The organism is Sulfitobacter sp. W074 (assembly GCF_025142275.1).
GTDB classification, from domain to species: Bacteria; Pseudomonadota; Alphaproteobacteria; order Rhodobacterales; family Rhodobacteraceae; genus Sulfitobacter; species Sulfitobacter profundi.
Genome location: NZ_CP081130.1, coordinates 1512964 through 1626275, shown reverse-complemented (window position 1 = coordinate 1626275; position 113312 = coordinate 1512964). Strand labels below are relative to the sequence as shown.

Here is a 113312-nt window from a genome sequence, read left to right as displayed (position 1 = left end):
TACACGCTGGCGGCATTTGTGATCTCTGGCATGTATGCCGGGCTGGCCGGTGGCCTGCTGGCCGCGATGGACCCGCTTGCCGGGGCTGAGCGGATGCAGTGGACGGCCTCAGGCGAAGTGGTGCTGATGACCATCCTTGGCGGCGCGGGCACCTTGATCGGGCCGGTGCTGGGCGCAGGGTTCATCAAGTACTTTGAAAACATCTTTGCCAAGATCAACGACAACGTGCTGCACGGCTGGTTTGCCTTCATGCCCGACGGGATCGAAGACGCGATGGTTGCGATCATCCACCCCTTCGTCGGCAAGGGCTGGCACCTCACGCTGGGCTTGCTGTTCATGCTGGTCGTGATCTTCCTGCCCGGTGGGCTGGTCGAAGGTGGCCAACGTCTGGGCCGTGTCTTCCGCCGCCGGGACAAGAATGCAGGCTCGGTCGAGGCCGACGCCGCCCAACGCCGCAGCGAAGCCGCAGAATAGGAGAGACATCATGTCCATTCTCGAAGTCAAAAATGTCGGCAAACGCTTTGGCGGTCTGCAGGCGCTGAGCGATGTGAACCTGAGCGTGGCAGAGAACTCTGTCCATGCGATCATCGGCCCCAACGGGGCAGGCAAATCCACCCTGCTGAACTGTCTGGTGGGCAAGCTTATCCCCGATACCGGCTCGGTCATGTTCGACGGCCAGTCGGTGCTGGGGCGCAAACCCTATGAGATCAACCAGATGGGCATCAGCCGCGTATTCCAAACGCCTGAAATTTTTGGCGATCTCACGGTGATGGAGAACATGCTGATCCCCTGCCTTGCCAAACGCGACGGGGCATTCCAACTCAACGGTTGGTCGCGCGTCGTGGGCCAGCAAGATGTGATCGACAAGGCCGAGGAAATGCTGCGCGACATGAACATGATCGACAAGCGGCATATGCATGCGGCGTCCCTCTCGCGGGGGGACAAACGGCGGCTGGAGATCGCGATGTGCCTTGCCCAAGATCCGCGCCTGCTGCTGCTGGACGAACCTACCGCGGGGATGGCGCGGGCCGATACCAACAATACGATCGACCTGCTGAAACAGATCAAGGACGAACGCGACATTACCATCGCAATCATTGAACACGACATGCATGTGGTCTTTTCGCTGGCCGAGCGGATCACCGTGCTGGCCCAAGGCACGCCGCTGGTCGAAGACACCCCCGACCGGATCAAGGGCCACCCCAAGGTCCGCGAAGCCTATCTGGGCGAGAGCCAAGACGCCGCCTGATCTATCCTGTTGCCGAACCCCAAGGACACCCCGATGAGCACCGACACGCTAGACAAAAACGCCAACCACGCCCAAACCGCCCCGGCCTTCCTCTCGGTCTGGGACATTCACGCCTATTACGGCGAGAGCTATATCGTGCAGGGGGTGAGCTTTAACGTCCACGAAGGCGAAATTCTCGCGCTGCTGGGCCGCAACGGCGCGGGCAAGACCTCAACCCTGCGGGCCATCTCAAGGGTCAGCGACCCGGAACTCAAGCGCGGCGAGATTTGGCTTGATCATCAACCGCTGCACAATATGGCCAGCCACCAAGCCTCGGCTGCGGGGCTGGCGCTGGTGCCCGAAGATCGGCGCATCATTTCTGGCCTCACGGTCGAAGAGAACCTCAAGCTGGCCCAGATCGCCCCGCCCATCGGCTGGTCACTCGACCGGCTCTATGACCTCTTCCCGCGCCTGCGCGAACGGCGGAACCAAGAGGGGGTGACCCTTTCGGGCGGGGAGCAACAGATGCTCGCCATCGCCCGCGCCTTGGCCCGCGACATTAAGGTGCTGCTGCTGGATGAACCCTACGAAGGTCTTGCCCCGGTGATCGTAGATGAGATCGAAAAGACGCTGGGGCTGATCAAGGCGCAGGGCATCACCACCATTCTGGTTGAGCAGAACGCCGTGCGCGCCCTGAAACTGGCCGACCGTGCGGTGATCCTTGATACCGGCGGCGTGGTCTTTGACGGCACCGCGGCAGAGGTGTTGGACAACGCGGAACTGCGGGCGGAATACCTCGCGATCTGACCCTAGGTGACCTTGACCCGGTGCGCGAAGATGTGGCGCGGCCTCATTCTTGCGCCCCGGGGGCCATTGCGCGGCAAAAAACCGATCCTACCCCCTAGACAACAGTTGGCTTTTCATGGCTTTGCCCATGCCCTATAAGCGAGCCAATCAATCGCGCAGCGACGGGCTGCCGGCCTGTCGAAATCTTCGAGGATCCAATGACAAAAAACACCCATGACAGTGACGTGGCCTTCATCAAGGCCCTCGCCGAGCTGCTGAATGAAAACGACCTGACAGAGCTTCAGGTGAAACGCGACTATGCCGAGGACGACAGCCTGAACGTGCGCGTCAGCCGCAAGCCGCCGCAGCAGGTCATGGCCGCACCCCAGCAGCAATACCAAGCCGCCCCGGCGCTTGCCGCCGCACCGGCCCCCGCAGCTGCCGCTCCCGCCGCCCCTGCCGCCGACGCCGATCCGGCCGATCACCCCGGTGCGGTCACATCGCCCATGGTCGGCACCGTCTACCTGCAGGGTGAGCCGGGCGCGCCTGCGTTCATCTCCGTTGGCGCTTCGGTTTCCGAAGGCGACACGCTGCTCATCGTCGAGGCGATGAAAACCATGAACCACATCCCCGCGCCCCGCGCCGGCACCGTCAAGCGCATCCTCGTCGGCGACGGCGATGCCGTTGAATTTGGTGCCCCGCTGGTGATCCTGGAATAAGGGCCGGACATGTTCAGCAAAATCCTAGTCGCCAACCGGGGAGAGATCGCGCTGCGCGTCATCCGCGCGGCCCGCGAGATGGGCATCCAGACAGTCGCGGTGCATTCCACCGCCGACAGCGACGCGATGCATGTGCGCATGGCCGACGAATCCGTCTGCATCGGCCCGCCCTCCTCCACCCAATCCTACCTCTCGATCCCCGCGATCATCGCGGCCTGTGAAATCACCGGGGCCGAAGCGATTCACCCCGGGTATGGTTTCCTGTCGGAAAACGCAGGCTTTGTGCAGGTGATCGAAGACCACGGTCTGACCTTTATCGGCCCCACCGCCGAACACATCCGCGTCATGGGTGACAAGATCACCGCCAAGGACACGATGAAAAAGCTCGGCGTGCCTTGCGTGCCCGGCTCGGATGGTGGCGTCGCATCGCTCGAAGACGCCAAGCGCTTGGGCGAAGAAATCGGCTATCCGGTCATTATCAAGGCCACGGCAGGCGGCGGCGGCAAGGGCATGAAAGTCGCCCAAACCGCCAAAGACATGGAAAAAGCCTTCCAGACTGCGCGGGCCGAGGGGAAATCGAACTTCGGCAATGACGAAGTCTATATTGAAAAATACCTCACCACCCCCCGCCACATCGAGATTCAGGTCTTTGGGGATGGCAAGGGCAACGCGGTCCATCTGGGCGAGCGCGACTGCTCGCTTCAGCGCCGCCACCAGAAGGTTTTCGAAGAGGCCCCCGGCCCCTCGATCACCGAAGAGGAACGCGCGCGGATCGGTAAGGTCTGCGCCGACGCCGTGGCCAATATCAACTACATCGGCGCGGGCACGATCGAATTCCTCTATGAGAATGGCGAGTTCTATTTCATCGAAATGAACACCCGTCTTCAGGTGGAACATCCCGTGACCGAGGCGATCTTTGGTGTCGATCTGGTGCGCGAACAGATTCGCGTGGCCGAAGGGCTGCCGATGTCCTTTACCCAAGACGATCTGACCATCAATGGCCATGCCATCGAAGTCCGCATCAACGCCGAGAAACTGCCAAATTTCGCGCCCTGTCCGGGCAAGATTACGCAGTATCACGCCCCCGGCGGGCTTGGCGTGCGGATGGATTCGGCGCTTTATGACGGCTATTCGATCCCGCCCTATTACGACAGTCTCATCGGTAAGCTGATCGTGCATGGCCGCGACCGTCCCGAAGCGCTGGCGCGTCTTGGTCGGGCCTTGGGTGAGCTGATCGTGGATGGTGTCGATACCACCGTTCCGCTGTTCCACGCGCTGCTGGCCGAAGAAGACATCCAGTCGGGTGGCTACAACATCCACTGGCTTGAGCATTGGCTGGAAACCAACCTCGGCAACGGCTGACACCGATGTCGGATCTGACACCAGAGATCCTGCTCCACGGCTATTCCATCGGGATATTCCCCATGGCCGAACACCGCGACGACCCAGAGATTTTCTGGGTCGATCCGCGGCGTCGGGGGGTGATGCCGCTCAATGGCTTCCACATCTCGCGTTCGCTCACCCGCGCCATGCGACGCAGCACTTTTCACCACACGATCAACCGCGATTTCGATGGGGTCGTCGCCGGCTGCGCAGACCGCGAAGACACATGGATCAACGCCGAGATCACCGCCCTCTACACCGCACTGCACCACGCAGGCCACGCCCATTCGCTTGAGGTTTGGGAGGGCACAGCACTGGTGGGCGGGGTCTATGGCGTAACGCTGGGCCGCGCGTTTTTCGGCGAAAGCATGTTCTCCCGCCGGACCAACGCCTCAAAAATGGCGCTGGCGGCGCTGGTGGATCGGCTTCGCCATGCGAGTTTTACCCTCTTTGACACGCAGTTTCTGACCGATCACCTTGCCTCTCTCGGGGCGCAAGAGATCAGCCGCGCGGAATATCACGCGCAGCTCGATGTGGCCAAACGCGGCACTGCACGGTTCGACGCGGGGGGTTTGGTCAGTTTTCAGGACGTGCTGCAGCGCATGACCCAGATGTCATAGCGAAAATGCTCCAGCGCGTGCAGCGCCGGGGCCGAAGCGATCATCCAGCCAGAAAAAAGCGCGCCGCTGCTGCCCTCTTCGGTGATCTCAAGCGCGGCATAGGCATTGGCCGCCGGATCGCCCGCCGGATAGCGGCAATCGACCATGGAGATCTGCAAATTGCCCAAAGAAAGGCTGTCGCCCTTGGCAATCTCCAGATCGATCGTATCGCCGGAAATCTTGTCCAAAGCGCGCAAAACGCCACCCGTGGCACTGGCGATCTGTGCGCCCTCTTGGGCATGCAGCGGCGCGGCCAGCAAAAGCGCGGCCAAGAGAAGCTTTTTCATTCATCCACCCGGATTGCGTGAAACTTGGGGCCGCACCTCAGGCGCGGCCAACCGATCATTCAGGCTGCCAGGCCTCATAGTCCTTACGCTCGACAGGTTCGGCGCGGCGCAGCGACCCGGCGGGCGCATAGGCCATGGCGGTGCCGGTGCGATTCTCGACATGCGCCTTTTCCCACGGCTTGTGGATCAGCGGCTTGTCGGTTGGCGGCTCGTCCCATGTGCGGTGCAGCCAGCCATGCCAATCGGGGCTCACGCGGCTGGCCTCGGCCTCACCGTTGAAGATGACCCAGCGTTTGCTGTCATCGGCGTTGCGGTAATAGATATTGCCCTGCGCGTCTTCGCCCACCTTGCTGCCCTTGCGCCAAGTGAAAAGCTGGGTGTTCAGCGTCTGGCCGTTCCACCAAGTGACGCCGCGCAGAAGTGAATTGAGAATGCCCATCGAGGTCTCCGTTCCTGTTGTCCGTTATATGCACCATGGAGGCTTTGGCGTCCAGCCTCGCCGCAAAGGAGCTTGGCGCGCGGGCGACCTCTGGCTAGGGTTAGAAAAACTAAAGAGGGCAGCGATGACTGAGGCAAGAGGGGCCGCACCGGCAGCGGCGGAATGTCATGGCATCAATGTGCCCCAGTCGCCCTTTCTGAACGAGACGCGCATCCAGCGGATCAATGCAGGCCGCTACGAGCGCCAAGAGATCGAAGGCGCGCTGGCGGTCGTCCGCCCCGGTGACCGGGTGCTTGAGATGGGCGCGGGCCTGGGACTGGTGGGTGCGATCGTCGCCAAAAAGGCCGCGCCCGAAGCGGTGCTCTCGTTCGAAGCAAACCCAAACTTGATCCCCCACATCCGCGCGCTCTATGCGCTCAACGGACTTCAAGAAAAAATCACTCTTCGCAATCAGGTGGTGATCTCTGCCCCCGACCGGCCAGAAACCCTGCCGTTTCACCTGCGCAACTCTTTCCTCGGCTCCTCTCTCATCGATAGCGACATGCGTGAGACGACGGAGGTTCAGGTGCCCACCGCAAGCTTTGATGACATCCGCCGCAGCTTTAAACCCGACGTGCTGTTGATGGATATCGAAGGCGGCGAGTTAAAGTTTCTGCGCCATGCCGCGCTCGACGGGCTGCGCGCCGTGGTGATGGAATTCCACCCCGAGGCCTATGGCCGCGAGGGGATGCGCGAATGCAAACGCATCCTTGAGCGCGCCGGATTTCGCAAATCACCCGGGCATTGCACCCGGCAGGTTTGGGCCTGTACTTTTGATCCCGCCGAGCACCCGCCCGTCCCAGAGGGGGGCTGGTCGACCGAGATCACGGCCTTGGATAATGCGCTGGTCATCCTGCCTGAGGACAGCGGGTTGGTGCAGCCCGCCGGGGTGTTGCACAGCGATGGCCGCCCCTGCCCTCAAGCCGCACTTTGGCGCAACGGTCGCGCGCTGACCACGCCGCCAGAAGCACCGCAGGGCAAGGTGGCTGAGCGCAGGGGCACATGGCTTTGGGGTGGTGTCCTCTGGCTGCATTTCGGGCATTTCTTGGTTGAAAGCACCGCGCGTCTTTGGGCGCTGGATCACCTTGAAGAAGAGATCGACGGCATTCTCTTTATCCCCAAACGCCCCCGCAACGGCGGAGAGGTGGCAGGGTATCAGCGTGATTTCCTTGCCCTTCTGGGCTGCGATAAGCCGCTGGTGAGTTTAGACGCACCGACACGGGTCGAGCGGTTGATCGTTCCGGGGCAAGGCTTTGGACTGGGAAGTTTGATCACCGGCACAGAACCCTACCGCAACACCATCGCCAATCGGTTCGCGCAAGAGATCGCGCCCGAGGGGCCAGAGAAGCTCTATATCAGCCGCAGTAAATTGCCCGCAGGGCGCGGCAATCTGATCGGTGAAGAGGCGCTGGAAACCTATCTGGCGGCGCAGGGCTACACCGTCTTTCATCCCGAAAAGCACGGGCTGCGCGAACAGATCGCGGTCTATAAGGCGGCAAAGCAGATCATCGCCGCCGAAGGGTCGGCCTTGCATCTCTTGGGAATGGTCGCCCGGCCCATGCAGCAAGTGGCCATCGTTGTGCGCCGCCCGTCCTCTGCCACGCGCGGGTTGGAACAGCACCTGCAGAGTTTTGCGGGGATCGCCACCGCCACGCTCTGCCATCTTACCCGCTCGTGGAAACCGCTCGGAAAGGCCAAGGCGCGGCTTTGGATGGGGGAGCTTGATATGCCCGCGTTGCAGGATAGCCTACGTGAGGCGGGTTTTATCGACGACAGCGGGCCGCTTTGGGCAAACCTTGATCCCGCAGAGGTGCGCGCCCGGCTGGGGGATGACTTTGAACTGGTGCCCGAGAAAGACTAGCCTTCTACCCCCGTGCGCAGCATCGCGGTGACTTCGATCTCAATGCGGTATTTGGGGTCAATCAGCCCGCATTCGATCATCGTCGCCGCAGGCGGGGTCGCGCCAAATGCCGCGCGCAAAAGCGGCCAGCAAGGTTCAAACTCCGTAGCGTCGGGCAGCATGTAGGTGACGCGGACCACATGGGCGAAATCACTGCCCGCCTCTGCCAGTGCCCGCTCAATCGCCGCCAATGCGGCTGCGCATTGCGCTTTGACATCAGCCCCTTCACCGACGCAGCCCGAAACATAGACCATGCCGCCCGCCATCACGGCGCGGCTGTAGCCGATCTTTTCCTCATAGGCGCCGCCCGATGAAATCCGCTTCATGATCATCCCTTTCATACAAAAGGGCGGACCCTTTGGCCCGCCCTCTATCTTTCTGCCTAGCGTCGCGTCTTAGCCCGCGCTGGCTGGTTCTTTGCTTTCGCTGTCGGCGTGGATCATCAGCGGTTTGGCCTCGGATGTGACGGCCTCTTCGTTGACGACCACCTCGGTCACCGTCTCCAACCCCGGCAGTTCGAACATCGTGTCGAGCAGGATGTCTTCGAGGATGGAGCGCAGGCCCCGCGCGCCAGTTTTCCGTTCAATCGCGCGTTTGGCAATCGCCTGCAGCGCGTCATCGGTGAAGGTCAGCTGCGTGTCTTCCAGTTCGAACAGACGCTGGTATTGCTTGACCAAAGCGTTCTTCGGCTCGGTCAGAATGGTGACCAGCGCGTCTTCGTCCAGATCTTCGAGGGTCGCCAGAACCGGCAGACGACCGACGAATTCCGGGATCAGACCGAACTTCAACAGGTCTTCCGGCTCAAGATCGGTGAAAATCTCACCGATGCCGCGCGCGTCATTGTCACGCACGTCAGCGCCAAAGCCCATGGCTGAACCCTTGCCCCGCGCCGCGATGATTTTGTCGAGGCCCGCAAAGGCACCACCGCAGATAAAGAGGATGTTGGTCGTGTCCACCTGCAGGAATTCCTGCTGTGGATGCTTGCGCCCGCCTTGCGGGGGCACAGAGGCCACGGTGCCTTCCATCAGTTTCAGCAGCGCCTGCTGCACGCCCTCGCCCGAGACATCACGGGTGATGCTGGGGTTTTCGGACTTCCGCGTGATCTTGTCGACCTCGTCGATATAGACGATGCCGCGCTGCGCACGTTCCACGTTGTATTCAGACGATTGCAGCAGCTTGAGGATGATGTTCTCCACATCCTCGCCCACATAACCGGCTTCGGTCAGCGTGGTCGCATCGGCCATGGTGAAAGGCACATCCAGAATGCGCGCCAGCGTTTGGGCCAGCAACGTCTTGCCGCAGCCGGTGGGGCCGATCAGCAGGATGTTGGATTTCGCCAATTCGATATCGCCGCCCTTCTGGGCGTGGTTCAACCGTTTGTAGTGGTTGTGGACCGCCACCGAGAGCACGCGTTTGGCCATCGCCTGACCGATCACGTAATCATCCAGCACGCCGCAGATGTCGCGGGGTGTCGGCACGCCGTCGGTCGCCTTGAGGCCCGAGGCTTTGGTCTCTTCTCGGATGATGTCCATGCACAGCTCGACGCATTCGTCACAGATGAACACGGTCGGCCCCGCAATCAGCTTGCGCACCTCGTGCTGGCTCTTGCCGCAGAAGCTACAGTAGAGCGTATTTTTGCTGTCGTTGCCGGAATTATTCGCCATCTCAAACCTTTCAGGTCTGTCGTGTATGTTCGCCCCGATCTTGGGGCTGCGAGATTTGGCCTCAAGCTTAGGCCAGTGACCCCGGCGCTACAATCGCAAAATATGCAGCGCCGGGCCCCTCTATTACTTGTCTTTCTTGTCTTTGCCGCTGGCGGCGGCATCATCGGCCTTGCCACGGCTTTCGACGATCTCATCCAAGTGGCCCCATTCTTTGGCTTCTTCGGGGGTCATCCACAGGTCACGGTCGAGCGCTTTTTGAACGGTTTCCAGCGGCTGGCCGGAATGTTTGACGTAAAGCTGGTACATCCGCTCGCGGGTCCGCTCGATATGGCGGGCCGAGATCAGGATGTCTTCGGCCATGCCCTGCGAGCCGCCCGACGGCTGGTGGATCATCACTTCGGCATTGGGCAGCGCGAAACGCATGCCTTTTTCGCCGCCAATCGCGATGACCGACCCCATGGAGGCCGCCATGCCGCAGATCAAGGTCGATACCTTGGGCTTGATGTATTGCATCGTGTCATAGATCGACAGACCCGCCGTCACCTCGCCACCGGGCGAGTTGATGTACATGCTGATTTCCTTGGTCGGGTTCTCCGCCTCAAGGTGCAGAAGCTGGGCGACGACCAGATGGCTCATCCCGCTGTGGATCGGGCCGTTGACGAAAATGATCCGCTCTTTCAGCAAACGCGAGAAGATGTCGTAGGACCGCTCGCCCCGGCTGGTCTGCTCAACCACCATCGGGACAAGCGTATTCATATAGGTGTTGATCGGATCGTTCATGCGTGCCTGCCTCAGTTCCTGTTCGCGGGACCATACCCGCAAAACTGTTACCCAGAGATTAGTCCCCCCGGTATGGGGGTTCAAGGGGGGCAGGCACGTCAGTTTTCTCTAATCGCCGCAATCACTCCGACGCATCACGCAGGTAGGCGATCAGCGCGTCGATGTCTTCTTCTTCTTTGCGCACACCGGGGAAAGACATTTTCGTGCCTTTCATATAGCCTTTGGGGCTGGCCAAAAACGCGCTCAGCTCACTTTCGGTCCAGACCAGCCCGGCCTCGGCGGCGGCGGCCATCGGCTTGGAATACCGGAACCCATCGACCGCGCCCGCCGGGCCATCCACGATGCCGTTCAGCACCGGGCCGACCCGGTTTTTGGCCTTGGCGCCGATCTGGTGGCAGGATTTGCATTTGCGGAACACCTTTTCGCCGGCTTTGATAAGCGCCGGGTCGGCGGCAGGAGCCTCGGCGACCTCAACCGCCGGTGCCTCGGCGGGCGGCGCTTCGGGGGTGGGTTCGGCGGCTTGTGCCTCTTCGGCCTTGGCGGCGGCTTTGGCGGCGGTTTCTTCGGGCGTCACATCCAACACGGCGGCGCGCATGGTGATTTCGACCGATGGTTTGCAGTCGCTCATGCAGGGCTCTTCTTTAAAGGCCGCAAACTCCACCTCTGCCCGGTCATCGGGTTTGAAGGCCTCCTCATTCGGCAGACGCGCTTCGGCAAAGTTGTCCGAAGAAAGCACGAAATCCTCGTCCACCTCATCGTTGAGATAGAGCAGATAGGCCGTGATGGCATAGACCTCATCATCGGTCAGCGACTGCGCGTTGCCAAAGGGCATCGCCCGATTCACATAGTCGTAAACCGTTGAGAGATATGGCCAATAGCTGCCGATCGTCTTGACGGGACGTGCATCGGACAGGCTGCCCTGCCCGCCCGCCAGCACCGGCCAGCGGCCTGTGCCTTCCCCAAAGACCCCGTGACAGGCCGAGCATTTCTCGGTGTAGATTTTATCTCCGGTCAGCACATCGCCGCTGCCCGCAGGCAGGCCCAGACCGTCGGGGCGCACGTCGATGTCCCAAAGGGCGATTTCCTCGGGCGTGGCGGCGCGACCTAGGCCCAGAGGCTCGGCGGCAATGGGGCTGGCCATGGCGCTGGCCAGCAGCGCAAGTTTAAGAAATCTCGACATTTTCGGCCTTTCCGTCAGCGTCAACAGCCCAAGTTTGGATGCCATTGTTGTGGTAGATCGAATTCTCACCCCGGATCTCGCGCAGGGCATTTTTGGTGGGCTGGACATAACCGGTGCTGTCATGCGCACGGCTTTGCAAAAGCAGCGGTTTTCCGTCCCATTCGAAATCATAGTAGAAACGGTGCAGCGCCTTGGGCGTGCTTGGCCCGTCCATCCGCGCCTGATGCCATGTAATACCGCCATCAAGGGTCACATCAACGCGCGGAATGGTGCCGCGACCCGACCACGCCAGACCGGTGAGCACGGTCGGCCCCGGTCCGTGGGTGATCGGCGCCTGTGGGCTGGGACTGGTGACGACGGATTTCGCATCCATCTCCCAAGTGAAGCGCCGCGCCACGCCATCGGCCATGAGGTCGGTGTATTTGCTGGTTTCTTCACGGTGGTGCCAAGGTTGATCGCCCACTTCGAGGCGGCGCAGCCATTTGACCCACATGTTGCCTTCCCAGCCGGGCACAACCAGCCGCACCGGGTAGCCCTGTTCGGGGCGCAGCGCCTCGCCGTTCATCTTGAAGGCGACAAGGCAATCGTCGAGCGCCTTCTCCATCGGGATCGAGCGGGTCATGGCGGCGGCATCGGCCCCTTCGGCAAGCAGCCACTTGCCCTCGGGCTTGATTCCCGCCTCTTCCAGCACCAGCCGCAGCGGCACGCCGGTGTACATGACGTTATGGATCATGCCGTGGGTAAACTGGCAGCCATTAAGCTGTGAGCCGCGCCACTCCATCCCGGAATTCGCCGCGCATTCAAGGAAGTAGACGTGGTTCTGCCGGGGAAAACGTTTGAGGTCTTCCATGGTCAGCACCAAGGGCTTGTCGACCAACCCGTGGATCATCAACCGATGCTGGGCCGGATCAACGCGGGCAACGCCCGAGTGGTGACGTTCAAAACACAGACCATTGGGGGTGATCGTCCCGTCGAGGTCATGCAGCGGCGTGAAATTGATCGAGCTTACCGGATCGGCAGTAAGCCACTCCACTGTGCGGCGTTTCACATCCGCCTCATGCGGTGATGGCATCCCGTAAGGCGCGGCATCAACGCCGTCGCCCAATTCCTGCATCCACGGATGAATGGCAATTGCCGGGTCCGTCTGGGCGCTGGCGCGGCCCGCCAGCGTCCCTGCGGCCACCGCCCCTGCCCCTGTCAGAAAGGCACGGCGCGATGGCCCAGTTTGGTTTTCGTCGGTCATGTCGTGGCCCTCACATATTCAAATTCATTTTATTGAATTTGTTGGTGCGTGAGAACCCCTATTCTGCTTTTTCTCAGTCTGGCAGAACGATTTCCACTGGCGTGCGTGCGCCATCGGAAACCGTTCCCAATTTAGCGATATGGCTTTCGACCACATCCCAAATCGGCGGCCCTTCGGTGCCCTCGTTGACAGAGGCCCATCCGGCGACGACATAGTTCCGCTGCGGGTCAATCGGCTCACCGGAACTGAGCAAGGTCATGTCGCTGATCCGCTCACCCTGCGGCTTGGCGATGTCCATCTTAAAGCCCATGCCGCCGACGCGCACCATGTCGCCGCCCTGCTGGTAATAGGGGTCGGGGTTGAACAGGTTATCGCCCACGTCTTCCAGTACGACCTTCAGAAACTCCCCTGTCATTTCCGTGCGATAGGCATTGGGATAGGTCATCGAGGTAACGTTAAAGATATCTTCGCGCGTGATGTCTTGGCCCGGCATGATCGACGGCCCCCACCGCACACCGGGGCTCAGCGCGATCTCGGCATCGCGTTCGCTCAGCAGGGCGTCGCAGATGAGGTCATCCCACGTGCCGTTGAAGTTACCCCGGCGGTAGAGCAGCGCGTCGCTTTGCCCCACCACATGGGTCAACTCATCCAGATAAGGCGCGCGCTGCGCGTCGATCAGTTTGGCCACCTCTTGATCGGGGGTGATGAGGTCCGAGAAAATTGGGATCAGCTTGTGCCGGATGCCCATCATTTTGCCATCGCGCACGTCCAGATCCACGCGGGAAACGAATTTCCCGTTCGAGCCAGAGGCGATGATATGCGTCTGCCCCACCAACACCGGTTCGGGCAGCGCGTCATGGGTGTGACCCGACAGGATCACGTCGATCCCCTTGACGATCCCGGCCATCTTCTTGTCGACATCAAAGCCATTGTGGCTGAGGCAGACGACCAGTTCGGCGCCTTGCGCGCGGACCTCGTCGACCATCTCCTGCATATGCTCATCGCGGATGCCAAAGGAATATTCGGGGAACATCCAGCCAGGGTTGGCGATGGGCATGTAGGGGAAAGCCTGCCCGATCACGGCGATCTTCACGCCGCCGCGCTCGAAAAACTCGTAGGGTTTGAACAGTTCCGCAGGCTCGTCCCATTCGCGGTCAAAGATGTTCTGGCCAAGGGCGGCAAAGGGCAGCCCCTCGACAATCTCCTGCACCCGTTCGGAGCCCAACGTAAACTCCCAATGGAAGGTCATCGCGTCGGGCTTCAGCGCGTTCATCACGTTGACCATGTCCTGCCCTTGGGTCTTAAGACAGGTCATCGAGCCGTGCCACGTATCCCCGCCGTCCAAAAGCAGCGCATCAGGCCGGTCGGCGCGGATCGCGTTGAGCACGGTCGCCACGCGGTCAAGCCCGCCCACCTTGCCGTAGGCCTGCGCCTGGGCGACGAAATCATCATAGGTCAGCGCGTAATCCAGCGGCGTGCCGCCGCCGATGCCATAGCGAATGCGGAAATCCTCGCCGGTGATATGGGGCACCTTGCCGCGGTTATCGCCGACGCCGATGTTGACCGAGGGCTCGCGGAAATAGATCGGCTTCAGCTGCGCGTGGATGTCGGTCACATGCATCAGGGTGACATTGCCGAACTTCTCGAATTCCAGAAGCGCGTCCTGATCGAAACGGTCCTGCGCCGCCAGCCGCGCCCAGTTGCCGAAGCCCGAGCCGCCGTAGATGGAGGCCGCAGCCATAGACATTTGCAGAAAATCACGGCGAGACAGCATGTTACGCTCCATCACTTGAAAACAGGGAAAAGTCCCGCCCCCTCGTGAGGGGCGGGATCAGGCCAGGCAAAACGCCCGAATATGATATCAGTTACGCACCGAAGGCGCTTCGACCGACAGGCCGTTGCCGCGGCTGGCGACGTAAAGCTCAAGCGCCACGAACTCGGGGCTGCCGGGGCTAAAAGTCTCGGCTCGGGTGTCACGCACGCAACCCTTGAAACGCGCGTGGCTGCTGTTGAGCTTGGTGTTTTTCAGGCGGTACACCGGAAAGCCGTTGATCTGACCTTGGCTCAGGTGGTCGGCGCGGATCATGTTGCCGTAGTTGTCTTCGTGACAATTGGCGCAGCTCAGCTCAAGTTGACCGTAGCGGGTGTAGTACATCTCTTTGCCCTGTTCCCAAGTGCTTTGGGCCGGGCCGTCGATCGCCACATTGACCGGCATGCCGCGTGACTGGACCGAGATCAGCGCCTCCATCGCGGTCATGTCGTTGCCAGTGTATTTATAAGGCTCTGCGCCCATCTGGTTCTCGCGGCAGTCGTTGATCTGCATCGCAAGCGTGCGTACTTCGCCCGCCTCTTCGTTCCATTTTGGATAGACCGCGCGGACGCCTTCCATCGATTCCACGTCATTGTGACACGACGCGCAGGACTTGCCCTCGCTGCCCTCTGCCGTGTCCCAAGCCGCTTGGGCTTGGTCGACAAAGATCATGCCGGGGTTGTCGAAGTCGTCCATCTGCGTTTGCTGGGTCTCTGCCGAACGAAAGCGCCAGCCAGACATGATTTCCGGCAAAACCCCCTCAAGATGTGCGGGCGCATCGGTCTTGGTCACCATCTCGATCTCGCCGTTGACGACAAGCTCGGCCTCCTCATCGGCCATCCCCAGCATGGGGGCGGCCACCAAAAGCGCCGCGACAGCGGTCATTGCCTTGAATTTCATGTCTTTCCTCCCTGTTCCACGCATGGTGCTGGCTGATGCGGGATCAGCCGACCGTGATGGATTTGACTTCTTCGTAGACAGAACCGTCGTCATCGTACCACGTGAATTTGAAGTCGCCGGCCTCTGGCACGGTGGCGTCAAATTCGAAATAGGGGTTGGTCGACATCGCCGGTTCCATCTTCACGTCGATCACGCTCTCGCCGTTGAACTCGGCGGTGAAGCGGTTGATGATCGAACGCGGGATGACGTTGCCGTCGCCGTCTTTGCGCTGGCCCGATTCCATCGGGTGGCTGATCAGGGTCTTGATCGTGATGACCTCACCTGTCTCGGCTTTTTTCGGCACTTTGACGCGAGGGGTTACACCTTCTGCCATTTTGAAAACTCCTGAAAATAGGGGCGCGCGGGCTTAGCCGCCGCAGCCGCCGATTGTGACTTTGATCTCTGCGCTGGTGCGGGCGAATGTGCCGTCTTCCAGCTTGGCGATGGCAACAACGTCTTGGGTCGTGGCCAAACGAATGCGGGTGGAGGCGCTGCGGCTCCCTGCCAAGGGGCCGAAGTTGAAGGTGCCGACGGGCGGGGTCGGGTTGCCAGTGGCCAGCACCATGATCGCGGAAGCACCCGGCGCTTCGACCGAGATTGGCACGGTGTTGCCGTTCTCAGCGATTTCGGGCGCAGTCAGGGTCACGCCGGTGTCGGCCATATCGGCCCCGCCTGTGAATTCCGCGATCAGCTCGTCGACCGTGGCGGCAGAGGCCCCCACGGGCAGCATGGTCAGCGCCACGGCACCAAGGCCGAGGCCGAAAGTTTCACGTCTTGAGAAGTTCATCTCTCATCTCCTTATGCGTCAGCGGCGCTCTGCGCCGTTATTCCATTGCCGCGGTGCGCTGACCGCGATGATCTGTCGAGCCTTCCGCCGCCCCTTGGCTGCGACGGGCCCCGCGTTACTCTTTCAATGTGACCAAGAACGCCACGATATCTTCGATCTGCTGGGCGTCCAACAGAGGTGGCAGCGGCTCAGACCCGGCCTTGCCGGTGAAACCGTCGCCGGGGCGGATGTACCCGCTCGTCTTGTAGTAAGACGGCATCATCGAGCCCTCAAAGGTCATCTTGCTGTTGGCGACGATGCCGCGCAGCTCTGCCTCGGTCCAGCGGTCGCCCGCCCCGTCAAGCATCGGGCCGATCTCACCTTGGAAAGGCACATCGCTGAGCGCGCCGATCTGATGGCAGGCCACGCAGTTGCCCGCCTTTTTGTTGCCGACGATGGCGGCACCGCTGGCGGCGTCTCCGGCCGTGCCGGTCAAGGATTGTTCAACCGAACCATAGTCATCATAGGTCACGTCGGCAGGTGCCACGGTTTCAGCGGCGGCCAGAACGGGCGCGCCCGACACAATTGCGGCGGCGATCCATCTCATCATCGAAAACTTCCTCCCAGTGCCGATCACGGTGATGTGTGATCCGGTTTACCTGACCCTAAGACAGGGATGCGGCGCGGCGCAACAACAAATTCAAACTTTTGAATAGCTTTACCCGCGCAGCGCCGCTTTTCATCGGTCAATCCGTGCTGCCATTGTTGCGCTCTTGGATCATCCGCGCATGATAGCGTTGGAAATCCTCTGCCCCCTCAAGGGCGTAGCGTTCTTCATTGACCCAAGTCAGCATATCCAGAGTCGTGCCCTTGCCAAATGCGCCCGGCATCACTGCCACCGCGGCTTGCGGCGCTGTCGCGCCTTCGGCCACCTCAGGCGGGAGGAACATCATCGTCGGGGTAAAGAGAATCCCCCATTTCCGCGCCATCTGCTTTTCCGAGAGGGTCTCGCCATCGAAATCGGTCACTTCGATATCGCCATGCAAGTTTAGCTGCACAACGAAGTAGTTTTCTTCGATGTAATCGGCGATCTCAGCGGCGGGAAAGACTTCCTCATGCATTATTGTGCAGTAGATGCAGCCGCGCTGCTCGAACATCAGCATCAAGCGCTTGTCCTCGGCCCCGGCCTCCTCCAGATCCTCGCGAAGGTCTTTGAAGGTGTCACGCATCCATGCCGTCTTGTGCAGCCCGTCGTCGCCCAGTTCCGCCGCGGCCAATGGCCAAGCCAGCACCGCTGCCGCCACTGCGGCCCCTATCCTTGAGATAATCATCTTGGCGTCCTCCTCCTTGTTGCGGTTACCCTAACGTCGTGAAGCTGGGGAACCAACGGATCATCGCATCCGCGATCAATTGCACCCCGCCCGTCACGATCAGCACGGCAAAGAGGATCAGCATGACCCCCATCGCCTTTTCGACCTTTTGCACCAGCGCCATATGCCGCGCGGCCCAGTTGAGGAACGGCTTGGCAAAGAGGGCCGCCACCACGAAGGGCGCGGTCATCCCGACGCCATAGGCGAACAACAACAGCCCCCCATGCGTGATGTCCCCCATGCCCGACGCTATCATCAAGATCGCCGCCAGCGCCGGGCCCACGCAAGGCGTCCAGCCAAAGCCAAAGGCCAGCCCCATCACATAGGCGCCCCAGATCGACGTGGGCTTGCCGCCCCCCTCCAACCGCGCTTCGCGGTAGAGCAGTGGCACTTTGATGACGCCCAGAAAATGCAGGCCAAAGACCAACAAGATCGCCGCCGCCACCCAGCTCAGCGGCTCAAGGTATTGCGTAAACACCTGCCCCAAGGCTGTGGCCCCCATGCCCAAGAGCACAAAGATCGTCGAGACCCCAAGCGCAAAGAGCACCGAAGACAGCACCAACCGCCGCTGCGCCCCCGGCGCAATCGCGCCATCGCCACGCAATTCGGTCACGCTGAGCCCCGCCATATAGCTGAGGTAGAACGGCACCATAGGCAGAATGCAGGGCGTAAAGAAGCTGAGCAGCCCCGCCAGCAGCGCGCCTGCATAGGTGATGTCGAACATGTTACCCCCTGCCTGCGCCGACACATGTCGCCGCGCTTGAACAATTCACATATTCAAATTACGTTGAGTGTTGTCCAAACGTCAATCAGGCAAGCCAATGATCCGCACAGTGACCGCCCTGAGCCTCGCGGCCTTTACCGCCCTGCCCGTTTGGGCGGTGGAACTGGTCATGGTCGAACAGCCCGGCTGCATCTATTGCGAACGCTGGGACAAAGAGATCGCCCCCGCCTATCCCAAAACCGCCGAAGGGGAGTTTGCTCCGCTGCGCCGCGTTGATATTTCTGTCGTCGAAGACAGCGTCACCCCCCAGCGCGCGGTGGTCTTTACGCCGACCTTCCTGCTGGTTGAAGATGACACCGAACTGGGCCGGCTCGAAGGCTACCCCGGCGCGGAATTTTTCTGGCCCATGCTGAACATGCTATTGCGCGACAAGACCGATTTCGAGGAACCAACCGAATGACAGCCCTGCCCGTGATGACACCCGACATGTCTGAAGAAGACATGGACCGGATGCTGACCAATGCCGTGACCGCATCGAATTTCCTCAAAGCGATTAGCCATGAGGGGCGCTTGATGATCCTGTGTCACCTTGTTTCGGGTGAGAAATCGGTGAGCGAGTTGGAAGCCCTGCTCTCGACCCGGCAGGCGGCGGTATCGCAGCAACTCTCGCGGCTCAGGCTCGAAGGTTTGGTGACACCGCGGCGCGACGGTAAAACGATTTACTACCGTCTGGCCGATGATCGGCCCCGCAAAATGCTGGAACTGGTCTACGAATTATTCTGCAAGGATGATTGAACTTCTGGGCCAGCCGCTGACCGCCGCCGTCTTGGGTGGATTGGGCGGCGTATTGCTGGGCCTTGCCGCACGTTTGGGGCGGTTCTGTACAATGGGCGCCATCGAAGACCTGCTCTATGGTGGCTCCAGCCACCGGATGCGCATGTGGGGCTTGGCGATCGGTGTGGCGATGCTGGGCAGTTTCACCCTCGGCGGGCTTGGGCTGATCAACATCGACCGCGCCTTTCACCTGACCATCGCTTTCTCTTGGGCGCCCGCGATCTTTGGCGGGCTGATCTTCGGCTACGGCATGGCACTGGCGGGCACCTGCGGCTTTGGCGCATTGGCGCGGCTTGGTGGCGGTGATCTGCGCGCCTTCGTCATTGTCGTGGTCATGGGGCTGGCAGCCTTTGCTGTGCTTTCCGGCCCCCTCGCCCCGGCGCGTGTGTTTCTCTTCCCCCGCCAGTTGAGCGTGGGCCCGCCCGATGGCATTGCCCATACGCTTTCTGCGCTCACGGGCGGGTCGGTGCCAATGATCGGTGTGGCTCTGGGCCTCGTGATCTGCGCCCTCATGCTGAGCGCCCGCAGCTTTCGCAGTGATTTCCGTATGGTCTTTTGGGGCATAATCGCCGGTCTCGCCATCGTCTCAGGCTGGGCGGGCACGGCGTGGCTGGCGCAAACCGGCTTTGGCGCACAGACGCTCATGTCTCACAGCTATGCCGCCCCCGTGGGAGAGACACTGCTCTACGCCATGCAAGGCTCTGTCCGCCCTCTGAGCTTTGGCATTGGCTCTGTCTCGGGCGTCTGGGTCGGCGCTTTCCTCGGCTCTCTCTGGCAAGGGCATTTCCGTTGGGAGGCCTGCGAAGACCCGCGCGAGCTGCGCCGCCAGATATTCGGCGCGGGGCTTATGGGCGCTGGCGCAGTGATCGCCATGGGCTGCACCATCGGGCAAGGCATCTCGGCCATATCGGTCTTGGCCTTCAGCGGACCTGTTACCTTGGCGTCGATCTTTGCCGGGGCTGCGATTGGTCTGCGTCAACTCATCGTCGGATTTCGCAACAACCCGATCTAGCGCGTCATAAAACCGTGACAGTCATCGTGCAGATGGGGGCCAGCCAAGTCACCAGAGGAAGCATGATGACCCGCCGCGAAATTCTCAACGACCCCGCCATCGGCAACAAGGCCGAAGCCTTTGAGGCCTTTGACGACATCCCCACGAACGCGAACCTTTCGCGCACCATCGGTGATGTGATCAACGCCCGCTATGGCCGCCGCGACATCCTGCGCGGCATGCTTGGGGTTTCCGCCACCACAGCACTTTTCGGCACCGCTGCCGCCATCGCCCCGTCCAAGGCCAATGCCGCCACCAGCCGCTATGTCTTTGATGAACTGGCATGGGGCAATGATGAGACCCACCATGTCGCCCCCGGCTATGACGCGCAGATCCTGCTGCGGTGGGGCGATCCGATCACCGCCAACGCGCCCGAGTTCGACGTGATGAACCAGACCGCCGCCGCGCAGCTACAACAATTCGGCTACAACAACGACTACGTGGGCTTTGTGCCCCTAAACGAAGACGGCAGCCGTGGCCTCCTGTGCGTGAACCATGAATACACCAACGAAGAGGTCATGTTCCCCGGCCTTGGCCGTCAGGACAAAGTCGACTTCAAAGGCATGACGCCTGAGTTGATCGACATTGAGATGGCCGCCCACGGCGGCTCGGTCGTCGAGATCGCCCGCGATGAGGTAGGCAAGTGGCAGGTGGTGCGTGATGGCAAGATGAACCGTCGTATCACCCCGCTCGACACCGCGATGACGCTGAGCGGCCCTGCCGCCGGTCACACGCGGCTGAAAACCAACGACGACCCCAGCGGCACCCAGGTCATCGGCACACTCAATAACTGCGCGGGCGGGCTGACCCCTTGGGGCACATGGCTGATGGCCGAAGAGAACTTCCACGGCTATTTCTGGACCGACAAGCTAGACGCCGAAGGCAAGCCCGACATCACCGGTGCTGTGGAAGAGAAATCTTGGGACCGCTACGGCGTGCCGGGCATGTGGTACGCTTGGGGCCAAAAGCACGACCGCTTCAACGTGGATGCCGAACCCAACATGCCCAACAAATTCGGCTGGGTTGTCGAGGTCGACCCAATGGACCCGACCTCAACCCCCGTCAAACGCACCGCTCTGGGCCGTTTTCGCCACGAGGGGGCCGAGACCACGGTCAGCAAAGATGGCAAGCTGGTGGTCTATATGGGCGACGACAACCGCTTTGACTACCAGTACAAATACGTCTCCGAAGGCACCGTTTCCGATGATCCGGCGGCCAATGGCAACCTACTGGACGATGGCACCCTCTATGTCGCGCGCTTCGAAGAGGACGGCACGATCAACTGGCTGGCGCTGGTGCATGGCTCAGGCCCGCTGACCGCCGAAAACGGCTTCAACGACCAAGGCGACGTGATGATCGACACCCGTCTGGCCGCTGACCTGCTGGGTGCCACCCCCATGGACCGCCCCGAAGATGCGCAGCCGCGCGGCGATGGCACGGCCTATATCCTGCTGACCAACAACACCAAGCGCAAGGAAGGCGACACCAACGCCGCAAACCCGCGCCCCGAGAGCAGCTTTGGCCATATCATCGAGATCAAGGAAGAAAACGCCGACCACGCCGCCACCAGCGGCACTTGGTCGATCCTCGTGCAATGCGGTGACCCAAAGGTTGCCGAGGTCGGCGCGCAGTGGAACCCTGAGACGTCCGAAAACGGCTGGTTCGGCAGCCCCGACAACGCCGCGATGGACGCCGACGGGCGGCTCTGGATCAGCACCGATCAGGGCAGCAGCTGGGGCAAGACAGGCAAATCCGACGGGCTTTACGCGCTAGAGACCGAAGGCGAGGCGCGCGGCACCTCAAAGCTCTTCTTCCGTTGCCCCGTGGGCGGTGAGATGTGCGGCCCCTACTTTACGGAGGATGGCGAGACGCTTTTCGTCGCGGTGCAACACCCCGGTACGGACGGGACCAAGGACATCCCCGGTTTCGAGCGGGAAAGCACCTTTGAAGACCCAGCCACCCGGTGGCCCGACTTCGACCCCAAGATGCCTCCGCGCCCGGCGGTGGTTGTCATCACCAAAGAAGGCGGCGGTAAAATCGCCGTCTGATCAGAATTCTATAAAAGTTATTTTAGCATGTAAGATGTGGTGCAGCTTCCCCGGCTGCACCACTTTTTCGTTTCGGCGCCAAGATCAATCCGACAGGCAAGCGGCCATGTTCTCTGCCATGCCGCGCAGCAGATCGACATAGAGCGCAGCGCCCGGTTCCAAATCAGCCCCCAGCGGGTCGAGCGTGCCGGTCCCGGTGCCCTGCCCTTCGGTCACGGCGGCGATCAGGCCGGGGTTGAACTGCGGCTCGGCAAAGACGCATTTCGCGCCGCTTTCGGCCACCAAGTCGCGCAATTCAGAAACCCGCGCCGCGCCGGGCGCGCGGGCGTCATTCTCGCTGATGGCGCCGCGTGCTTCGATGTCAAAACGCGCTTCGAAATAGTGGTAGGCATCATGGAAAACGATGAAGGGGCGGTTTTTAACCGGCGCGAGGGTCTCGGCGATGTCCTCTTCCAAGGCGGCAAGCTCGGCCTGCGCCGCGGCGGCGTTCTCACGGTACTGGGCGGCGTTGTCGGGGTCTAGCTCGGCCAACGCCTCGGCGATCTGGCCCAGCCAAAGCTGACCGTTCTGCGGATCAAGCCAGACATGCGGGTCGACGCCGCTATGCGCATGAGCCTCATCATGCCCGTGATCGTCATGTCCTTCGTCAGGCGCTGGCGCGTCATGTTCTGCGTCGTCATGTCCTGCGTGACCGTGCGCGTCGTGGTCATGCTGCTCATGGTCATGCCCTTCGTGATCATGCTCCTCATGCGCCTCGTCACCATGCGCGTCGTGACCATGCGCTTCGTGATCATCCCCCTTTTCGGCATGCTCCTCCGCCCCGTGGTCTTCATCTCCCTCATCGCCGTGATCATGGGCTTCGAATGTCGCCCCCTCACGGAACGCCAAGACGCGGGTGCCCGGCTGCTCCAGCAAGGCCAGATGGCTCGCGCTGCCGGCCAGAGATTCCAGCGGATCGGCCAGCCAAGGGGTCAGCAACGGGCCGACCCAGACGACCAAGTCCGCCCCGCTCAGCGCCCGCGCCTCGGAAGGGCGCATCGCATAGCCATGTGGCGAACTGCGCGGCGGCACGATGAGGTCGGGCGTGCCAACCCCTTCCATCACCTGAGACACCAGCGCGTGAACCGGGGCGATATCCGTGGCGACTGCGGGCACATCCGCCCAAAGCGGCGATGCGGCAGAGGCAAGAATGGCAGCGGGGAGCGTGAAACGATACATGGCAGACCTTCAAAATGTTATAGTATCACCTTGCTAACACCGCTGTTATAACATATCAATACCCAAACGAATTGAGGTCCCCCATGAGCGCCATCGAATTCCGCGATCACGATCATGCCGCCTGTATGCGCAGCACCATGCAGGCCGCCGAAGCACAATGCGCCGCGCGCGGGCTGCGGCTGACGCCGGTGCGCCGCCGCGCGCTTGAAATTTTGCTGTCAGAGCACCGCGCTTTGGGCGCCTATGACCTCTTGGCCCATCTCTCGGCCGAAGGCTTGGGCGCGCAGCCCCCTGTGGCCTATCGCGCGCTGGATTTTCTTGTCAAAGCCGGGCTCGCCCATAAGATCGAAGCGCTCAACGCCTATGTGGGCTGCGTACATCCGGGCGAAGACCACGCGCCCGCCTTTCTGATCTGCCGCGGTTGCCGGTCGGTGGCAGAGGCCGAAACCTCACCCACCAAAAGCCGCCTTGGCGATGCCGCCCGGGCCGCAGGCTTCCGCATCGAGCGCAGCGTGGTCGAGGCCGAGGGTCTTTGCCCCGCCTGTCAGGAGACCGGCGCATGAGCCTGATTGAGACCCGTGGCCTTACCCTGCGCCACGACAGACAAGTCGCCCTGCGCGATGTGAACTTCAACATCGAACCGGGGGAGATTGTCACCATCGTCGGCCCCAACGGGTCGGGCAAATCCAGCCTGCTTCGGGCGCTGATCGGGGCGCTGAAACCGGCGGCGGGCAAGGTGTCCCGCAAACCGGGGCTGCGCATCGGCTATGTGCCGCAGAAGTTGCAGATCGACGCGACCCTGCCGCTGACCGTGCGCCGTTTCGTCAACCTGCCGCGCCGCCAAACGCCCGAAGCGATCCGCGATGCCCTTGCCACCGCCGGTGTGCCGGAATTGGCCGAGCGGCAGATGGTCGACCTCTCTGGCGGGCAGTTCCAGCGCGTGCTTCTGGCCCGCGCCCTGCTGGAGAAGCCCGACCTGTTGATCCTTGACGAGGCGACCCAAGGGCTCGACCAACCCGGTTCTGCTGCGTTTTACCGCCAGATTGAGGCCGTACGCCAAGATTTGGGCTGCGCCGTGCTGATGGTCAGCCATGATCTGCATGTGGTCATGGCGGCGAGCGACCGGGTGCTTTGCCTCAACGGTCATGTCTGCTGCGAAGGCACACCCGAGACCGTGGCCGATGCGCCGGAATACCGCGCATTGTTCGGCAGTGGCACCCAAGGAGCTCTGGCCCTTTACCGCCATGACCATGATCACCACCACCACCATCACGGCGACGCCTGTGAAGGCCACCACCAAGAGACTGAGAATGCTTGACGATTTTATTCTGCGCGCAGCGCTTGCCGGGCTTGGCGTGGCACTGGCCGCCGCGCCGTTGGGCTGTTTCGTAATCTGGCGGCGCATGGCTTATTTCGGCGATGCCACGAGCCACGCGGCCTTGCTGGGCGTGGCCTTGGCGCTGGCGACCGATTTGCCGATCACCGCGGGCGTGCTTTTGGTGGCGCTGGTCATGGCGCTGGTGATCAGCACGCTTTCGGGCCGCAATGTCAGCGCCGATGCGCTTTTGGGCGTTATGGCCCATTCCGCGCTGGCGCTTGGGTTGGTGGCCGTGTCCCTGCTGCCGGGGCAGCGGGTTGATCTGTCGTCCTACCTTTTTGGGGAAATCCTCGCCGTCACCCGATTTGACCTTGCCGTCATTTGGGGCGGTGCGCTGGCCGTGGCGCTGCTGTTGGCGTGGCGCTGGTCGGCGCTGCTGGCCGCCACGCTGAACCCCGATCTTGCCCAAGCCTCTGGCGGGAACCCGAAACGCGAGCAATTGATCCTGACATTGGCACTGGCGATCATGGTCGCCGTGGCCATCAAGGTCGTAGGCGCCCTGCTCATCGCCGCCATGCTGATCATCCCCGCCGCCACCGCCCGCCCCTTTGCCCGCACGCCTGAGACTATGGCGATTTGGGCGATGGGACTGGGCGCTCTGGCGGCGTTGGGCGGGCTGATGGCATCACTGGAATTCGACACGCCGACGGGGCCCAGCATCGTCAGCATCGCGGCAGGTCTCTTTGCGCTGTCCTCGGCCTTTTCGGCGGCGCTTCCGGCGCTGCGCCGCCGGGGCTGACCCCGGCGGCGGGATCGCTTAGCGGTTGATCACCGCATCGGCTTCGATCTCAAGCTTGGCGGCATCCTCGACCAATCCGGCGACGACCACCATCGCCATGGCCGGGAAATGCTTGCCCATGACCTCACGATAGGCACGGCCCACGTCCTTTTGCGCGGCAAGATATTCTTTCTTATCCGTCACATACCACGTCAGACGGGTGATGTCTTCGGGCGTGCCGCCAGCGGCTTCGACCACCTCGCGGATGTTTTGCAACGCCTGTTTCATCTGGCCGATAAAGTCATGGCAATCGAACTTCTGCTCGGCGGTCCAGCCGATCTGACCGCCGACGAACAGGTGACCATCCGCGCTCAGCACGCCGTTTGCATAGCCCTTCGCGGGGGCCCAGCCCTTGGGCTGAATGATTTGATGCGACATGTCGTGTTCCTTTTTGTTAACAGTCACACGCCGAGAAATTGATCGGCGATTTGGGAATCGAGCGCGGGCATCGGGCCAGACCAGACCGAGCGGCCACGTTCGAGAATGACGGCGTGATCGGCCACGCGGCGCAGCTCGGCGAGGGATTTGTCCACCACCAAAAGCGCCAGCCCGCTGTCGCGTTTAAGCTGCGCCACAGCGGCCCAGATTTCTTGGCGCACCACGGGGGCCAAGCCCTCGGTCGCTTCATCCAGCAGCAGCAATTTCGGGTTGGTCATCAACGCACGGCCAATCGCCAGCATCTGCTGCTCCCCGCCCGAAAGCGAGCCGGCCGCCTGATCGCGCCGCTCCCCCAGCCGTGGGAAAAGCGCCGTGACCCGCGCCTCGTCCCATGCACCGGGGCGAGCGGCGGCGATGAGGTTTTCGTGCACCGTCAGCGGCGCGAAACAGCGCCGACCCTCGGGCACCAGACCCACCCCGGCCTGCGCGGCCCGGAAACTGGGCAGGCCCGCGATGTCGCGCCCGTCAAAGCGCAGCCCACCGCCATCGTGTTTCAGCATCCGGCAGATCACCTTGATGGTCGAGGATTTGCCCATCCCGTTGCGCCCCATCAGCGCGCAGACCTCGCCCGCCTCCAGCGACAGATCGACGCCAAAAAGCGCCTGCGTCGGCCCGTAGGAGGCGGTGATGTCGTTCAACTCCAGCAAGCTCATGCTGCGTCCTCCTCGCCCAGATAGGCCACCCGGACCTGCGGATCGGCCTTGATCTCGGCCGCCGTGCCGCTGGCGATGATCTGGCCATAGACCAGCACCGAAATGCGGTCCGCCAGTGCGAAAACCGCGTCCATGTCATGTTCCACCAGCAGGATTGGCGCCTCGCGGCGCAGCCCGTCGAGAAAGCCTGTCATCTCCTTAGAGCCGCTGGCCCCGAGCCCCGCCATCGGTTCATCCATCAGAAACACCTTGGGCCGTAGGGTCAGCGCCACGGCGACCTCAAGCTGGCGACGTTGCCCATGCGACAGGTCCGCGGTGCGCTTGGCCGCGTGATCCGCGAGCCCTACCAACTCCAAGGCGCGCATCGCCTCTTCCCGCAACTTCTGCTGCCGCATCACTGGCGCGAAAAAGCGCATCACCCGGCCCGATTGGCCAAGCGCGCCCAGCACCGCGTTTTGCAGCACCGTGTATTCCATCGCCAGCGACGAAATCTGGAACGTTCGCCCCAGCCCCGCCCGCGCCCGCTGCACGGTGGTCATCGGTGTCACGTCCTGCCCGGCAAAATGGACCGACCCGCTGTCCGAGCGCAGCCCGCCCGCAATCTGCTTGATCAGCGTCGACTTGCCCGCCCCGTTGGGGCCGATAAGCGCGTGGATTTCGCCCGTCCGCAGGGTGAGGGAGACATCATCAGTCGCCTTCAACGCGCCAAAGCTTTTGTGCAGGTTGCGCACGTCCAACAGCACATCTGTCATCCCTTCAGTCATGGGCCACCTCCCGTCCGGCAACGAGGCCGATCATGCCGCCGCGCGCAAAGAGCACCACCAGCAACAGCAACAGCCCCAGATAGATGTGCCAGAACTCCGATAGCCCGCCCAAGACATGCTCAAGCAAGATGAATAGCGCCGCCCCGGCCACCGGGCCAAAGAGCCGCCCAACCCCGCCAAGGATCACGAAGATCATGATCTCACCAGAGGTCTGCCACGAGAACATCGTCGGGCTGACGAAACGGTTGAGATCGGCAAAAAGCGCGCCCGCCAGCCCCGTCACCGCTCCCGAGATGACAAAGGCCACCAGCCGCAGCCGGAAGGGCGCGAGGCCCACGGCTTCGACCCGCTCGGCGTTCTGCCGCGCCGCCGACAGCCCAAGGCCGAAAGGAGCCCGCGCCAGACGCCCTGCAAACAGCAGCACCAGCGCCAGCACCGCAAAGGTGATGGCAAAGAAAGTCAGCGGATCAAGCGTGTTGAGCCCCGGAAAGCCGTTGCGCACATAGATCGACAGCCCGTCCTCGCCGCCATATGCGGGCCATGAGATCGAGAAGTAGAACAGCATCTGCCCGAAGGCGAGCGTGACCATGATGAAATAGACGCCCGAGGTGCGCAAAGACAGCGCCCCGATCAGCAGCGCAGCAAGGCCAGAGACCACAATCGCCACCAGCCAGATCACCGGCATCGACTTGGTGCCTTCGATCAGAAATGGGCTCTCCATGATCGGTGTGTAGCTCTGCGCATGGGCGGCGAGAATGCCCATGGCATAGCCGCCGATCCCAAAGAATGCTGCATGACCAAAGCTCACCAGCCCGCCGAGGCCGAGCGCGATGTTCAGCCCCACGCCCGCAAGGGCGAGGATCGCCGCCTTGGTGGCCAGCGTGATGATGAATGGCTCGTCCAACGCGAAAGCCGCCAACGCCGTCACCGGCAGCAGCAGGAAGAGAAAGAGGTTTACGAGTTTTTCGCGCATCATGGCTCAGGCCTCCCCAAAGAGGCCGGTGGGTTTGAACAGCAAGACCCCCGCCATCAGAATGTAAATCGACATGGAGGCGAGCGAGGAGCCGACGGACGTGGCCGCCGAGGCCTCCATGAAATTCGCAAAAAAGAGCGGCAGCAGGACCGATCCCAGCGTGTCCGTCAGCCCCACCAGTAGCGCCCCGATCAGCGCGCCCTTGATTGAGCCGATGCCGCCGATAACGATCACCACAAAGGCAAGGATCAGCACCGGCTCCCCCATGCCCACCTGCACCGACTGGATCGCGCCCACCAGCGCACCGGCGAGACCCGCAAGGGCGGCCCCAAGGGCGAAGATCAGCGTGTAGAGTTTGGCGATATCGACGCCAAGCGCCCCGATCATTTCGCGGTCAGCCTCACCTGCGCGGATCTGGATGCCGATGCGCGTGCGGGCGATCAGCAGGAACAGACCTGCAGCAATTACCAGACCGACGCCGATGATCACGAGCCGGTAGAGCGGATACTGGATGCCCCCCGGCAGGGTCACCGGGCCGGACAGGGCCGCCGGAATGTCGAGAAACAGCGGGAAGGAGCCAAAGAGAAACCGTGTGCCTTCTGAGAAAATCAGGATCAGCGCAAAGGTCGCCAGCACTTGGTCGAGGTGGTCGCGGTCATAGAGCCTGCGGATCACCGTCATCTCGATCAAGCAGCCCGCCAGCGCCGCCGCGGCCAAGGCCGCCACCAGCGCCAAGAGAAACGACCCCGTCGCCGCCGCAACCGCCGCGGCGGCAAAGGCACCGACCATGTAGAGCGAACCATGGGCGAGGTTAATGAGCCCCATGACCCCGAAGATCAGCGTGAGCCCCGCGGCCATCAAAAACAGCATGACCCCGGATTGGACTCCGTTCAGCACCTGTTCAATCAGCAGGATGAGTGACATTTGGCAAAGCCTCCCGGCGCGCCGGTCGCGAGGACCGGCGTGAAAGCGTTGATACGTCGGCCCCGGCGCGCCAAATCGGCGCCCGGGGCCGCGCGGGATTACATTTTGCAGTCAGCCGCGTAGGCATCAGCGTGATCGGTCAACGAGGGGCCGATCAGCTTGTTGGTATAGACATCACCCTCTTTGACCACTTCGCGCACGTAGTAGTCTTGGATCGGGTGGTTGTTGTTACCAAACGAGAATTTGCCCCGCACGCTGTCGAAATCAGCCTCTTTCAGCGCCGCGCCAAAGGCTTCGGCATCCGACACATCCGCCTTCTCCATCGCGCTTAGCAGCAGGTTCGCGGTGTCATAGCCCTGGCTGGCGTAGAGCGACGGCAGACGGTCGTACTCTTCTTGAAAGGCTTCGACGAAGGTCTTGTTGGCTTCGTTATCGAGATCTTTGTTCCATTGGCTGGTGTTCTTGATCCCAAGAGCGGCCTCACCCACGGCCTGCAAGATGCCTTGGTCAAAGCTGAAGGCCGGGCCGACAACAGGCAGGTCCACGCCCGAGTTGGCATATTGCTTGAGGAAGGAAATCCCCATCCCGCCGGGCAAGAAGAAGAACACGCTGTCAGCGCCCGAGGCACGGATCTGCGCGATCTCGGCGGCATAGTCGGTTTGACCCAGATCAGTATAGACCTCGCCCGCCGCTGCGCCATCATAGGTCCGTTTGTAGCCCGTCAGCGCGTCCTTGCCCGCCGGGTAGTTCGGCGCCAGCATGAAGGTGTTTTCATAGCCCGTGTCATTGGCATAAGCGCCCGCCGCTTCGTGCAGGTTGTCGTTCTGCCATGCCACGTTGAAGTAAAGCGGGTTGCAACCCTTGCCCGCCAGCGCCGAAGGGCCCGCGTTGGGTGAGAGGTAGAATTTGCCCTGCGCGGTCGCCGCGGGCACCACGGCCATGGCGAGGTTGGACCAGATGATGCCGGTCATCACGTCGACTTTCTCGGACTGGATCATCTTGTCGGCCAGTTGCACTGCAATCTCGGGCTTGCGCTGGTCGTCTTCGACCACGACCTCAAGGTTCTCGTTCCCGGCCATCTTTGTGGCCAGCATAAAGCCATCGCGCACGTCGATGCCAAGGCCCGCGCCGCCGCCCGAGAGGGTGGTGATCATGCCGACCTTCACCTTTCCCTCTTCGGCCCATGCGCCGCCTGCCGCCAGTGCCGCGACCGAGGCCGCCATCACAAATGTCTTCATCTTCATTTCAGTCTCCCTTGGTTGGTTTGGGCCTCTTTACCGGGCCCGTTCTATTGGGTCGTATCGCCAGCTTAGCGAGTGCGCCTGACGCTGTCAGGTCACCCTCGCGCGGGCCTTGTATTTTTCGTTATCCCAGAGACGGTTCTCCATCACATCGCGGATAATCGCGACCGCTTTGGAGACATCTTCGGCGTCGATATAAAGCGGCGTGAAGCCAAAACGCATGATGTCAGGCGCGCGGAAATCGCCGATCACGCCGCGGTCGATCACGGCCTGCATCGCGGCATAGCCTTCGTCAAAGCGGAACGACACCTGACTGCCCCGCTCGGCGCTGTTGCGCGGGCTGGCCAGCGTCAGCTGCGGCACGTCGCGCTCGATCTCTTTGATAAACTGCTCTTGCAGCGCGATAGAGGCCGCGCGCAGTTCTTGCATGTCCACATCCGCCCAAAGCTCCATCGCCACTTCAAGCGCGGTCAACTGGATCACCGGCGGGGTGCCGACGCGCATCCGCTCGATCCCCTGTCCGGGCTGGTAGCTCTGCTCAAAAGCGAATGGCTGGCGGTGCCCCAGCCAACCGGCCAGCGCAGGTTGCACGTGGTCGGCCAGATCGGGGCGGACGTAGATGAAGCCCGGCGCACCCGGCCCGCCGTTGAGATACTTGTAGGTACAGCCCACCGCGAACTCGCAGTTGCTGCCCGCAAGGTCCACCGGCAGCGCGCCCGCTGAATGGGCCAGATCCCAGATCATCACCGCGCCATTGGCATGGGCCAATTCGGTGATCGCCTTCATGTCGTGCTTGCGGCCAGTGCGGTAGTCGACCTCTGTCAGCATCACCGCGGCGATGTCCTCGCCGATGGCCCCCGTCACCTCTTCTGGCGCCACGGTGCGCAGCTCATAGCCCTGCTCCAAAAGCCCCACCAGTCCCTCGGCCATGTAGAGGTCCGACGGGAAGTTGCCGCTGTCCGACAGGATCACCTTGCGGTTCGGGCGCAGCTTCAGCGCCGAGGCCAGCGCCTGAAAAACCTTGATCGACAGGGTGTCGCCCATCACGACCGAGCCTTCTGGCGCACCAACGATCCCGGCAACCATATTGCCAACGCGGGCGGGCTGTTCCATCCAACCGGCTTGGTTCCAGCCTCGGATCAACATCTCACCCCATTCCGCAGTGATCATCTCCTGCACCCGCGCGGCGGCGGCCTTGGGCAATGGCCCCAGCGAATTGCCGTCGAGGTAGATGACGCCCTCCGGTAGGATGAACTGATCTTTTTTCAAAACAGACACTTACAGTGCTCCTCTCACATGCCAAAGCTCAGGGAAAAGCTCCACCTCAAGCATTTTGCGCAGATAGGTCACCCCAGCGGTGCCCCCGGTGCCGCGCTTGAAACCAATGATACGTTCCACGGTGGTCACGTGGTTGAACCGCCAACGCCGGAAGTAGTCTTCGAGATCGACCAGTTTTTCCGCCAATTCGTAGAGTTCCCAATGAGTTGTCGGGTCTTCATAAACCTGTTTCCACAGGGCTTGAACCTCGGCCTTCGGCTGCCAAGCTTGCGGCTCGGGGCTGCCGGCAAGCGACGGCTCCCCCAGCCGCGTGCAAAGCAGATCAATCGCCACCTGATAGAGGCTCGGCTGCTGCATCTCCGCCACCAGCGCCGCATGGGGTTCGGGCGTATGTTCATGCAGTTTGGTCAGCGCCGCGATCCGGTTGCCCAGCAGGTATTCGATCAGACGGTACTGGTAGGACTGAAACCCAGAAGAGGCACCAAGGTGCGGACGGAACTGGGTATATTCGCTCGGCGTCATAGTCCGTAACACATCCCAAGCCGAATTAAGCTGCTCGAAAATCCGTGCCACACGGGTCAACATCTTGAAACTCTGGCGCAATTCCCCTGCCTGAAGCGCCTTTCGGCAGGCGGTCAACTCATGGATCGCCAGTTTCATCCATAGCTCCGAGGTCTGGTGCTGGATGATAAAAAGCAGCCCATCATGCGCCATGTCGAGCGGGTTCTCGGTGGTCAGGATTTGGTCCAGCCCAAGGTAATCGCCATAGGACTTGTCCTTGGCGAAATTCATCTTGGCGCCTTTGGAGGCTTCGTCGAAACTGCTCATGTATCCTCTCTCAGCGCGAAACGCTGGATCTTGCCGGTCGCGGTTTTGGGCAGTTCTTTGATGAAACGAATGTCGCGCGGGTATTTATAGGGTGCGATGGTCGCTTTAACATGATCCTGCAATAGCTTGATAGTATTGGCGTCTTCGGGCGTTCCGTCAACCAGAACCACATGCGCCTGCACGATAGAGCCGCGCGCGTCATCCGCGGCGGCCACCACCCCACATTCGCTGACACAAGGATGGCTCAACAGCGCCGCCTCGACCTCCGGCCCGGCGATATTGTAGCCAGAACTGATGATCATATCGTCGTTGCGGGCGGCGAAATGCAGATAGCCATCCTCGTCCATGGTGAAACTGTCGCCGGTGATGTTCCACCCGTCCTTGACATAATCCGCCTGCCGCTTGTCGCCCAAATAGCGGCAGCCGATTGGACCCCGCACGGCCAGACGGCCTACCTCGCCGCGCGGCACCTCGTTTCCGTCGGCGTCAATCACCCGCGCCTCATAGCCCGTGACGGGCTTGCCGGTGCAAGCGGCGCGGTGGTCGTCGAAGCGGTTCGAGATGAAGATATGGAGCATTTCCGTCGCGCCGATGCCGTCAAGCATGGGTTTACCGGTCTTTTCCTGCCACTCGTGATAAACCGGTGCAGGCAGCGTCTCTCCGGCGGAAACGGCGGCACGCAGGCTGCTGAGGTCCGCACCTTCATCCATCGCCTGCAACATCGCGCGATAGGCGGTCGGCGCGGTGAAACAGACGGTGGCTTTGTACTTCTCGATGATCTCGATCATGTTGGGCGGGCTGGCGGTCTCCAAAAGCGTCGCGGCGGCCCCGAAGCGCAGCGGGAAAACCGCGAGGCCACCAAGGCCAAAGGTAAAGGCCAGGGGCGGCGAGCCGACGAAAACATCCCTTGGCGTGACGTTCAGCACTTCGCGCGCATAGCCATCTGCGATGATCAGAAGATCGCGATGAAAATGCATTGTTGCCTTAGGGTTACCGGTGGTTCCTGAGGTAAAACCCAAGAGCGCCACATCGTCCTGCGCGGTGTCCACCGGCTCGAACTGCACCGGTTTTTCCAGCGCGAGACGGTCCAACTCGGCGTCGTGGTTGCTGGTGCCGTCAAAACCCGCGACCGTTTTGAGGAATTTGGAGGTTTTGGCGCAGGCCGTCATCTCATCCATTAACCGCGTGTCGCAGAGCGCGTGGGTGATCTCGGCCTTGTCGACGATGGCCGCAAGCTCGCCCGCGCGCAGCATCGGCATGGTGTTGACCACAACCGCCCCCGCCTTGGTCGCCGCCAACCAGCAGGCCACCATCGCGGGATTGTTGGCCGAGCGGATCAACACCCGGTTGCCGGGTTTCACCCCCAAATCCTCGACCAGCGCGGAAGCCAGACGGTTGGTCCAGTCAGCCAGTTCCTTATAGGTTCGACGCCGCCCGTTGCCGATCAGTGCGGTGTGGTCGCCAAACCCTTTTTCCACCATCTTGTCAGTGAGTTCGACGCCGACGTTCAGGCGATCGGGATAGTCGAAGCGGTCCAACAGCAAGTCCGGCCACTGGTCGAAGGGCGGCAGGTTTTCACGGGCGAAGGTGTCTTCATGTCCGGTCGGGTGCAGCTTCATGACATGGCTCCCAAAGTCTGGCGGGCGATGACAATACGTTGCACGTCCGACGCGCCCTCGTAAATGCGCAAGGCCCTGATTTCGCGGTAAAGTCGCTCCACTGCCTCGCCATTGCGCACGCCGTCGCCACCGTGCAATTGAACGGCCTTATCGATCACCTTTTGCGCCTGATCCGTGGCGAAAAGCTTGGCCATCGCCGCCTCGCGGGTGACGCGCGGCGCGCCGCTGTCTTTGGTCCAAGCGGCGCGGTAAACCAGCAAAGCGGCGGCATCGACGTCAAGCGCCATGTCCGCGATATGGCCCTGCACCAGTTGCAATTCGCTCAGCGGCGCGCCCTGCACCTGACGGCTGGTGACGCGCAAAAGCGCCTCGTCCAGCGCACGGCGGGCAAAGCCGAGGGCGGCGGCGGCGACGGTGGAGCGGAAGACATCCAGCACCGACATGGCAATGGCAAAGCCGCGCCCCGCCTCACCCAGAAGCGCCGAGCCGGGTAGTTTCACGCCATCGAAATGCAAGGTGGCCAGTGGATGCGGCGCCATAACCTCTAGCCGTTCCTCGACCCTAAGCCCCGGTGTGTCGGCGGGCACGATGAAGGCCGACAACCCCTTGGCGCCCGGTGCCTCTCCGGTGCGGGCGAAGACGGTGTAGACATCCGCGATGCCGCCGTTGGAAATCCACGTCTTGCGCCCGTCGAGCACATAGCCGTTGCCGTCTGACGTGGCTGTCATGGTGGAGTTTGCCACGTCTGAGCCGGACTGCGGCTCGGTTAGGGCAAAGGCCGAAATCGCCTGTCCCGAACGGGTCTTGGGGAGCCATTCGGCCTTTTGCTCATCACTCCCGAAAAGTGAGATCGCGCCGGTGCCAAGCCCTTGCATAGCAAAGGCAAAATCCGCCAACCCGTCATGGCGCGCCAGCGTTTCGCGGATCAGGCAAAGGCTGCGCACATCAAGCACCTCGTCCCCCTCCGCGCCGCTGTGGCGCAGCCAGCCGTCTTGGCCCATCATCGTCACCAGATCGCGGCAGGCCCCATCGGTGTCGCCGTGATCCACGTTCTTCAACTCGCGTGCCGCCCACTCGTCCAGAGCCAGCGCCAACTCCTTGTGGCGCGGCTCAAAAAAGGGCCAGTCGAGAAAACTTTTGTCAGCCATGGTTTACGCCTCCCCGCGTGTTTATCTTTTGGCTATTCGTATCTCAGTCCCCTTCGAAGACCGGGCGTTCCTTGGCGACGAAAGCGTTGTAGGCGCGTTCAAAATCGCCCGTTTGCATGCAGATCGCCTGTGCTTGCGCCTCGGCTTCGATCGCTTGTTCGATGGACATCGCCCATTCTTGGGCCAGCATCGTCTTGGTCATCATATGCGCGAAATTCGGGCCGGCTTGGATTTTCTGCGCCAGTTTAAGCGCCTCATCTTCCAGCGTCTCACCTGTCACCAGCCGGTTGTAGAAACCCCAGCGTTCCCCTTCTTCGGCAGACATGGCGCGCCCGGTGTAGAGCAGTTCGGCCGCCCGTGTCTGGCCGATGATGCGCGGCAGGATCGCGCAGGCGCCCATGTCGCAGCCCGCAAGGCCTACGCGGGTGAACAAAAAGGCGGTCTTGGCCTCTGCCGTTGCCAGCCGCAGGTCCGAGGCCATGGCGATGATCGCGCCCGCGCCCACGCAGACACCATCGACGGCGGCAATGACCGGCTTGCCACAGTTCACGATGGCCTTGACCAAATCGCCGGTCATACGGGTGAAACGCAGCAGTTCCTTCATGTTCATGCGGGTCAACGGACCAATGATATCATGCACATCTCCGCCAGAGCTAAAGTTACCGCCATTGGAGCCGAAGATCACCACATCGACATCATCGGCATAGACCAGATCGCGGAACCAGTCGCGCAGCTCGGCGTAGCTGTCGAAGGTCAGCGGGTTCTTGCGGTCAGGCCGGTCAAGCCGCACGGTGGCGATCCGGTCTTTGATTTCACATTGGAAATGCGTCACATCACTGCGCATTGGCTTTTTCCTTTTCTTCCGTTTGGGCGGCGAAAGCCTGCAGGCGGGCCGCCATGGCGCGGGCTTCCTCGGAGGAGATTCCGCGCAGTTTTTCGTTGATCCAGTCTTCATGCGCCTGCGCTTGGCGGGCGAATTGCGCCGTGCCCGCGGGGGTCAAGCGCAGCATCATCGCGCGGCGGTCGCCGGGGACCGGGATGCGTTCGACCAGCCCCTCCTCGCTCAGACGATCGGCGATGCCGGTGACATTGCCGTTGGACACGCGCAGCACGCCCGAAAGCTGGCTCATCTTCAGCCCTTCGGGATGGCGCGAGAGGGCCGACATCACGTCGAACCGCGGCAGCGTCGTGTTATGCTCACGCCGCAGCGTATCGCGCAATTCCTGCTCCAACCCGCGCACGACTTTCAGCAGCCGCAGCCAGAGGCGCACGCGATCCTTGGCCACGTCGCTCATACTTCGCCCCCCGATAGCGCCAGCGCGTGGCCGTTGACCGAAGCCGCGGCGTCCGACAGCAGGTAGAGCACGGCACCGGCGACCTCGGAGGTTTCGACAAAGCGGTTCCGCGGGCTGGCGCGTTTCAGCAAGGCGCGGGCCTCCTCGGCGCTTTTGCCGGTGGTGGCGGTAATATTCTCGACCGAGCGTTCCAAGAGCGGCGTGTCGATGAAGCCCGGGCAAATCGCGTTCACGGTGATGCCCGTGCGCGCCAGTTCCAACGCCAGCGCGCGGGTCAGACCGACGACCCCATGTTTCGCCGCGACATAGCCCGCAACGTAAGGATAGCCCTTGAGCCCCGCGGTGGAGGCCACGGCGATCAAACGCCCCTGCCCGGCGTCTTTCATCTCCGACAGCGCGGCCTGCCAGACGTTAAAGACGCCGGTAACGTTCACCGCCATCATATCACTCATGTCCTGCGCTGTGATCTTGTGGAAAGGCGCGGAATGCGCCGCCCCCGCATTGGCGATGACGCCGGTGATCGGGCCATTCTCGGCGCGGGCGGCGGCGAAGGCCGCTTGTACGGCATCCGCATCGGTCACGTCGCAGGTCTGAAACGGCAGGCCCTGCTCGCGCAGGGGTGCTTCGCGGCGGCCCATGATCGTGACCTTGGCGCCGGTCCCGGCCACCGTATGGGCGATCTCGGCCCCTACGCCGGTGCCGCCGCCGGTGATGACGATATGGCTCATACTTTCTCCATCTCCGCCGCGCGGTCTGCCAGACGCCATGCCTGATCGCGGCCCGGGCCGTAAGGCAGCGGCCAAGCGGCGTGGCGGTCGCCGATGGCGGCGGCGGCGTGCAAGGTCCAATAGGGATCGGCCAGATGTGGCCGGGCAAGGCAGACCAGATCGGCACGCCCCGCCATCAGGATCGAGTTGACGTGGTCGGCCTCATAGATGTTGCCCACGGCCATGGTCTTGATGCCGCCATCGTTGCGGATGCGGTCGCTGAACGGGGTCTGGAACATGCGGCCATAGACGGGCTTGGCCTGTTTCGAGGTCTGGCCTGCCGAGACGTCGATGATATCGGCCCCCGCGTCGCTGAACATACGGGCGATTTCAACGGCTTCGTCGGGGGTCACGCCGTCTTCTTCGACCCAATCGTTGGCCGAGATGCGCACCGCCATCGGCTTGCCCCCGGGCCAAGCGTCGCGCATCGCTTTGAAGACCTCAAGCGGGTAGCGCATGCGGTTTTCAAGACTGCCGCCATAGGCATCCTCGCGCTGGTTCGACAGCGGCGAGATGAAGGACGAGATCAAGTAGCCGTGCGCGGCATGCAGTTCGACCATGTCGAAGTTGGCCCGCTCGGCCATGCGGGTGGCTGCGACGAATTCGTCGCGGATCGCGTCCATGTCTGCGCGTGTCGCCGCTTTGGGCAGGGCATTGTTTTCCGACCACGGGATCGCGGAAGCCGAGATGATGTCCCAGTTGCCCGCCTTGAGCGGCGCGTCCATCTCTTCCCAACCCAGTTGGGTGGAGCCCTTGCGGCCCGAGTGGCCAATCTGGCAGCAAATCTTCGCCTCGGTTTCGGCATGAACGAAATCGGTCAGGCGCATCCACGCGGCCTCGTGCTCGGGTGCATAAAGGCCCGGACAGCCCGGCGTGATGCGGCCCTCGGGCGAGACGCAGGTCATCTCGGTATAGACCAGCCCCGCGCCGCCCTTGGCGCGTTCGGCGTAATGCACGAAATGCCAGTCGGTCGGGCAGCCATCGACGGCCTTGTACTGCGCCATCGGCGAGACGACGATGCGGTTTTCAAGCTTCATGTCACGCAGTTGAAACGGCGCGAACATCGGCGCGCGGACGGGGCCATTGCTGTCGGCACCCGCTTGGTCGAGGAACCATTTCTCGGCTCCTTCCAGCCACTTGGGGTCACGCTCGCGCAGGTTTTCGTGGCTGATCCGCTGGCTGCGGGTCAGCATGGAATAGTTCAACTGCACCGGGTCCAGATCGAGGTAACGCTCAACATCCTCAAACCATTCGACCGAGTTGCGCGCCGCCGATTGCAGACGCAGCACTTCAAGGTGGCGGGCTTCTTCGTATTTCTCGAACGCCGTGGTCAGGTCTTTGTCGTCGCTGACATGTTTCGCCAGCGAGATCGCAGATTCCAGCGCCAGTTTCGTCCCCGACCCGATCGAGAAATGCGCCGTGGCCGAGGCATCGCCCAGAAGCACGACATTCTCGTGGCTCCACTTTTCGCAAAGCACGCGGGGGAACTTGATCCAAGCCGAGCCGCGGATGTGGCTGGCGTTGGTCATCAGTTTGTGGCCGTCGAGGTGGTCCTTGAAGATCTCTTCGCAGATCGCGATGGTCTCTTCTTGGGTCTTTTCACCAAATCCATAGGCGTCAAAGGTGTCTTGGCTACATTCGACGATGAAAGTCGCCGTGTCTTTGTCGAACTGATAGGCGTGGACCCAGATCCAGCCTTTGTCTGTCTTTTCAAAGATGAAGGTAAAAGCGTTGTCGAATTTCTGATGCGTGCCGAGCCAGACGAAGGGGCAGCGGCGCACGTCGATGTCTGGTTTAAAGGTTTCTTCGAATTCCATCCGGGTTCTGGAGTTCAGACCGTCGGAGGCGACCACCAGATCGTAGTCATCCATGTATTCGGAGGCATCCTTGACCTCGGTCTCGAACTGCAGGTTCACGCCCAACGCGCGCGCCCGCTCTTGCAAGATCAGCAGCAGCCGCTTGCGCCCAATACCGCAGAAACCATGGCCGGTGCTGTGGATCACGTTGCCCTTGTGGTGCAGGGCGATATCGTCCCAATAGGCGAAATGGCTGCGGATTTCGCGTGCCGAGACGGGGTCGTTAACCTCAAGATTATCCAGCGTTTCATCCGACAGCACAACGCCCCAGCCGAAGGTATCATCGGCGCGGTTGCGTTCCAGCACCGTCACATCGGCCTCGGGCTGGCGCAGTTTCAGCGAAATCGCGAAGTACAGCCCCGCAGGACCGCCGCCAAGACAGATTGCACGCATCGAAATTCCCCTCTGGTTCGCTTTGGAACGGAGCCTAGGCTGAGTCGCTTTTTCATTCAAGGATAAATATTTTATGCTTGAAGTAATCGGGCAGTCGCACGGCTGACAGGGCATCGGACGCATTGAACCCGCAGCCCACAGGGCCTATGCCAGACGGAAATTCACGACGAGAGGCGGTGCGATGACCGATGTAAGCAAAGCAGACTGGCTGGCGGTTGAGGTCCAAGACGCGCGGTTGCAGGTCTGGGCGATGCAGGGCGGATCGGCGCTAGAGACCGCCACGGCGGAGTGCGACCCGGCGGGCCTGACCAGCGCCTCGGCCTTTGACGCCGCGCTCAAGACACTCACCGCGCCGTGGCAATTGCCGCGTTTGCCGGTCTTCGTGGCGGGCCTGCCCGTAGGCTGGACCGACGCCGCGCCCCGCATGGTGCCCTGCACCGCCACTGCCGAAGGTGCGACGCCTCTCCCCACGGATAACTTCGACCTTCAGGTCATCCCCGCCCTGCGGCAGCAAAGCCCCAGCGGGCTGCTACGAGGGGCCGAGACACAGATCGCGGGCTTTCTGAGCCTCAACAAAGACTGGGACGGGGTGATCTGCTTGCCAGGCGCGACTTCGGTCTGGGCGCAGATCAGCGCGGGCGAAGTGGTGAGCTTTCAGACTTTCCTGACCGGGGAATTGCTGGACCTTTTGGGCGACGGCACCCCAGCCGAGGGCACGGCGCTGGACGACACGGCCTTTGACGATGCGCTCAGCGATGGGCTGTCGCGGCCCGAGCGGCTGGCGGGGCGTTTGGCCTCCATCCGGGCTGATCTGGCTTTGAACGATATCCCGCCGCCCACGGCAGAGGCGCGGTTGGCTGGCACGCTGATCGGCGCGGAACTTGCGGCGGCACGGGCCTATTGGCTGGGGCAAACGCTGGCGGTGATCGGCACGGGCGGCGCGGCGCAGCTTTACCTGCGGGCCCTGACCCAGCAGGGCGCCCCGGCGACAGAGTCCGAGGGCAGCCGCATGGCGCTGGCCGGAATTTGCGCGGTGCGGCGGGCAGCAAAGGGGGGCTAACCCCCCTACGCGTCAGTCTTTCTTTGGCCCGTCGGTCTTTTTCTGCATGTCCAGATTGACGAGGTCTTCGAGCATATCCAGCAGGTCTTCCATCCGCTGCTTGCCGAAACGGGCCTCGAAATCGGAAAACAGCGCCGCGGCATCGCCCGCGTGGTCTTGTAAAATCTGTTGGCCCTGATCGGTGATCGTGACGATGGACTTGCGCCCGTCGTCCGGATCGCTGGCACGGCTCAGCAGCCCCTCTTCCTCCATCGCGCGCAACATGCGTGTCAAGCTCGGCAGCAGCAGACAGGCTTGCTGCGCCAGTGCTGTCTGCTCCATCGGGCCAGATTCCTCGACGACGCGCAACACGCGAAACTTCTGTTCCGAGATGCCGCTTTCGTTCAGGATTTCCCGGATCGGCCCCATCACCCTTTCCCGCGCGCGCAAAAGCGCAATCGGAAGGGAGCGGGCAGTGCGGCGCAGGGGGGGCATTGTGGCCATTCTTGACGGTTTCCTGATCGCTACTTACCAAGTCAAAGAGCGCCCAAAAGGGCGTGACGATCACCATAACCGCTGCGGCATCATTCTTGAAGAGGCCAAGCCGCGCGGAACAACAGTGAGACAATACAACAACATGGGGCACAGATCACGTATGACAACCAAGATTATAGGCCAAAGGAGCCGCGGATGAACTGGGAGGATTTCCGCCAGTGGGGCCGCCGTGCGGCCGATTGGGCCGCAGACTACCACGCGGGCCTGCGCAATGAACCCGTCCGCGCACAGGTCGCCCCCGGTGCCGTGCTCTCTGCCCTGCCCGACGCCCCGCCCGAAGGGGCCGAGGCGATGCAGGCGATTTTCGACGATTTTGAGCAGACCATCATGCCCGGCATGACCCATTGGCAGCACCCCCGGTTCTTTGCGTATTTCCCGGCCAATGCCGCGCCTGTCTCGGTGCTGGCGGAATATTTCGTCTCTGCCATCGCGGCGCAGTGCATGCTGTGGCAAACCTCTCCGGCGGCGACAGAGCTGGAAACCCGCGTCTGCGATTGGATGCGCCAAGCGATCGGTCTGCCCGATGGGTTCACCGGCGTGATCCAAGACAGCGCCAGTTCCGCCACGCTTTGCGCCGTGCTGACGATGCGTGAGCGGGCATTGGATTGGCAGGGCAACAAGGCAGGTCTGTCGGGCCAGCCGCGCCTGCGGGTCTATTGCTCGGCAGAGGTGCACACCTCGGTCGACCGCGCCATTTGGATTGCGGGGCTGGGCGAAGAGAACCTTGTGCGTATCCCTACCCACGGCCCAACCCGCGCGATGGATGCCGATGCCTTGCGCGCCGCCATCGCTGCCGACCGCGCGGCGGGGCATCTGCCGGCGGGGATCATCGCCTGCACCGGCGGCACCAGCGCGGGTGCCAGCGATGACATCGCCGCCGTGATGGATGTGGCCGAGGCCGAAGGGCTCTACACCCATGTCGATGCCGCATGGGCCGGATCAGCGATGATCTGTCCAGAGTTCCGCGCCCTTTGGGCCGGGGTCGAACGCGCCGATTCCGTGGTAATGAACCCGCATAAATGGCTGGGCGCGCAGTTTGATTGCACCACGCATTTTCTGCGCAATCCTGACGATCTGGTCCGCACGCTGGCGATCCAGCCGGAGTATCTGAAGACCCACGGCGCGGATGGGATTGTGAACTATTCCGAATGGTCGGTGCCTTTGGGCCGCCGCTTCCGGGCACTGAAACTATGGTTCCTGATCCGTGCCCATGGGCTGGAAGGGCTGCGCGAGATGATCCGCAACCATGTGACATGGGCGCAGGACTTGGCCGCACGGCTGGAGGCGACGGAAGGGTTCGAGATCGTGACCCCGCCAATGCTCTCCCTCTTCACCTTCCGCCATTTGGCGACCGCAGACCTTGAGGCGCATAACCAAAAGTTGCTCAATCGGATCAACGACGATGGGCGGATCTACCTGACCCAGACCCGCATCGACGGGGCTTTGGTGATCCGCTTTCAGGCAGGCGCCTTCACCGCCACAGCCGAGGATGTGGCCATGGCCTATGACGTGATCACCAAACTGGCTGAAGCCAATGTTTAAGGCGCGATCAGGCTGACGCACGGCATGGCGCGGATGACTTCGACATTCGCGTCATAAAGCGCCGTCATCCGCTCGACCAATTCCTCGGTCCAGCCGGGCATGTCGAGTTCTTCCTCGATCTCTTCTTCCAGCGCGTATTTGTCGAGAAACGCTGTGATTACCCTCCGTTTCTGCGCCTCGGACATCTCTGGATGGGTGTCGAGATAGCTGCGGAACCGCCGCATCCCCTCTTCGGACATGATGGCGTGCAGCAGATCAAAGCCGCCTTTGATCTTGGTCTCCGGCTCCAATCCGGCCATCTCGCGGATGATCTGCGCCCAGATCAGCGGCGTGTCTTCGTTGCACCAGACCGTGATCGGAATGCCCGGCGCCGCTTCGCGCAATTGGGCAATCGTCTCAGACCAGCGCAGGTCTTCCGGCCCCCGCTCCCCCCAGAAGGCCGCCGAAGTCTTGTCGGCCGCTTTGTCATAGAGCACCGGCACCAGCGACGCGGGGTTTCGGATCGCCATAAAGATGCGAATCTCGTCCTCGGGGAACAGCTGCGCCATGCGCAACATCCGAACGGCGGCGGCGGGATAGAGCACCCCCTCTTGCAACGCCGTGGCGGGCGAGCGAAAGAAATTCGCATCCGACAGGATCACCCGGCTGGCTGTGCCCTCATCAAGAATCGCATCAAGCAGAACATCCCGCGCCACCTCAGAAGGCTCTGCCTTGTGCATCGCGTTGAGCGTATCGCGAAACAGATTGCGATAGGTGCTGGGCCCGGGCACTTTGACGCCGGTTTTGGCAAAATCATCCTGATTGCGCAGCAGGCATTTCAGCAGCCGCTCGTCTTCCGTGAAATGAACACCTGTGTGCAAAACGAGTTGCATGATACTCCGCTCAACCTTGAAAATCTTGGCGATGAATAGCCCGTCCCGCGCCGCGTGTAAAATCCGAAAGAAACTCTCATTTCCCCTCTTGCACCCCCCGCGCCATTTCTCTAAATGAGCCCTCAGTGCCCCTATAGCTCAGCTGGTAGAGCAACTGATTTGTAATCAGTAGGTCCGCGGTTCGAGTCCGTGTGGGGGCACCACTTTTCCCGCCAGATGAAACACTTATCCTCACGCTGATCCGATACCTGCCGCCCGCGGTTTACGGATGCCTGTGCGCATTGCTCGCCCCCAAGGCCCCGCGATCACACCAGTTTCGGCGAACGCGGGGCCGTGGCGCTTACCCCATCAGCTTGGAACTGTAGCTGCCCGGCGATGCCGGAAAGACCACGGTTTTATTCCCATTCAGAAAGACCCGTTGATGGGCATGGGCGTGGATCGCCCGCGCCAGGACGCTGGCCTCAACGTCACGGCCCAGCGACACATAGTCAGAGGCGCTTTGCGCATGGGTGACCCGTACGGTGTCCTGTTCGATAATCGGTCCTTCGTCCAAATCGGCGGTGACGTAATGCGACGTGGCACCGATCAATTTCACGCCCCGCTCATAGGCCTGTTTATAGGGGTTCGCCCCCTTGAAAGACGGCAGGAAAGAGTGGTGGATGTTGATGATCCGGCCCGACATTTTCTGACACATTGCATCCGACAGGATCTGCATGTAGCGCGCCAGCACGACCAGTTCCGCGCCGGTATCCTCTACCACCTCCATGATCCGCGCCTCTGCCTGCGGCTTGTTGTTCTTGGTTACCTTGATGCAATGAAACGGAATGTCATGGTTCGCCACCACCTTTTGATAGTCCATGTGGTTCGAAATCACGGCGACGATCTCAATCGGGAGGGCTCCGATCCGCACCCGGTAGAGCAGATCGTTCAGACAATGGCCAAAGCGAGAGACCATGACCACGACCTTCATCGTGGTGTCTTGGTCATGGAAATCATAGGTCATGCCAAAGGGTTCTGCGACCGCATCAAACCCGTCGCGCAGGTTCTCAAGCGTGGCCCCGGTTTCCGCCTCTGCGCTGATGCGCATGAAAAACTGGCCGTTCTCCGTGTCGTCGAACTGCGCGCTGTCGGTGATATTGCACCCGGTTTCGGCGATGTAATTGGCGATGGCGGCGACGATCCCCCGTTTCGAGGGGCAAGTCACGGTCAGGCAGAACTGGGTCATGGGGTGGTCCTTTGGGCAGTTGTACGTGGCGGCAGGGGGCCTGTTTTGCTTACGCAACGGATTGCAGGCTCCACGCGGAAAGGCAAGCGATAGCGGGCTCACGGCGCCGCCAAAGCGGCCCATACCAAATGGTGAGCATCTGTTATCGCTTGAAATCTACGCGGCGGCCTTAAATTTGCCCATAGTGGACCCTGTCTGCGGACCATCAAAGGAGCGCCCGAAATGAACGCCAAACCCCAGCCGATGTCCCCTGATGAGGCCTTGAGCCTTTTCGCCACCACCCGCAGCCGGACGCAGGCTTTGGCAGCGCCGCTTTGTCCCGAAGACATGATGCTGCAAAGCATGGAGGATGCCTCTCCGGTGAAATGGCATCTGGCCCATACGACGTGGTTCTTTGAGGAGTTCATCATCAAACCCCGGGTCGCTGACTATCGCTCGCCCGATGACCGTTTCGCGGTGCTGTTCAACTCCTACTATGTGCAGGCTGGACCGCGTCATGCGCGTGACAAACGCGGATTGGTCTCGCGCCCCGATGGCGCCGCGGTGGGGGCCTATCGCGATCATGTGGAGAACAGCCTGAACGATCTGATGAACGCCAGCCGCGACGATGCCGATGAGATCGCTCAACTGGTTGAACTGGGCTGCCACCATGAGATGCAGCATCAGGAGCTGTTGATCACCGACCTGCTTCACGGGCTGAGTTTTAACCCTTTGCTGCCCACCTACAAAGACCCCGAGCCGCTGGCGGTCACCGACGAAATGCCACTCAATTTCAGCCGCTACAGGGGCGGTCTTGTTGAGATTGGCCATGAGGGGGGCGGCTTTGCCTATGATTGCGAAGGGCCGCGCCACAGGGTCTGGCTCGACCCCTTTGAGATTTCCGACCGTCCGGTGACCAACCGCGAATGGATCGCTTTCATGGAGGACGGCGGGTACAGCGACGCGCGGCTATGGCTGATGGAAGGCCATGCCGTAGCGCAGCGCGAAGCATGGGCGCATCCGCTCTACTGGTGGCAGCAGGATGGCGCATGGTGGACCTTTACCCTGCGCGGACCACAGCCCGTAGCGCTCGATGCGCCGGTGGTCCACGTCAGCTATTATGAGGCCGAAGCCTTTGCCCGTTGGGCCGGGGGCCGTTTGCCCACCGAAGCCGAGCATGAAGTTGCCTTTCGCGATTTGCCGATCAACGGCAATCTGATGGGCGATGCCGATGCCATCGGCGCCCTACGCCCCCTGCCCGGCAATGGCATTTGGGGCGATGTCTGGGAGTGGACCGCCTCTGACTTTGCCCCCTACCCCGGTTTCCGCCCGCCTGAGGGTGCTTTGGGCGAATACAATGGCAAGTTCATGGTCAACCAGCGCGTTTTGCGCGGCGGATCGTGCGCCACGCCAAAGCAACAGTTGCGCCCGAGCTACCGGACGTTTTTCTATCCGCATCAACGCTGGCAGATGATGGGTCTGCGGTTGGCGCGCGACGCGGATTAAGGCCTGAGCGGAGTAAGGCCCCGGCGGGAAAAGCCCCGGCGGGAAAGACCGGGCGGAAAAGGCCGAGCGGAAAAGGCCGAAACGCCGGAGCATCGCGGCGCCCCGGCATGAGCCTTGCCGCTGGGCCCGCGGCCTATTGAATGCCAACCCTGAACTGCACTGCCCCGGTCTCACCCGGCAACATCTGCCCGGTGCAGTTCCACTCGATCGCCCCGGCATAGCCTGCCAGGTTGCTTGCTGGCCGCACCAAATCACAACTGAGGTTGGGTGACACCTGTTGCGGATCGACGATGGATTCCGACAGCTCCGTATAGGGTGGGGTCATGTCGTAAATCTTGACGTTTGATGCCTGGGTGGTCGCATTGTTGCGCAGGTATATTCGGTAAAGCAGGATATCATTCACACCGCCAAGGTTGATGGTCCCTTCACCGGTGCCTTGGGTCTCATTCTCCACCGTTTTGCGCAGCTCGATCTGGGTCGATTGCCCCCCGACCGAGACTTCGTCGGTGTTGCTGGCCGAACTGGTCACCGTGGTGCGCGCAAAGGCCGTGGCCGCCAGCACCTGATAGACATAGGTACTGCCCTGCCCAGCGCCAGACCCGGCAGAAACCCGCGAGACGATACAGACGGTTTGCCCCGTCGTGACCGCGATGGGACCGGTGATCGGCCCATCGACACTGTCGTCACAGCCGATGTCTTGGAAAAGTGCCGCGCTGAACGCGCCGGTTGGGGTCGAGGTGGCACCGGCGTAGGAGAAGGTCACCTGCCCTTCGGAGGTTGCGGTATAGATATGCGGCAGGGTCGCGACCTGCCCCTGAGCGACCGTCGTGGTTTGGTCGTTGGTCAGGCTGGGCAGTTGCAACAGGCCGATATCCAGTCCCATGCGATTGCCGAAAGCCTCAGGGGTGAAGGTAAATTCACCGTCATGGGGGTTGGCGTTCACCAGGTCGGGCAGACCTGCCGCGGCTTCGGAAATCGCGCGGTAGTTATTGGCCGGGATCGCACGGATCGTGATCGGACCGCTATAGGCGCCGGAGAGCCCATAGCTCCACGTGCCATCCGTCGCCAGCCCGGGGGTGGCCAGCACCGCGCCGCCACTGTCGAGGATCTCCAACACCGCCGAAGACGCCCCTTCTTCGCTGCCATTGCGCAGCGCGTCATGCGCGGTGCCGCCGCCCGCCCCATTGTCGATGAAGACACGGCCCGTCAGGATCCGCTCACCTGTCACAAGGTTCACGGAATAGGACGCTTCGTCGTCATCGGGCAGCTGGTCGAACAGGTCATCGGTCAACGGCCCCGTATTGGGATCGCTGTCGGGATCGGGCAGCGAGCTATAGATGATCTCGGCCTGGTTGGTGAAATCACCGCTGCCAAGCACCGTGGTGGTGATGGTCAGGGTCTCGCTCGCCCCGCTGAGCAGTTCATCCACGAACCACAACCCGGTATCGGGGTCATAGGTATCCCCGGTCGCGGGCGCATCGTCCGAGACATAGGCAAAGCCGCTTGGTATTTGGTCAATCACCTTGACGCCCGAGGGCGAGCCGCCGCTGACATTGGTGATCGTAATGATCCAATCAATCGTGTCCCCTTCCGAGACATTTGTGATCGGCGTCGTCGTCCCGGTCGCGGCGGCGATTTTGCTGAGTTCAAGATCACTGCCCGCCGGATCGAACCCGAAGTCTTGGTCACTGGTCACGCTATTGCCGGAAACCGGGACGCCAATCAGCGGGTTAGAGGTGCCGATGGTCAGCCCCGAGGGCAGATCAGGGTCCGCCTCATCCAGCGCGACGCGGTAGGTCGTGTTCACCATCAGGTCACCCACCGCATAGGTGCCATCGGCCAAAGTATCCGTTGTGACAAGAAAGATATCATCGGCGGTATTGGCCGGGGTGCCATTGTCGGCAAAGACCGAGATGCCCACGCCCGCCCCGAAATTGGTCTCCCCATTGTCCTTCACGTCCGATGCATCCGCGTCCTCATAGATGTTGCCCGAAATGCCCCCCAGCGGGATCGGTGCTGGCCCCCGACAGGAGACGCCATCGCTGCGCCCGCCTTCGTCAAAGGGAATGCCGGAAACCAGTTGCGGCACACCCGTCGCCGTCGAAATCACGAAAAGATTGTTGGTGGTGTTGGAATAGCCATAGAGCCTGCCATCACGGTCAAACCACAGCGCATCGAACTCGCCCGCATAGACGGCAGGGCCAATCGCCTGCGGTGTCACGCTCCCCGGTGTGCCGTTGTTGACCGCCGCGCGGAACAAAAAGCCCGAGTTCCTGTCGATCCCATACATGATGCCGTCGACGGGATTAAAGGCGAGGTCTTCCGCATTGACTCCGATGGTGAGTGCGATGTCACCCAATACAATCGGTGCGGCAGGGTTGGTCAGATCAACGATCTGCCATGTGTTTGGATCAACTTCGTAGATCAGTCGCCCATTGGGTAGAATATCCCCGGCGTTCAGCGCATCGTCCGCGCCGGGGATGTTGCCGAAATCCGTGATGTCGCCAGCCCCATCAATCCGGTAGAGCCTGCGGGTGTTCTGCTCCACGCCATAGATATAGCCATCCAGCGCGTTGTAGCCCCAAGCGCCATCGCGGTTCTGCCCGGTGCTGCCAGAAGCCTCAACCGTCGTGGCGTAGCTGCCGCCGCTATCGCGGAAGGTCATACGCACCAGTGTAGAAGGTCTGTCGACGATGGCATAGAGCGAGGCATCGCAGACCAGCGGTGGCGGATCGCTGGAGATGGTCAGCGTGTAGTCTTCCACCTCCCCTTCGAAAGCAGTGGCAAGGCCGGTGCTGTCCGTCGACCAGCGAAAACGGGCGTAGGTGGGCAATGTGGTCGCCCCTGCGGGCACCGCCACCTCGAAAAGGATTGTCCCATTGGTCAGACCATCCTTATCCAGCAGACCGCCGTCTTGCAGGTTCAGCGCGACCTGCTCTCCGGCTTGGTTAAAGGTGCCGTCGCCATCAAAATCGATGAAGGCTTGAAGATAAGAAGACCCCGGCGCTCCGGCCAGATCGCTGACCGCCACTGTGATCTCGGCCAACCCGCCGCGATAGAACTGTGGCAAGGTCACCCCGTCTTCGTCATCCGACCCATCGGTATCGTCGCCCGTGGCCCCGATGGAGTTCTGCGCCAAAAGATCGATATCGGGCGCTGTGCTGCCCAGATAGACCTCCGACGCGCCGGGGCCTTCGATGATATGCTGCGGATCGCCATAGCTGGCAGGGGCATCGCCGCGGTCGGCGTCGGGCGGTGTTCTGATGGTAATGCCATAGTCTTCGACTTCCCCATCGGGGGCGGGGGTGATCGCGTCCAGCCCAGGCGTTGAGGACCAGCGCAGTCGGACGAAAGTCGGGGTCAGCACCGCCGTGACCGGCACGCTGACGGGGAATGAAATTTCACCATTCACCAGCCCATCGAGATCCTGCGCCCCGCCGTCTTGGATATCGGTCGCGACCTGATCGCCAAGAAAGAGGCCATCGCCGCCGAAATCGACAAAGGCCTGCAAATATCCGGTGCCGGGCGTGGGCTCGTTCACCACCACGGTTACGGTGCGGGTCAGATCGCCGTAGAGCTGGGGAAAGCTCTCTTCGTCCTCGTCATCCTTGCCGTCGAGGTCATCGCCCGTGCCATCGACGGAATGCTGTGCCGACCCGTCGCCATCACCGTTGAGCGCGCCGATCCAGTATTGCGCGGTATCCGCGTGCTGCGGATCGCCATAGGTGACCGGCGCATCGCCCCGGTCGGGGCCGGAGCCTGCGTAGATCGTCGTGGGGTCATCGCGCCCCTCGCCTGGCCCGTTGGACGCGACACCATCCCCGTCGCCGGGATTTTCGGAATCCGACAGGTCCGAGACAACCGTCCCGCCCGGCGTCTCGGCAGTGACCTCCGCTTGGTTGCTGATCGTGGTGTCCAAATCTTCGGGCACCAATGTGTAGGTCGCCGTATAGACGGCCTTTTCGCCAACCAAAAGCGTGCCTTCGGGCGACAGCGATGTCGCGGCCTGAAAGGTGATCACGGGCGGCACGCCTTTGCCGCTGAACTGCGTTTCGGCAAGCTGCACATTGGTCAGATCGACATTGCCAAAGTTCTCAGCGGTAAAGACATAGGCGATCGTCTCTCCCGGGTCGGCATAGCCGTTCAGGTTGGCATCGACCAATTGCGCAAGTTTCAGCAGACCGACAGAGCCCACATCGATCGAGACCTGCGCCGGGGCCGAATAGGCCCGCGGCTCATTGGGCAGGATGATGGGCGATTGATAGCGGTAGCCGATCGGCGTCGGCGCGGCAAAAAAGGCCACGAAGGGGGTAAAGGTCAACTCTCCGGTCAGATCATCATAGCTCCACGTGCCCTCTCCCAAGACATCGAAACCCACCCGATGGCCTTCGGAATCGGTCACGATATTCTGCGCCCCGGCGGGCGGGATCAGATCGATGGCCTGTTTGGAATATTCGCTGGGCTGCCCGGAATTATTGGCGGGCGCATTGTTATTTTCGGTCGCGACGCTGTCATTGAACAGGATGTTCACCACCACAGGCTCGCTCAGCACCTGCTCTTTCACGTCGTCCTGAAGAACCGGTGCTTTGAAGTCACCACATTTCAGGTCATAGGTCTGCGCTTCGTCATAGGTTGGATTAGCAAGCCGGACGAGGAAGCCGTTGTTGGCGGTCCGGCCAAAGCGAAAGGTCGAGGTCTGCGGGTAGAAGATTTCCAAACCCGATACCGGCTGGTTGCTATAATTGCGATCCCCAGCGAGATAGAACACCTCTGTCCCGAGGTTCGCGTCCGGCCCTTCGATATAGCCGCGATAGGTGGTCGCACTGCGGTCAATCCGAACATATTCGACCGTCCCGTCGCAAATATTTACATAGACCTGCTCATTCAGCGGCCCATCAATGTCATTGATCTGAAAAAAGACATCCGCCACCACCGGCACGCCGCCCGTGTTGGTCGAGATGTTATGGGTGCCTGCCTCATAGATGAAGAAATCCATGAAATGAGGGTCTTGTCCGGTCGAGGTGATCTGGATCTGTCCATTGCCAGTGGCGAAAACATGATCCCGACCCGTAAAGATCATCTCACCAACAATATCGACCGTCACCCCGCCAACCGTGCCCGCGTTGCGCCACAAGGCCCGCTCACCAATGCCCGCCCCGACCACAGTGGGGGCGGCGACAGGATTTAGAATCAACTGCTGGGCCACGGCGACCTTGGTCAGCAAGGCGAACGGAAGCAGGGAAAAGAGCGCCTTCGAGATCACCCGCAGCCCTGTCTCCCGCCCGCCCCAAGCGGTGAGAGAGCGCAAACCCTGCGCCACGAACAAGCCGAGAAAATGAAAATAAAAATGCATATCTTTGCTCACAATCTTTTAAAGCAGCCTAGCAATGAACCTTTAAAACAGCTTAGCGACGAAGCGGGTTGGGAGGACTTACGCAGAAAGGTATTAAGATATGCTTCCGGTCAGACAGGTGGCAGATGACTAGGCGCCGATACTACCTTCGCATATACCGCTACGCCTTTGCCGCTCCCCAAAACGGCCCCAGCCCCTGCCCCGCTTCGGCCTGCTGTTAACCGTGATTCGCCTCCCCCTCGGCCCCTTGCTCATTTTTTCAAAATCCCCCCTTGACCCTCCAGCGACTGGAAGCCCCATATTCGGCAAATGACGGATAGAGGACGTGAAATGGGCAAAGCAGATACACTCACTTTTGGCGTGCAAAACATGAGTTGCGCGTCTTGTGTCGGACGTGTGGAGAAAGCGCTGAACGCGCTGGATGGGCTGCACGAGGCACGGGTGAACCTAGCGGCAGAGAATGTGCGGGTGACGACAGAACCGGGTTTTGACGCGGCAAAGATAGATGCGGCTCTGGCGCAGGCGGGCTACCCCCCGCGCAAGACCACCCACCGCCTGCGGCTATCTAACATGAGCTGCGCCTCATGCGTGGGCCGTGTGGAACGGGCGCTTTTGGCGGTGCCTGGTGTGATCTCGGCCTCGGTGAACCTTGCCAGCGAAGAGGCGCAAGTCGAGACCTTGGAGGATGCCGATTTGTTGCCCGCCCTGCGTGAAGCGGCGGCGCAGGCGGGTTATCCCGCGAGCATCGACGCGCCGGACGCCGGCAGCCCCGACGCGGCCGCGCGCAAAGCAGCGGAGGCCAACCATCTCAAACGAATGACTCTCTTGGCGGCTGCGCTCACCCTGCCGGTCTTCGTGCTGGAGATGGGCGGCCATCTGATCCCCGCATTTCACTCCTGGATCGCCGCAAACATCGGAATGGAAACAAGCTGGTTCATCCAATTCATCCTCACCACCCTCGTGCTGGCGTGGCCGGGGCGGCATTTCTATAGCAATGGCCTGCGCGCTCTGGCGAAAGGCGCGCCGGATATGAACTCTCTCGTGGCGCTTGGATCGGGGGCGGCATGGCTCTTTTCGGTCACCGCGCTCTTTGCGCCGGGGGCCCTGCCCGAGGGCAGCCGCGTGGTCTATTTCGAAGCAGCCGCCGTGATCGTGACGCTGATCTTGCTGGGCCGCTACCTTGAGGCCCGCGCCAAGGGGCAAACCGGGGCCGCGATTACCAAGCTTATGGGCCTGCGCGCCAGCAGCGCAAGGGTCGAGCGGGATGGCACAGTCGTTGAGTTGCCGTTGGACAAGATCGTCGCGGGCGATATCATCTACCTCCGCCCGGGCGAGAAGATCGCCACCGATGGCGTCGTCGTCGACGGGCAATCCTATGTCGACGAAAGCATGATCACCGGCGAGCCTGTGCCGGTGGAAAAAGCCAAGGGGACAGAGGTTGTCGGCGGCACGGTCAACGGCACCGGCAGCCTGACCTACCGCGCCACCAAAGTGGGCGGTGACACTGTATTGGCGCAGATCATCCGCATGGTCGAAGAGGCCCAAGGCGCAAAGCTGCCCATTCAGGACTTGGTCAACCGCATCACCCTGTGGTTCGTCCCGGTGGTGATCGCCGTGGCGCTGGTGACCTTTGGGGTCTGGCTCGCCTTCGGCCCATCGCTTAGCCACGCTTTGGTGGCGGCGGTAGCGGTACTGATCATCGCCTGCCCCTGCGCCATGGGTCTGGCCACGCCGACCTCAATCATGGTCGGCACCGGGCGCGCGGCGCAACTGGGCGTCCTGTTCCGGCAAGGCGATGCCTTGCAAAGCCTGCAAAGCGTCAAGACTGTCGCTTTGGACAAGACCGGCACGCTGACCAAGGGCACGCCCGAACTGACCGATCTGGTGATGATGAACGACCTGCCCGAGGCTGAGTTACTGCCCCTGATCGGCGCGGTCGAGGCGCGCTCGGAACATCCCATCGCCCAAGCCATCCTGCGGCGTGCAGAAGCTGCGGGCCCAGTACCGAGCGAGGTCAGCGATTTCCAATCCCACACTGGTTTTGGCGTCAGCGCGACCGTCATGGGCCGCCGGGTCACATTGGGTGCGGACCGCCTTATGACCCGCGACGGGATCGATCTGGGCGACACCGGGCGGATCGCGGCGGAATTGGCAAAGGCCGGGAAAACCCCGCTCTACGCCGCGCTAGACGGTCAGCTGGCGGCGGTGATCGCCGTGGCCGACCCGATCAAACCCGGCACGCCGGAAGCCATCGCGCGGCTGCATGACCTCAATCTCAACGTGGCGATGATCACTGGCGACAACCGGGTCACGGCAGACGCCATCGCGGCGCAACTGGGCATCGATTGGGTCATCGCCGAAGTGCTGCCAGACGGCAAAGTGGCCGCCATCGACAAGCTCAGAGAGGGCGACAACCGCATCGCTTTCGTGGGCGACGGCATCAATGACGCCCCCGCCCTCGCCCAGGCCGATGTCGGGCTCGCCATCGGCACCGGCACCGATGTGGCGATCGAAGCCGCAGATGTGGTGCTGATGTCCGGGGACCTGCGCGGCGTGGTCAATGCCATCGACGTGAGCCAGCGCAGCATGGCGAATATCCGACAGAACCTCTTTTGGGCCTTTGGCTACAACGTGCTGCTGATCCCGGTCGCCGCGGGTGCATTCTATCCGCTGACCGGCTGGCTTCTGTCGCCCGCTCTGGCCGCCGGAGCGATGGCCCTGTCGAGCGTTTTTGTCCTCAGCAATGCCCTGCGCCTGCGCTGGATTGCCGCCCCCTTGGCAGAAAACGCAACCCCCTCACACGGCCCCCGGGCCACCGCCCCCGTGGCCGCAGAATAGGAGCGCACCATGAACATCGGAGAAGTCTCACAACATACGGGCCTGCCGCCGAAAACCATCCGCTATTACGAAGATATCGGATTGGTCAAACCGCTGCGGGATGCCAACGGCTACCGCGCCTTTCGCGAAAGCGAGATGCACAAGCTGGCCTTTTTGGGCCGCGCCAGAACCTTGGGTTTCAGCATCGAGGATTGCCGCAACCTGCTGGCCCTCTGGGAGGACAAAAACCGCGCCAGTGCCGACGTGCGCGCCATCGCCAAAGAGCATCTGGCGCAGATCGAGGCCAAGATCAGCGGCCTGCAAGAAATGCGCGACACGCTGAGCACGCTGGTCCGCGACTGCGCCGGGGATGATCGACCCGACTGTCCGATCCTAAAGACCTTGGGCACCGCAGCGGCCACATAACCACCGCTTTCAATAGCAAAAGGCGCCGCCCAGCCAAGCCGGGCGGCGCCTTTTGCGTTTTGTCAGATCCCGGCCTAGGCCTTGAGCCGGTCCACGATGCTATGCGCCGTGACCGTCCCGATCTGCGTGCCTTCTTCCATCACCGCAATCGCCGCATCCGCCCCGCGCAGCCGCTCCATCAACGCACGCACCGGGGTCTCTGCCGTGGTTTCGCCCTGCGTCGGAGCGCCGTCAATCACGCCCATCACGTCGCGCGCGGTCAGAACCTCCAGCGGGTTCATATTGGCCACAAACTCCGCCACATAGTCCGAGGCGGGGTTCGAGAAGATTTCACGCGGCGTGCCGATCTGCACAATCCGCCCGCCTTCCATGATGGCGATGCGCCCGCCCAGCTTGAAGGCTTCGTCAAGGTCGTGGCTCACGAAGATGATCGTGCGGTTCAATTCGCGCTGCAGGTCCAGCAGTTCGTCCTGCAGCCGCGTGCGTATCAGCGGGTCGAGCGCCGAGAATGGCTCATCCATCAGCAAAATCGGCGCTTCGGTGGCAAAGGCGCGGGCAAGCCCCACACGCTGCTGCATCCCGCCCGAAAGCTCGCCCACCTTGCGGTCGGCCCAATCGCTGAGGCTCACCAGTTTCAACTGCCGCTCGGCCCGTTCCAGCCGCTCGGCCTTGGGGACATTCGACAGTTCCAACCCAAGCGCCACATTGTCGCGCACCGTGCGCCATGGCAGTAGGCCGAACTGCTGAAACACCATCGACACGCATTCACGGCGCACGCGGCGCAGCTCTGCGGCATTGCTAGCGTGGATGTCACAAGACCAGTTTTCGTCATGCACATGCACCGTGCCGCGCACCATCGGGTTAAGCCCATTCACCGCGCGCAAAAGCGTCGATTTGCCCGAGCCCGAAAGACCCATCAGCACAAGGATCTCGCCATTCTCGACGGTGAGTGAGCAATCATGCACGCCCAGCACCTGCCCGGTCGCCGCTTTAATCTCGGCACGGCTTTGGCCTTCGTCCATCAGCGGCAAAGCCTTTTCAGGCTTGTCGCCAAAGACGATGGATACATTGTCGAATTCTACTGCTTTATTCATTTCCGTCCCACCCGCAGGATACGGTCAAGCATGATCGCCACGACGACGATCACCAACCCGGATTCAAATCCCAAGCCTGTGTTCACTTGGTTCAAGGCACGCACCACAGGCACGCCCAACCCATCTGCCCCGACAAGTGCGGCGATCACCACCATCGACAGCGACAGCATGATGGTCTGGTTCAGACCCGTCATGATCTGCGGCAGCGCATAGGGCAGTTCGATCTTCCACAGGGTCTGGCGCGGCTTGGCACCAAACGCCTGCGCGGCCTCAAGCAGCGCCTTGGGCGTCGAAGAGATGCCCAATTGCGTCAGCCGGATCGGCGCGGGCAGAACAAAGATCACCGTGGCGATCAGGCCCGGCACCATGCCGATACCGAAAAAGACAATTGCGGGGATCAGATAGACGAAGGTCGGCAGCGTCTGCATCAGGTCCAAAACCGGGGCCACCCAAGCATACAGCCGGGGCCGATGCGCCACGGCGATGCCAATCGGCACGCCCACACCCATACAGACCACACAGGCCGAGAGCACCAGCGTCAGGCTCTCCATCGTCTCTTCCCAGTAGTCTTGGTTGAGGATGAAAAGGAAACCAAGCACCACAAAGGCCACGGTTTTCCAGTTCCGCTGGATGCCCCAAGTGATCGCTGCGAAGACGGCGATGAGGATCAGCGGGTGCGGGGTTTGCAGCACCCAGAGGATCGCGTCGATCAGCCGTTCCATCAGGTCCGACAACCCGTCAAAGAACCACGCTCCGTTCGTTTGCAACCAATCCAGCGCGTCTTCGGCCACATCGGCCACGGGAATCTTGTTTTCTGTCAGCCAGTCCATGTCAGTCCTTCAGGATTGGAGAATTGCGCATGAGAATGACCCGCCCCATCGCTTTGGGGCGGGTCTTTTCCATCATATCGCGATGATCACTTCAGCGAAGCGACAGCTTCCATCGCGTCGCCACCATCGACGGTGGTCACACCGTCCAGCCAAGTGCTGAGCACGTCGGAGTTCGCTTTGATCCAAGCGGCGGCTGCCTCTTCCGGCTTTTCGCCGTCATCAAGGATCGCGCCCATGATCTCATTCTCCATTTCAAGCGTGAACTCGAGGTTGTTTAGGAATTTACCAAGGTTCGGGCATTCCTCAACAAAACCGGCGCGGGTGTTGGTATAGACCGTCGCACCGCCCAGATCGGGGCCGAAGTAGTCATCGCCGCCTTCCAGATAGGTCAGATCGAAGTTGGCGTTCATCGGGTGCGGCTCCCAACCAAGAAAGACAACGGGCTCTTCTTTGCGGGTGGCGCGCTGGACTTGGGCCAGCATCCCCTGCTCGGAGGATTCAACGACCTCGAACTCGCCCAGTTCAAATGCATTCTCGTCGATCATCGACTGGATCAGACGGTTGCCGTCATTGCCGGGCTCAATGCCATAGATTTCACCTTCCAGCGCATCCGCGTTGGCGGCGATGTCGGCGAAGGTCTTGATGCCCATGTCGGCGGCGGCTTTGTTCACAGCCAGCGTGTATTTCGCGCCTTCAAGGTTGGCGCGCACGGTGTCGACGCTGCCTTCTTCGCGGTACTTCGCGATGTCGCCTTCCATGGTGGGCATCCAGTTGCCCAGAAACACGTCGATGTCGCCCGACGCCATGGAGGTGTAGGTCACCGGCACGGCGAGGATCTTGGTCTCGGTATCATAGCCAAGCGCGTCCAGCACAACAGAGGCGGCGGCGGTTGTCGCTGTGATATCGGTCCAACCCACGTCGGAGAAGGTGACTTCGTTGCATTCAGCAGCAGCCAGCGAGGTCGCGGCGACCGTCGCCAGAGCGGATGTCATAAGCAGTTTTTTCATTGGTGTTCTCCCCAGAGAAGTTTTTATTGACTGATGCGCCAATCAAAAGCCATCGGCCGCGATATTGCAACCGGATTAATTTTGCCAACTTACTGGAGGGCAAAAAGCAATACTACTTGTTTCAAAACTCACTCCCGCGCGGCCTGTTTCGGGCGCAGAACCGGGGTGACATTTTGGTCAGCACCCGGCTCGGGTTCGGCGTCAATCTTCGGGGTCTCTTCGGCGGGGGCGGCGGGCGTCTGAGCAGGCGCAGCCACGGGCGTGGCGGGCGTTGACGGGGGCGCTTCGAGGGTGTCGGCCCTTCGCGTTTCCTCAACGGTTTCAGGGGCTTCTCCCTGCCCCTCTGCCGCTTTCATCCCAAATGCCGCACGGATCGCGGCTTGGGTTCCCTCGCCGTAAAGCCCGTCAATCGCGCCGTCGTAAAATCCGAAATCCGAAAGTTTGCGTTGCAGGGCTTTGCGGGTCTCGCTGTTGAAAAGTTTGGGCTCATCCTGCATCAGCCCCAGGAGCGTGCCGTCCCCCGCCCGCAGCGCGCGATAGAGATAGAGCGCCGCATCCGCGGCCCCGCGACCGGGCACTTTGCCATCGTCGATCATCGCGGCAAAGTTGAACATCGCCGCCGGGTGTCGCCTATCGGCTGCGCGGCGGAAATAGTCCAGCGCCAGATCGGAATCGGTTTCCTGCCCCAATTCGCCCTGCAGATGGATGAACCCCAGATCGTTCAGCGCGCCGGCATGGCCCCGCTCGGCGGCGTCGCGATAAAGGGCCATGGCGCGGGCCTCATCCTGACCGACGCCGCGCCCTTCTTCGTAGAGTTGTGCAAGCTGATACCGCGCCTCGGCAGAGCCGGTCTCTACCGCCCGCATCAGTTGGGCCACAGCGGTTTCCGGGTCATAGCGCGGATCGTCAGGGTCGCTTTGCAGCGCGGCGAGACCAAGTTGGGATCGGGTGTCCCCTTGCCGCGCCAATTCGGCCAAGCGCTGGCTTTGCGCGGGGTCCAAATCCCCCCATGTCTGCGGGGCCGCATCCGCACTGTCCGTCTCTGCGATGAAAGCTGGCGTCGGGGTCAGCCGCCCAAAGCGCCGGGCGGAGAGGCTGCCGCCGCTACGGCTGCGCAGCGTGGCGCGAAATTCGTCCAGCATGGCGCCGACTTCGACATCCGGCTCGGTCAAAACCTCGGCCAATGTGGCCGCGAAAAGGCCCGCGTTTTCACCGCCCATGTCACAGGCGCCCACCTCACCGGAGGTGACGACCAGCGTGCCAAGGCGCGGCTCGGGCGGCGGCAGCGGGGCGGTCGACTGGCGCGGGGCGGCATGGCAGTTATCAAGCAAAACAAGCCGTATCTGTCGCGCCTTGCCCGCCGCACGCAGCAGCGCGGGCAGCGCCACCCCCTGTTGCCGCAGCGACGAGGCCGGGGCCAAGGGCGCATCGACCGGGATCAGATAGCTCTGCCCGCCCGAGGCGACGCGGCGACCCGCGTAGTAGATCAAGGCAATATCCGACGTTTCGGCCTGAAAGGCAAAATCAGAGAGTTCCCGTTTGAACGTGGCGCTATCCGTGTCGATCAGCGTGGTAACATCGAACCCCTGCCCCTCTAACGTTTGGGTCAGCAGCGCGGCATCGGCGCGCGGCCCGTCAAGCGGGGCGGCATCCTCATAGGCAGAGATGCCAATCACCATCGCCACACGGTCTTGGGCCGCTGCAGCGAAGGGCAGAAACAACATCAAGAGGATCGCGGTCAAACGCATATGGCGGGCTCCTTTCGGTCAGCTTCGGTTGGGCGGCGCCGCCCATTAACCTATGCTGGCAGGAAAAGGTTTCCACCATCGTAACAGTTTGAAATGAATCCGACCCTTGCTGCCGTGGTTTAGGCGTTGGGCGAAGTCTCTTCGATCTCGCGGTCTTCTTCCGGCACATTGAGCGTGGCCCACGTATCGCCATCCGGCAGTTCCGGCGGATGCGGCAAGCAATCGCGCCGGTGGATATTCGCCTTGGCCATGAAATTTGCCGAAACCGGAGCCGTGACAAAGATGAAGGCCATGATCAGCAGTTCATGCAGCGACCCCGTACCAGACAGAAACGAACTCACCATGGCCGCCAACAGATAGGCCCCGATCCCCAGCGTCGCGGCCTTGGTCGGCGCATGCAGGCGGGTCATCGGGTCGTTCAGCTTGAGCAAGCCAATCCCGGCGACAAGCACGAAGAAACTGCCGATCACCAGCAGCACGATGATAAAATAGGTGGCGATGATGTCGGGGCTCATTCGATGATATCTCCGCGCAAGACGAACCGGGCATAGGCCACGGTTGAGACGAAACCCAGCATGGCGATGATCAGCGCCGCCTCGAAATAGATCTGCGTGCCTTGCAGGATGCCCAAAAGCACGATGATGCCGATGGCATTGATGAACATCGTGTCCAGCGCCAGAATGCGGTCCCCGGTGCCGGGGCCGATCCACAGCCGGATCATCGCCATGAACTGCGCGATGGCGACCAAGGTCAGGGCACCATAAAGCGCAAGGGTCAAAAGGTCGGTCGCTTGGGTCATACGAAAATCTCCTTCAAGCGGCGTTCGTAGCGGTCTTTGATCTCATCGCGCACGGCGTCGGGGTCAGTGGCGTCCAGCGCGTGTACCAGCAGGTAGCGCCCGTTGTCCGACAGATCCGCCGAAACGGTGCCGGGGGTCAGGGTGATGGTGCCCGCAAGGATCGTGATCGCTTCGGGTTCTTTCAGGTCCAGCGGCACGACAACCCAGGCGGGCGACATGCTGGCGTTGGATTTGGTCAGGATGATCCACGCCACTTGGATATTGGCGATGATGATATCCCACAGGACCAAGATCACATAGGCGATCATGCGCAGCGGGCGAATGCCTTGGGGCCGGTCGGTCCACCACCGCGCGGTCAGCACCGGGATCACGATCCCGAGGATCAGACCAAAGACAAGCATGCCTGCGCTGAACTTGTTTTGCAGCAGAATCCACACAACGGTGAGCAACAGGGTCAGAAACGGGTGCGGCAAGAGCCAACGGATCGGTCGCATCATATCAATGGGCCTCCTCTTTGCCGTCCGACAGCTTGCCGGGGGTCTCCAGCACGGTGCTCAGGTAACGCTCTGGCCCGAACAATTGGTTCGAGATCGCCGTGGCATATTGTGTGGCGGGGCCGGCCAGCAGCGTATGCGCAACCAAAAGGGCCAGCAGGCCACCCACGGCCACATAGCTCAGTGCCGATGGTGCCTCGGCTGGGGTGGCCCCGTCTGGTGGCGCGACACTGCGCGACTTCCAAAAAACCATGCTGCCCGCGCGGCCAAAGCCCACGAGGCTCAAAAGGCTCGCGCCCAAGATCACGGCCCAGATCCAGACCCAATAATCATTCTCGGCAGCGGCATCCATGATCAGCAATTTGCCCAGAAAGCCCGAAAGCGGCGGCACGCCGACCATGGCGATGGCCGCGACAAAGAACAGGGCCGAAGTCAGCTTGGCCCCCGCCACCTGCGGCTGCGCCGTCAGATCAAGGTTATCGCGCCCCGCCCGCGCCAGATCGGCAATCAGGAACAGCGCGCCCGCCGCCAGTGTCGAATGCACGATATAGTAAAGTGCCGCCGCGATCCCCTCGGGGGTAAACAGCGCAATCGAGATCATCACCATCCCCATCGACCCGATCACCGAAAAGGCCACCATACGGTCCAACTGCTTTGCCGCCAGCACGCCGATCATGCCAAGCGCCAGCGACAGCAGCGCGGCAGGCAGCAGCCATGTGGTGTGCAGGTCCGCCGTGGCGGCAAGGTCTGGCGGGAAGATCAGCGTATAGACGCGGATGATCGCATAGGCGCCGACTTTGGTCATGATGGCGAAGAGCGCCGCCACCGGGCCGGGCGCTTCGGCATAGCTCGAAGGCAGCCAGAAGTGCAGCGGCACCACGGCCGCTTTGACCGCGAAGACCATCAAGAGCAGCACCGCTGCGATGCGGATACCCACGGTCGCGCCTGCATCAATCAAGGCCACCCGCTGTGCCAGATCGGCCATGTTGAGCGTCCCCGTCTCGGCATAGATAGCCCCAAGCGCAAAGAGAAACAGCGTCGAGCCCAAGAGGTTATAGAGCACATATTGCACCCCGGCCCGCAACCGCGGCGTGCCGCCGGCGTGGATCATCAACCCGTAGGAAGCGATCAGCAGCACTTCGAAAAAGACGAAGAGGTTGAAAAGGTCGCCCGTCAGGAAAGCGCCCATGATGCCCATCAACTGGAACTGGAACAGCGCGTGAAAATGCCGCCCGCGTTCGTCCCATTTCGAGCCGATGACATAGAGCAGCACGAAGAGCGCCAGCACCGCCGTCAACGTCACCATCAGCGTCGACAGACGGTCGCCCACCAACACGATGCCAAAGGGTGCTGCCCAATCGCTGAGACGGTAGAGCATGACATCGCCGCTCGACGCCTCAAGCGACAGGCCAAGGCCCACGGCGACCAGCGCCAGCGCCCCGAACAGCGACAGCACCCGCTGGATGGTGATGTGATAGCGTGCGGCCAGAATGATGAAGGGCGCAATAAATGCGGGCAGCACGATGGGCAGGATCAGCCAATGGGTCATGTGCGGTCCTCCGCCTTGGTATCAGTCAGCGGGTCGTCGACATGGTCGTCATTGTTGCCCAGATAGGCTCCGAGGGCGATCATCACCACCACGGCGGTCATGCCGAATGAAATCACGATGGCGGTCAGCACCAGCGCTTGCGGCAGCGGATCGGTATAGCGCGCGGCGTCCGTCAGGATCGGCGGCGCGCCCACGGTCAAACGGCCCGAGGCAAAGAGAAAGACGTTCACCGCATAGGTCAGCAGCGATGTGCCCATGATGACGGGAAAGCTCCGCAAGCGCAGCACAAGATAGAGGCCAGAGGCCGTCAGAATGCCGATGGCGGATGCGACGAGAAGTTCCATGTTTATGCCTCCGCCTTGGTGGTGTCTTCGCGCGATGGGTCGATGTCCATCGGATGGTCGGCCTCAGGCACATGCGCCCGGCGGGCCAGCCGCGAGAAGCTTTCCAGCGACAGCATCACCGCCCCGACAACGGCAAGGAACACGCCAAGGTCAAAGAGCGCGGCAGTGGCCAGTTCGAACTTGTCGAAAGGCGGGATGCGCACATAGGTGAAATCCGAAGTCAGGAAAGGTTTGGCAAAGAGCCACGACCCGATCCCCGTCAGCCCCGCGATCAAGACGCCGGTGCCGATGATCCCGTGATAGGGATAGCGCAGCCGCGCCGAAGCCCAAGCAAAGCCGCTTGCCATATATTGCATCACCACCGCGATCGACACGATCAGCCCGGCGATGAAACCGCCGCCCGGCTCGTTATGGCCACGCAGGAAGATGTAGAAACCCACCATCAGCACCACTGGCATGATAACGCGGGTCATGACCACCATCATCATCGGGTGCCGGTCCCCTGCCCGCGGCTGGTCTGGCTTGCGGTTCAGCAAACGCGCCCGAACGGGGCCCGACAGCAGCGTTTCGGTCAGCGCATAGATCAGCAGCGCGGCGATGCCCAGAACGATGATCTCACCATAGGTGTCAAAGCCCCGGAAATCGACAAGGATCACGTTCACCACATTGGTGCCGCCGCCGCCCTTGTAGGAGTTGGCAAGGTGGAATTCGGAAATGCTTGGTGCGACGGTGTCACGCAGCAGGTAGTGATAAGACAGCGCCATGGTCGCCGCCCCCGCCGCGAGGGAGACCACAACGTCGCGCGTCCGACGCAGCACGCTGCTTTCAATCGGTGTGCGGTTGGGCAGGAAGTTCAGCGCCAAGAGCAACAAGATGATCGTGACCACCTCGACCGTCAGCTGGGTCATCGCCAAGTCGGGCGCGCTGAAGAAGACAAAACCAGCCGAGACGATCAGCCCCACGATGCCGATCAAGATCAGCGACAACAGGCGGTTGCGGTGCAAGAACACCAAGCCGCAGGCCGCCGCCACCAGCATCAGCCAGCCCGCGATCTGAACCGCATTGGTCGGCTGCAACTCGCGGGTCGCCGCCCCCACAGTGCCGGTGGCCCAAGCGAAATAGCCCACCACAACCACGGTCACCGCCATGATCGCGGCATAGCGCGAGAACGCCCCGTCGTGCAGACGCAGCGAAATCGCCTGCGACAGGCCGACAAAGGCCGCGATGACGCGGTCAAAGATCGACTTGGCCTCGGGCCGGGGCGTGGCATCCCAAACACGCAGAAGCGGGGTGAAAAGCGCCAGCAGGATCAGGCCACCAACAACCGCGATGATCGACATATACAACGCCGGACCCAGCCCGTGCCAGATTTTGAAATGCGCCGAAGGCATCTCGGCCGCGCCGCCGAGGACGGAGGCGGTCACCAGCTTCACGAAAGGCTCGGCGAGGAAAGGCGCAAGGCCGATCACCACCACGGGGATGATCAAGAGCGCAGGCGGCAGCCACAGGCCGGGCTTAGGGTCATGCGGATGGTCGGGATAGTCGTCACGCTCTTTGCCAAGGAAGGTATGGCCGATCAGCCGGAAGCTATAGGCCGCCGAGAAGAGCGCGCCAAAGGTCGCAAGCCCCGGCACCAGCCAAGGCATGTCAAAGAGCGTCGTGTGCAGGGTCTCTTCCAGCATCATCTCTTTCGACAGGAAGCCGTTGAGCAGCGGGATCCCCGCCATCGACAGCGCCGCCAGCGTGGCAATGACAAAAGTCACCGGCATCAGATGCCGCAGCCCGCCCAAACGGCGGATGTCACGGGTATGCACCGCGTGATCCACGATCCCCGCCGACATAAAGAGCGCGGCCTTAAAGGTCGCGTGGTTCAAGATGTGAAACACCGCCGCCATCGCGCCAAAGGCCGTGCCGGTGCCCAAAAGCATGGTGATCAGACCAAGGTGGCTGACGGTCGAAAAGGCCAGCAGCGCCTTTAGGTCATGTTTAAACAGCGCAATCACCGCGCCCAGCACCATGGTGATCAGACCCGCCGTGGTGACGATGACGAACCATTCCGGCGTGCCAGACAGCACCGGCCACATCCGCGCCATCAGGAAAATCCCCGCCTTCACCATCGTGGCGGAGTGCAGATAGGCCGAGACCGGCGTTGGTGCTGCCATGGCGTGGGGCAGCCAGAAGTGGAACGGGAACTGCGCCGATTTGGTGAAACAGCCCAAGAGGATCAGGATCAGCGCGGGCAGATAGAGCGGCGAGGCTTGGATCATCTCGCGGTTGTCGAGGATCACGCTCAGGTCATAGCTGCCGACGATTTGACCCAGCAGCAACATGCCACCGATCATCGCAAGGCCGCCCATGCCGGTCACGGTCAGCGCCATTCGCGCACCTTGGCGGCCTTCGGGCAGGTGTTTCCAATAGCCGATCAGCAGGAAGGACGACAGCGAGGTTAGCTCCCAGAAGATCAGCAAGATCAACACGTTATCGCTCAGAACGATACCGACCATCGCGCCTTGGAACAGCAGCAGATAGGTGAAAAACTCACCCATATGATCGTCGCGTGACAGGTAAGACCGCGCATAGGCGATGATCAACAGACCGATGCCAAGGATCAGACAGGCAAAGAAAAAGCCGAGGCTGTCGAGCATCAAGGTCAGGTTCAGGCCAAGCTGCGGAATCCAATCAACCCGCGCGGTGACCAATTCGCCCGCCAGCACGGCAGGCAGATGCGTTAGCAACCCCACCAGCGCCACGAGGGTCACCATAAAGGTCACCCCGGCGCAGGCTTGACGCCCTGCGGAATTCATCAGTCCGGGTAACAATGCGCCCAAGAAGGGCAAGGCAACGATAAGGAAGAGGGACACGCGAACTCCTGATCTGGCGGACTGAAAGGTCACCACGTTCTGTAGAAATTTTCCCGGCACCTCAAGCGAAACCGGGCATTAAACGCCAGATTGTCGCAGGTTACACCGCAGTCCTGCCCCGTGGGATGGCGATACCGCCGCCCCTATGCCCGCTAGAATGGCCCTCGGGCGCCCCTACCCCGGTTGAAACAAGTCCCGGTAGGTGTCGCGCAGCACGTTCTTTTGCACCTTGCCCATCGTGTTGCGCGGCAATTCCGGCAGGACGATCAGCTTGGCGGGTCGTTTGAACTTGGCCAGCGATCCGGCCACATCCCCGGCGATCTGCGCAAGATCCAGCTTCGCGCCCCGGCGCGCCACCAACACCGCCACCACGCTTTCCCCGAAATCGGGATGCGGCACGCCGAACACCGCGCTTTCCAGCACGCCCGGTTGGTCGTCGAGCAGCAGTTCGACCTCCTTAGGGTAGATATTATAGCCGCCCGAGATGATCAGGTCTTTGTCGCGGCCCACGATGGTCACATAGCCATCCGCATCGCGCCGCCCCAGATCGCCGGTGATGAAAAAGCCATCTTCGCGCAGTTCGGCGGCGGTTTTCTCGGGCATCTGCCAATAGCCCTTGAAGACATTCGGGCCACGTACTTCGATGCTGCCTATCTCTCCGTCCGGCAGGGTCGCGCCGGTTTCGGGGTCGGTGATTTTCAACTCCACATCCGGCAGCGGCAGGCCCACGGTGCCCGCACGGCGCTCGCCCTCATAGGGGTTGGAGGTGTTCATATTGGTCTCGGTCATGCCGTAACGCTCAAGGATACGGTGGCCGGTGCGTTCTTCAAAATCGACATGAGTTTCGGCCAAAAGCGGAGCCGACCCCGAGATGAACAGCCGCATGTTCGCTGTCGTCTCACGGGTGAAAATCGCGTCGTCCAAAAGCCGGGTGTAGAAGGTCGGTACGCCCATCATCGCGGTGGCGTGGGGCATCCGATCGATCAACCGGTCGATGTCGAGCTTGGGCATAAAGATCATCGCGCCCCCCGCCACCAGCGTCACATTGGTCGCCACGAACAGCCCGTGCGTGTGAAAGATCGGCAGCGCATGCAGCAGCACGTCCGCGTTGGTGAAACGCCACAGATCGGCCAGCGTCTGCGCGTTCGACAAAAGGTTCGCCTGCGTCAGCATTGCCCCCTTCGAGCGCCCCGTGGTGCCCGAGGTATAGAGGAAGGCCGCAAGGTCATCCGCCGCCCGCGCGACGGTTTCGAACTTGTCGGAAGCCGAGGTGGCGCGATCCGCAAAGCTGCCATCGTTCTCCGTACCAAGCGTCTCAAGCTGGCACCCTGTATCCCTAGCCAGCGGTGCCATTTCATCGCGGCGCGCGGGCTGGCAGACAAAGGCCGCGGCCCCGCTGTCGGTCACGAAATAGCGCACCTCATCCGCGGTATAGGCGGTATTGAGCGGCAAAAAGATCACCCCCGTCTGCACGCAGGCGGCATAGAGCGCCAGCGCATCGGCGGATTTGTCGATCTGTACCGCCAGCCGGTCGCCGGGCTTCACCCCCAACTCGGTCAGCACATGGGCAAAACGGGCGGCCCGGCCCAGAAAACCCGCATGGGTCAGCGTCACCCCGCCTTCGAGATGAAGAAAGGCCGTCGTTTTGCCAGCGTGACGGCCAAACAGAGTGTCATAAAGGGGGTTTGCCATCACGGTGCTCCTCGCGTGTTGTTCTTGGGAAAGCCGACTGCCTCCTTGCGGGATTACAACCGCATTACGCGGGGTAATGCAAGCCGACCAAAGCCCGCGCGGGGCAGCGAGGGCGGCAAATGTCGAATTAAGGCAATAGCTTGCGGGGCGGCGCTGTGGCGCGCCGCCCCAAGGTTCAGCGGCCCATCAAACTGGGCAACCAAGTGCCAATACCCGGCAGCCAGACGATCAGGGCCAGAACGAAAAGCTTGATCAGCAAGAACGGCATCACCGAGGCATAGATCTGCGGCATGCGAATCTCAGGCGGGGCGACCCCGCGCATAACAAACAGCAGCAGACCGAAGGGCGGCGTCAGCAGGCCGATCTCCATCGTCAGCAAGTATACCACGCCGAGGGTCAGCTCGTTGATCTCCATCGCATCCGCCAAGGGCACGAAGACCGGCACGGTGACCATCAGCATCGACACCTGATCGATGAAACACCCCAGAAAGAGCAGGATCGCGATCATCCCCAGAAGCACCATCAGCGGCGTCGGATCGACCGCGTTGATCGCGTTGATCAGCCCATTGGTGGCCCCCGAAAAAGACAGCACCTGCGCAAATGTCTGACTGGCCGCGATGATGAACAGGATCATCACCGACAGCTTCAGCGTCTCCATCAGCGCGCGGCCCATCTTCTCCCAACTCAGGGCGCGATAGGCGGCCCCGATGATTACGGCGGTGATGCTGCCAAGGGCGGCGCTTTCCGTAGGCGTGGCAATGCCCGCGAGCAGCGAGCCGATCACCACCGCGAAAAGCACCGACAGCGGCAGCACATAGATCACGAAAGGCGTCCAACGTTCGCGCAGCGGCATTTCTTCGTAGACATCGGGCGGCGCGACTTTCGGGTCGAGAAGGCTCCGCCCCACCACATAGGCCACGAACAGGACCGCCAGCAGCAGCGCGGGCAGCACCCCCGCAATCAGCAGCCCGGCGATGGAAATCCCCGCGAGCGAGCCGACCAGAACCGCCAGCGCCGAAGGCGGGATCAGCATGGCAATCGCGCCGGACGCCATGATCGGCCCCATCGCCATCGACGGGTGATAGCCGCGTTTCAGCATCCCCGGCAGCAGCGTGCCGCCCAGCATCGCGGTATTGGCGATGGTCGAGCCGGAAAGGGCTGCAAAAATCGTGCCGCCAAAAATCGTGACGACCGACATGCGGCCCGGGATGCGCGTCACCACCCGTTCAATCGCGTCAATGGCGCGGTGCGCGACCCCGGTTTGAAACAGGATCTCTCCCATCAGGATAAACAGCGGTATCGGTGCGAGTTGGAAATTCGCCACCGATTGCGCCGAATTGCGCGCCAGTTGCAAGATGCCGCGCTCTCCGCCCAATACGAAGTAGGCGCCTACGGTGGTCACGGCGATGAAAGCAAATGCGACCGGCAAGCCGATCAGCAGCAAAACCGCCAATCCGCCCAGCATCAAGGTCAGTGTCAGGCCCCAATCCATGTCAAAGACCACTCAAGCTACGCTCGGCCGTTTCCGGATAGAGCAGACGGCGAATAAAGATGATCGTGCAAAGCGCCAGCGATAGCGGCACAAAGGCCAGCATCCACCACTCCGGGATCACAAAAGACGTGCGGATCATCGACCCGCGTGCGGCAGAGGCCAGCACCGCTTGCAACCCGTACCAGCCCAGCACCCCTGCCGTCACCGCGCCAATGGCGCTGGTCAGGCGGGTCAAAGCATAGGCAGTGCGTTGCGACAGGTTGCTGGTGATCAGATCAACCTTCACATGCCCGCCAATCGACAGCACCCAAGGCGCGCCAAGGAAGGTGGCGATCATCAGCGCATATTGGATCGCATCCAGTGCCCCATAGACCACCGGCAGCCCCAGATTGCGCAGCACCACGTTGATCGCGATAAACACCGCGATCACCCCGAGGATACCGGCCGAGAAAACGGCCAGCCCCCGGAGTGTCCGGTCAAACAATGTTGAGATCATGGGGCGATCACTTGGTCATGCAGGCGCGCATCTGCTGCGCAAGATCGGCATCGACCTCTTCGACCGCCGCCCAACCGGCATCGCGCGCGGCATTGGTCCACGCTTCGGCATCGGCCTCGCTGAAGGTGATCGTCTCGATCCCCGCATCCGCCTGTGCGGCGTATTCCGTCGCGTTGCGGTCGGCATTGTCGTTGTTAAGCTCTTCCATCCAAGCCGCGCCCTCTTCGAGTTTGGCGCGTTGTTCGTCGGTCAGGCCATTCCACGTGTCGAGGTTCACCAGCAGGTTCACGTCGACGTTGTAAAAGCTCGGATCGACCCGGTATTTGGTCTGCTCGTCCCAACCGAGATCCAGCACCCCTTGGCTCGGCCAGCCGTAACCGTCGATCGCGCCGCGCTCCAGCGCGCTATAGACTTCGCCCGGCGCGGTGCGCACCAGATTGGCGCCCAGTTGCGTGAACATCGCCTGATAAACCGGTGTGGTGCGGATGGTCAGACCGCTCAGGTCCGGCCCCTCGACCGGTTTGGTCAGATAGAGGTGATAGCCGATCCCGTCGCCGCCGTGGCCGAGGTATTTGACGTTCATCTGCTCTTGGTGGATGCGGTCGACCAGTTCATAGCAGCCATTCTCGCGCTGTTCTTGAATGGTGTTTTCCGCCAGATGCAGCGCGTCGCCCGTGGGCAGCAGGTTGGGGTAATAGGCCGTGGTGTTGTTGGCGATATCGACAACGCCAGATTGCACCGCATTGCCCAATTCAAAGGGCGGCACGGCTTCCGGCCCGCCGACCATATTGATCTGCACGACCCCCTTGCCGTTCTCGTTGATCCATTCGACAAAGGATTCAAACTCGCGGCTAAAGGCGGTGCCAAGGGTAAAGGCCGACACGGCGCGCAGCGTCACTTCGTCGGCGCTGGCGGTGCTGGTGGTGGCAAGGGTGCTGACGGCAAAGAGCGCCGCGCTGAGCGTGGTTGTTGTTTTCATGATCGTCTCCCAGTTGTGATCAAAAGCCCGCGATCTTTGCCCCGGTGCTCTCGCATGCATATGCATAATATGTATCTGCATGTAATTCGTAGCGACAAGAATTCGCCACGTCAATTTAAACTCTCACCCCCTGCCCGCGCCATCGCACAGGCGGTGCCCTGCGCAGATTGTCGCGGCATTAAGATAGTTTAATGACACCCCCGCCATGAGAACATATATAGAACGCATGACAAAACAGACACTCGATCAAAAACTGGCGATTCTCAGCGACGCGGCGAAATACGACGCCTCCTGCGCCTCCTCCGGCTCGACCAAACGCGACTCGCGCGATGGTAAGGGGCTGGGCTCAAACGAAGGCAGCGGTATCTGCCACGCATACGCCCCCGACGGGCGGTGCATCAGCCTGCTCAAGATCCTGATGACGAATTTCTGCATCTACGATTGCAGCTATTGCATCAACCGCGTGTCCTCGAACGTCGACCGGGCGCGGTTCAGCGTGGATGAGGTGGTTAAGCTCACCATCGAGTTCTACCGCCGCAACTATATCGAAGGGTTGTTTTTGTCCTCGGGCGTGATCCGCTCCCCCGATGCGACGATGTCGGACATGGTGCAGATCGCCCGCAAACTGCGGCACGAAGAGAACTTTCGCGGCTATATCCACCTCAAGACGATCCCCGATGCCTCCCCTGAGTTGATCGAGGAAGCGGGCCGTCTGGCGGATCGTCTGTCGATCAATGTCGAACTGCCCACCGACACCGCGGTGCAGCAATATGCGCCGGAGAAAAAGCCCGAGCAGATCCGCCGCGCCATGGCCAATGTGCGGATGGTCAAGGACGCCAGCAAAGAGAAATCCTTCTCCGGCAAGCGCCCGCCGCGTTTTGCGCCCGCCGGTCAATCCACCCAGATGATCATCGGCGCGGATGGGTCGAACGACGCCACGGTGCTGGGGCAATCGACGCGGCTTTACTCCAGCTACAAGCTGAAGCGCGTTTACTATTCCGCCTTCTCGCCAATCCCCGACAGTTCCGCCAAGCTGCCGCTGATCCGCCCGCCCCTGCAACGCGAGCATCGGCTTTATCAGGCCGACTGGCTGCTGCGCTTCTATGATTTCCAGTTGGACGAGATCACCTCCGTCACCCGCGACGGCAATCTCGATCTGGAGGTCGACCCCAAGCTCGCTTGGGCGCTGGTGCACCGCGAACATTTTCCCCTCGATGTGAACCGCGCCAGCCGCGAGATGCTGCTGCGGGTGCCGGGGTTTGGCGTGAAAACGGTGACCCGCATCCTCGCCGCCCGACGCCATCGGTCCCTGCGCTACGAAGACCTGACCCGCATGGGCGCCTCGATGAAAAAGGCCCGCGCCTTTGTAACGGCAGGCGGCTGGTCGCCCGGTGGGCTGACCGACAGCGCCGACCTGCGCGCACGTTTCGCGCCGCCGCCCGAACAGTTGACCCTGTTCTGATGCACCGCGTCTCCCTGCCCCCGATCGGCGCTGCGAAAGCATGGCGCGAGGCGGCACGCGGCTTTCTCGCGGCCGGTGTCTCGCCCGAGCAAATCCTCTGGGGCGACCATGCTGCCGCGCCCGATCTGTTCGGCGGTGAGACTGTGTCGCCAAAAGGCGGACAGGTCTCGGTCCCGCGCAGTTTTGTCTCCATGGCCGAAACCGCCGTCTGGCACAGCGACCCCGAACGCTTCGCGCGGCTCTATGCCTTTCTTTGGCGCGTGAAAGACGCGCCGCATTTGATGTCGGACCGGGGCGATGCCGACCTCGCCGTGCTGCGCGGGATGGAGAAGAACGTGCGCCGTTGCCAGCACAAGATGAAGGCCTTCGTCCGCTTCCGCGAGATCGGCGCGCCCGATGCCCCGCGCCGCAGTTTCGCCGCCTGGTTCGAGCCGACGCATCACACGGTGGAGCCCACGGCGGATTTCTTCGTGCGGCGATTTTCCGACATGGACTGGCGCATCCTGACGCCCGATGTCTCGGCCATTTTCGAGAACGGCAAACTCACGTTCCAAGAAGGGCACGAAAAACCCGACCTGCCCGAAGACGCGGGCGAGCAGCTTTGGATCACCTATTTCCAGAACATCTTTAACCCCGCCCGCCTGATGGTGAAGGCGATGCAATCCGAGATGCCCAAGAAATACTGGAAGAACATGCCCGAGGCCGCCTTCATCCCCCAGATGATCGCCGAGGCCCCCGCCCGCGCCCGCGCCATGGCCGAGGCAGCACCAACCCTGCCGCCGGTGCGCATGGACCGCGTGCAGGCGCAGCTTTCGGCCTTCTCATCCGCTTGGGACGGCCCGATGGAGGACCTGCCCACCGCGATCCGCGCCTGCACCCGCTGCCCGCTGCATTGCCACGCCACCCAAGCCGTGCCGGGCGAAGGGCCAAACCGCGCCGATCTGATGGTGGTCGGTGAACAACCCGGCGATCAGGAGGATCTCGCGGGCCGTCCTTTTGTCGGGCCGGCGGGACAGATGTTCGACCGCGTGGCGGCAGAGGCCGGGCTCGACCGCGAGGCGGCTTTCGTCACCAATGCCGTCAAACACTTCAAGTTCACCGCCCGCGGCAAACGCCGCATTCACCAGCGCCCCGAGACGCCCGAGATCGACCAGTGCCGCTGGTGGATGAACGCCGAGGTGGCGCAGGTGCAGCCCAAGCTGATCCTCGCCATGGGCGCCACAGCGGCGCAAAGCCTGACGGGCAAGGGCACGGGCATCCTGAAACGCCGTGGCACGATCGAGACGGGGCCAGAAGGCATCCCGGTGCTGATCACCCTGCACCCGTCCTATCTGCTGCGCGTGCCGGATCCGGCGCTGCGCGAAGAGGCCACGGCGCAGTTCCGCTCCGATCTGGCGATGGCGGCACGGATGATGGCAGAGGCGGCTTAATCCTCGGGCTCGATGACCTGGAGCGTGCCGTCCGGCAAGGGGCGTTGCAGGCTGGGCAGCTCGGCCGTTTCAACCGTAAGCCAGCGCTGCACGTCGTCGGGGTTGGTCAGGATCACCGGCATCGCCTTGGGGTGCACGGCCCCGACCTCGGCATTGGCTTCGGTGGTCAGAAAGCCATAGAGGGTATCAGTGGTCTCGCCGTCCTTCAGTTTGCGCACGCTCGTCCATTCGGTCCAGACGCCCGCAAAAAAGGCCAGCGGACGGTCCTCGCCAAGCGCGAACCAGACCGGGCGCGAGCGCTCTCCGGGGCGGTTCAGCGGTTCGGAAAAGGCGGTGAAGGGCACCACGCAGCGATGCTCGGCCCCCAGCCAGCGCCGCCAATGCGGCGAGGCGATGTTGCGGATGTTGGTCACGCCGCGGTCGGTCTTCTTGCCTTTGAGCGCGAAGGCCGGAGAGGGCATCCCCCACCGCATCATCTCCAGCACCGGACCGCCATCGCCGTGGCGCACCACCGGGGCGGCATAGTCGGGGTAGATACCGGGCATCGGCGGCAGGTTGCCTGTTTGGTCGTCGATGCCGTCGAACCAGCCGCGGATTGCGGCCTGCCCCTTGGTCAGGGAATAGAGATTGCACATCGGTTGGCCCCCTTGCCGTCATCTTGGCCCATTAGATGCGGTTTTGCCCGCGTCCGGCAAGGGCCACAGGATCTTTGACAGCACCGCAATTGATGATTTATAACCAGAACAAAATGTGAACATATGGAGTCGTGCATGACAACCGATTCTACATATGGGCAGGTCCTTACCCTGCCGCGGCGCCGTCCGTCGACACCCCCCGAACCGGGGGTTCTGGCCGCACATGCGCCGCTGACGGATGTCTTTCCGGGGGCCTTCGCCACGGCCCCGGCCAGTGCCTTCGTGCTGTCGCTGCTGCCGCGTGGCAAGGGGCCGGTGCTTTGGGTGCAGGACTTTCTGTCGCGGCGCGAGAATGGGGCACCCTATACGCCCAGCTTGCGCGGTTTCGGGCTGGAACAACCGGTGCTGCTGGTCACCGTCAACCACCCGCGCGACGTGCTTTGGACGATGGAGGAAGGGGCCGCCTGTGCGGGGCTTTCTGCCGTGATCGGCGAGGTGCACGGCGGGCCGGAGGTGCTGGATTTCACCGCCACCAAACGGCTCTCGCTTCGGGCCGAGGCCTCAAATGTGCCGCTCTATCTCATTCGCAGCGGCGATCCCGGCGGCTTGAGCGCGGCGCGGATGCGGTGGCGCATTTCCTCGCTGCCCTCTCAGGCCCATCCATACGATGCACAGGCCCCCGGCGCAGCCCGCTGGGATTTGGAACTGTTTCGCGCGCGTGGCCATGCGCCGGGGCGTTGGGTGGCTGCCCATGACCCCGACAAAAGCCAAAGCCCCCGCGCCGCGGATCGTCTCCGTCTGGTTCCCTATGCTGACGATGGAGCGGTGGCGCCGGGTGATCGCCCAATACCGCAGCGTTCCGGGGGATGAGGTGCCGGTCGTCCTGTCGCGCGACGGAACCCATGGGCCGGTGGTCCATGGGCTGAGCGCTGCCGCCACGATGCGCGGAATCGAGGCGGGCGCGCGGGTGGTCGATGTGCAAGCGATCCACCCCGATCTGCATGTGGAGCCCGCCGATCTGGAGGGCGATGAGGCGCTGATCCAACGGCTGGTGCATTGGGCGCGGCGCTGGTGCCCTTGGACGGCGCGGGATCAGGACCATGGCCTGCTGCTGGACGTGACCGGCTGCACCCATCTGTTCGGCGGAGAGGTCGCCATGCTGCGCGACATCCGCAGCCGTTTTGCGCTACAGGGGCTGACCGCGCGGGTCGCCATGGCCCCCACTCCCGGTGCCGCGCAGGCACTGGCACGCTTCGGCTCCGGCGCGCAGATCTGCGGGGCTGAGGACGTGGCCACCGCCCTCGCCCCCCTGCCCGTCGCCGCCCTGCGGCTGGATGCCCAGACCACGCGGCTCTTGGACCGTCTGGGCCTCAAGACCATTGGCGCGCTCAGCGATCTGCCCCGCGCCGCCCTGATGCGCCGCTTCGCCAGCCTCAAACCTGCACGCAACCCGCTGATCCTGCTGGACAAGGCGCTTGGCACCGCGCCCGACCCGCTGAACGCCCCACCCGATCACCGCCACTTCATGACCCGCAGCCGCTTGCCTGAGCCGGTGATCGACCCCGCCCCGCATCTGCCCGCGCTGGTCGATGACCTCTGCACCCTTCTGGCCCGCGCCGAGCTTGGCGCGCGGCGGTTGCGCCTGACCATCTACCGCATCGACGGCGATTGGCGCGCCCTTGGGGTGGCGACAGCGCGGGCCAGCCGTGACCCCGCGCATCTGCGCAGGCTGTTCAACGGCAAACTGGAAAACATCGACAGCGGCTTCGGCTTTGACCTGCTGACGTTGGAGGCGCTGACCAGCGAACCGCTGCCGCTGATGCAAGACCACCTCGACGGCAAACGCGACCCTTCGGCGGATGTGGCCGGGCTGCTCGACCGGCTCGCCGCGAAGCTGGGCGCGGACAAAGTCAACTGGCCGCAGTGGCGCGAGACCCATAAGCCCGAACGGGTGGAGCAACGTGTCGACGCCCTGCACGGCACGCCTACAGCCGCACCCGCCTTGCTGCGCGACCGTCCGCTGCGTCTGCTGACCCCCGCCGAAGAGGTGCGCGTGATCTATGCCGTGCCCGAAGGCCCGCCCTCGCAGTTCAACTGGCGGCGCGTCACCTATAAAACCATGCGCCACACCGGGCCGGAACGCATCGCGCCGGAATGGTGGTGCGACCGCCCCGGCACCCGGCTGCGCGATTACTACAAAGTCGAGGTCCAGGGCGGCCAGCGTTTCTGGCTCTACCGCGAGGGGGTGATCTATGACGGTCGCGGGGCCGAGCCGCGCTGGTTTTTGCATGGGCTCTTTGCCTGATGCCCGAGCAGGAAGGACATAAGCGCCGCACCTTGGGCGAAGACGGTTTTGCCGACCCGCCGCGGGCGGCCTATGTCGAGTTCGGACTGGCCAGTTGCTTTTCCTTCCTGCGCGCCGCCTCGGACGCCGTGGACCTGATCGAGATGGCCTATCACCACGGCTATGACAGCCTCGGCATCGCCGATCACAACACGCTGGCGGGCGTGGTGCGGCTGCATGTGGAGGCGGAAAAGGCCCATATCCGCCCCCTGATCGGCGCGCGTCTGGCGCTGCTTTGTGGGACCGAACTGCTGGCCTATCCGCAAGACCGCGCCGCTTATGCGCGGCTTTCGACGCTGCTGTCGGCGGGCAAGATGCAATCTATAGACGGCGAATGGCAGCAAAAGGGTGAGACCCATCTGACGCTGGAGATGCTGAGCCAACACGCCGAAGGGCTGCATCTGATCGTCATGCCGCCCGAGAACCTTGACGTCTTTGCCGCTGGCCTGCCGCGTCTGGTGAAAGCACTGCCGGGGATGCGGCATGTGGGCGCAAGCTTCCTTTATCGTGGCGATGACCGGGCGCGGATCAACCGCTTGGACGCACTGGCCCGCGCCCATGGGCTGAGGATTTTGGCCACCAACGATGTGCTCTACCACGCGCGCCACCGGCGGCCCTTGCAGGATGTGATGGTGGCGATCCGCGAGGGCGTGATCGTGCCCAAGGCGGGCTATCTCTTGGCCGCCAATGCCGAACGGCACCTGAAATCGCCCGAGGCGATGCTGCGCCTCTTCGCCGACTGGCCCCATGCCATCGCCGAGACGCGGCGTCTGGCGGACAGGATCACCTTTCGCCTCACCGATCTGGCCTACGAATACCCACATGAGATCGTCCCCGAAGGCCGCAGCCCGATGGAGGAACTCGCCCGCCTCACATGGGAGGGCGCGGCGCGGCGCTACCCGCAAGGCGTGCCCGAGGGGGTAGAAAAGACCATCGAAAAGGAATTCGCGCTCATCGGGTCGAAAAAGATCGCCCGCTATTTCCTGACCATCTACGACATCGTGCGCTTTGCCCGCGAGGAAGCTGAGCCGCCGATCCTCTGCCAAGGGCGCGGCTCGGCGGCCAATTCGGCGGTCTGTTTCTGCCTCGGCATCACCTCGGTCGACCCGGCGGTGCATAACCTGCTGTTCGAGCGGTTCCTTTCCGAGGAACGCGATGAGCCGCCCGACATCGACGTCGATTTCGAGCATGAGCGGCGCGAAGAGGTCATCCAATACATGTACGGCAAATATGGCCGCCACCGCGCCGGGCTCTGCGCCACGGTGATCCACTACCGCCCACGCTCGGCCATTCGCGAGGTCGGCAAGGCGATGGGGCTGTCGGAAGACGTGACCTCAAAACTCGCGGGCACGATCTGGGGCAGTTTCGAGGGCCAGATGGACGATGACCGCGCCCGCGAGGCGGGGTTGGACCTGTCAGATCCCTATCTGCGCATGGTGCTGAAACTGGCCTCCCAGATGATCGGCATGCCGCGCCACCTGAGCCAGCACGTCGGCGGTTTCATCCTGACCGAACGCCCCCTGACCGAGATCGTCCCCATCGGCAACGGCGCCATGCCCGAGCGCAGTTTCATCGAATGGGACAAGGACGACATCGACGCGCTGCAAATCTTCAAGGTCGATATCCTCGCCCTTGGCATGCTCACCTGCATCGCCAAATGCTTTGATCTGATCGAGGCGCATTACGACCGCCCGCTGGAACTGGCCACGGTCCCGGTGGAGGATCACGAGGACGACGCCACAGGGCGACCCACCTACGACATGCTCTGCCGGGGCGACAGTCTGGGCGTCTTTCAGGTCGAAAGCCGCGCGCAGATGGCGATGCTGCCGAAGCTGCGCCCCCGCGTGTTCTATGATCTGGTGATCGAGGTCGCCATCGTCCGCCCCGGCCCGATCCAAGGCGACATGGTCCACCCCTACCTGCGCCGCCGCCAGGGGATGGAGAGCGTCGTCTACCCCGCCCCCGGCCCGGCCTATCCGCAGGACGAGTTGTTCAGCATCCTCAGCCGGACGCTGGGCGTGCCGATCTTTCAAGAACAGGCGATGAAGATATCCATCGACGCGGCACAGTTTTCCCCGACCGAGGCGAACGAGCTGCGCAAGGCCATGGCCACCTTCCGCTCGCGCGGGACGATTGAAAAGCTACAAGACAAGATGGTGGGCCGGATGACCAACCGCGGCTATGACCCGGTCTTTGCGCAGCGCTGTTTTGACCAGATCAAGGGGTTCGGCGAATATGGCTTCCCCGAGAGCCATGCGGCGAGTTTTGCCAAGCTGGTCTATGTGTCCTCATGGATGAAATGCCACTACCCGGCGGCCTTTGCCTGCGCGCTGCTGAACTCGCAGCCGATGGGGTTTTACGCCCCCGCCCAGATCGTGCGCGACGCCCGCGAGCATCAGGTCGAGGTGCGCGCGGTTGATGTGAATTACTCCGACTGGAACTGCACGCTGGAGCCCTGCGGCGACGGTTTTGCCCTGCGGCTGGGGCTGCGCATGGTGGACGGGTTGCAGGAAAAAGCCGCCGCGCGGATCATGGACCGGCGCGAGGCGCCTTTTGCGGATGTCGAAGACCTCAAGTCTCGCGCCGGGCTCGATGCCAAGGCGATCCGTCAACTGGCCGCCGCCGACACGATGCGCAGCATGGGGATCGACCGGCGTCAGGCGCTCTGGCAGGCCCAAGGGCTGCGCGACGCGCCCGCCTTGCCGATCTTTGACCATGCGGAGGCCGCGGCTCAGGGGCCGGAGCCGGAGGTCACCTTGCCGGTGATGCCGAAGGCCGAACAGGTCGTGGCCGACTACCAAACGCTGCGCCTGTCGCTGAAGGCGCATCCGATGTCCTTTTACCGCTCCAGCCTCGCCGCGCAGGGGTTTGCTTCGGCCCGCGATTTGGCACGCATGGGGCATGGGCGACGGGTCAAGCTCGCCGGGCTGGTGCTGGTGCGGCAAAAGCCGGGCAGCGCCAAGGGGGTCTGTTTCATCACGCTGGAGGATGAATGCGGCGTGGCGAACCTCGTGATCTGGCCTAATATGTTCAAGCTTTACCGCCCCACGATCATGGCCGCGCGGCTGCTGGTGGTCGAAGGGCGCGTGCAGACCGACGGGCGGGTGATCCATGTGGTGGCCGACCGGCTTAAGGACCGCTCTGACAGGCTTGCTTCGCTGTCGGACGCACCGATGCCCGGCATCACCACGCGGGGTGATCACCCGACCCATCCGCTGCCCGGTCAGGTGGCGATGCATAGCCATCCGCGCGACGCGCGTGTGATCCCGAAGTCGCGGGATTTTCATTAACGAATCTTCATGTATTTGATGAAGTGTGACTCGCAAATAGTTGATACAGAACGACAACTCATAAATTAACCATCACCAGTTGACCCTGCCAGCCCGCCTCGCTAGCCTGCCCGCAATCCGTTGGGGTGCCGCAAGGCTGAGAGGTGAAAACCGACCCATCGAACCTGATCCGGGTCGTACCGGCGTAGGGAACGGAACCAAGCATCGGCCCCACGCGGCCCGTCGTTTATCCCGTATCCACACGCCCTTGGCCCATCTAACACATGGGGGCCAAATGGCTTTTCAAGCACTGACGATTGCGGGGTCCGACAGCGGCGGCGGGGCGGGGATTCAGGCCGATCTGAAGACCTTCAGCGCGCTTGGCGTCTATGGGGCCAGCGTGCTCACCGCCGTGACGGCGCAGAACACACGCGCGGTGACCGGGGTTGAGATGATCTCTCCCGCGATGATCCGGGCGCAGATGGCGGCGGTCTTTGACGATCTGGCGATCGGTGCGGTGAAAATCGGCATGTTGGGCGATCCTGAAACGATCACTGCCGTGGCCGAGGGGCTGGCGGGCTGCGCCGCGCCTGTGGTGCTCGACCCGGTGATGGTGGCAAAATCCGGCGATGCGCTGCTCTCTGCCGAGGCGGTGGCGACACTGCGCGACCGGATGCTGCCCTTGGCCCATGTACTAACGCCAAACCTGCCCGAGGCCGCACGGCTGCTGGACAGGCCGGAAGCCACCAATGAGGCCACCATGCTGGAACAGGGCCGCGCCCTGCTCTCTGCCGGTCCCGGCGCGGTGCTGATGAAGGGCGGGCATGGCAAGGGGGAGACCTGCGTCGATCTGCTGATCACCGCGGCTGAAACCCTGCGCCTTTCCGCGCCCCGCCAGCACACCGCCAACACCCACGGCACCGGCTGCACCCTTTCCGCCGCCATCGCCGCGGGGCTGGCGCGGGGGCAAACGTTGCCGCAGGCCGTGCAGGCTGCGCATGCCTATCTGCAACGCGCCATTGCCGCGGCGGATGCGCTGAACATTGGGCATGGCCACGGCCCGGTGCATCATTTCCACGCGGTTTGGCCCCATGAGTGACGTCACCATCATCGGCGCAGGCGTTGCGGGGCTTTGGGCCGCGCGGGCCTGTCTGGCGCAGGGGCTGCGGCCCCGGTTGGTCGACCGCAAAGGCACGCCCGGGCCGCATGGCTGTTCATGGTGGGCGGGCGGGATGCTCGCCCCCTTCTGCGAAGGCGCGCTGAGCGAGCCTGCGGTGGTGACCAACGGGCGGCGTGCCGCGGCGCTCTGGTCTGAGATCACCGAGGTCACCCATAGGGGCACGCTGGTCCTCGCCCCGGAACGGGACCGCGCTGAAATCCAGCGGTTCGCCGACCGGACCGACGGCCACACCCCTTGCGACGCCGAGGCCATCGCGGCGGTCGAGCACGAGCTTACCGGGCGTCATCGGCGCGGGCTGTTCTTTGAGGAGGAAGCGCACCTGAACCCGCGCCAAGCCCTGCATGATCTTACCCAAACGCTCGCCGCCCATGGGGTGAAGGTCGAGCCCACGCCCCTCACCCCATCCAAGGTCGCAGGCCCGGTGATCGACTGCCGTGGCATGGCCGCCAGCGCCGACCTACCCGGCCTGCGGGCGGTGCGCGGCGAGATGATCTTGCTGCGCGCGCCTGAGATCACCCTCACCCGCCCGATCCGCCTGCTGCACCCGCGCCACCCGCTCTATGTGGTGCCGCGCGGGAACGGAATTTATATGCTGGGCGCGACCCAGATCGAAAGCGCCAGTCGCGCCCAAATGACCGCGCGCTCGGCGCTGGAACTGCTCTCGGCGGCCTATGCGCTCGACCCGCGCTTTGCCGAAGGCGAGATCATTGAGATGGGCGCCGACCTGCGCCCCGCCTTTGCCGACAACCTTCCCGGCATCGTGCAACGCGGCGCAGTGCTGCATCTTAACGGATTGTTTCGGCACGGGTTTCTCATGGCACCGGCCTTGGCAGAACAGGCCGCAGCCTTTCTTGCAACAGCGACAACAGGGGATTTATTCCGTGAAAATTGAAGTGAACGGCGAAGCGCGTGAGGTCACTGCCACGCGGCTTAACGCGGTCTTGGTGGAGCTTGGCTGGGGCGAAGCCAAGGTCGCCACCGCACTCAACGGCAATTTCGTCCCCGCAGGCGCGCGGGGCGCGACGACGCTGAGCGATGGCGACCAGCTCGAAGTGCTCAGCGCCATGCAGGGGGGCTAAGCGATGCGCGACTTTTACGGCATTTCGCTGCCCCTGCCGCTGATGCTGGGCACCGCGCGCTATCCCTCGCCCGCGGTGATGGAGGCCGCCTTTCGCCAAAGTGCCGCCCCGGTGGCAACCGTTTCCCTGCGCCGCGAACAGGGTGCGGGTCAGGCGTTTTGGGATATGGTGCGCGGGCTCGGCGTGCATCTGCTGCCCAACACTGCCGGTTGCCATTCGGCGCGGGAGGCGATCACCACGGCACAGATGGCGCGGGAGTATTTCGGGACCAATTGGATTAAGCTGGAAGTTATCGGCCATGCCGACACCCTGCAGCCTGACCCCTTCGGCTTGGTTGAGGCCGCCGAGGCGCTTTGCGCCGATGGGTTCGAGGTTTTTCCCTACACCACCGAGGATCAGGTGCTGGCCGGGCGGCTGGTCGATGCGGGTTGCCGGGTGCTGATGCCTTGGGGCGCGCCGATTGGGTCAGGGCTGGGGCTGAACAACCTGCACGGGCTGCGCAGCCTGCGGGCCGCATTTCCGGAGGTGGCCATGGTGATCGATGCGGGCCTTGGCCTGCCCAGCCATGCCGCACAGGCGCTTGAGATGGGGTTCGACGCGGTGCTCCTCAACACCGCCGTCGCCGAAGCCCGCAACCCCGCCGCCATGGCCGAGGCCTTTGCGCTGGCCTGCCGCGCGGGCGCGCTTGCCGCCGCCTCCGGCCCGATGGGCCAGCGCGATATGGCGATGCCCTCCACCCCCGTGATCGGAAAGGCTTGGCTATGACCCTGCCGCGTTTTTATCCCGTTTTTGACAGTGCTGCATGGGTTGCGCGGGCGGTGCCCTTGGGCGTCAAGCTGGTGCAGTTGCGCATCAAAGACGCGCCGCATGACCTGCTGCGGACCGAGATCACCACCGCGCTTGACCTTTGCCGCCAATACGGCGCGCAGTTGGTGGTGAATGACCATTGGGAACTGGCCATTGAACTGGGGGCCGACTGGCTGCATCTGGGTCAAGAGGATCTGGACACAGCCGACATCCCCGCGATCCGGCGCGCGGGAGTGAAACTGGGCCTCTCCACCCACGACCACGCCGAACTTGACCGCGCGCTGGCCCTCTCCCCCGATTACATCGCCCTTGGTCCGGTCTATCCGACCATTCTGAAAAAGATGAAATGGACCGAACAGGGCCTCGATCGGCTGACCGAATGGAAGGCGCGGATCGGTGACATCCCGCTTTGCGCTATTGGCGGCATGTCGGTCGCCCGTGCGCCGGGGGCCTTTGCCGCCGGGGCCGACACGGTGGCGGCGGTCACGGATATCACACTGAACGCCGACCCCGACGCGCGGATGCGCGAATGGCTCAAGGTGACGGCATGAGCCGCTACGCCCGCCAGACCATTCTGCCGCAGGTCGGTGCCGAGGGGCAGGAACGGCTTGCTGCCGCGCGTATGCTCGTTGTCGGTGCCGGGGCACTGGCGGTGCCGGTGCTGCAATACCTCGTCGGGGCCGGTGTGGGGCGCATCACGCTGGTCGATGGCGATGTGGTGGCCGAGAGTAACCTGCACCGCCAACCGCTCTACCAAATGGGCGATATCGGCAGGCCCAAGGTCACCGCCGCGGCAGAGGCGATGGCGGCGCTGAACCCGGAGGTGACGCTCACCCCGCGTGCCGAATGGCTTACCCCCGCCAACGCCCCCGGATTGCTGGCGGAGTGCGATATTGCCCTCGACTGCGCGGACACTTTCGCCGCCAGCCTGACGCTTTCGGATCTGTCTTTGGCGCAAGGCAAGCCGCTGATCTCGGCTTCGGCGCTTGGGATGTCGGGCTATGTTGGCGGCTTTTGTGGGCCTGCCCCCTCTCTCCGCGCGGTTTTCCCAGATTTGCCGCAGACGGCGGCCACCTGTGCCACGGCGGGCGTTTTGGGCCCCGTGGTGGGAGTAATCGGCGCGGCGCAAGCGCAGATGGCGCTGTCGGTGCTGCTGGGGCTGTCGCCTTCTCCGCTCGGGCAGCTGATGATCTGGGACGCCGCACAATGGCGGATGTCGGGCTTTCGCTTTGACAGCGCTCCCGAACCTGCGTCGCCCGTAAATTTCATCGCCGAGAGCCAGATCGCCCCGCGCGATATGGTTATCGACCTGCGCGCCGAAGCGCCCGCGCCCTTCTCAGCCCAAGCGCGCCATGTCCCCCCCGAGGCGCTGCCGGACCTGCCGCTGCCCCCACACACACCGCGCATCGTGCTCGCCTGCCGCACCGGCCTGCGCGCGCATCACGCGGCCAACACCCTCCGCGCCCGCTGGCCGGGAGAAATCGCCCTGCTGGCCCTGCCCGGTGCCTGACCCTTTCTTGAACAAAACCACAAAATGGAGCCTTTCGTGAAACACATCCTTACTCCCCTCGCCCTGACATTGATCGCCGCCCCGGCCTTGGCCCAAGACAAGATGACAGTCATGCTGGATTGGTTCATCAACCCCGACCACGGGCCGATCATTCTGGCCGAGGAAAAGGGCTATTTCACCGAAGCGGGGCTGGAGGTTGAACTGATCTCTCCCGCTGACCCGAACGATCCGCCGCGCATGGTGGCGGCAGGCCGGGTCGATCTGGCGGTCTCCTACCAGCCGGAACTGCATCTCGCCCAGCGCGAGGGGTTGGACCTGCGCCGCGTGGGCACCTTGGTCGAGACCCCGCTGACCTGCCTCGTGGTGCGCGCCGACGGGCCGGTCAAAGAGATGGCCGACCTCAAGGGCCGGAAAGTGGGTTTCGCCGTGGCAGGCGTGCAAGAGATGCTGCTGGACGCGATGCTGAGCCACCATGGCGTGGCCCCCTCTGAGGTTGAGCAGATCAATATCGGCTGGTCGATCTCGCCCGCGCTCATGTCGGGTCAGGTCGACGGCGTAATCGGCGCGTTCCGCAATTTCGAGCTGAACCAGATGCAGATCGAAGGCCATGAGGGCCGTTGCTTTTATCCCGAGGCCGAAGGCGTGCCCGCCTATGACGAGCTGATCTATGTCGCCCATGCCGAGGATATGGACCGCAAGATGATCGCGCGCTTCCTGCGTGCCACCGAACGTGCCGCGGCCGATATCGTCAACGATCCGGCTGCCAGCGGTGAGACCTTTTTTGCCTCCGATGCCGAGTTGCGCAACGAGCTGAACACCCGCGCATGGGAAGACACATGGCCGCGTTTCGCCACCCGCCCCGCCGCCGTGGATCATGGGCGCTACGACCGGTTCGAGGCTTTCATGCAGGAAAGCGGTGTGGTCGAGACCGTGATCCCCGCCGCTGATCTGGTGGTCGATGTCACCGCGCAGGCCAAGCCATGACGGCACCCGACTACGGCGATGCCTTTGCCGCATGGCGCAGCGGCGCCGGAGAGGCGTGGCGGGACTACACCCGCCATGCCTTTGTCGAAGAGCTGCGCGCGGGGACGCTGCCACAGGCCAGCTATCTGCACTATCTAGGGCAGGACTATGTCTTTCTGATCCATTTCGCCCGCGCATGGGCGCTGGCCGCAGCCAAGGCGGAAACGCTGGATGAGATGGCCGCAGCCAGTGCCACGGTTCATGCGCTTGTTCATGTAGAGATGCCACTGCATGTGGAAACCTGTGCCCGCCAAGGCATCGACCGCGCCACGCTTGAGGCCACGGCAGAGGCACCGGGCAACCTCGCCTATACACGCTATGTTTTAGAGGCGGGCTATTCCGGTGATTTCCTTGATCTGATGGCCGCACTTGCGCCCTGTGTGTTGGGCTATGGTGAGATTGGGTTGAGCCTTCGGGGCAATGATGGCCCCTATGCCGATTGGTGCGCCGTCTATGGCGGCGAAGATTACCAAGCGCTTTGCCGGGATGTTGGTGCTTTGATCGACGGCGCATTGCGGCGGCGTCTGAGCGCGGAATGGAAAACACTGCCGCGCGCCAAAACCCTGCAAGAGCGTTTCAATACCGCGACCCGGCTTGAGGTTGGTTTCTGGGGCATGGCGCTTGCGCCCGCCGCACCATGACAGCGCCTGCAATTCATCTGTCAGGCGCGCTGCAGGGGGCCGCTGCCCCCTTGATCGACAGGTTCGATGTCACCCTCAGGGCGGGGCAATGGAACGTGCTGCTCGGCCCGTCCGGTGTTGGAAAAACGTCGCTGTTGCGACTTCTGGCGGGCCTGCCCTCTGCCGCCCGTCTAAACGGGCGCATCGCAGCCGATGACGATCGGCCCCTCGCGCCCCGCGTCGCGATGATGGCGCAGGATGATCAGTTGCTGCCATGGGCGAGCGCCATGGAAAATGTCACCATCCCCGCCCGCCTGCGTGGAGAGCGCGCGGTTCCTGACCGCGCCACTGCGCTTTTGGCCGAAGTGGGCCTCGCCGCCGAAGGGGGCCGCAAACCCGCCGAGCTTTCCGCCGGTCAGCGCCAGCGCGTCGCCCTTGCGCGTACCCTCTACGAAGATCGCCCCGTTGTCCTGCTGGATGAACCCTTCTCTGCCCTCGACGTGGTGACCCGCCTTAAAATGCAAGACTTGGCGGCGCGGCTGCTTTGCGGGCGGACTGTCGTGCTGATTACCCATGACCCTGCCGAAGCCCTACGGCTGGCCGATCATGCGTGGGTCGTGAGCCGCCAAGGGATCACCCCCTGCAGCCTGCCCGAAGCGCGTCCACCGCGCGAGATCGACGCGCCTGAGACCCTCGCAGCCCAAGCCGATCTCCTCCGCCGGATGGGGCTGGCCGCACCCGCGCAGGTCGCTTGATGGCGCATGTGGGGCATAGACTATGGCGCGGCGCGGTATGCTTTGCGCTTGCTCTGGCGATTTGGCAGCTTGTGGTCACCCTCAGCGGGGTGCCGCGTTTCATCCTGCCGGGGCCATGGCTTGTCGTGCAGGCGCTGGGCGTGAATGCCGCGCTGCTGTGGCAGAATGCGCTGTGGTCGGCGGGCAATCTGGCACTTGGGTTGGGCGTGGGGATTTTTTTGGGCATTGAGACGGCGCTGCTGCTGACCCTTTCGCGCCGCGCGCGCTGGTTGCTGCGCCCGATGCTGGTGGTGGCACAAGCCGTGCCTGTCTTCGCGCTCGCCCCGGTCATCACCCTCTGGCTTGGTTACGGCATGCCGTCCAAGATCGTCACCATCGCGCTTGTCACCTATTTCCCCATCGCCTCTGCTCTCTTCGACCGGCTGATGGCGCTGCCTGCGGGCCTGAGCGATCTATCGCGTCTCTCCGGCGCCAACCGTTGGCGCGAAACGCTGCTGCTGCGCCTGCCCCATGCGGTGCCCGGCCTGATCTCGGGCCTGCGTCTCGCGGTGGTCTACGGCCCCCTTGCCGTGCTGATCGGCGAATGGGTCGGATCCTCCCGCGGCTTGGGGCATCTGATGCTGATGGCCAATGGCCGCGGCCAAACCGCTCTGATGTTCGCGGCGTTGATCGTGCTGGCGGCGCTGTCTTTGCTGCTGTGGACCGCGGTCGAAGCACTGGCCCGCTGGGCGGCACGGCGGTTTTATCTGTAAGGGGCTGCGATCTGGGGTATGGTGGCGGAGGAGGTGGGATTCGAACCCACGGTACGCTCTCACGCACGCCGGTTTTCAAGACCGGTGCATTCGACCACTCTGCCACTCCTCCGCAGCACGCTCCTCCTAGTGCGCCCAGATTGATTCGGCAAATGCACATTTTCGCGGCCAGACGCCCGCTGCCCCTTGGGGAAATTCGCCGATCTGCCCTGCGCGGTCTTTTCAAGGGCCGCTCGGTCGGGTTACTCTGCGCCAAAGCCCCTTTCAGGGGGGCGAAGGGCGTGCCGATCCAACGGCGCGACATTCTCGCGGGACATGGGTCGCGGCGCGCGACGACAGCAGGCAAGGACATCGAAGGCATGAGCAGGGACAATCAACCGTTGCGCATCAAGAAAAGCCGCGCAGCGGGCTTGGGCGTGGGCATTTTGGCGCTTGGTTTGCTGGCTGGCTGTGAAGGCGGCGATTTCAAACTTCCCTTCGGCGCGAATGAGGGTGCCAGCGCCCCGCGCAGCACCTCAACCAAACTGGTCGAGCGCGATGTCGAAGCGCCTGAAGTGTTCTCGGCCACGGATGAGGGTCTGTGGGACGGACGCCCTTCGCTTGGCGGGGTCTGGGTCGCGCATCCAGATGTGACCGAGCCTGAGCGCGTGATCGTGCGCAATGAGGCGAACGGCAAATTCGTGATCGGCGCGCTGTTTCGCCGTGAGCGGGAACTGCCCGGCCCGAAATTGCAGATTTCCTCGGACGCTGCCGCAGCACTTGGCATTCTGGCGGGCGCCCCGGCCCCGCTGAACGTGACCGCCCTGCGCCGCGAGGAAAGCGCCGCCTCTGAGGAGAGCTTTGAGGCGGAAAACACCGGCGATGCCGCTGGCACGCTTGCCGCCCCTGCCCCCGTGACGGCCACGGCATTGGAGCCCGCCGCGACCGCGTCGGCCAGTACGGCGGCCAGCACGGCGGCCAATTCAACGTCCACCGCCACAGCCAGCACCACCCCGGCGGCCAAACCGCCAGTCGCCGCGGCCCCGAAACCGGCGCGAACGGCGAGCGGTGCCAAACTGTCCAAACCCTTCGTGCAACTGGGCATCTTCAGCGTTGAGGCCAATGCCACCCGCACTGCCAAACAGATGCGCGGCGCGGGCATGGTGCCCACCGTCAAACAAAGCGCGATCAACAACAAACCCTTCTGGCGCGTGGTCATCGGCCCCGCCACCAGCCAATCCGAACTCGACGCCCTTCTTAAAAAGGTCAAGGCCGAGGGCTTTACCGACGCCTACGCCGTGTCGAACTGACAAACCGGAGGAAATGCTTCCTATGATCCGCCTTTTTGCTGCCGCCGTGGCGCTGGTGCTGACGCTCCAGCCTGCCGCCGCCTTCGATACCCGCGCCACTGCCGCCTATGTGCTGGACCAGACCACCGGCACCGTGCTGCTGGCCAAAAACGCGGATGAGCCGCTGCCGCCTGCGTCGATGTCCAAGCTGATGACGCTCTACATGGCCTTTGAGGCCGTGGAACGCGGCAAGCAGAACGGCGGGCTCGACCTTGTCGAAAAACTGCCCGTGTCCGAACATGCCATGTCCTATGGTGGCTCGACCATGTTTCTCGACACCACCGACCGCGTCTCTGTCGAAGACCTGATCCGGGGCATCATCGTGCTCTCGGGCAACGACGCCTCCGCCGTGATCGCAGAGGCGCTGAGCCCCGATGGCACGGAATACGGCTTTGCCCGGCTGATGACACAGCGCGCGCAGCAGATGGGGATGACCAATTCCACTTTCGCCAACTCCAACGGCTGGCCGCAGGCGGGGCATCTGATGTCGGTGCGCGACCTTGGGTTGCTGGCCAACCGGATCATCTCGGACTACCCGCAGTTCTACCCGCTCTTTGCCGAACGTGAGTTTGCCTTTGATGGCCGTGCGCCGCAGAACAAGACCAACCGCAACCCGCTTTTGGGTCTCGGCATCGGCGCGGACGGTCTGAAAACGGGCCACACCAGCGAAGCGGGCTATGGTCTCGTCGGTTCGGCCAAACAGGGCGACCGCCGGGTGATCTTTGTGCTGTCGGGCCTCGACAGCGCCGCTGCCCGCGCGCAGGAGGCTGAATCGGTGGTCAACTGGGCCTTCCGTCAGTTCACGCAGCGCAATCTGGGCGCGGCGGGCAGCCGCATCGCCGAGGCGCCTGTTGCCCTTGGCACGACCCAATCGGTCGGGCTTGAGCTGAAGGACGATCTGTCGATGCTGGTGCCCGTCACCGGCGGGGATGAGATCGAAGCCGAGGTGATCTATACTGGCCCGTTCCAAGCGCCGATCAGCAAGGGCGACGAATTGGGCGAACTGGTGGTCGACCGGGGCGAATTGCCCGCCATGCGCGTGCCGCTGGTGGCCTCCGCCTCCATCGCGCCGGGGGGGTTCATGGTTAAAATGACCGCCGCCGCGCTGCATCTGATGAACCGCCTTAACGCGGGGCCGCAGGCGACCCCTGACGTGGAAGCGGAAGCTTCGTGACCAGCGTAGAGAAGGCCCGCGCGCCGGGCCTCTTCGTGACGTTCGAAGGCATCGACGGGTCCGGCAAATCCACCCAAGCGCGGCTTTTGGCAGACCATCTGACAGCGCAGGGCCATGACGTCGTGCTGACCCGCGAACCGGGCGGCAGCCCGGGGGCCGAAGAAATCCGCGCGCTGGTGTTGCAGGGCGATCCCGATCGCTGGTCGGCTCAGACCGAAATCCTGCTTTTTACCGCCGCCCGCCGCGACCATCTGGAGCGGACCATTCGCCCCGCCCTGGAGGCAGGAAAGATCGTCATCTGCGACCGTTTTGCTGACAGCACGCGGATGTATCAGGGCCTCTCGCGCGGTGATCTGCGGCAGATGGTGGACGATCTGCATGCGCTGATGATCGGGGTCGAGCCTGACCTGACCCTGTTGATCGACATGGACCCGGCCAATGGGCTGGAGCGTGCCCTCTCGCGCCAGACGGCGGAGGAGCGGTTTGAGGATTTCGGCGTGGAACTCCAAGCGAAGATGCGGGCCGGTTTTCTGAGCCTTGCCGAAGAATTCAGCGACCGTTTCCAAGTGATCGACGGGGGCCGCGATATTGACAGCGTTGCGCGTGATGTGACCACGACCGTGACCGCCCATTTGGGGTGATCGCCCTGCCCGCTTCCCTCTGCGGCGAAACATGCTAGACCGAGGCCATGACAGACGACGCCCCCCAGCCAGACCGTGTGGAAGGTGCCCGCCACCCGCGCGACACGCCGAAACTGATCGGCCAAAGCGCAGCCGAGGCCGCCTTTCTCGACGCGTTTAACAGCGGAAAATTGCACCACGCCTGGATGCTGACCGGCCCACGCGGCGTCGGCAAAGCGACGCTGGCATGGCGCATCGCGCGGTTCCTTTTGGCCACGCCCGACCCCGATGGCGGCATGTTCGACCTGCCCCCGGCTGACACGCTTGAGATCGACCCCGAGCATCCTGTCGCCCGCCGTGTGGCCGCCGGGGCCGAAGCGGGGCTGAAATCCGTCACCCGCACGCTGAACCCCGACACCAAGAAAATGCGCAAGCAGATCGTCGTCGATGACATCCGCGCGCTAAACGGGTTCTTCCAGATGTCCGCCGCCGACGGGGGCCGCCGCGTGGTCATCATCGACGACGCGGATGAGATGAACCCCAACGCCGCCAATGCCTTGCTCAAGATGCTGGAAGAACCGCCAGAACGGGCCATCCTGCTGCTGCTGAGCCATCAACCCTCCAGCCTGTTGCCCACCATTCGCTCGCGTTGCCGTACGCTGCGGCTTGGCACGCTCGACGCGGACCAGATGGCCGAGGCGTTGGCCGGCTCGGGGGTGGAGGTCGAGGGCGACCCCGGAGCGCTGGCCGAGCTTTCCGGTGGGTCGGTCGGCGGCGCGCTGCGCCTGTCGCTGATGGGCGGGGTCAAAACCTATGCCGATCTTGTGGGGCTGATCTCTTCGCTGCCGCAACTCGACCGGGGCCGCGCCATCAAGCTGGCCGAAGCCGCAGCACAGCGCGGGGCCGAAGCCAAGCTCGACCTGCTTTTTACCCTGCTCGACCTGCTGTTGGTCCGTCTGGCACGCACCGGGGCCACTGGTGCGCCGCCTGCGCGAGCCGCCTGCCCCGATGAGATCGCCGTGCTGCAACGTCTCTCGCCCAGTCCCGCACAGGGCCGCGCTTGGGCCGATGCCGCGCAACAGATATCCGACCGCGCCCGCCATGGACTGGCGGTGAACCTTGACCCTGCCGCGCTGGTCCTAGATACCCTGCGGCAGATAGGCCAGACGGCGCCGCGATAGCCGAAAGGACAGCATGACCGACACGCCCCACATCACCGACAGCCATTGCCACCTCGACTTCGAGAGCCTGCAAGAAGACCTGCCCGCCGTCATCGCCCGCGCCGCTGACGCAGGCGTCACGCGCATGGTCACCATCTGCACCCGGCTAAAGAATGAGCCCGCCGTGCGCGCCATTGCCGAGGCGCATGATCCGGTGTTCTACGCCGCGGGCACCCACCCGATGTCCGCCGCCGAAGAGCCGCTCGCCTCGGTCGATGAGTTGCTCGCCCTGACCCGCCACCCCAAGATGGTCGGCATCGGTGAGACCGGCCTTGATTACCACTACACCGCCGAGAGTGCGGAGGTGCAAAAGACCTCCCTGCGCATCCATATCGCCGCGGCGCGGGAAAGTGGCCTGCCGTTGATCATCCACGCCCGCGATGCGGATGACGACATGGCCCGCATCCTGCGCGAGGAACATGCGCAAGGTGCCTATTCCTGTGTCATGCATTGCTTCTCCTCCTCGGCTGAACTGGCCCGCGCGGCGCTGGACCTGGGGTTTTACCTGTCGATGTCCGGCATCACCGCCTTTCCCAAGTCGCAAGATCTGCGCGATATCTTCAGCCAAGCCCCGCTAGACCGTATCTTGGTGGAAACTGACGCGCCCTACCTCGCGCCGCCCCCGCATCGGGGCAAGCCGAATGAGCCCGCCTTCACCGCCCATACCGCCCGCCGCGCGGCAGAGACCTTTGGCCTCGACTTCGCCGATTTCGCGGCCCGCACGCAGGCGAATTTCGAGCGGCTCTTTGCGAAAGCCGCCGCTTGGGAGCCCGCGCGCTGATGGCTGAGCTGCGGGTGACCATATTGGGCAGCGGCTCTTCCGGGGGCGTGCCGCGGATCGGCGGCCACTGGGGGGACTGCGACCCGAATGAGCCCAAAAACGCCCGCCGCCGCTGCTCGATCCTTGTGGAGCGGGTGACGGATGCGGGCACAACCACCGTTCTGATCGACACCTCCCCCGACATGCGCAGCCAACTTCTCGACGCGGGCGTCGGACGGCTTGATGCGGTGATCTACACCCATGCCCATGCGGACCACGTGCACGGGCTGGATGACCTGCGCATGGTGGTGATGAACATGCGCGCCCGCCTGCCGGTCTGGGCCGATGCGCCCACGCGGGACGCGCTGATCGAGCGCTTTGGCTATGCTTTCGTGCAGCCCGAATGGTCCAGCTATCCGCCCATCCTCGACATGCATGACATCACCGGCGAAGTCCGCATCGACGGCCCCGGCGGCACGCTCGAATTCGCGCCCTTTACCGTGACCCACGGCAATATCGACGCGCTTGGCTTTCGCTTTGACGATATCGTCTATTTGCCCGATGTCTCGGCCATTCCCGAGGACTGCTGGCCGATGATGGACAACCTGCGCTGCTGGATCGTCGATGCGCTGCGCCGTGACCCGCATCCAACCCATAGCCATTTGGCACAGACGTTGGAGTGGATCGCCCGCGTGGCCCCACAAACCGCCGTTCTGACCAATATGCACAACGATCTTGATTACTACACCGTCGCCGCAGAGACGCCGGATCATATTCAACCGGCCTATGACGGGCTGACCCTTCATTTCCCCCTTCCTCATTCAGACTAGGCGGCGCCGGGCGCAGGCCAGAGGGTCGGCGCCCCCGGCGAGCCCCCAAAAGGCCCCTTTTAAGTGCAAACTCTTTTAGACGTTATTCTGCCGGTCTTTCTGGTCATCGGCTTTGGTTACGTGGCAGTCTGGCGCGGGCTGTTCCCCGTCTCTGGCATCGACGGGGTGATGAAATTCACCCAAAATTTCGCCATCCCCTGCCTGTTGTTCCAAGCCATTGCCCGCATTGATCTTTCCAGCAGCTATGACCCGCGTCTTCTGAGCAGTTTCTACGGCGGAGCGGCGCTGTGCTTTGCGCTTGGCATCCTCGGCGCGCGGGTGCTCTTTCGCCGCGATTGGGAGGACAGTGTGGCGATCGGGTTTTGTTGCCTGTTTTCGAACTCGATCCTCTTGGGCCTACCGATCACCGAACGCGCCTATGGGCCAGAGGCGCTGGCCGGGAACTATGCGATCCTGTCGTTCCACGCGCCCTTTTGCTATGGCTTGGGCATCACGGTGATGGAGTTCGTGCGCAACCGCGGGCAATCGGGCCTGTCGCTGTTGCGCAACGTCAGCCGCGCGATGTTCCGCAACGCGCTGGTGATCGCGATCCTTGGGGGATTTGCCGTCAACCTCAGCGGCTTGCCGATCCCCGGCGTGGTGGATGACGCGCTGTCGCTCATTGTCCGCGCCGCTCTGCCTGCCGCCCTCTTTGCGCTTGGCGGGGTGCTGCTGCAATACAAGCCCGAAGGCGACATGAAAGCGATCCTCATGGTCTGCGCCATCGCCCTCTTGGTACATCCCGCGCTGGTCTGGAGCTTTGGCACCATGTTTGACCTGCCGCAGGCGGGATTTCGGTCCGGCGTGCTAACGGCGGCCATGGCACCGGGGTTCAACGCCTATATTTTCGCCAATATGTACGGCCGCGCGCGCCGTGTCGCGGCAAGCTCCGTGCTGATCGCGACGGGCAGTTCGATCTTGACGGTATGGCTTTGGTTGACGGTTCTGGGTTGAACGAAAGCGTCCGCGAAAAGCCTGAAATATCCGTCATTTAAGAGGGGAAGTGGTGCGGGTGAAGGGACTCGAACCCCCACGCCATAGGCGCCAGAACCTAAATCTGGTGCGTCTACCAATTCCGCCACACCCGCACTGCACCAACCGGTGCCCGCGCTGATTAGCAAACCCGCGCGGCAGATGCGAGAGCAAAAAAGCACAAGACATTAACCAGATGTTTGCATATGGTTGGTGATACCTGAGGCAGGTACAATAGAAAGAGACGCCCATGAAACCGAATACGGTCGGGTGCGTAGGCGACAACGATCGCCGTGGGGGGCAGTTTTCCCCATTTGCTGCGCTGGACACCGGTCTTGTGCAGGGCGCCCTAATTCTGACGCTGGACGGTGAAATCCCGGTTGAGTTCCTCTCGGTCGGGGATCGGGTCATCACGCGCGACAGTGGCTTTGCCAAAATCCTCCATATTCAACGCACGACCCGCAAGGTGCGGCGCATCGCGCTGGCGGCAGGATCGCTGGGCCACACGCGGCCCGAACGCGATGTGCAGCTCGCCGGGGATCAGATGCTGCTGGTGCGCGATTGGCGCGCGCGGGCGCTTTTCAACTCCGAACGCGCCTTGGTCGCAGCGCGCGCATTGGTCGACGAGGAATTCATCACCGATCTGGGTGAGGAAGAGACGACGTTGATCCAGATTTTCTGCAACGGCCCGCATATCATCTATGCCGATGGGCTGGAGCTTGGCACCGCCGATGCCGCTCGCGCCCGCGGCGCGGTGCTGCACGCCGCTTAGACCCCCAAGTCGCGCAACACCTGTGGCATCAGGTCCGGCAGGTCCTCAGCGATCAGCCCCGGCCCGTGCAGCAACGCCGCTTGCACATGCTTCCATGTGGCGAGGGTGGCCGCCTCTACCGGTGCGACCCCCCGCGCGAGCAGGCCGGTAATAAGCCCCGCCAACACATCGCCCGCCCCCGCAGTGGCCAACCACGGTGTCGCGCGGTCTTGGGTCGCACGGTGACGCCGCAGGTCCCCCTCTGGCGTGGCGATGATCGTCTCTGGCCCTTTCAGCAAGACCACGCACCCAAATCGCACGGCAGCATCCCGGGCGGCCTGCGCTTTGGCGCCCTGCCCCTCAGCCTTGGCGGCCTCCGCCAAATCGGGGGCCAGTCGGGCGAACTCTCCCATATGGGGGGTCAGGACGCAGCCGGGGTGAAGGGCGGCGCGCAGATCAGCGTCTTGCGACAGCAGGGTGATCGCATCGGCGTCCAGAACAACATGGGGCGCGGCAAGGGCGGCCTTGACCATCTCCGCCGCACGCGCCCCCAATCCCAAGGCGGGACCAAGACAAAGCGCGTTGATCCGGCTGTCTTTCAACGCCTCCGACAACGCCGCGCCATCCGGCACCCTTTGCAGCATGATCGCCGTGACCTGCATCGCCGTTTCAAGCTGCGCCGCTGGCGGCACGCCCAATGTCACAGCCCCGGCGCCGATCCTCAGTGCCGCGCGCGCCGCCATCCGTGCGGCACCGGTCTGGCCCGGCCCGCCGGACAGGATCAGCGCATGGCCGTGGTCGTATTTATGCCCCGGCTGCTTGCGCAACAGTGCAACATCAAGGCTCTCGCGGGTGATCTCGGAAATGGTCATGCAATGGGATCTAGCAACTGCCGCCCAAAGGTACAGCCTCAGACCGATTCACGAATGCTTATTTATTAGGCAAGGTGCGCAAATTCTCAGCGCCCCTTGGCAAATGCATCCGCCGCGCCATGTTACCCCCTGCCCGGCGCTGGACGTTACGCGGGCAGGATGCTCTGTCGAAACCAGAGCACAAATGCGCGGGAATTGTCAGGGGAATACCATGAAAAAGATCGAAGCCATCATCAAGCCGTTCAAACTCGACGAAGTCAAAGAAGCCCTTCAAGATGTGGGCGTTCAAGGCCTCAGCGTGATTGAAGTAAAAGGCTTCGGCCGTCAAAAAGGCCACACCGAACTCTACCGTGGTGCGGAATATGTTGTAGATTTCCTTCCCAAAGTGAAGGTGGAAGTGGTATTGGATGACGATCAGGTCGATGCCGCTATTGAGGCCATCGTCGACGCCGCCAAAACGGAGAAAATCGGTGACGGCAAAATCTTCGTTTCCCCTGTAGAACAAACAATTCGCATCCGTACCGGTGAATCCGGTTCAGACGCACTTTGACATCGGCCTTCGGGCCCAGACTACGAATAGACCATAAAGGACCTACACGATGGATACCCAGGAATTCCTGAGCAAAATCAAAGATGAAGGCATCGAATATGTCGACATCCGCTTCACTGACACCCGCGGCGCCTTGCAGCACGTTACCATCGTAAGCGATCTGGTCGACGAAGATTTCCTCGAAGAAGGCTTCATGTTCGACGGCTCGTCCATCGCAGGTTGGAAAAGCATCGAAGCCTCCGACATGAAGCTGATGCCCGACGTCAGCACCGCCTATGTCGATCCCTTCTATGCAGAAACCACGATCTGTCTGCATTGCTCCATCGCCGAGCCCGACACCGGCGAAAGCTATGAGCGTGACCCCCGCGGCACCGCCGAAAAAGCCGAAGCCTATCTGCGCTCCTCCGGCATCGGCGACAATGCCTACTTTGGCCCCGAGGCCGAGTTCTTCCTTTTCGACAACGTCAAGTTCTCGAACCAGATCAACAAGGTATCTTACGAAGTTGACGCATCCGACGGCTCGTGGAACTCCGACACCGATTATGAAATGGGCAACATGGGCCACCGCCCGGGCCTCAAGGGCGGCTACTTCCCGGTGAACCCGGTGGACGAAGCCCAAGACCTGCGCGCCGAGATGCTTTCGACGATGAAGCGCCTTGGCATGAAGGTCGACAAGCACCACCACGAAGTTGCGTCCTGCCAGCACGAACTGGGTCTGATCTTTGGTGAATTGACCGAACAGGCGGACGAAATCCAGAAATACAAATACGTGGTCCACAACGTGGCTCATGCCTATGGCAAGTCGGCCACCTTCATGCCCAAGCCGATCTTTGGCGACAACGGCTCTGGTATGCACGTGAACATGTCGATCTGGAAAGACGGCAAGCCGCTGTTTGCAGGCGACAAATACGCCGACCTCAGCCAAGAAGCGCTGTGGTTCATCGGCGGCATTCTGACCCACGCCAAATCGCTCAACGCCTTCACCAACCCGACGACCAACAGCTACAAGCGTCTGATCCCGGGTTTTGAAGCCCCCGTTCTGCGCGCCTATTCCGCGCGTAACCGGTCGGGCTGCGTGCGTATCCCATGGACCGAAAGCCCCAAAGCCAAGCGCGTTGAGGCCCGTTTCCCCGATCCGGCGGCGAACCCCTATCTGGCCTTCTCGGCCCTCTTGATGGCTGGCCTTGACGGCATCAAGAACAAGATCGATCCGGGCGAGGCGATGGACAAGAACCTCTATGACCTGCCCGCAGAAGAGCTGGCGGACATCCCGACAGTGGCCGGTTCGCTGCGCGAAGCGCTGGACGAACTGTCCAAGGACATGGACTACCTGCTGGCCGGTGACGTGTTCACCCGCGACCAGATCGAAGGCTATATCGGGCTGAAGATGGAAGAGGTTCTGAAATTCGAACAGACCCCACACCCCGTCGAATTCGGCATGTACTACAGCTGCTGATCCATCCCCGCCCTACCGGGCGATTGGAGAAATTAGAAAGGGCGCGGTTCATTCCGCGCCCTTTTGCATGCCCCCCCCCGGAACAGAGCCTCCCGTGCCGCGTTGGCTTGGCAGAGCAGCGAGAGAGGGGTGCGGATCATGGCCGAGGATTCAACGGCGCTGACGGATGTTGTTGACGAGCTGAAAGACGCCTCCCAGGGGAAAGACACCGTTGAAGTCGGCCAATTGATCGACGCGCTAGACCAACGGGGCTACGGCCCTGCCCTTGCTGTCATTCCGCTGATGGAGCTTACCCCCTTGGGCGGCATTCCCGGTTTCCCAACCGTTCTGGCGCTGTTGGTCGGCATCCTCGCGTTGCGGCTGCTGCTGGGCTATGAGCATTTTTGGGCCCCGAACTGGCTGCGCGAACGATCTCTGAAATCCGAAAAGGTGTTAAAGTCGGTTGAGTGGCTGCGGCCCGTGTCAGAATGGATCGACGACAAGTTGCATGCCCGGCTGTCCCGCTTTGCAGGCCCCACCGGTCAAAAGGTCGCCTGTGTCGTCATCCTTTGCCTTTGCTTCTCCGTCCCGCCGCTTGAGGTGGTGCCCTTTGCCACCTCGGCACCGATGATCGTGATCTCGATCTTCGGGCTGGCGCTGCTCTATCGTGACGGCCTGCTGATGTTGCTGGCCTTCATCGGGGCGGGCATTGCGGGACTTGCCGGCGCGTCCTATTTTCTAGGCGGCTGACCGCAACCCGCCCCACCATCGCCATAAAAGGGCCACAGGACCTAAGCAATCTTTAACGAGACCCTGCAAAGGAAGCAGATAAGATGGCGACTTCCACGACGACCTTCAACGAGCGGCTGACCCGCATTGAACAGCGCGCAAAACGCGCGGAAGGCAAGCACCGCCGCGCCAAACGCAGCCGAAAAGGGCTGATGTTTCTGGTGACCCTCGGTTTGCTGTTCGGCGGGGCGAGTTTTGCCCAAGATAGTGCCCCGCAGGTCAATGCCTGGGCAGGCACTGCGATCGAATATGTCCGCGCGCTGCTGCCGCGCTGAGGGTCAAAGATTTTACCTTTCCTTCACCAACTGAGTTGAACCGTTGTCCAGGCGGGCTAACCTCTGATCGGCACACAGACGCAGAGGGTCAAACTCATGTTCAAATCACTTTTCACCACCACCGCGGCCATCTGCACCTTTATGGCCGCGCCCGCATTGGCAGCCCAATGCGGCAATACGGCCAATGGCTTTGAGGCCTGGAAAGGCGCTTTCGCCCAAGAGGCCCGCGCCGCCGGAGTAGGCCAGCGCGGACTGGATGCCTTGGCCAGCGCCCGCTACGCCAATGGGACCATCGCCGCTGACCGGAACCAGAAATCCTTTAAGTATTCCCTGTCCAAGTTCATGCAGGTGCGTGGCGCGGATACAATTGTAGCCCAAGGCCGCAAGCGCAAAGCCCGCAGTGCGGGGCTCTTTAACGCGCTTGAGCAACGCTATGGCGTGCCCGCGGGGGTTTTGCTGGCGATTCACGGGATGGAAACAGGCTTTGGCGGTTTCATGGGCAATAGCGCGGTCGTCTCGGCGATCACGACGCTGGCCTATGATTGCCGCCGCTCCGACTTTTTCGTGCCCCACGCCATCGGTGCCCTAAAGCTGGTGGACCGCGGCGCGATCACGCCCAACACCCAAGGCGCGAAACACGGTGAGCTTGGCCACACCCAATTCCTGCCCGGCAACGCGCTGACCTATGGTGTCGATGGCAATGGTGATGGCCGCGTGGATTTCTATAACGAAGTCGACGCGCTCGCCTCGACCGCCAATTTCCTGCGCCAGAAAGGCTGGCAGCCGGGGGCCGGCTATCAGGAGGGGCAGCCGAACTTCCGCGTCATTCAGGCATGGAACGCGGCGGGCGTCTATCAAAAGGCCATCGCCATCATGGCCAGCCGCATCGACGGCTAAGAACCACTTAACCTTTGTTAAGCCGCGGCGCGTCCCCTTGGGGCGCGCCGCTTGCGTTTGTGGGCTCAGCGGGCCTCTGAGCCCGTTTAATTCCCACAGGCCAACGGGTTCCCTGCAATCTTTTGGTCTGACCGGGGAACCGCCCGCAGCGTCAGTCGTTGGACTGTAGATAAGATAATTGCTGCAGACGAATGGAGGGACCCATGCACGGAATTTTCTACCTCATCGGCCTGATCGTGGTCGTTCTCGCGATCCTGAATCTCGTATTTTAAAGGAGGTCACCATGCCCGACGACAAAAACACACAGACCCAAAGCGCCGCCGCGAAAGAGCAGGCGACCGCTGCAAAAGACAAAGCCGCCGCTGCCGCCAGCAGTGCTGCCGAGAGCGCCAAGGCACAGGCCCGGGACGTGGCCGACACCGTATCTGCCGAAGCCACCAACTATGCCTACCAAGCGCGTGACACCGCCGCCGACGAAGTCAAAGGCGTCGCATCCGCACTGCGCACCGCAGCCGATGAGCTGCGCAGCGGCTCCCCGCAGGAGCGCAGCTTTAGCCAACTCGCCGATGGCCTTGCCGATGTCTCAGACACAATGCGCGACAAAGATCTGGGCGAGATGATGGGCGACCTCAATGGCTTTGCCAAGCGCAACCCGCTGGTCTTCCTTGGTGGCGCTGCCCTTCTGGGCTTTGTGGCGACCCGCTTTGCCAAAGCGTCCAGCGACCGGCCTCAGGGCGGCTATGGCGGCAGCGGCGTCGAATATGACGACGACGACCGCATCGACCGGCCCATGCCCGGTACGCCGCCCACAGGTGCCGCAAGCACCGTGCCCGGCCGCACCGCCGCACAGCCGACCCCGCAGCCTGCCGCGCCCAACGTCGTAACAGGAGAGAAAGCATGACCACCGAAAGCAATAAATCCGCCGGGAGCCTGCTGACCGAAGCACTCTCCCACGTCAGTTCCCTGATGCGCAAAGAGGTCGATCTGGCCCGCGCCGAAGTGAACGAGAACCTGAAACATGCGGGCGTGGCCATTGGGCTGATCGTCGGCGCCGTTGTCGTGGCCCTCACTGCACTGAATGTGCTGAGCGCCGCTCTCGTCGCCGCCCTGACCGAAGCTGGCATCGCCGCTGGCTGGTCCGCCGTGATCGTCGGCGTTCTTCTGGCCATCGTCGCCTACGTGATGGTCCAGAAAGGCACCAGTGATCTGAAACTCAGCAGCCTTGCGCCGACCCGCACCGCCAAAAACGTCAAGCGTGACGCAGCAACCATGAAGGAGGTCTACGATGACAAATGACTCCAGAAACCCCGAAGAAATTGAACGCGAAATCGAACGGGAGCGCGCCGGTCTGGCCGACACGCTGGACGATTTGCAAGACCGCTTCTCGGTCGAAGGCATCGCGCGTCAGTTTTCTGACCAGTTCCGCGAACATGGCGGCGACTGGGGTCGCTCCATCTCTGACGCGGCCAAGCGCAACCCAGTTGCTCTGGCGCTGACAGGTGCTGGTCTGGCGTGGATGATGTTCGGCAGCGGCAACAGCCGTGACCGCCGTGGCTACGAAGGGCTAAACCGCGACCGCGCACATCCCGTGCCGGTGCCGGTGACCAACACCGAAACCCGTCCCGCCGTGCGTGACGCACGCCGCTCCTCCGCCCCTGCAAGCGCCTATGCCTCCAGCTATGGCTCCGAGCGTGGCGCAGGTGACAATGTGCCCGCATGGGCCCGTGATGTGCATCATGATGACGATGATAGCCGTGGCTTGGGCGACCGTGCCCGCTCTGCCGCTGGTAGCGTAAAGGGGGCCGCAGGCTCCGCCGCGAGTGGTGTGTCCGGTGCCGCAGGCTCCGCCGCCGGTAGCGTCAAAGGCGCTGCAAGCTCGGCTGCTGGTCGTGCCCGCTCTGCCGGGTCGTCGGTTGCCAGCGGTGCCCGCTATGCCCGTGATCGCGCGTCTTATGGTGCAAGCTCTGCCGTAGACAGCATCCGCAGCACCGCCAGCGGCGCCGCCCATAGCGTGCGTGACAGCGCCAATGCCGCCAACGAGCGTGCCCATGTGCTGCGCGACCGTCTGTCGGAAGGCACCGAGAACATGACCGCCGAAGCGCGTGAGCGCATCGTGATGGCCCGTGCTCGTGCCGTCGATGCGTGGAATGCCGGTGGCCGCTATGCCCGTCAGGGCGGTGAGCGTGCCTCGGACATGTTCGAAGAGCATCCGATGGTCGCTGGTGCATTGGCTCTCGCAGTGGGTGCCGCCATCGGTGCCGCCCTGCCCCGCAGCCGCACCGAAGACGCCTATCTGGGCGAGCACAGCGATGCGCTCTTTAACGAAGCCGAGCGTATCTACGTGGAAGAGCGTGACAAGCTGAGCAAAGTAGCCAAGGCCGCCACGGATGAGGCAGGCAAAGTCTTGAAAGAGACGAAAGCCAACGCCGACGCCGCAGCCGACGAAGAGACCGCCGCCGACGCCGCCGTGAAAAAGGCCAAGGAAAGCGGTCAGCGCGTTGCAGATGCTGCCAAAAGCGAAGCCGACAAGCAAAAGCTCGGCGACGTGAAGAGCTAAGCGATACCATTGCCCGCTCCCGGCATCCGGGGGTGGGCTCCTTTTTTACGACAATAATTGCAAGTCAGAGGTACGATTATGGCGCGCGGACGTGAAGCGGAAACGCCGATGGAGATACCGGCCCCCGGATGGAAAGACATCCTGTTTCGGGTCAAGGATGAAATCGCCGCCGATCACGTGTCGCTCGTTGCCGCCGGTGTTGCCTTTTATGCGCTGCTGGCGATTTTTCCCGCTGTCACCGCGCTGATGGCGCTGGCCGGGCTGGTGATGGAGCCTGCACAGGTCACCGCCCAGCTTGAAGCGCTGACAAACCTCATTCCCAAAGAAGCTGCAACCATCATTCTCGATCAGGCCGTTGCCGTGACCGGGTCGGAAGAGACGGGGCTCGGCTGGGCCTTTCTCATCGGTCTGGGTCTTGCGCTCTACTCTGCCTCCAAGGGCGTTGGCAGTCTGATGGAAGGTCTCAACGTGGCCTATGATGAGAATGAAACCCGTGGTTTCGTCACCAAATTGATCTGGACACTGGGCCTCACTGTGATGTTGATCGGTGTGCTGCTCTTGGGTCTTGCCGCGACACTGGCGGTGCCTGCGGTAGTCGCCTTCCTCGCCCTGCCGGATTGGGTTGAGACATTGCTTACCTATGGCAGTTGGGTATTGCTTGCCGCGCTCACAACGCTCGCGCTGGCCGTGCTTTACCGCTATGGCCCCGCCCGCGATGACGCAGAGTGGAAATGGCTCACCCCCGGCTCCGTCATTGCCTGCATCCTGTGGATCGTCGCCTCTGTCGGCTTTTCGATCTACGTCAGCAACTTCGGCAGCTATAACGAGAGTTTCGGCAGCATGGCCGGGGCGATCATCCTGCTGATGTGGCTGTGGATTTCGGCCTTCATCGTGCTCTTGGGGGCCGAGTTCAACTCCGAAATGGAAGCCCAGACCCGTAAGGACAGCACCACCGGTCCAGAAGAGCCGATGGGCCACCGCGACGCGGTCAAGGCCGACAGGCTGGGCCGCGCCAAGGGTAAATAGGAGGGGATCCAATGGCACCGCGCGCACTCTGGAAAGGTCAGCTTCGCCTCTCATTGGTGTCGATCCCGGTCGAGATATTCTCGGCTACCAAGACCAGTTCCAAGGTCTCTTTTCGGCAGATCCACAAACCCTCGGGCAAGCGGGTTCGCTATGAGAAATCCGTGCCCGGAATCGGGCCGGTCAAGGCAGAAGATATCGTCAAAGGCTATGAGGTCGGCAGTGACGAATATATCCTGCTTGACCCCGACGAAGTGGATGAGATCAAACTCGAGACGAAGAAGACCTTTGAGTTGGTGCAATTCGTCGACGCCTGCGAAATCTCTCCGCTCTATTTTGACAAACCCTATTACATCACCGCCTCCGACGATCTGGCACAAGATGCCTACCGCGTGGTGCGCGACGCGCTGCGCCAAGCGGGCAAGGTCGGTTTGGGGCAGGTCACCATGCGCGGCAAAGAATATCTGGCCTGCGTCAAACCCTGTGGCGACGGGCTGCTGATGGAGACGCTGCACTACGCCGATGAGCTGCGTGAGGCGGATCAGATTTTCACCGATTTCGAGGATGAGAAGACCGACAAGGACCTGCTCGATGTGGCGACATCGCTCATCGACAAGAAAACAGCCCCCTTCGACGCCTCCGCCTATACCGACAAATATGCCGAGGCGATGCAAAAGCTTTTGGATGCGAAGGTGAAGAACAAGAAAACCCCGCGCGTGCAAACCGGGGATGACGGCCCTGCCGAGGGCGAGAATGTCATCGACCTGATGGGCGCATTGAAAGAGAGCCTGAAGGAAGCAGGCGGTAAATCCAGCGCCAAGAAGAAGGCGCCGCGCAAGAAGGCCTCGTGATGGCCAAATCCCCCGACAGGCTTGCCAATTATAACGCCAAGCGCGATTTCGAGACGACAGCCGAACCCCGTGGCCAGATCGGCAGCGGCGCGGGCCAAGGCTTCGTTGTCCAAAAACATGACGCAACCCGCCTGCATTATGACTTTCGTCTTGAATGGGAAGGGGTGCTGCTGAGCTGGGCCGTCACCAAAGGCCCCTCTCCCGACCCATCCGAAAAGCGCCTTGCCGTGCGGACAGAGGATCACCCGCTCGACTACGGCGGGTTCGAAGGGACGATCCCAAAGGGGCAATATGGCGGCGGCACGGTGATGCTCTGGGACCGGGGCACTTGGATGCCGCAGGGCGATGTCGCCAAGGGATTGAAGGACGGCAAGCTCAAATTCACGCTGCAAGGCCAACAGATGCAGGGCGGTTGGACACTGGTGCGGATGCGGGGTCAGGAAAAGCGTGAGAACTGGCTGCTGATCAAGGAACGAGACGACTATGCCCGCGATGTACCGGATGGGCTGACCAAGGGCACCGCCCGGTCGATCACCACAGGCCGCACCATGGCGGAAATCGCCAAGGATGCCCCCGCGAGAGATGTCGCGGACCCACAGCCCAAACGCAAAGGCAAGAACCCCAGCTTCGTCAAACCACAGCTTGCCACGCTCGTTTCCGACGCGCCCGAGGGCGAGGATTGGATGCATGAGACGAAATTCGACGGCTACCGCTGTCTGGTCTCACTCGGCAAGGGCGGTGCGCGGCTCTTTACCCGCTCAGGCAAGGATTGGACCGACAAATTCAACGGACTTGGTCATGCTTTTGATCCGCTGCCCTGCGACCGCGCCCTGCTGGACGGAGAGGTCATGGCGGCCAAGATCAATGGCTCTGCGTTTTCATCGCTACAAAAGGCGCTGAAAGAGGGGCATCCGCTGGTTTTTTACGCTTTCGATTTGCTGTCACTTGATGGCGATGACTTTCGGAGCGATGCACAAAAAGACCGCCGCGCGCGTCTGGCAAAGCTGCTTTCCGGCGTGCCAGCGGGCGGGCCGTTACGGCTGAGCGAACATGTTGTCGGTCATGGCCCCGAAGTCTTTGACCGCGCGTGCAAAGCCGGGGCCGAGGGGATCATCAGCAAACGTATCGACGCGCCCTACTCCGGCAGACGCAGCAAGAATTGGCTCAAGGTCAAATGCACCCGGCGGCAGGAATTCGTCATCATCGGCTATTCCCCCTCTGACAAAAAGGGCCGCGCCTTTGCCTCGCTCCTGTTGGGCAGTCATGAGGGGGGTGAATTGCGCTATAAAGGCCGTGTCGGCACGGGGTTTTCCGAAGCGGTGATGGCCGATCTTGCCCGTGCCATGACCGCCCGCAAAACCCCGCCCGCCAGCGACGTGCCAGCCGAGGTTGCGCGGGATGCCAAATGGGTCCGCGCCGATCTGGTGGCCGAGGTCGACTTTACCGAATTCACCGCCGATGGCGTGATCCGCCACGGCAGTTTTCTGGGCCTGCGTCAGGACAAGGACGCCGGCCAAGTGACATTGGAGGAACCGCAGGAGGAGCCGAAGATGGGCGATGACAGCCAAATCGGCGGCGTGCAGATCAGCAACGCCGACCGCAAGGTTTTCCCCGATGCAGGCTGCACCAAGGGTGACGTGGCGCGGCATTACGCGCGTGTCGGCCCGCGCATGATTGAACTCATGGGCCATCGCCCCCTGTCGCTGTTCCGCTGCCCCTCGGGGATCGACGGGCAATGTTTCTTTCAAAAACACGACAGTGGCGGGATGCCTGATGCACTGTCGCGGGTATCGATTGAGGAAAGCGATGGCGACGCGGCGGATTACCTCTATGCCACGCGGCCCGAAAGCTTGATCGCGGCCGCGCAGATGGGCAGTCTGGAATATCATATCTGGGGCGCGCGGGTTGACCGGTTGGACCGCCCCGACCGGCTGGTCTTTGACCTTGACCCCGATGAGGGGCTGGACTGGCCCGATGTCCGCGCGGCAGCCTTTGAGCTGCGCGACGCGCTGGCGGCTCTGGGCCTGCAATCGGGTGCCATCGTCACCGGCGGCAAGGGCGTGCACGTCTGGCTGGCCTTACGCCGGACACGCGGCTGGGAGACGGTCAAGCTGTTCTCCAAAACCTTTGCCCATGTCATGGCGGCGCAGAACCCTGATCGCTATGTCGCGACCATGTCCAAGGCTAAGCGCAAGGGCCGCATTTTCATCGATTGGCTGCGCAATGAACGCGGGTCTACGGCCATCGCGCCCTATTCCCTGCGCGCGCGCCCCGGTGCGCCGGTCGCCGTGCCGGTAACGTGGGAAGAGTTGGGAAACCTCGACAGCGCCAACGGGTTCCGCATGGGCGATATCGCCGCGCGGCTGGATCGGCCCTGCCCCGCGCTGGCGGTCCAAGACGATCTGCAATCGCTGACCGATGGGGTGATCAAGAAGCTGCAGGCTTGGTCTGAAACCTAGCGGTTATCTTTCGCGCACCGGGACGGGCACAACATCGTGCCCTGCGCGAGATTGGCCGCGGAGGCCCGCGGCCAATGAGGTTACTGGCCGAGCGCTTGCCCCAGATCAGCACCAAGGTCTTCGACATCCTCAATCCCGACCGAGAGCCGCAGCAGCCCTTCGGGGATCCCGGTGTGCGGCTCAATCGTGTGGCGATGCTCGACAAGGCTTTCCACACCGCCAAGCGACGTGGCGCGGTGGAAAAGCTCCAACCGCCCTGCCGCTTTCAGCGCCGCTCCCGCCCCGCCTTTGACGACAAATGACAACAGCCCGCCATAGCCCCCGCTCATCTGCTGCGCAGCAAGGGCGTGGCCGGGATGGTCCGGCAGGCCGGGATACATCACCTGTTCGACCTGAGGGTGATCCGCCAGAAACTCCGCCAATGTCATGGCATTGCGGGACATCTCGCGCATTCTGAGCGGCAGGGTGCGCATGCCGCGCGCCAGCAACCACGCCTCCATCGGGCCGATCACCGCGCCCGCCTCGTTCCGGTCATCGCGGATCATCTGCCAGCGCGGCGCGCCTGCGTCAGCGGTGGCAAGCGAGCCGGCCAAAACGTCGGAATGGCCGTTGATCCCCTTGGTGGCCGAATGCATCACGATATCCGCGCCATGCTCCAGCGGGTGGCTCAGCACGGGCGAAGCCGCCGTGCTATCGACCACCAGCGTCGCGCCCACCTCATGCGCGGCGGCGGCGGCCCCGGCGATATCGGTGATCCGCAGCCATGGGTTCGAAGGGGTCTCGATCAAACACAGGTCAGGCTTTTCGGCCCTGCAAAGTGCTGCAAAGGCGTCAAGATCGCTGGCGTCCACCTCATGCAGCACAATCTGCCGACGGGTGCAGAAATCGCGGATCCATTTCGTCGTGCCCCAGTAAATCTGGCTTTGCACCACCACGCTCGCGCCATTGGGCACGGTCCGGAAGACCGCCGCGATGGCGGCCATGCCCGAGGGGAAAATGAGCGTCTCTTCGGCCCCTTCGAGCGCGTTCAGGATACGCTCCGCCACACGGGTGTTTTCGTTGTGAGAGCGCAGATAGACGTTGTCGGGATTGACCAGATCGTAGTTCTCATCGCGCAGATAGGTGGTGGCAAATTGCACCGGCGGCACCACCCCGCCCGAAGCGGGATCGACGGCGCCTGCGGCCTGAGCCGCTATGGTGGCAGGGTGCAATTGGGGTTTGGGAGGCTGTGCCAAGTGGTTTCTCCAACAGATGTTTTTCCAAGTGGTATACAAAGCAACAAGCCGGGGCAAATGGGATCACGGCCAGTGCTTTCACGTAACGCTTGGGTGAGCAGAGAGCCGCGGCCCTTGATCCACCGGCATAACATGTCACCTTTGACGCACCCCAAACTGGAGCGCCCCATGGCCACTGAACGCATCACATTCCCCGGCCCGGATGGCACGGAACTGGCCGCCCGGCTGGACATGCCCGAAGGGCCGCATCTGGCGACCGCGCTATTTGCGCATTGCTTTACCTGTGGCAAGGACATCCCCGCCGCGCGGCGTATCGCCGGGCGGTTGGCGGCGATGGGCATCGCCGTGCTGCGGTTTGATTTTACCGGGCTGGGCCATTCGGGCGGTGAGTTTGAGAACACCTCGTTTTCCTCCAACGTCGACGACTTGATCGCTGCCTGCAGCTATCTATCGAGCCGCGACATGGCCCCGGCGCTGTTGATCGGTCATTCTCTGGGCGGAGCGGCGGTGCTAAAGGCAGCGGCGCAACTTGCTCATGTCAAAGCCGTCGCCACCCTCGGCGCGCCCTTTGATCCGGCCCATGTCACCCATAATTTCGCCGAAAGCCTGCCTGAGATTTCGGCCAAGGGCAGTGCTGAGGTCAATCTTGGCGGGCGGCCTTTCACCATCAGTCAGGGCTTTATCGACGATGTGCAGGGCGCCTCCCTCGCCCCTGATATCGCCAAGCTGAAAGCCGCGCTGCTGGTGCTCCACGCCCCGCGGGATGAGATTGTCAGCATCGACAACGCGGGCCAAATTTTCTTGGCCGCGAAACATCCGAAAAGCTTTGTCACGCTGGACGATGCCGATCACCTGATCACCCGCGCGGGCGATGCCGAATATGCAGCCGAGATCATCGCCACATGGGCGGATCGCTATATGACACTGAAATCCCCCGCCCCGCCCCCCGGCGCGCCGGAGGGAATCGTGCGCGTGACCGAAGCCGACGCCGATGGGTTCTTGCAAGACGTGAACGCAGGCCCCCACCACCACGCTTTGGCGGATGAGCCGCTGGCTTATGGCGGAACCAATCGCGGCATGTCGCCCTATGGGTTTTTGTCTGCGGGCTTGGGCGCTTGCACGTCAATGACGATCCGCATGTATGCGCGGCGCAAGGGCTGGCCGCTGACGGGTGTCAGCGTGGATGTGTGCCATGACAAGGTCCATGCGCAGGACGCGGGGACTGGGGCAGCGGAGAAGATTGACACGTGGCGGCGACGTATCCGGTTGGAGGGGGATCTGAGTGAAGAACAGCGCCAACGGTTGTTGGAGATCGCGGATAAGTGCCCGGTGCATCGGACGTTGGAGCGGAGTTCGACGGTGCTGACGGAACTGTTGTAAGAAGGATGAAACCGGTCACAGCCCGGAATTAAGCCGTCGGCGCCGGGCCATCGTCTGTCCGCCCGTCACGCCAGAGGCGTGCCGAATAATTGCGGTGCACCTGCGGTGCGACGGGCCGGCGATTTGGTGAGGCTGGGCGTCCGTCTTCGAGGTCACCCCAAGGCTGCCCCATTAAGTGGCACGAAGCCACCTGAGCATCGCCACTCCACGGGCAGACACTGACCCGCCCTCCTCACACTTGTCCTTAACCCCAAGTCAGTCTATGCCGCCCCTGACCCATCCCCTGTCCTAAAAAGGTGCGCGCATGATCCCCCGCTATTCCCGTCCCGATATGGTTGCCGTTTGGTCGCCGGAAACGAAATTCCGCATCTGGTTCGAGATCGAAGCCCATGCCTGCGACGCGATGGCCGATCTGGGCACCATCCCGCGCGAGAATGCCGACGCCGTATGGAAAGCCAAAGACGTCGAATTCGACGTGGCCCGCATCGACGAGATCGAAGCCGTCACCAAACATGACGTCATCGCCTTCCTGACCCACTTGGCCGAACATGTCGGCAGCGACGAAGCGCGTTTCGTGCATCAGGGCATGACCTCGTCGGATGTGCTCGATACCTGTTTCAACGTACAACTGACCCGCGCCGCTGATCTGCTGCTTGTCGGCATGGACAAGCTGCTCGCCGCGCTGAAGAAACGCGCGCTTGAGCATAAAGACACCGTCCGCGTCGGCCGCAGCCATGGCATCCACGCCGAGCCTACGACCATGGGCCTGACCTTTGCCCGCTTCTACGCCGAGATGGACCGCAACCGCGCTCGTCTTGTCGCCGCGCGTGAGGAAATCGCCACCGGCGCGATCTCGGGCGCTGTCGGCACCTTCGCCAATATCGACCCGCGCGTCGAAGAGCATGTCTGCGAGAAACTGGGCCTCAACCCTGAGCCGATCTCGACCCAAGTGATCCCGCGCGACCGTCACGCGATGTTCTTTGCCACGCTCGGCGTTATCGCCAGCAGCATCGAAAACGTGGCGACTGAAATCCGCCACATGCAGCGCACCGAGGTGCTCGAAGGGGCGGAATTCTTCTCGATGGGGCAAAAAGGCTCCTCGGCCATGCCGCATAAAAAGAACCCCGTGCTGACCGAGAACCTCACCGGGCTTGCCCGTCTGGTGCGCATGGCCGTGGTTCCGGCGATGGAGAACGTAGCACTTTGGCACGAACGCGACATCTCGCATTCCTCCGTCGAGCGCGGTATCGGCCCTGACGCAACCGTCACACTTGATTTCGCCCTGCACCGTCTGGCAGGCGTGATCGACAAAATGCTCGTCTTCCCCGAGAACATGCTGGAGAACATGAACAAATTCCCCGGCTTGGTGATGAGCCAGCGGGTGCTTCTGGCCCTGACCCAAGCTGGCGTAAGCCGCGAAGACGCCTATTCCATGGTGCAGCGCAACGCGCTGAAAGTCTGGGAAGAACGCCTTGATTTCCGCGAATTGCTGCTCGCCGATGAAGAGGTCGTCGCGGCCTTGGGCGAAGATGGCATCAACGAGAAATTCGACATGGGCTATCACACCAAACATGTCGACACGATCTTCAAGCGCGTCTTCGGCGCGTGATGCGATCATCGTAATGCTTTGAGATTGGCGCGGACGGGTGTACCCTGTCTGCGCCTGTCAAAGGAGCAAACGACATGAAACTCGCACTGACACTCGGCGCCCTCATGGCGCTCACGGCCCCCTCCCTCGCCCTTGCATCGGGCTGCATTCATGACAAACAGGTCATGACCTGCGCCGAGGGAATGAAACTCGACATCAGCAGCGGAACCTGCGTGCCAGACGCCACCGCCTGAGGTTTTCAACGGCGGCAGGGTTTCTCATTGCTGGATCAGAGGGCCGCGCCCTGGCGGCCCCCGCGGCTGCGACTGCGCGGGCCTTCGACGGCTGACCCCGGCCTATGACGCGCGGGATGGCTTGTTGCGCGGGGCGGCGCAGGCTATGTCAGGAAAACTTTAACAGCCTGTCAGAGCCCATGTCGGACCAAGCCCCCCAAGTCAAAAATCCCTATCCCTTCGGTCGCCGGGCGCGCCATTACCTGAGCAATCTGCTGATCGTCGGGATCATTCGCACGGCTTTGGCCCTGCCCTATAAGGCGCGGCTCAGCTTTGTCGGCAGCTTGGTGCAGCATGTCTTGGCCCCGCTGGCGGGCTACCGCCGCCGCGCGCTTGATAATCTGGAACACGTCTGGCCCGAGATGCCGCTCGCCCGTCGCGAAGAAATCGCCACGCGCTGTCTCAACAACCTTGGCCGGTCTTTCATCGAGAATTACTCGGCCGATGATTTCCCCAAACGCATGGCCGATGCCGAGCCGCGGGGCCCCGGCATGGCGGCGCTGGAGGAGGCCAATCGCAGTGGCCAGCCGGTGATCTTGGTGACCGGGCATTACGGCAATTACGAAGCGGCGCGGGCGTCCCTCGTGGCGCGGGGCTATGACATCGGCGGGCTCTACCGCGAGATGAAGAACCCTTATTTCAACGCGCATTACGTCAAAACGCTCGAAGCCTTCGGTGGGCCGGTGTTTCCGCAAGGACGGCGCGGCACGGCGGGGTTCGTGCGGCATCTGAAACAGGGCGGTCGGCTGGTGCTGCTGTTTGACCAGCATGTCATCCGCGCGCCGATCCTCGACTTTATCGGCAAACCTGCCCGCACCGCGATCTCGGCGGCAGAGCTGGCGCTGCGCTATGACGCGCTGTTGATCCCGTTTTACGGCATCCGCCAAGACGATGGGGTGAGCTTTGACGTGGTGCTTGAGGCTCCGGTACCGCATAGCGATCCGATGACCATGACGCAGGCGCTGAACGACAGCCTGACCGCGCAGGTCACCAAGACACCTGAGCAGTGGTTCTGGGTGCACCGCCGCTGGCGCCCGCACGAGAAGTAACGGCTGCCGCGGCTTATTTGCTGCGCGCTGCCGCAAGAATCGCGCCCGGACCGCCCTTCTCTTGGCGTTGAATGATCACGACAACAGGCAAATCACCCTCGACCTTCGCGCTCAGCGACAGGGGTGCCGACCCGTCCCAATCGGTTAAGACTTGCCAGTCTTGGACGACATTGCTGTGCTCCATGACATGGCCCGCATTCTCGCCGCGGGTGACCTTGGTCCGCTCCATCGGAGAGTAGCGCAGCATGTGCACATGCATCGGCTCTGATGTCGTGGCCAACGGCTCCGCTTCAATTTGAACGGCATCGCCTGAGCGGCTGATCGCCAGCGCTACGCGCGGCGTGGCCTCAGCGTGTTTCTCGACCGCGTCCATCAGCTTCATCGGTTTGGCGCCCACAATGTCGGTCTGCCCCTGCACGATCAGCTCCGGCGTATAGACACTGCGCCGCCCGCCCACGGCGGCATAGGCGCGCTGGCGCTCGGCATGGGCCGGGTCGCCAAAGGGGTCTTCCCAACCGATATAATCCCAGTAATCCACGTGCAGCGCCAAGGCGATAATGTCGTCCCGATCGGCCAATTCGGCGAGCATTTCATCGGCGGCGGGACAAGAGGAACAGCCCTGAGAGGTAAAGAGTTCGACCACCACAGGCTGATCCTGCTCGGCCTGCAACGGGGCGGCCAGCAGCGAAAACGCGGCGAGAACGGGATAAATCAGGGGCTTCATAAAATTCCAGACGGATCAATATCGCGGTGATGGCATTGGTCTAACGGCTTGGTGGCTGAAACACCAATCAACCTTTGTTGAGACGCCCGTTAGCGCCCCCAGCGGGCTTTGCGCAGACTGCCCCCTTTAATCTCGGTACACAATGGTATACAAATTCACGCGAACCCGCTTGATAACAGTTGAACCGCCGCGCCTCTAGTGGCATTGAGACGGCAATCTAGCCACCCATCAGACCCCGAAGGGAGCCCGCCATGACGATCCAAGTTGGTCACGACAGTGCCAAGACCCGCAAGACCCTCTCCGTTGGCAGCCAGAAAGTCGCCTATTACTCCATCCCCGCCGCCGAGGCCGCGGGCTTGGGCGATTTCTCCAAATTGCCAGCGGCGCTGAAAGTCGTTCTGGAAAACATGCTGCGTTTCGAAGACGGCAAGACCGTCACTCAGGACGACATCAAGGCTTTCGCCGAATGGGCGACCAAAGGCGGCAAGAACCCCCGTGAAATCGCCTACCGTCCGGCCCGCGTGCTGATGCAGGATTTCACCGGTGTTCCAGCCGTCGTTGACCTTGCCGCGATGCGCGACGGTCTGGTTGCCTTGGGCGGTGACGCTGACAAGATCAACCCGCTGAACCCTGTTGACCTTGTCATCGACCACTCCGTCATGATCGACGAATTCGG

109 protein-coding genes, 3 tRNA genes and 1 riboswitch (2 of these 113 only partly in view) are annotated in these 113312 nt (G+C 62.5%); of the genes, 59 read left to right on the top strand and 53 right to left on the bottom strand.

The features are described 5' to 3' along the window. The 6 genes from K3762_RS08025 to aat form a co-directional block, all read left to right on the top strand. Positions 1–474 carry the 3' portion of a branched-chain amino acid ABC transporter permease gene (locus K3762_RS08025; protein ID WP_120350855.1) on the top strand. The gene continues 732 nt to the left of window position 1, outside the view, so only the last 474 of its 1206 coding nucleotides appear in the window; the start codon falls outside the window, past its left edge; its stop codon occupies positions 472–474. A 10-nt stretch (positions 475–484) separates the two neighbouring features. Next, positions 485–1249 (top strand): ABC transporter ATP-binding protein, encoded by a 765-nt coding sequence (locus K3762_RS08020; RefSeq protein WP_120350854.1) that lies wholly within the window; start codon positions 485–487, stop codon positions 1247–1249. 33 nt (positions 1250–1282) lie between these two features. Then, positions 1283–2035, top strand: a complete 753-nt coding sequence (locus K3762_RS08015) for an ABC transporter ATP-binding protein (protein ID WP_067628335.1) — start codon at positions 1283–1285, stop codon at positions 2033–2035. 197 nt (positions 2036–2232) lie between these two features. Beyond that, positions 2233–2733, top strand: coding sequence for an acetyl-CoA carboxylase biotin carboxyl carrier protein (accB, locus tag K3762_RS08010; RefSeq protein ID WP_260012684.1), 501 nt, complete (start codon positions 2233–2235; stop codon positions 2731–2733). Positions 2734–2742: 9 nt separating this feature from the next. Further along, positions 2743–4095 carry an acetyl-CoA carboxylase biotin carboxylase subunit gene (accC, locus tag K3762_RS08005; protein ID WP_260012681.1) on the top strand — a complete coding sequence of 451 codons (1353 nt, stop codon included), beginning with the start codon at positions 2743–2745 and terminating at the stop codon, positions 4093–4095. Between the two features lie 5 nt (positions 4096–4100). Then, positions 4101–4736 carry a leucyl/phenylalanyl-tRNA--protein transferase gene (aat, locus tag K3762_RS08000; protein WP_132443571.1) on the top strand — a complete coding sequence of 212 codons (636 nt, stop codon included), beginning with the start codon at positions 4101–4103 and terminating at the stop codon, positions 4734–4736. Here aat and K3762_RS07995 read toward each other — a convergent pair. Both K3762_RS07995 and K3762_RS07990 read right to left on the bottom strand, forming a co-directional pair. Further along, entirely contained in the window at positions 4700–5062 is a 363-nt protein-coding gene (locus K3762_RS07995) for a DUF2155 domain-containing protein (RefSeq protein ID WP_067628342.1), read from the bottom strand. The two genes, aat and K3762_RS07995, sit on opposite strands and share 37 nt — an antisense overlap. A gap of 55 nt (positions 5063–5117) precedes the next feature. Next, positions 5118–5501, bottom strand: coding sequence for an NADH:ubiquinone oxidoreductase subunit NDUFA12 (locus K3762_RS07990; RefSeq protein ID WP_067628344.1), 384 nt, complete (start codon positions 5499–5501; stop codon positions 5118–5120). 124 nt (positions 5502–5625) lie between these two features. On the opposite strand from K3762_RS07990, the gene K3762_RS07985 reads away from it, so the two are divergent. Beyond that, positions 5626–7401: an FkbM family methyltransferase gene (locus K3762_RS07985; protein WP_260012676.1), complete on the top strand. Its 1776-nt coding sequence runs from the start codon at positions 5626–5628 to the stop codon at positions 7399–7401. On the opposite strand, the gene K3762_RS07980 is transcribed toward K3762_RS07985, so the two are convergent. The 12 genes from K3762_RS07980 to K3762_RS07925 form a co-directional block, all read right to left on the bottom strand. After that, positions 7398–7772, bottom strand: a complete 375-nt coding sequence (locus tag K3762_RS07980) for a Rid family hydrolase (RefSeq protein WP_120352187.1) — start codon at positions 7770–7772, stop codon at positions 7398–7400. The genes K3762_RS07985 and K3762_RS07980 overlap by 4 nt on opposite strands. 63 nt (positions 7773–7835) lie before the next feature. Then, on the bottom strand, positions 7836–9104 hold the full coding sequence (gene clpX / locus K3762_RS07975) for an ATP-dependent Clp protease ATP-binding subunit ClpX (protein ID WP_067939575.1): 1269 nt from the start codon (positions 9102–9104) through the stop codon (positions 7836–7838). A 123-nt stretch (positions 9105–9227) separates the two neighbouring features. Then, entirely contained in the window at positions 9228–9884 is a 657-nt protein-coding gene (locus K3762_RS07970; RefSeq protein WP_067939572.1) for an ATP-dependent Clp protease proteolytic subunit, read from the bottom strand. A 121-nt stretch (positions 9885–10005) separates the two neighbouring features. Further along, a complete protein-coding gene (locus tag K3762_RS07965; RefSeq protein ID WP_260012673.1) occupies positions 10006–11064 on the bottom strand; it encodes a c-type cytochrome in 1059 nt (352 codons plus the stop codon). Beyond that, positions 11048–12307: a sulfite dehydrogenase gene (soxC, locus tag K3762_RS07960; RefSeq protein ID WP_132443574.1), complete on the bottom strand. Its 1260-nt coding sequence runs from the start codon at positions 12305–12307 to the stop codon at positions 11048–11050. Before soxC ends, K3762_RS07965 begins: the two co-directional genes overlap by 17 nt. 73 nt (positions 12308–12380) lie before the next feature. Then, positions 12381–14081 (bottom strand): thiosulfohydrolase SoxB, encoded by a 1701-nt coding sequence (gene soxB / locus K3762_RS07955; protein WP_132443575.1) that lies wholly within the window; start codon positions 14079–14081, stop codon positions 12381–12383. Between the two features lie 87 nt (positions 14082–14168). Continuing rightward, the gene (soxA, locus tag K3762_RS07950) at positions 14169–15017 is read right to left on the bottom strand and encodes a sulfur oxidation c-type cytochrome SoxA (protein ID WP_132443576.1); all 849 of its coding nucleotides are present in this window, start codon (positions 15015–15017) and stop codon (positions 14169–14171) included. Positions 15018–15060: 43 nt separating this feature from the next. Next, positions 15061–15390, bottom strand: a complete 330-nt coding sequence (soxZ, locus tag K3762_RS07945; RefSeq protein WP_120350845.1) for a thiosulfate oxidation carrier complex protein SoxZ — start codon at positions 15388–15390, stop codon at positions 15061–15063. A 33-nt stretch (positions 15391–15423) separates the two neighbouring features. After that, complete coding sequence (gene soxY, locus K3762_RS07940; protein WP_067628363.1) at positions 15424–15843, bottom strand: thiosulfate oxidation carrier protein SoxY; 420 nt, start codon at positions 15841–15843, stop codon at positions 15424–15426. A gap of 115 nt (positions 15844–15958) precedes the next feature. Then, a complete protein-coding gene (gene soxX / locus K3762_RS07935; RefSeq protein WP_386279657.1) occupies positions 15959–16432 on the bottom strand; it encodes a sulfur oxidation c-type cytochrome SoxX in 474 nt (157 codons plus the stop codon). A gap of 136 nt (positions 16433–16568) precedes the next feature. Continuing rightward, complete coding sequence (locus tag K3762_RS07930; RefSeq protein ID WP_260012668.1) at positions 16569–17153, bottom strand: thioredoxin family protein; 585 nt, start codon at positions 17151–17153, stop codon at positions 16569–16571. Between the two features lie 25 nt (positions 17154–17178). Next, entirely contained in the window at positions 17179–17916 is a 738-nt protein-coding gene (locus K3762_RS07925; protein WP_067941569.1) for a cytochrome c biogenesis CcdA family protein, read from the bottom strand. Between the two features lie 97 nt (positions 17917–18013). Between K3762_RS07925 and K3762_RS07920 the strand changes: the two genes are divergently transcribed. The 4 genes from K3762_RS07920 (at position 18014) to K3762_RS07905 (ending at position 21849) form a co-directional block, all read left to right on the top strand. Beyond that, the gene (locus tag K3762_RS07920) at positions 18014–18376 is read left to right on the top strand and encodes a hypothetical protein (protein ID WP_132443577.1); all 363 of its coding nucleotides are present in this window, start codon (positions 18014–18016) and stop codon (positions 18374–18376) included. Then, positions 18373–18711: a helix-turn-helix transcriptional regulator gene (locus K3762_RS07915; protein WP_067628371.1), complete on the top strand. Its 339-nt coding sequence runs from the start codon at positions 18373–18375 to the stop codon at positions 18709–18711. Before K3762_RS07920 ends, K3762_RS07915 begins: the two co-directional genes overlap by 4 nt. Next, positions 18704–19762 (top strand): YeeE/YedE family protein, encoded by a 1059-nt coding sequence (locus tag K3762_RS07910; protein WP_132443578.1) that lies wholly within the window; start codon positions 18704–18706, stop codon positions 19760–19762. Before K3762_RS07915 ends, K3762_RS07910 begins: the two co-directional genes overlap by 8 nt. Before the next feature lie 65 nt (positions 19763–19827). Then, entirely contained in the window at positions 19828–21849 is a 2022-nt protein-coding gene (locus K3762_RS07905) for a PhoX family phosphatase (RefSeq protein ID WP_260012662.1), read from the top strand. A gap of 84 nt (positions 21850–21933) precedes the next feature. On the opposite strand, the gene K3762_RS07900 is transcribed toward K3762_RS07905, so the two are convergent. After that, entirely contained in the window at positions 21934–23067 is a 1134-nt protein-coding gene (locus K3762_RS07900) for a zinc ABC transporter substrate-binding protein (RefSeq protein ID WP_260012660.1), read from the bottom strand. An 83-nt stretch (positions 23068–23150) separates the two neighbouring features. On the opposite strand from K3762_RS07900, the gene K3762_RS07895 reads away from it, so the two are divergent. The 3 genes from K3762_RS07895 to K3762_RS07885 are packed head-to-tail and all read left to right on the top strand — an operon-like array spanning position 23151 to position 25184. Continuing rightward, a complete protein-coding gene (locus K3762_RS07895) occupies positions 23151–23630 on the top strand; it encodes a Fur family transcriptional regulator (RefSeq protein ID WP_093925919.1) in 480 nt (159 codons plus the stop codon). Beyond that, positions 23627–24385, top strand: a complete 759-nt coding sequence (locus tag K3762_RS07890) for a metal ABC transporter ATP-binding protein (RefSeq protein WP_132443582.1) — start codon at positions 23627–23629, stop codon at positions 24383–24385. Before K3762_RS07895 ends, K3762_RS07890 begins: the two co-directional genes overlap by 4 nt. After that, positions 24378–25184, top strand: a complete 807-nt coding sequence (locus K3762_RS07885) for a metal ABC transporter permease (protein WP_205570912.1) — start codon at positions 24378–24380, stop codon at positions 25182–25184. Before K3762_RS07890 ends, K3762_RS07885 begins: the two co-directional genes overlap by 8 nt. Before the next feature lie 18 nt (positions 25185–25202). Here K3762_RS07885 and K3762_RS07880 read toward each other — a convergent pair whose 3' ends face one another. The 14 genes from K3762_RS07880 to K3762_RS07815 form a co-directional block, all read right to left on the bottom strand. Continuing rightward, the gene (locus tag K3762_RS07880) at positions 25203–25601 is read right to left on the bottom strand and encodes a RidA family protein (protein WP_132443583.1); all 399 of its coding nucleotides are present in this window, start codon (positions 25599–25601) and stop codon (positions 25203–25205) included. Positions 25602–25624: 23 nt separating this feature from the next. Next, on the bottom strand, positions 25625–26314 hold the full coding sequence (locus tag K3762_RS07875) for an ABC transporter ATP-binding protein (RefSeq protein WP_067626269.1): 690 nt from the start codon (positions 26312–26314) through the stop codon (positions 25625–25627). Continuing rightward, positions 26311–27066 (bottom strand): ABC transporter ATP-binding protein, encoded by a 756-nt coding sequence (locus K3762_RS07870; protein WP_120350835.1) that lies wholly within the window; start codon positions 27064–27066, stop codon positions 26311–26313. The genes K3762_RS07875 and K3762_RS07870 overlap by 4 nt, the downstream gene beginning before the upstream one ends. 4 nt (positions 27067–27070) lie before the next feature. Further along, a complete protein-coding gene (locus K3762_RS07865; protein ID WP_132443584.1) occupies positions 27071–28054 on the bottom strand; it encodes a branched-chain amino acid ABC transporter permease in 984 nt (327 codons plus the stop codon). Between the two features lie 3 nt (positions 28055–28057). Further along, positions 28058–28975: a branched-chain amino acid ABC transporter permease gene (locus K3762_RS07860; RefSeq protein ID WP_132443585.1), complete on the bottom strand. Its 918-nt coding sequence runs from the start codon at positions 28973–28975 to the stop codon at positions 28058–28060. 98 nt (positions 28976–29073) lie between these two features. Beyond that, entirely contained in the window at positions 29074–30219 is a 1146-nt protein-coding gene (locus K3762_RS07855) for an ABC transporter substrate-binding protein (RefSeq protein ID WP_260012654.1), read from the bottom strand. 87 nt (positions 30220–30306) lie between these two features. After that, positions 30307–31494, bottom strand: coding sequence for a kynureninase (gene kynU, locus K3762_RS07850; protein WP_260012653.1), 1188 nt, complete (start codon positions 31492–31494; stop codon positions 30307–30309). Beyond that, positions 31495–32322, bottom strand: a complete 828-nt coding sequence (locus tag K3762_RS07845; protein WP_120350831.1) for a tryptophan 2,3-dioxygenase — start codon at positions 32320–32322, stop codon at positions 31495–31497. Then, a complete protein-coding gene (locus K3762_RS07840) occupies positions 32319–33941 on the bottom strand; it encodes an AMP-binding protein (protein WP_260012652.1) in 1623 nt (540 codons plus the stop codon). Before K3762_RS07840 ends, K3762_RS07845 begins: the two co-directional genes overlap by 4 nt. Beyond that, positions 33938–35089, bottom strand: coding sequence for an acyl-CoA dehydrogenase family protein (locus K3762_RS07835; protein WP_132443588.1), 1152 nt, complete (start codon positions 35087–35089; stop codon positions 33938–33940). The genes K3762_RS07840 and K3762_RS07835 overlap by 4 nt, the downstream gene beginning before the upstream one ends. Positions 35090–35132: 43 nt before the next feature. Next, entirely contained in the window at positions 35133–35933 is an 801-nt protein-coding gene (locus K3762_RS07830) for an enoyl-CoA hydratase family protein (RefSeq protein ID WP_120350828.1), read from the bottom strand. After that, entirely contained in the window at positions 35923–36384 is a 462-nt protein-coding gene (locus K3762_RS07825; RefSeq protein WP_067627975.1) for a MarR family winged helix-turn-helix transcriptional regulator, read from the bottom strand. Before K3762_RS07825 ends, K3762_RS07830 begins: the two co-directional genes overlap by 11 nt. Next, positions 36381–37112 carry an SDR family NAD(P)-dependent oxidoreductase gene (locus K3762_RS07820; RefSeq protein ID WP_260012651.1) on the bottom strand — a complete coding sequence of 244 codons (732 nt, stop codon included), beginning with the start codon at positions 37110–37112 and terminating at the stop codon, positions 36381–36383. The genes K3762_RS07825 and K3762_RS07820 overlap by 4 nt, the downstream gene beginning before the upstream one ends. After that, on the bottom strand, positions 37109–39400 hold the full coding sequence (locus K3762_RS07815) for a bifunctional salicylyl-CoA 5-hydroxylase/oxidoreductase (RefSeq protein WP_260012650.1): 2292 nt from the start codon (positions 39398–39400) through the stop codon (positions 37109–37111). The genes K3762_RS07820 and K3762_RS07815 overlap by 4 nt, the downstream gene beginning before the upstream one ends. A gap of 181 nt (positions 39401–39581) precedes the next feature. Here K3762_RS07815 and K3762_RS07810 point away from each other — a divergent pair, with 181 nt between their 5' ends. Beyond that, positions 39582–40460: a 2-dehydro-3-deoxygalactonokinase gene (locus K3762_RS07810; RefSeq protein WP_132443591.1), complete on the top strand. Its 879-nt coding sequence runs from the start codon at positions 39582–39584 to the stop codon at positions 40458–40460. Positions 40461–40472: 12 nt separating this feature from the next. Here the strand turns inward: K3762_RS07810 and hpaR are convergent, their stop codons facing one another. Next, complete coding sequence (gene hpaR / locus K3762_RS07805; RefSeq protein ID WP_311198989.1) at positions 40473–40943, bottom strand: homoprotocatechuate degradation operon regulator HpaR; 471 nt, start codon at positions 40941–40943, stop codon at positions 40473–40475. 186 nt (positions 40944–41129) lie between these two features. On the opposite strand from hpaR, the gene K3762_RS07800 reads away from it, so the two are divergent. After that, positions 41130–42536, top strand: coding sequence for a pyridoxal-dependent decarboxylase (locus K3762_RS07800; RefSeq protein ID WP_132443592.1), 1407 nt, complete (start codon positions 41130–41132; stop codon positions 42534–42536). Here the strand turns inward: K3762_RS07800 and K3762_RS07795 are convergent. Next, a complete protein-coding gene (locus tag K3762_RS07795; RefSeq protein WP_260012645.1) occupies positions 42533–43408 on the bottom strand; it encodes a hypothetical protein in 876 nt (291 codons plus the stop codon). The genes K3762_RS07800 and K3762_RS07795 overlap by 4 nt on opposite strands. Positions 43409–43535: 127 nt before the next feature. Here K3762_RS07795 and K3762_RS07790 point away from each other — a divergent pair. Next, a tRNA-Thr gene (locus K3762_RS07790) sits at positions 43536–43611 on the top strand. A gap of 137 nt (positions 43612–43748) precedes the next feature. On the opposite strand, the gene purU is transcribed toward K3762_RS07790, so the two are convergent. Beyond that, complete coding sequence (purU, locus tag K3762_RS07785; protein WP_132443634.1) at positions 43749–44633, bottom strand: formyltetrahydrofolate deformylase; 885 nt, start codon at positions 44631–44633, stop codon at positions 43749–43751. A 222-nt stretch (positions 44634–44855) separates the two neighbouring features. Between purU and egtB the strand changes: the two genes are divergently transcribed. Further along, entirely contained in the window at positions 44856–46118 is a 1263-nt protein-coding gene (gene egtB / locus K3762_RS07780; protein ID WP_260012643.1) for an ergothioneine biosynthesis protein EgtB, read from the top strand. Between the two features lie 133 nt (positions 46119–46251). Here egtB and K3762_RS07775 read toward each other — a convergent pair whose 3' ends face one another. After that, positions 46252–51471, bottom strand: a complete 5220-nt coding sequence (locus K3762_RS07775) for a DUF11 domain-containing protein (protein ID WP_260012640.1) — start codon at positions 51469–51471, stop codon at positions 46252–46254. 330 nt (positions 51472–51801) lie between these two features. Between K3762_RS07775 and K3762_RS07770 the strand changes: the two genes are divergently transcribed. Both K3762_RS07770 and cueR read left to right on the top strand, forming a co-directional pair. Further along, a complete protein-coding gene (locus tag K3762_RS07770; RefSeq protein ID WP_132443637.1) occupies positions 51802–54309 on the top strand; it encodes a heavy metal translocating P-type ATPase in 2508 nt (835 codons plus the stop codon). Positions 54310–54318: 9 nt separating this feature from the next. Next, entirely contained in the window at positions 54319–54714 is a 396-nt protein-coding gene (gene cueR / locus K3762_RS07765) for a Cu(I)-responsive transcriptional regulator (RefSeq protein WP_120350818.1), read from the top strand. Positions 54715–54788: 74 nt separating this feature from the next. On the opposite strand, the gene choV is transcribed toward cueR, so the two are convergent. From choV to dctP, 14 genes are all read right to left on the bottom strand, one after another. Continuing rightward, positions 54789–55808, bottom strand: coding sequence for a choline ABC transporter ATP-binding protein (gene choV, locus K3762_RS07760; protein ID WP_260012637.1), 1020 nt, complete (start codon positions 55806–55808; stop codon positions 54789–54791). Then, the gene (gene choW, locus K3762_RS07755; RefSeq protein ID WP_067626912.1) at positions 55805–56638 is read right to left on the bottom strand and encodes a choline ABC transporter permease subunit; all 834 of its coding nucleotides are present in this window, start codon (positions 56636–56638) and stop codon (positions 55805–55807) included. Before choW ends, choV begins: the two co-directional genes overlap by 4 nt. Before the next feature lie 86 nt (positions 56639–56724). Next, on the bottom strand, positions 56725–57645 hold the full coding sequence (locus tag K3762_RS07750; protein WP_120350816.1) for a choline ABC transporter substrate-binding protein: 921 nt from the start codon (positions 57643–57645) through the stop codon (positions 56725–56727). Between the two features lie 128 nt (positions 57646–57773). Next, positions 57774–59393, bottom strand: coding sequence for a caspase family protein (locus K3762_RS07745; RefSeq protein ID WP_132443639.1), 1620 nt, complete (start codon positions 59391–59393; stop codon positions 57774–57776). Positions 59394–59512: 119 nt separating this feature from the next. Further along, positions 59513–59908 (bottom strand): monovalent cation/H(+) antiporter subunit G, encoded by a 396-nt coding sequence (gene mnhG, locus K3762_RS07740; RefSeq protein ID WP_067630875.1) that lies wholly within the window; start codon positions 59906–59908, stop codon positions 59513–59515. Continuing rightward, on the bottom strand, positions 59905–60192 hold the full coding sequence (locus K3762_RS07735; protein WP_067630872.1) for a K+/H+ antiporter subunit F: 288 nt from the start codon (positions 60190–60192) through the stop codon (positions 59905–59907). The genes mnhG and K3762_RS07735 overlap by 4 nt, the downstream gene beginning before the upstream one ends. Continuing rightward, the gene (locus K3762_RS07730) at positions 60189–60689 is read right to left on the bottom strand and encodes a Na+/H+ antiporter subunit E (protein WP_067630869.1); all 501 of its coding nucleotides are present in this window, start codon (positions 60687–60689) and stop codon (positions 60189–60191) included. Before K3762_RS07730 ends, K3762_RS07735 begins: the two co-directional genes overlap by 4 nt. Position 60690: 1 nt before the next feature. Further along, positions 60691–62235, bottom strand: coding sequence for a monovalent cation/H+ antiporter subunit D (locus K3762_RS07725; RefSeq protein ID WP_120350814.1), 1545 nt, complete (start codon positions 62233–62235; stop codon positions 60691–60693). Then, entirely contained in the window at positions 62232–62579 is a 348-nt protein-coding gene (locus K3762_RS07720) for a Na+/H+ antiporter subunit C (protein WP_120350813.1), read from the bottom strand. The genes K3762_RS07725 and K3762_RS07720 overlap by 4 nt, the downstream gene beginning before the upstream one ends. A gap of 2 nt (positions 62580–62581) precedes the next feature. Continuing rightward, a complete protein-coding gene (locus tag K3762_RS07715; protein ID WP_132443640.1) occupies positions 62582–65440 on the bottom strand; it encodes a monovalent cation/H+ antiporter subunit A in 2859 nt (952 codons plus the stop codon). A 174-nt stretch (positions 65441–65614) separates the two neighbouring features. Next, positions 65615–67132: a malonyl-CoA synthase gene (locus K3762_RS07710; protein WP_260012633.1), complete on the bottom strand. Its 1518-nt coding sequence runs from the start codon at positions 67130–67132 to the stop codon at positions 65615–65617. A 175-nt stretch (positions 67133–67307) separates the two neighbouring features. Continuing rightward, complete coding sequence (locus K3762_RS07705; protein ID WP_260012630.1) at positions 67308–68624, bottom strand: TRAP transporter large permease; 1317 nt, start codon at positions 68622–68624, stop codon at positions 67308–67310. 1 nt (position 68625) lies between these two features. Then, complete coding sequence (locus K3762_RS07700) at positions 68626–69120, bottom strand: TRAP transporter small permease (RefSeq protein WP_007120055.1); 495 nt, start codon at positions 69118–69120, stop codon at positions 68626–68628. A gap of 7 nt (positions 69121–69127) precedes the next feature. Beyond that, the gene (gene dctP, locus K3762_RS07695; RefSeq protein WP_120350809.1) at positions 69128–70099 is read right to left on the bottom strand and encodes a TRAP transporter substrate-binding protein DctP; all 972 of its coding nucleotides are present in this window, start codon (positions 70097–70099) and stop codon (positions 69128–69130) included. A gap of 226 nt (positions 70100–70325) precedes the next feature. Between dctP and K3762_RS07690 the strand changes: the two genes are divergently transcribed. Both K3762_RS07690 and K3762_RS07685 read left to right on the top strand, forming a co-directional pair. Then, a complete protein-coding gene (locus tag K3762_RS07690) occupies positions 70326–71561 on the top strand; it encodes a putative DNA modification/repair radical SAM protein (protein ID WP_260012627.1) in 1236 nt (411 codons plus the stop codon). After that, positions 71561–72991: a UdgX family uracil-DNA binding protein gene (locus tag K3762_RS07685; RefSeq protein ID WP_132443643.1), complete on the top strand. Its 1431-nt coding sequence runs from the start codon at positions 71561–71563 to the stop codon at positions 72989–72991. The genes K3762_RS07690 and K3762_RS07685 overlap by 1 nt, the downstream gene beginning before the upstream one ends. On the opposite strand, the gene K3762_RS07680 is transcribed toward K3762_RS07685, so the two are convergent. Continuing rightward, on the bottom strand, positions 72988–73626 hold the full coding sequence (locus K3762_RS07680) for an SOS response-associated peptidase (protein ID WP_132443644.1): 639 nt from the start codon (positions 73624–73626) through the stop codon (positions 72988–72990). The genes K3762_RS07685 and K3762_RS07680 overlap by 4 nt on opposite strands. Before the next feature lie 135 nt (positions 73627–73761). On the opposite strand from K3762_RS07680, the gene K3762_RS07675 reads away from it, so the two are divergent. From K3762_RS07675 to K3762_RS07615, 13 genes are all read left to right on the top strand, one after another. After that, positions 73762–74496: an ImuA family protein gene (locus tag K3762_RS07675; protein WP_240791536.1), complete on the top strand. Its 735-nt coding sequence runs from the start codon at positions 73762–73764 to the stop codon at positions 74494–74496. Beyond that, on the top strand, positions 74444–75931 hold the full coding sequence (locus K3762_RS07670) for a DNA polymerase Y family protein (protein WP_132443742.1): 1488 nt from the start codon (positions 74444–74446) through the stop codon (positions 75929–75931). Before K3762_RS07675 ends, K3762_RS07670 begins: the two co-directional genes overlap by 53 nt. Next, positions 75931–79260: an error-prone DNA polymerase gene (locus K3762_RS07665; RefSeq protein ID WP_132443646.1), complete on the top strand. Its 3330-nt coding sequence runs from the start codon at positions 75931–75933 to the stop codon at positions 79258–79260. The genes K3762_RS07670 and K3762_RS07665 overlap by 1 nt, the downstream gene beginning before the upstream one ends. Before the next feature lie 111 nt (positions 79261–79371). Then, positions 79372–79468, top strand: a riboswitch (TPP riboswitch). A gap of 66 nt (positions 79469–79534) precedes the next feature. After that, a complete protein-coding gene (gene thiD / locus K3762_RS07660) occupies positions 79535–80338 on the top strand; it encodes a bifunctional hydroxymethylpyrimidine kinase/phosphomethylpyrimidine kinase (RefSeq protein WP_132443647.1) in 804 nt (267 codons plus the stop codon). Next, on the top strand, positions 80331–81311 hold the full coding sequence (locus K3762_RS07655) for an FAD-dependent oxidoreductase (RefSeq protein WP_132443648.1): 981 nt from the start codon (positions 80331–80333) through the stop codon (positions 81309–81311). The genes thiD and K3762_RS07655 overlap by 8 nt, the downstream gene beginning before the upstream one ends. Further along, positions 81301–81498 (top strand): sulfur carrier protein ThiS, encoded by a 198-nt coding sequence (gene thiS / locus K3762_RS07650; RefSeq protein ID WP_132443649.1) that lies wholly within the window; start codon positions 81301–81303, stop codon positions 81496–81498. Before K3762_RS07655 ends, thiS begins: the two co-directional genes overlap by 11 nt. A gap of 3 nt (positions 81499–81501) precedes the next feature. Next, positions 81502–82263 carry a thiazole synthase gene (locus K3762_RS07645; protein WP_132443650.1) on the top strand — a complete coding sequence of 254 codons (762 nt, stop codon included), beginning with the start codon at positions 81502–81504 and terminating at the stop codon, positions 82261–82263. Further along, complete coding sequence (locus tag K3762_RS07640) at positions 82260–82856, top strand: thiamine phosphate synthase (RefSeq protein ID WP_132443651.1); 597 nt, start codon at positions 82260–82262, stop codon at positions 82854–82856. Before K3762_RS07645 ends, K3762_RS07640 begins: the two co-directional genes overlap by 4 nt. Continuing rightward, positions 82853–83815, top strand: coding sequence for a HesA/MoeB/ThiF family protein (locus tag K3762_RS07635; RefSeq protein WP_206054264.1), 963 nt, complete (start codon positions 82853–82855; stop codon positions 83813–83815). The genes K3762_RS07640 and K3762_RS07635 overlap by 4 nt, the downstream gene beginning before the upstream one ends. A gap of 36 nt (positions 83816–83851) precedes the next feature. Then, positions 83852–84799 carry an ABC transporter substrate-binding protein gene (locus K3762_RS07630; protein ID WP_132443653.1) on the top strand — a complete coding sequence of 316 codons (948 nt, stop codon included), beginning with the start codon at positions 83852–83854 and terminating at the stop codon, positions 84797–84799. Then, complete coding sequence (locus K3762_RS07625; RefSeq protein ID WP_132443654.1) at positions 84796–85479, top strand: TenA family protein; 684 nt, start codon at positions 84796–84798, stop codon at positions 85477–85479. Before K3762_RS07630 ends, K3762_RS07625 begins: the two co-directional genes overlap by 4 nt. Next, positions 85476–86213 carry an ABC transporter ATP-binding protein gene (locus tag K3762_RS07620; protein ID WP_132443655.1) on the top strand — a complete coding sequence of 246 codons (738 nt, stop codon included), beginning with the start codon at positions 85476–85478 and terminating at the stop codon, positions 86211–86213. The genes K3762_RS07625 and K3762_RS07620 overlap by 4 nt, the downstream gene beginning before the upstream one ends. Continuing rightward, the gene (locus K3762_RS07615) at positions 86213–86965 is read left to right on the top strand and encodes an ABC transporter permease (RefSeq protein ID WP_132443656.1); all 753 of its coding nucleotides are present in this window, start codon (positions 86213–86215) and stop codon (positions 86963–86965) included. Before K3762_RS07620 ends, K3762_RS07615 begins: the two co-directional genes overlap by 1 nt. A 22-nt stretch (positions 86966–86987) precedes the next feature. Here the strand turns inward: K3762_RS07615 and K3762_RS07610 are convergent. Beyond that, positions 86988–87077, bottom strand: a tRNA-Ser gene (locus K3762_RS07610). A gap of 169 nt (positions 87078–87246) precedes the next feature. Between K3762_RS07610 and K3762_RS07605 the strand changes: the two genes are divergently transcribed. The 7 genes from K3762_RS07605 (at position 87247) to K3762_RS07575 (ending at position 93890) form a co-directional block, all read left to right on the top strand. Next, positions 87247–88254 (top strand): SPOR domain-containing protein, encoded by a 1008-nt coding sequence (locus tag K3762_RS07605; RefSeq protein ID WP_132443657.1) that lies wholly within the window; start codon positions 87247–87249, stop codon positions 88252–88254. A 22-nt stretch (positions 88255–88276) separates the two neighbouring features. Beyond that, positions 88277–89467: a D-alanyl-D-alanine carboxypeptidase family protein gene (locus K3762_RS07600; protein ID WP_132443658.1), complete on the top strand. Its 1191-nt coding sequence runs from the start codon at positions 88277–88279 to the stop codon at positions 89465–89467. Further along, on the top strand, positions 89464–90108 hold the full coding sequence (tmk, locus tag K3762_RS07595; protein ID WP_132443659.1) for a dTMP kinase: 645 nt from the start codon (positions 89464–89466) through the stop codon (positions 90106–90108). The genes K3762_RS07600 and tmk overlap by 4 nt, the downstream gene beginning before the upstream one ends. 47 nt (positions 90109–90155) lie before the next feature. Next, a complete protein-coding gene (locus K3762_RS07590; protein WP_120350787.1) occupies positions 90156–91268 on the top strand; it encodes a DNA polymerase III subunit delta' in 1113 nt (370 codons plus the stop codon). Between the two features lie 13 nt (positions 91269–91281). Then, complete coding sequence (locus tag K3762_RS07585) at positions 91282–92088, top strand: TatD family hydrolase (protein WP_132443661.1); 807 nt, start codon at positions 91282–91284, stop codon at positions 92086–92088. Next, complete coding sequence (locus K3762_RS07580; RefSeq protein ID WP_260012620.1) at positions 92088–92897, top strand: MBL fold metallo-hydrolase; 810 nt, start codon at positions 92088–92090, stop codon at positions 92895–92897. Before K3762_RS07585 ends, K3762_RS07580 begins: the two co-directional genes overlap by 1 nt. Before the next feature lie 63 nt (positions 92898–92960). Then, complete coding sequence (locus K3762_RS07575) at positions 92961–93890, top strand: AEC family transporter (RefSeq protein WP_067939491.1); 930 nt, start codon at positions 92961–92963, stop codon at positions 93888–93890. A 50-nt stretch (positions 93891–93940) separates the two neighbouring features. Here K3762_RS07575 and K3762_RS07570 read toward each other — a convergent pair. Further along, positions 93941–94024: transfer RNA gene (locus K3762_RS07570), tRNA-Leu, on the bottom strand. Positions 94025–94158: 134 nt separating this feature from the next. Between K3762_RS07570 and K3762_RS07565 the strand changes: the two genes are divergently transcribed. Then, entirely contained in the window at positions 94159–94680 is a 522-nt protein-coding gene (locus K3762_RS07565; RefSeq protein WP_067625769.1) for a Hint domain-containing protein, read from the top strand. On the opposite strand, the gene K3762_RS07560 is transcribed toward K3762_RS07565, so the two are convergent. Beyond that, a complete protein-coding gene (locus tag K3762_RS07560; protein WP_260012617.1) occupies positions 94677–95531 on the bottom strand; it encodes an NAD(P)H-hydrate dehydratase in 855 nt (284 codons plus the stop codon). The genes K3762_RS07565 and K3762_RS07560 overlap by 4 nt on opposite strands. Positions 95532–95742: 211 nt before the next feature. On the opposite strand from K3762_RS07560, the gene K3762_RS07555 reads away from it, so the two are divergent. The 11 genes from K3762_RS07555 to ligD all read left to right on the top strand — a co-directional run bounded on the left by K3762_RS07555 (position 95743) and on the right by ligD (position 106367). After that, on the top strand, positions 95743–96081 hold the full coding sequence (locus K3762_RS07555; RefSeq protein ID WP_067266338.1) for a P-II family nitrogen regulator: 339 nt from the start codon (positions 95743–95745) through the stop codon (positions 96079–96081). 49 nt (positions 96082–96130) lie between these two features. After that, entirely contained in the window at positions 96131–97537 is a 1407-nt protein-coding gene (gene glnA / locus K3762_RS07550) for a type I glutamate--ammonia ligase (RefSeq protein WP_067625776.1), read from the top strand. 138 nt (positions 97538–97675) lie between these two features. After that, entirely contained in the window at positions 97676–98266 is a 591-nt protein-coding gene (locus K3762_RS07545; RefSeq protein WP_120350784.1) for an exopolysaccharide biosynthesis protein, read from the top strand. An 83-nt stretch (positions 98267–98349) separates the two neighbouring features. Beyond that, entirely contained in the window at positions 98350–98580 is a 231-nt protein-coding gene (locus tag K3762_RS07540) for a hypothetical protein (RefSeq protein ID WP_120350783.1), read from the top strand. A gap of 96 nt (positions 98581–98676) precedes the next feature. After that, on the top strand, positions 98677–99477 hold the full coding sequence (locus K3762_RS07535) for a lytic transglycosylase domain-containing protein (RefSeq protein ID WP_067625783.1): 801 nt from the start codon (positions 98677–98679) through the stop codon (positions 99475–99477). Between the two features lie 283 nt (positions 99478–99760). Further along, entirely contained in the window at positions 99761–100378 is a 618-nt protein-coding gene (locus tag K3762_RS07530) for a hypothetical protein (RefSeq protein ID WP_259949271.1), read from the top strand. Further along, positions 100375–100773, top strand: a complete 399-nt coding sequence (locus K3762_RS07525; RefSeq protein ID WP_120350781.1) for a phage holin family protein — start codon at positions 100375–100377, stop codon at positions 100771–100773. Before K3762_RS07530 ends, K3762_RS07525 begins: the two co-directional genes overlap by 4 nt. Then, complete coding sequence (locus K3762_RS07520; RefSeq protein WP_132443666.1) at positions 100763–102034, top strand: DUF3618 domain-containing protein; 1272 nt, start codon at positions 100763–100765, stop codon at positions 102032–102034. The genes K3762_RS07525 and K3762_RS07520 overlap by 11 nt, the downstream gene beginning before the upstream one ends. Before the next feature lie 78 nt (positions 102035–102112). Continuing rightward, a complete protein-coding gene (locus tag K3762_RS07515) occupies positions 102113–103060 on the top strand; it encodes a YihY/virulence factor BrkB family protein (RefSeq protein WP_067623518.1) in 948 nt (315 codons plus the stop codon). A gap of 11 nt (positions 103061–103071) precedes the next feature. Beyond that, positions 103072–103908 (top strand): Ku protein, encoded by an 837-nt coding sequence (locus tag K3762_RS07510; protein WP_132443667.1) that lies wholly within the window; start codon positions 103072–103074, stop codon positions 103906–103908. After that, the gene (gene ligD, locus K3762_RS07505) at positions 103908–106367 is read left to right on the top strand and encodes a DNA ligase D (RefSeq protein WP_260012612.1); all 2460 of its coding nucleotides are present in this window, start codon (positions 103908–103910) and stop codon (positions 106365–106367) included. The genes K3762_RS07510 and ligD overlap by 1 nt, the downstream gene beginning before the upstream one ends. An 80-nt stretch (positions 106368–106447) precedes the next feature. Here the strand turns inward: ligD and K3762_RS07500 are convergent, their stop codons facing one another. Next, the gene (locus tag K3762_RS07500) at positions 106448–107602 is read right to left on the bottom strand and encodes a PLP-dependent aspartate aminotransferase family protein (protein ID WP_260012610.1); all 1155 of its coding nucleotides are present in this window, start codon (positions 107600–107602) and stop codon (positions 106448–106450) included. A gap of 168 nt (positions 107603–107770) precedes the next feature. Here K3762_RS07500 and K3762_RS07495 point away from each other — a divergent pair, with 168 nt between their 5' ends. The 4 genes from K3762_RS07495 to K3762_RS07480 all read left to right on the top strand — a co-directional run bounded on the left by K3762_RS07495 (position 107771) and on the right by K3762_RS07480 (position 111912). Further along, entirely contained in the window at positions 107771–108982 is a 1212-nt protein-coding gene (locus tag K3762_RS07495; protein WP_260012608.1) for a bifunctional alpha/beta hydrolase/OsmC family protein, read from the top strand. A 304-nt stretch (positions 108983–109286) separates the two neighbouring features. Beyond that, positions 109287–110591: an adenylosuccinate lyase gene (purB, locus tag K3762_RS07490; RefSeq protein WP_120350775.1), complete on the top strand. Its 1305-nt coding sequence runs from the start codon at positions 109287–109289 to the stop codon at positions 110589–110591. Positions 110592–110665: 74 nt separating this feature from the next. Next, a complete protein-coding gene (locus tag K3762_RS07485) occupies positions 110666–110824 on the top strand; it encodes a hypothetical protein (RefSeq protein WP_165935531.1) in 159 nt (52 codons plus the stop codon). 179 nt (positions 110825–111003) lie between these two features. After that, the gene (locus K3762_RS07480; RefSeq protein WP_132443671.1) at positions 111004–111912 is read left to right on the top strand and encodes a lysophospholipid acyltransferase family protein; all 909 of its coding nucleotides are present in this window, start codon (positions 111004–111006) and stop codon (positions 111910–111912) included. Positions 111913–111925: 13 nt separating this feature from the next. On the opposite strand, the gene K3762_RS07475 is transcribed toward K3762_RS07480, so the two are convergent. After that, on the bottom strand, positions 111926–112636 hold the full coding sequence (locus K3762_RS07475) for a thioredoxin family protein (RefSeq protein ID WP_120350773.1): 711 nt from the start codon (positions 112634–112636) through the stop codon (positions 111926–111928). Between the two features lie 251 nt (positions 112637–112887). Between K3762_RS07475 and acnA the strand changes: the two genes are divergently transcribed. Beyond that, positions 112888–113312: the beginning of an aconitate hydratase AcnA gene (gene acnA, locus K3762_RS07470; RefSeq protein ID WP_120350772.1), read on the top strand. Its footprint extends 2350 nt past the window's final position; the window shows 425 of its 2775 coding nt (coding positions 1–425); its start codon is at positions 112888–112890; the stop codon falls past the right edge of the window.

Excerpts from the sequence above, each read along its gene's own strand:
- K3762_RS07700 (WP_007120055.1), bottom strand. The coding sequence starts at position 69,120 with ATGATCTCAACATTGTTTGACCGGACACTCCGGGGGCTGGCCGTTTTC.
- K3762_RS07515 (WP_067623518.1), top strand. The coding sequence starts at position 102,113 with ATGGCGCGCGGACGTGAAGCGGAAACGCCGATGGAGATACCGGCCCCC.
- accC (WP_260012681.1), top strand. The coding sequence starts at position 2,743 with ATGTTCAGCAAAATCCTAGTCGCCAACCGGGGAGAGATCGCGCTGCGC.
- soxC (WP_132443574.1), bottom strand. The coding sequence starts at position 12,307 with ATGACCGACGAAAACCAAACTGGGCCATCGCGCCGTGCCTTTCTGACA.
- choW (WP_067626912.1), bottom strand. The coding sequence starts at position 56,638 with ATGGACTGGCTGACAGAAAACAAGATTCCCGTGGCCGATGTGGCCGAA.
- K3762_RS07910 (WP_132443578.1), top strand. The coding sequence starts at position 18,704 with ATGATTGAACTTCTGGGCCAGCCGCTGACCGCCGCCGTCTTGGGTGGA.
- K3762_RS07640 (WP_132443651.1), top strand. The coding sequence starts at position 82,260 with ATGACCCTGCCGCGTTTTTATCCCGTTTTTGACAGTGCTGCATGGGTT.
- aat (WP_132443571.1), top strand. The coding sequence starts at position 4,101 with ATGTCGGATCTGACACCAGAGATCCTGCTCCACGGCTATTCCATCGGG.
- K3762_RS07990 (WP_067628344.1), bottom strand. The coding sequence starts at position 5,501 with ATGGGCATTCTCAATTCACTTCTGCGCGGCGTCACTTGGTGGAACGGC.
- K3762_RS07775 (WP_260012640.1), bottom strand. The coding sequence starts at position 51,471 with ATGCATTTTTATTTTCATTTTCTCGGCTTGTTCGTGGCGCAGGGTTTG.
- K3762_RS07600 (WP_132443658.1), top strand. The coding sequence starts at position 88,277 with ATGATCCGCCTTTTTGCTGCCGCCGTGGCGCTGGTGCTGACGCTCCAG.
- purB (WP_120350775.1), top strand. The coding sequence starts at position 109,287 with ATGATCCCCCGCTATTCCCGTCCCGATATGGTTGCCGTTTGGTCGCCG.
- cueR (WP_120350818.1), top strand. The coding sequence starts at position 54,319 with ATGAACATCGGAGAAGTCTCACAACATACGGGCCTGCCGCCGAAAACC.
- K3762_RS07875 (WP_067626269.1), bottom strand. The coding sequence starts at position 26,314 with ATGAGCTTGCTGGAGTTGAACGACATCACCGCCTCCTACGGGCCGACG.
- K3762_RS07810 (WP_132443591.1), top strand. The coding sequence starts at position 39,582 with ATGACCGATGTAAGCAAAGCAGACTGGCTGGCGGTTGAGGTCCAAGAC.
- choV (WP_260012637.1), bottom strand. The coding sequence starts at position 55,808 with ATGAATAAAGCAGTAGAATTCGACAATGTATCCATCGTCTTTGGCGAC.
- K3762_RS07625 (WP_132443654.1), top strand. The coding sequence starts at position 84,796 with ATGACGGCACCCGACTACGGCGATGCCTTTGCCGCATGGCGCAGCGGC.
- K3762_RS07985 (WP_260012676.1), top strand. The coding sequence starts at position 5,626 with ATGACTGAGGCAAGAGGGGCCGCACCGGCAGCGGCGGAATGTCATGGC.
- K3762_RS07750 (WP_120350816.1), bottom strand. The coding sequence starts at position 57,645 with ATGAAAAAACTGCTTATGACATCCGCTCTGGCGACGGTCGCCGCGACC.
- K3762_RS07815 (WP_260012650.1), bottom strand. The coding sequence starts at position 39,400 with ATGCGTGCAATCTGTCTTGGCGGCGGTCCTGCGGGGCTGTACTTCGCG.
- K3762_RS07675 (WP_240791536.1), top strand. The coding sequence starts at position 73,762 with ATGACAACCGATTCTACATATGGGCAGGTCCTTACCCTGCCGCGGCGC.
- K3762_RS07930 (WP_260012668.1), bottom strand. The coding sequence starts at position 17,153 with ATGATTATCTCAAGGATAGGGGCCGCAGTGGCGGCAGCGGTGCTGGCT.
- K3762_RS07745 (WP_132443639.1), bottom strand. The coding sequence starts at position 59,393 with ATGCGTTTGACCGCGATCCTCTTGATGTTGTTTCTGCCCTTCGCTGCA.
- K3762_RS07730 (WP_067630869.1), bottom strand. The coding sequence starts at position 60,689 with ATGATGCGACCGATCCGTTGGCTCTTGCCGCACCCGTTTCTGACCCTG.
- K3762_RS07905 (WP_260012662.1), top strand. The coding sequence starts at position 19,828 with ATGACCCGCCGCGAAATTCTCAACGACCCCGCCATCGGCAACAAGGCC.
- K3762_RS07530 (WP_259949271.1), top strand. The coding sequence starts at position 99,761 with ATGCCCGACGACAAAAACACACAGACCCAAAGCGCCGCCGCGAAAGAG.
- K3762_RS07620 (WP_132443655.1), top strand. The coding sequence starts at position 85,476 with ATGACAGCGCCTGCAATTCATCTGTCAGGCGCGCTGCAGGGGGCCGCT.
- K3762_RS07645 (WP_132443650.1), top strand. The coding sequence starts at position 81,502 with ATGCGCGACTTTTACGGCATTTCGCTGCCCCTGCCGCTGATGCTGGGC.
- K3762_RS07590 (WP_120350787.1), top strand. The coding sequence starts at position 90,156 with ATGACAGACGACGCCCCCCAGCCAGACCGTGTGGAAGGTGCCCGCCAC.
- K3762_RS07835 (WP_132443588.1), bottom strand. The coding sequence starts at position 35,089 with ATGGCTGACAAAAGTTTTCTCGACTGGCCCTTTTTTGAGCCGCGCCAC.
- accB (WP_260012684.1), top strand. The coding sequence starts at position 2,233 with ATGACAAAAAACACCCATGACAGTGACGTGGCCTTCATCAAGGCCCTC.
- K3762_RS07705 (WP_260012630.1), bottom strand. The coding sequence starts at position 68,624 with ATGGATTGGGGCCTGACACTGACCTTGATGCTGGGCGGATTGGCGGTT.
- purU (WP_132443634.1), bottom strand. The coding sequence starts at position 44,633 with ATGACCCAGTTCTGCCTGACCGTGACTTGCCCCTCGAAACGGGGGATC.
- K3762_RS07840 (WP_260012652.1), bottom strand. The coding sequence starts at position 33,941 with ATGAAGCTGCACCCGACCGGACATGAAGACACCTTCGCCCGTGAAAAC.
- soxY (WP_067628363.1), bottom strand. The coding sequence starts at position 15,843 with ATGAACTTCTCAAGACGTGAAACTTTCGGCCTCGGCCTTGGTGCCGTG.
- K3762_RS07520 (WP_132443666.1), top strand. The coding sequence starts at position 100,763 with ATGACAAATGACTCCAGAAACCCCGAAGAAATTGAACGCGAAATCGAA.
- K3762_RS07480 (WP_132443671.1), top strand. The coding sequence starts at position 111,004 with ATGTCGGACCAAGCCCCCCAAGTCAAAAATCCCTATCCCTTCGGTCGC.
- K3762_RS07565 (WP_067625769.1), top strand. The coding sequence starts at position 94,159 with ATGAAACCGAATACGGTCGGGTGCGTAGGCGACAACGATCGCCGTGGG.
- K3762_RS07555 (WP_067266338.1), top strand. The coding sequence starts at position 95,743 with ATGAAAAAGATCGAAGCCATCATCAAGCCGTTCAAACTCGACGAAGTC.
- K3762_RS08015 (WP_067628335.1), top strand. The coding sequence starts at position 1,283 with ATGAGCACCGACACGCTAGACAAAAACGCCAACCACGCCCAAACCGCC.
- K3762_RS07885 (WP_205570912.1), top strand. The coding sequence starts at position 24,378 with ATGCTTGACGATTTTATTCTGCGCGCAGCGCTTGCCGGGCTTGGCGTG.
- K3762_RS07770 (WP_132443637.1), top strand. The coding sequence starts at position 51,802 with ATGGGCAAAGCAGATACACTCACTTTTGGCGTGCAAAACATGAGTTGC.
- K3762_RS07545 (WP_120350784.1), top strand. The coding sequence starts at position 97,676 with ATGGCCGAGGATTCAACGGCGCTGACGGATGTTGTTGACGAGCTGAAA.
- egtB (WP_260012643.1), top strand. The coding sequence starts at position 44,856 with ATGAACGCCAAACCCCAGCCGATGTCCCCTGATGAGGCCTTGAGCCTT.
- K3762_RS07965 (WP_260012673.1), bottom strand. The coding sequence starts at position 11,064 with ATGTCGAGATTTCTTAAACTTGCGCTGCTGGCCAGCGCCATGGCCAGC.
- K3762_RS07580 (WP_260012620.1), top strand. The coding sequence starts at position 92,088 with ATGGCTGAGCTGCGGGTGACCATATTGGGCAGCGGCTCTTCCGGGGGC.
- hpaR (WP_311198989.1), bottom strand. The coding sequence starts at position 40,943 with ATGGCCACAATGCCCCCCCTGCGCCGCACTGCCCGCTCCCTTCCGATT.
- K3762_RS07795 (WP_260012645.1), bottom strand. The coding sequence starts at position 43,408 with ATGCAACTCGTTTTGCACACAGGTGTTCATTTCACGGAAGACGAGCGG.
- K3762_RS07880 (WP_132443583.1), bottom strand. The coding sequence starts at position 25,601 with ATGTCGCATCAAATCATTCAGCCCAAGGGCTGGGCCCCCGCGAAGGGC.
- K3762_RS07995 (WP_067628342.1), bottom strand. The coding sequence starts at position 5,062 with ATGAAAAAGCTTCTCTTGGCCGCGCTTTTGCTGGCCGCGCCGCTGCAT.
- K3762_RS07925 (WP_067941569.1), bottom strand. The coding sequence starts at position 17,916 with ATGTTCGACATCACCTATGCAGGCGCGCTGCTGGCGGGGCTGCTCAGC.
- K3762_RS07670 (WP_132443742.1), top strand. The coding sequence starts at position 74,444 with ATGGAGCGGTGGCGCCGGGTGATCGCCCAATACCGCAGCGTTCCGGGG.
- K3762_RS07485 (WP_165935531.1), top strand. The coding sequence starts at position 110,666 with ATGAAACTCGCACTGACACTCGGCGCCCTCATGGCGCTCACGGCCCCC.
- K3762_RS07915 (WP_067628371.1), top strand. The coding sequence starts at position 18,373 with ATGACAGCCCTGCCCGTGATGACACCCGACATGTCTGAAGAAGACATG.
- thiD (WP_132443647.1), top strand. The coding sequence starts at position 79,535 with ATGGCTTTTCAAGCACTGACGATTGCGGGGTCCGACAGCGGCGGCGGG.
- K3762_RS07800 (WP_132443592.1), top strand. The coding sequence starts at position 41,130 with ATGAACTGGGAGGATTTCCGCCAGTGGGGCCGCCGTGCGGCCGATTGG.
- K3762_RS07830 (WP_120350828.1), bottom strand. The coding sequence starts at position 35,933 with ATGCGCAGTGATGTGACGCATTTCCAATGTGAAATCAAAGACCGGATC.
- K3762_RS08020 (WP_120350854.1), top strand. The coding sequence starts at position 485 with ATGTCCATTCTCGAAGTCAAAAATGTCGGCAAACGCTTTGGCGGTCTG.
- mnhG (WP_067630875.1), bottom strand. The coding sequence starts at position 59,908 with ATGAGCCCCGACATCATCGCCACCTATTTTATCATCGTGCTGCTGGTG.
- K3762_RS07720 (WP_120350813.1), bottom strand. The coding sequence starts at position 62,579 with ATGGAACTTCTCGTCGCATCCGCCATCGGCATTCTGACGGCCTCTGGC.
- K3762_RS07535 (WP_067625783.1), top strand. The coding sequence starts at position 98,677 with ATGTTCAAATCACTTTTCACCACCACCGCGGCCATCTGCACCTTTATG.
- soxX (WP_386279657.1), bottom strand. The coding sequence starts at position 16,432 with ATGATGAGATGGATCGCCGCCGCAATTGTGTCGGGCGCGCCCGTTCTG.
- soxZ (WP_120350845.1), bottom strand. The coding sequence starts at position 15,390 with ATGGCAGAAGGTGTAACCCCTCGCGTCAAAGTGCCGAAAAAAGCCGAG.
- K3762_RS07585 (WP_132443661.1), top strand. The coding sequence starts at position 91,282 with ATGACCGACACGCCCCACATCACCGACAGCCATTGCCACCTCGACTTC.
- K3762_RS07540 (WP_120350783.1), top strand. The coding sequence starts at position 98,350 with ATGGCGACTTCCACGACGACCTTCAACGAGCGGCTGACCCGCATTGAA.
- glnA (WP_067625776.1), top strand. The coding sequence starts at position 96,131 with ATGGATACCCAGGAATTCCTGAGCAAAATCAAAGATGAAGGCATCGAA.
- K3762_RS07900 (WP_260012660.1), bottom strand. The coding sequence starts at position 23,067 with ATGTATCGTTTCACGCTCCCCGCTGCCATTCTTGCCTCTGCCGCATCG.
- soxB (WP_132443575.1), bottom strand. The coding sequence starts at position 14,081 with ATGCTGTCTCGCCGTGATTTTCTGCAAATGTCTATGGCTGCGGCCTCC.
- K3762_RS07680 (WP_132443644.1), bottom strand. The coding sequence starts at position 73,626 with ATGTGCAATCTCTATTCCCTGACCAAGGGGCAGGCCGCAATCCGCGGC.
- K3762_RS07970 (WP_067939572.1), bottom strand. The coding sequence starts at position 9,884 with ATGAACGATCCGATCAACACCTATATGAATACGCTTGTCCCGATGGTG.
- K3762_RS07725 (WP_120350814.1), bottom strand. The coding sequence starts at position 62,235 with ATGACCCATTGGCTGATCCTGCCCATCGTGCTGCCCGCATTTATTGCG.
- K3762_RS07895 (WP_093925919.1), top strand. The coding sequence starts at position 23,151 with ATGAGCGCCATCGAATTCCGCGATCACGATCATGCCGCCTGTATGCGC.
- K3762_RS07860 (WP_132443585.1), bottom strand. The coding sequence starts at position 28,975 with ATGTCACTCATCCTGCTGATTGAACAGGTGCTGAACGGAGTCCAATCC.
- K3762_RS07525 (WP_120350781.1), top strand. The coding sequence starts at position 100,375 with ATGACCACCGAAAGCAATAAATCCGCCGGGAGCCTGCTGACCGAAGCA.
- K3762_RS07865 (WP_132443584.1), bottom strand. The coding sequence starts at position 28,054 with ATGATGCGCGAAAAACTCGTAAACCTCTTTCTCTTCCTGCTGCTGCCG.
- K3762_RS07845 (WP_120350831.1), bottom strand. The coding sequence starts at position 32,322 with ATGAGCAGTTTCGACGAAGCCTCCAAAGGCGCCAAGATGAATTTCGCC.
- K3762_RS07655 (WP_132443648.1), top strand. The coding sequence starts at position 80,331 with ATGAGTGACGTCACCATCATCGGCGCAGGCGTTGCGGGGCTTTGGGCC.
- K3762_RS07855 (WP_260012654.1), bottom strand. The coding sequence starts at position 30,219 with ATGAAGATGAAGACATTTGTGATGGCGGCCTCGGTCGCGGCACTGGCG.
- ligD (WP_260012612.1), top strand. The coding sequence starts at position 103,908 with ATGGCCAAATCCCCCGACAGGCTTGCCAATTATAACGCCAAGCGCGAT.
- K3762_RS07870 (WP_120350835.1), bottom strand. The coding sequence starts at position 27,066 with ATGACAGATGTGCTGTTGGACGTGCGCAACCTGCACAAAAGCTTTGGC.
- K3762_RS07820 (WP_260012651.1), bottom strand. The coding sequence starts at position 37,112 with ATGAGCCATATCGTCATCACCGGCGGCGGCACCGGCGTAGGGGCCGAG.
- K3762_RS07685 (WP_132443643.1), top strand. The coding sequence starts at position 71,561 with ATGCACCGCGTCTCCCTGCCCCCGATCGGCGCTGCGAAAGCATGGCGC.
- K3762_RS07920 (WP_132443577.1), top strand. The coding sequence starts at position 18,014 with ATGATCCGCACAGTGACCGCCCTGAGCCTCGCGGCCTTTACCGCCCTG.
- K3762_RS07710 (WP_260012633.1), bottom strand. The coding sequence starts at position 67,132 with ATGGCAAACCCCCTTTATGACACTCTGTTTGGCCGTCACGCTGGCAAA.
- soxA (WP_132443576.1), bottom strand. The coding sequence starts at position 15,017 with ATGAAATTCAAGGCAATGACCGCTGTCGCGGCGCTTTTGGTGGCCGCC.
- K3762_RS07495 (WP_260012608.1), top strand. The coding sequence starts at position 107,771 with ATGGCCACTGAACGCATCACATTCCCCGGCCCGGATGGCACGGAACTG.
- K3762_RS07615 (WP_132443656.1), top strand. The coding sequence starts at position 86,213 with ATGGCGCATGTGGGGCATAGACTATGGCGCGGCGCGGTATGCTTTGCG.
- K3762_RS07825 (WP_067627975.1), bottom strand. The coding sequence starts at position 36,384 with ATGAGCGACGTGGCCAAGGATCGCGTGCGCCTCTGGCTGCGGCTGCTG.
- clpX (WP_067939575.1), bottom strand. The coding sequence starts at position 9,104 with ATGGCGAATAATTCCGGCAACGACAGCAAAAATACGCTCTACTGTAGC.
- K3762_RS07690 (WP_260012627.1), top strand. The coding sequence starts at position 70,326 with ATGACAAAACAGACACTCGATCAAAAACTGGCGATTCTCAGCGACGCG.
- K3762_RS07560 (WP_260012617.1), bottom strand. The coding sequence starts at position 95,531 with ATGACCATTTCCGAGATCACCCGCGAGAGCCTTGATGTTGCACTGTTG.
- dctP (WP_120350809.1), bottom strand. The coding sequence starts at position 70,099 with ATGAAAACAACAACCACGCTCAGCGCGGCGCTCTTTGCCGTCAGCACC.
- K3762_RS07665 (WP_132443646.1), top strand. The coding sequence starts at position 75,931 with ATGCCCGAGCAGGAAGGACATAAGCGCCGCACCTTGGGCGAAGACGGT.
- K3762_RS07510 (WP_132443667.1), top strand. The coding sequence starts at position 103,072 with ATGGCACCGCGCGCACTCTGGAAAGGTCAGCTTCGCCTCTCATTGGTG.
- K3762_RS07890 (WP_132443582.1), top strand. The coding sequence starts at position 23,627 with ATGAGCCTGATTGAGACCCGTGGCCTTACCCTGCGCCACGACAGACAA.
- K3762_RS07735 (WP_067630872.1), bottom strand. The coding sequence starts at position 60,192 with ATGACCCAAGCGACCGACCTTTTGACCCTTGCGCTTTATGGTGCCCTG.
- K3762_RS07980 (WP_120352187.1), bottom strand. The coding sequence starts at position 7,772 with ATGATCATGAAGCGGATTTCATCGGGCGGCGCCTATGAGGAAAAGATC.
- K3762_RS07635 (WP_206054264.1), top strand. The coding sequence starts at position 82,853 with ATGAGCCGCTACGCCCGCCAGACCATTCTGCCGCAGGTCGGTGCCGAG.
- K3762_RS07475 (WP_120350773.1), bottom strand. The coding sequence starts at position 112,636 with ATGAAGCCCCTGATTTATCCCGTTCTCGCCGCGTTTTCGCTGCTGGCC.